General features: G+C 68.3%; 110 protein-coding genes, 4 tRNA genes and 2 pseudogenes (2 of these 116 running past the window's edge). 39 read left to right on the top strand and 77 right to left on the bottom strand.

Annotation, left to right across the window (positions count from 1 at the left end):
• From AA983_RS10060 to AA983_RS10040, 5 genes are all read left to right on the top strand, one after another.
• Positions 1–458: the 3' end of an acyltransferase domain-containing protein gene (locus AA983_RS10060; RefSeq protein ID WP_047312088.1), read on the top strand. It extends 718 nt beyond the left edge of the window; the window shows 458 of its 1,176 coding nt (coding positions 719–1,176); its start codon lies beyond the left edge, outside the window; it ends in the stop codon at positions 456–458.
• Positions 458–1,438, top strand: coding sequence for a beta-ketoacyl-ACP synthase III (locus AA983_RS10055; RefSeq protein WP_047312087.1), 981 nt, complete (start codon positions 458–460; stop codon positions 1,436–1,438). The genes AA983_RS10060 and AA983_RS10055 overlap by 1 nt, the downstream gene beginning before the upstream one ends.
• A gap of 93 nt (positions 1,439–1,531) precedes the next feature.
• Positions 1,532–1,780, top strand: a complete 249-nt coding sequence (locus tag AA983_RS10050) for an acyl carrier protein (protein WP_047312086.1) — start codon at positions 1,532–1,534, stop codon at positions 1,778–1,780.
• A gap of 94 nt (positions 1,781–1,874) precedes the next feature.
• The gene (gene fabF / locus AA983_RS10045; protein ID WP_047312085.1) at positions 1,875–3,125 is read left to right on the top strand and encodes a beta-ketoacyl-ACP synthase II; all 1,251 of its coding nucleotides are present in this window, start codon (positions 1,875–1,877) and stop codon (positions 3,123–3,125) included.
• The gene (locus AA983_RS10040; RefSeq protein WP_047312084.1) at positions 3,122–4,537 is read left to right on the top strand and encodes an acyl-CoA carboxylase subunit beta; all 1,416 of its coding nucleotides are present in this window, start codon (positions 3,122–3,124) and stop codon (positions 4,535–4,537) included. The genes fabF and AA983_RS10040 overlap by 4 nt, the downstream gene beginning before the upstream one ends.
• An 80-nt stretch (positions 4,538–4,617) precedes the next feature.
• On the opposite strand, the gene AA983_RS10035 is transcribed toward AA983_RS10040, so the two are convergent.
• On the bottom strand, positions 4,618–5,133 hold the full coding sequence (locus tag AA983_RS10035; RefSeq protein WP_047312083.1) for a DUF3145 domain-containing protein: 516 nt from the start codon (positions 5,131–5,133) through the stop codon (positions 4,618–4,620).
• A 156-nt stretch (positions 5,134–5,289) separates the two neighbouring features.
• Positions 5,290–5,363 (bottom strand) — tRNA-Ile (locus AA983_RS10030).
• A 206-nt stretch (positions 5,364–5,569) separates the two neighbouring features.
• Here AA983_RS10030 and AA983_RS10025 point away from each other — a divergent pair.
• The 4 genes from AA983_RS10025 (at position 5,570) to AA983_RS10010 (ending at position 8,890) form a co-directional block, all read left to right on the top strand.
• Positions 5,570–6,358 (top strand): amino acid ABC transporter ATP-binding protein, encoded by a 789-nt coding sequence (locus AA983_RS10025; protein WP_197078999.1) that lies wholly within the window; start codon positions 5,570–5,572, stop codon positions 6,356–6,358.
• 37 nt (positions 6,359–6,395) lie between these two features.
• Complete coding sequence (locus AA983_RS10020; protein WP_082128850.1) at positions 6,396–7,220, top strand: glutamate ABC transporter substrate-binding protein; 825 nt, start codon at positions 6,396–6,398, stop codon at positions 7,218–7,220.
• A 75-nt stretch (positions 7,221–7,295) separates the two neighbouring features.
• Positions 7,296–7,976 carry an amino acid ABC transporter permease gene (locus AA983_RS10015; RefSeq protein ID WP_047312081.1) on the top strand — a complete coding sequence of 227 codons (681 nt, stop codon included), beginning with the start codon at positions 7,296–7,298 and terminating at the stop codon, positions 7,974–7,976.
• Positions 7,973–8,890: an amino acid ABC transporter permease gene (locus tag AA983_RS10010; protein WP_047312080.1), complete on the top strand. Its 918-nt coding sequence runs from the start codon at positions 7,973–7,975 to the stop codon at positions 8,888–8,890. Before AA983_RS10015 ends, AA983_RS10010 begins: the two co-directional genes overlap by 4 nt.
• Before the next feature lie 114 nt (positions 8,891–9,004).
• On the opposite strand, the gene AA983_RS10005 is transcribed toward AA983_RS10010, so the two are convergent.
• From AA983_RS10005 to AA983_RS09985, 5 genes are all read right to left on the bottom strand, one after another.
• Positions 9,005–9,077, bottom strand: a tRNA-Asn gene (locus AA983_RS10005).
• 97 nt (positions 9,078–9,174) lie between these two features.
• Entirely contained in the window at positions 9,175–11,145 is a 1,971-nt protein-coding gene (dnaG, locus tag AA983_RS10000) for a DNA primase (protein WP_047312079.1), read from the bottom strand.
• 62 nt (positions 11,146–11,207) lie between these two features.
• A complete protein-coding gene (locus tag AA983_RS09995; protein WP_052947060.1) occupies positions 11,208–12,431 on the bottom strand; it encodes a deoxyguanosinetriphosphate triphosphohydrolase in 1,224 nt (407 codons plus the stop codon).
• Entirely contained in the window at positions 12,428–12,841 is a 414-nt protein-coding gene (locus AA983_RS09990) for a DUF3806 domain-containing protein (protein ID WP_047312078.1), read from the bottom strand. Before AA983_RS09990 ends, AA983_RS09995 begins: the two co-directional genes overlap by 4 nt.
• On the bottom strand, positions 12,841–13,116 hold the full coding sequence (locus AA983_RS09985; protein WP_047312224.1) for a DUF2277 domain-containing protein: 276 nt from the start codon (positions 13,114–13,116) through the stop codon (positions 12,841–12,843). The genes AA983_RS09990 and AA983_RS09985 overlap by 1 nt, the downstream gene beginning before the upstream one ends.
• 68 nt (positions 13,117–13,184) lie before the next feature.
• Between AA983_RS09985 and AA983_RS09980 the strand changes: the two genes are divergently transcribed.
• Positions 13,185–14,048 carry a sulfurtransferase gene (locus AA983_RS09980; protein ID WP_047312077.1) on the top strand — a complete coding sequence of 288 codons (864 nt, stop codon included), beginning with the start codon at positions 13,185–13,187 and terminating at the stop codon, positions 14,046–14,048.
• 82 nt (positions 14,049–14,130) lie between these two features.
• On the opposite strand, the gene mqo is transcribed toward AA983_RS09980, so the two are convergent.
• A complete protein-coding gene (gene mqo / locus AA983_RS09975; RefSeq protein ID WP_231579582.1) occupies positions 14,131–15,633 on the bottom strand; it encodes a malate dehydrogenase (quinone) in 1,503 nt (500 codons plus the stop codon).
• A 98-nt stretch (positions 15,634–15,731) separates the two neighbouring features.
• Positions 15,732–16,940: a tRNA dihydrouridine synthase DusB gene (gene dusB / locus AA983_RS09970; protein WP_047312075.1), complete on the bottom strand. Its 1,209-nt coding sequence runs from the start codon at positions 16,938–16,940 to the stop codon at positions 15,732–15,734.
• Positions 16,941–17,011: 71 nt separating this feature from the next.
• Between dusB and AA983_RS09965 the strand changes: the two genes are divergently transcribed.
• From AA983_RS09965 to AA983_RS09945, 5 genes are read left to right on the top strand one after another with little or no spacing between them, the layout of a single operon-like run.
• Positions 17,012–17,341 (top strand): DUF6703 family protein, encoded by a 330-nt coding sequence (locus AA983_RS09965; RefSeq protein WP_047312074.1) that lies wholly within the window; start codon positions 17,012–17,014, stop codon positions 17,339–17,341.
• Between the two features lie 43 nt (positions 17,342–17,384).
• A complete protein-coding gene (locus AA983_RS09960; RefSeq protein ID WP_231579581.1) occupies positions 17,385–18,347 on the top strand; it encodes a metal ABC transporter substrate-binding protein in 963 nt (320 codons plus the stop codon).
• Complete coding sequence (locus AA983_RS09955; RefSeq protein WP_047312072.1) at positions 18,344–19,189, top strand: metal ABC transporter ATP-binding protein; 846 nt, start codon at positions 18,344–18,346, stop codon at positions 19,187–19,189. Before AA983_RS09960 ends, AA983_RS09955 begins: the two co-directional genes overlap by 4 nt.
• On the top strand, positions 19,182–20,189 hold the full coding sequence (locus AA983_RS09950) for a metal ABC transporter permease (protein WP_047312071.1): 1,008 nt from the start codon (positions 19,182–19,184) through the stop codon (positions 20,187–20,189). The genes AA983_RS09955 and AA983_RS09950 overlap by 8 nt, the downstream gene beginning before the upstream one ends.
• The gene (locus AA983_RS09945; protein WP_047312070.1) at positions 20,176–20,586 is read left to right on the top strand and encodes a Fur family transcriptional regulator; all 411 of its coding nucleotides are present in this window, start codon (positions 20,176–20,178) and stop codon (positions 20,584–20,586) included. The genes AA983_RS09950 and AA983_RS09945 overlap by 14 nt, the downstream gene beginning before the upstream one ends.
• A gap of 35 nt (positions 20,587–20,621) precedes the next feature.
• Here AA983_RS09945 and AA983_RS09940 read toward each other — a convergent pair whose 3' ends face one another.
• The 3 genes and pseudogenes from AA983_RS09940 to AA983_RS16015 form a co-directional block, all read right to left on the bottom strand.
• Positions 20,622–21,518 (bottom strand): isoprenyl transferase, encoded by an 897-nt coding sequence (locus AA983_RS09940; RefSeq protein ID WP_047312069.1) that lies wholly within the window; start codon positions 21,516–21,518, stop codon positions 20,622–20,624.
• Entirely contained in the window at positions 21,515–22,312 is a 798-nt protein-coding gene (gene recO / locus AA983_RS09935) for a DNA repair protein RecO (protein ID WP_047312068.1), read from the bottom strand. Before recO ends, AA983_RS09940 begins: the two co-directional genes overlap by 4 nt.
• 153 nt (positions 22,313–22,465) lie before the next feature.
• A pseudogene (locus AA983_RS16015) lies at positions 22,466–22,585 on the bottom strand ((4Fe-4S)-binding protein); the annotation flags it as partial.
• 129 nt (positions 22,586–22,714) lie between these two features.
• Between AA983_RS16015 and AA983_RS09930 the strand changes: the two are divergent.
• The 3 genes from AA983_RS09930 to AA983_RS09920 are packed head-to-tail and all read left to right on the top strand — an operon-like array spanning position 22,715 to position 24,016.
• Positions 22,715–23,356, top strand: a complete 642-nt coding sequence (locus tag AA983_RS09930; RefSeq protein ID WP_047312067.1) for an alpha-ketoglutarate-dependent dioxygenase AlkB — start codon at positions 22,715–22,717, stop codon at positions 23,354–23,356.
• A 49-nt stretch (positions 23,357–23,405) separates the two neighbouring features.
• Entirely contained in the window at positions 23,406–23,699 is a 294-nt protein-coding gene (locus AA983_RS09925) for a hypothetical protein (RefSeq protein ID WP_156170331.1), read from the top strand.
• Positions 23,696–24,016: a hypothetical protein gene (locus AA983_RS09920; RefSeq protein ID WP_047312065.1), complete on the top strand. Its 321-nt coding sequence runs from the start codon at positions 23,696–23,698 to the stop codon at positions 24,014–24,016. The genes AA983_RS09925 and AA983_RS09920 overlap by 4 nt, the downstream gene beginning before the upstream one ends.
• Positions 24,017–24,209: 193 nt before the next feature.
• Here AA983_RS09920 and leuA read toward each other — a convergent pair whose 3' ends face one another.
• The 9 genes from leuA to hrcA all read right to left on the bottom strand — a co-directional run bounded on the left by leuA (position 24,210) and on the right by hrcA (position 33,753).
• Entirely contained in the window at positions 24,210–25,958 is a 1,749-nt protein-coding gene (leuA, locus tag AA983_RS09915) for a 2-isopropylmalate synthase (protein ID WP_047312064.1), read from the bottom strand.
• 231 nt (positions 25,959–26,189) lie between these two features.
• Entirely contained in the window at positions 26,190–26,936 is a 747-nt protein-coding gene (locus AA983_RS09910; protein WP_227484466.1) for a class I SAM-dependent methyltransferase, read from the bottom strand.
• 16 nt (positions 26,937–26,952) lie between these two features.
• Entirely contained in the window at positions 26,953–27,882 is a 930-nt protein-coding gene (gene era / locus AA983_RS09905; RefSeq protein ID WP_047312063.1) for a GTPase Era, read from the bottom strand.
• Positions 27,882–29,192, bottom strand: a complete 1,311-nt coding sequence (locus AA983_RS09900) for a hemolysin family protein (RefSeq protein ID WP_047312062.1) — start codon at positions 29,190–29,192, stop codon at positions 27,882–27,884. Before AA983_RS09900 ends, era begins: the two co-directional genes overlap by 1 nt.
• 18 nt (positions 29,193–29,210) lie before the next feature.
• Positions 29,211–29,717 (bottom strand): rRNA maturation RNase YbeY, encoded by a 507-nt coding sequence (gene ybeY / locus AA983_RS09895; RefSeq protein WP_047312061.1) that lies wholly within the window; start codon positions 29,715–29,717, stop codon positions 29,211–29,213.
• Positions 29,714–30,778 (bottom strand): PhoH family protein, encoded by a 1,065-nt coding sequence (locus AA983_RS09890; RefSeq protein WP_052947054.1) that lies wholly within the window; start codon positions 30,776–30,778, stop codon positions 29,714–29,716. The genes ybeY and AA983_RS09890 overlap by 4 nt, the downstream gene beginning before the upstream one ends.
• Positions 30,779–30,800: 22 nt before the next feature.
• Positions 30,801–31,547 carry a 16S rRNA (uracil(1498)-N(3))-methyltransferase gene (locus tag AA983_RS09885; RefSeq protein WP_047312060.1) on the bottom strand — a complete coding sequence of 249 codons (747 nt, stop codon included), beginning with the start codon at positions 31,545–31,547 and terminating at the stop codon, positions 30,801–30,803.
• A gap of 1 nt (position 31,548) precedes the next feature.
• Complete coding sequence (gene dnaJ / locus AA983_RS09880; RefSeq protein WP_047312059.1) at positions 31,549–32,682, bottom strand: molecular chaperone DnaJ; 1,134 nt, start codon at positions 32,680–32,682, stop codon at positions 31,549–31,551.
• 45 nt (positions 32,683–32,727) lie between these two features.
• A complete protein-coding gene (hrcA, locus tag AA983_RS09875) occupies positions 32,728–33,753 on the bottom strand; it encodes a heat-inducible transcriptional repressor HrcA (protein ID WP_047312058.1) in 1,026 nt (341 codons plus the stop codon).
• Positions 33,754–33,938: 185 nt separating this feature from the next.
• Here hrcA and AA983_RS09870 point away from each other — a divergent pair, with 185 nt between their 5' ends.
• From AA983_RS09870 to AA983_RS09860, 3 genes are all read left to right on the top strand, one after another.
• Entirely contained in the window at positions 33,939–34,241 is a 303-nt protein-coding gene (locus AA983_RS09870; RefSeq protein ID WP_047312057.1) for a response regulator transcription factor, read from the top strand.
• A 77-nt stretch (positions 34,242–34,318) separates the two neighbouring features.
• A complete protein-coding gene (locus AA983_RS09865) occupies positions 34,319–35,200 on the top strand; it encodes a DUF3097 domain-containing protein (protein WP_047312056.1) in 882 nt (293 codons plus the stop codon).
• A 121-nt stretch (positions 35,201–35,321) separates the two neighbouring features.
• Positions 35,322–35,780: a DUF4870 domain-containing protein gene (locus tag AA983_RS09860; protein WP_082128836.1), complete on the top strand. Its 459-nt coding sequence runs from the start codon at positions 35,322–35,324 to the stop codon at positions 35,778–35,780.
• 73 nt (positions 35,781–35,853) lie between these two features.
• Here AA983_RS09860 and hemW read toward each other — a convergent pair whose 3' ends face one another.
• Together hemW and AA983_RS09850 are read right to left on the bottom strand one after the other, a co-directional pair.
• Positions 35,854–37,086 carry a radical SAM family heme chaperone HemW gene (gene hemW / locus AA983_RS09855; protein WP_047312055.1) on the bottom strand — a complete coding sequence of 411 codons (1,233 nt, stop codon included), beginning with the start codon at positions 37,084–37,086 and terminating at the stop codon, positions 35,854–35,856.
• A 33-nt stretch (positions 37,087–37,119) separates the two neighbouring features.
• Entirely contained in the window at positions 37,120–38,151 is a 1,032-nt protein-coding gene (locus AA983_RS09850; RefSeq protein WP_047312054.1) for a YeiH family protein, read from the bottom strand.
• A gap of 86 nt (positions 38,152–38,237) precedes the next feature.
• Between AA983_RS09850 and AA983_RS09845 the strand changes: the two genes are divergently transcribed.
• Positions 38,238–39,137: a LysR family transcriptional regulator gene (locus AA983_RS09845; protein ID WP_047312220.1), complete on the top strand. Its 900-nt coding sequence runs from the start codon at positions 38,238–38,240 to the stop codon at positions 39,135–39,137.
• 12 nt (positions 39,138–39,149) lie between these two features.
• On the opposite strand, the gene AA983_RS09840 is transcribed toward AA983_RS09845, so the two are convergent.
• The 4 genes from AA983_RS09840 to lepA are packed head-to-tail and all read right to left on the bottom strand — an operon-like array spanning position 39,150 to position 43,071.
• Positions 39,150–39,623 carry a hotdog fold domain-containing protein gene (locus tag AA983_RS09840; protein ID WP_047312053.1) on the bottom strand — a complete coding sequence of 158 codons (474 nt, stop codon included), beginning with the start codon at positions 39,621–39,623 and terminating at the stop codon, positions 39,150–39,152.
• 34 nt (positions 39,624–39,657) lie between these two features.
• Positions 39,658–40,407 (bottom strand): SDR family NAD(P)-dependent oxidoreductase, encoded by a 750-nt coding sequence (locus AA983_RS09835; RefSeq protein WP_047312052.1) that lies wholly within the window; start codon positions 40,405–40,407, stop codon positions 39,658–39,660.
• 1 nt (position 40,408) lies between these two features.
• Complete coding sequence (trmB, locus tag AA983_RS09830; RefSeq protein ID WP_047312051.1) at positions 40,409–41,230, bottom strand: tRNA (guanosine(46)-N7)-methyltransferase TrmB; 822 nt, start codon at positions 41,228–41,230, stop codon at positions 40,409–40,411.
• Entirely contained in the window at positions 41,227–43,071 is a 1,845-nt protein-coding gene (gene lepA, locus AA983_RS09825) for a translation elongation factor 4 (protein ID WP_047312050.1), read from the bottom strand. The genes trmB and lepA overlap by 4 nt, the downstream gene beginning before the upstream one ends.
• A gap of 153 nt (positions 43,072–43,224) precedes the next feature.
• On the opposite strand from lepA, the gene AA983_RS09820 reads away from it, so the two are divergent.
• Entirely contained in the window at positions 43,225–43,821 is a 597-nt protein-coding gene (locus AA983_RS09820) for a rhomboid family intramembrane serine protease (protein WP_052947052.1), read from the top strand.
• Between the two features lie 19 nt (positions 43,822–43,840).
• Here AA983_RS09820 and AA983_RS09815 read toward each other — a convergent pair whose 3' ends face one another.
• Positions 43,841–45,088, bottom strand: coding sequence for an MFS transporter (locus AA983_RS09815; RefSeq protein WP_082128835.1), 1,248 nt, complete (start codon positions 45,086–45,088; stop codon positions 43,841–43,843).
• A 102-nt stretch (positions 45,089–45,190) separates the two neighbouring features.
• Here AA983_RS09815 and AA983_RS09810 point away from each other — a divergent pair, with 102 nt between their 5' ends.
• Positions 45,191–45,811: a type II toxin-antitoxin system PemK/MazF family toxin gene (locus tag AA983_RS09810; protein ID WP_052947051.1), complete on the top strand. Its 621-nt coding sequence runs from the start codon at positions 45,191–45,193 to the stop codon at positions 45,809–45,811.
• A 67-nt stretch (positions 45,812–45,878) separates the two neighbouring features.
• Here the strand turns inward: AA983_RS09810 and AA983_RS09805 are convergent, their stop codons facing one another.
• On the bottom strand, positions 45,879–46,361 hold the full coding sequence (locus AA983_RS09805) for a GNAT family N-acetyltransferase (protein WP_047312049.1): 483 nt from the start codon (positions 46,359–46,361) through the stop codon (positions 45,879–45,881).
• A gap of 185 nt (positions 46,362–46,546) precedes the next feature.
• Here AA983_RS09805 and AA983_RS09800 point away from each other — a divergent pair, with 185 nt between their 5' ends.
• On the top strand, positions 46,547–47,887 hold the full coding sequence (locus AA983_RS09800; protein ID WP_047312048.1) for an acyl-CoA dehydrogenase family protein: 1,341 nt from the start codon (positions 46,547–46,549) through the stop codon (positions 47,885–47,887).
• A 46-nt stretch (positions 47,888–47,933) separates the two neighbouring features.
• Entirely contained in the window at positions 47,934–49,169 is a 1,236-nt protein-coding gene (locus AA983_RS09795) for an acyl-CoA dehydrogenase family protein (protein ID WP_047312047.1), read from the top strand.
• Positions 49,170–49,422: 253 nt separating this feature from the next.
• On the opposite strand, the gene AA983_RS09790 is transcribed toward AA983_RS09795, so the two are convergent.
• The 3 genes from AA983_RS09790 to AA983_RS09780 all read right to left on the bottom strand — a co-directional run bounded on the left by AA983_RS09790 (position 49,423) and on the right by AA983_RS09780 (position 50,550).
• A tRNA-Ala gene (locus AA983_RS09790) sits at positions 49,423–49,498 on the bottom strand.
• A gap of 357 nt (positions 49,499–49,855) precedes the next feature.
• Positions 49,856–49,931, bottom strand: a tRNA-Ala gene (locus tag AA983_RS09785).
• Positions 49,932–50,004: 73 nt separating this feature from the next.
• The gene (locus AA983_RS09780; RefSeq protein ID WP_052947059.1) at positions 50,005–50,550 is read right to left on the bottom strand and encodes a DUF4442 domain-containing protein; all 546 of its coding nucleotides are present in this window, start codon (positions 50,548–50,550) and stop codon (positions 50,005–50,007) included.
• Between the two features lie 199 nt (positions 50,551–50,749).
• On the opposite strand from AA983_RS09780, the gene AA983_RS09775 reads away from it, so the two are divergent.
• Positions 50,750–52,192, top strand: coding sequence for an MFS transporter (locus AA983_RS09775; RefSeq protein WP_047312046.1), 1,443 nt, complete (start codon positions 50,750–50,752; stop codon positions 52,190–52,192).
• Here AA983_RS09775 and AA983_RS09770 read toward each other — a convergent pair.
• Genes AA983_RS09770 through AA983_RS09755 form a run of 4 tightly spaced genes read right to left on the bottom strand, consistent with a single transcriptional unit; the run spans position 52,173 to position 54,045 of the window.
• A complete protein-coding gene (locus AA983_RS09770; RefSeq protein WP_047312045.1) occupies positions 52,173–52,835 on the bottom strand; it encodes a histidine phosphatase family protein in 663 nt (220 codons plus the stop codon). The genes AA983_RS09775 and AA983_RS09770 overlap by 20 nt on opposite strands.
• The gene (rsfS, locus tag AA983_RS09765) at positions 52,835–53,206 is read right to left on the bottom strand and encodes a ribosome silencing factor (RefSeq protein ID WP_047312044.1); all 372 of its coding nucleotides are present in this window, start codon (positions 53,204–53,206) and stop codon (positions 52,835–52,837) included. Before rsfS ends, AA983_RS09770 begins: the two co-directional genes overlap by 1 nt.
• Positions 53,207–53,815 (bottom strand): nicotinate-nucleotide adenylyltransferase, encoded by a 609-nt coding sequence (nadD, locus tag AA983_RS09760; RefSeq protein WP_255352627.1) that lies wholly within the window; start codon positions 53,813–53,815, stop codon positions 53,207–53,209.
• Positions 53,812–54,045 (bottom strand): hypothetical protein, encoded by a 234-nt coding sequence (locus tag AA983_RS09755; RefSeq protein WP_047312042.1) that lies wholly within the window; start codon positions 54,043–54,045, stop codon positions 53,812–53,814. Before AA983_RS09755 ends, nadD begins: the two co-directional genes overlap by 4 nt.
• 101 nt (positions 54,046–54,146) lie before the next feature.
• Between AA983_RS09755 and AA983_RS09750 the strand changes: the two genes are divergently transcribed.
• Positions 54,147–55,145: a glycosyltransferase family 2 protein gene (locus AA983_RS09750; RefSeq protein ID WP_047312041.1), complete on the top strand. Its 999-nt coding sequence runs from the start codon at positions 54,147–54,149 to the stop codon at positions 55,143–55,145.
• 44 nt (positions 55,146–55,189) lie between these two features.
• Here the strand turns inward: AA983_RS09750 and AA983_RS09745 are convergent, their stop codons facing one another.
• From AA983_RS09745 to rplU, 5 genes are all read right to left on the bottom strand, one after another.
• Positions 55,190–56,461, bottom strand: coding sequence for a glutamate-5-semialdehyde dehydrogenase (locus AA983_RS09745; RefSeq protein ID WP_047312040.1), 1,272 nt, complete (start codon positions 56,459–56,461; stop codon positions 55,190–55,192).
• Positions 56,462–56,857: 396 nt separating this feature from the next.
• Complete coding sequence (gene proB / locus AA983_RS09740) at positions 56,858–57,994, bottom strand: glutamate 5-kinase (RefSeq protein WP_047312039.1); 1,137 nt, start codon at positions 57,992–57,994, stop codon at positions 56,858–56,860.
• Positions 57,995–58,035: 41 nt separating this feature from the next.
• Positions 58,036–59,556, bottom strand: a complete 1,521-nt coding sequence (obgE, locus tag AA983_RS09735; RefSeq protein ID WP_047312038.1) for a GTPase ObgE — start codon at positions 59,554–59,556, stop codon at positions 58,036–58,038.
• A gap of 148 nt (positions 59,557–59,704) precedes the next feature.
• On the bottom strand, positions 59,705–59,971 hold the full coding sequence (gene rpmA / locus AA983_RS09730) for a 50S ribosomal protein L27 (RefSeq protein WP_047312037.1): 267 nt from the start codon (positions 59,969–59,971) through the stop codon (positions 59,705–59,707).
• Positions 59,972–60,020: 49 nt separating this feature from the next.
• Positions 60,021–60,326 (bottom strand): 50S ribosomal protein L21, encoded by a 306-nt coding sequence (gene rplU / locus AA983_RS09725; RefSeq protein ID WP_047312036.1) that lies wholly within the window; start codon positions 60,324–60,326, stop codon positions 60,021–60,023.
• 187 nt (positions 60,327–60,513) lie between these two features.
• Here rplU and AA983_RS09720 point away from each other — a divergent pair, with 187 nt between their 5' ends.
• The gene (locus tag AA983_RS09720; RefSeq protein ID WP_047312035.1) at positions 60,514–61,050 is read left to right on the top strand and encodes a DinB family protein; all 537 of its coding nucleotides are present in this window, start codon (positions 60,514–60,516) and stop codon (positions 61,048–61,050) included.
• Positions 61,051–61,120: 70 nt separating this feature from the next.
• Here the strand turns inward: AA983_RS09720 and AA983_RS09715 are convergent, their stop codons facing one another.
• Positions 61,121–64,162 carry an Rne/Rng family ribonuclease gene (locus AA983_RS09715; RefSeq protein WP_082128833.1) on the bottom strand — a complete coding sequence of 1,014 codons (3,042 nt, stop codon included), beginning with the start codon at positions 64,160–64,162 and terminating at the stop codon, positions 61,121–61,123.
• Between the two features lie 388 nt (positions 64,163–64,550).
• A complete protein-coding gene (locus tag AA983_RS09710) occupies positions 64,551–65,228 on the bottom strand; it encodes a TIGR03936 family radical SAM-associated protein (protein ID WP_322613749.1) in 678 nt (225 codons plus the stop codon).
• Between the two features lie 109 nt (positions 65,229–65,337).
• Here AA983_RS09710 and AA983_RS09705 point away from each other — a divergent pair, with 109 nt between their 5' ends.
• Positions 65,338–66,633 (top strand): MFS transporter, encoded by a 1,296-nt coding sequence (locus AA983_RS09705; RefSeq protein ID WP_047312033.1) that lies wholly within the window; start codon positions 65,338–65,340, stop codon positions 66,631–66,633.
• Between the two features lie 22 nt (positions 66,634–66,655).
• Here the strand turns inward: AA983_RS09705 and AA983_RS09700 are convergent, their stop codons facing one another.
• From AA983_RS09700 to AA983_RS09585, 24 genes are all read right to left on the bottom strand, one after another.
• A complete protein-coding gene (locus AA983_RS09700) occupies positions 66,656–67,711 on the bottom strand; it encodes a hypothetical protein (protein WP_156170329.1) in 1,056 nt (351 codons plus the stop codon).
• Positions 67,711–69,714, bottom strand: coding sequence for a TIGR03960 family B12-binding radical SAM protein (locus tag AA983_RS09695; RefSeq protein ID WP_047312031.1), 2,004 nt, complete (start codon positions 69,712–69,714; stop codon positions 67,711–67,713). The genes AA983_RS09700 and AA983_RS09695 overlap by 1 nt, the downstream gene beginning before the upstream one ends.
• Positions 69,715–69,800: 86 nt before the next feature.
• Complete coding sequence (locus tag AA983_RS09690; protein WP_047312030.1) at positions 69,801–70,868, bottom strand: low specificity L-threonine aldolase; 1,068 nt, start codon at positions 70,866–70,868, stop codon at positions 69,801–69,803.
• Positions 70,865–71,545: an SDR family NAD(P)-dependent oxidoreductase gene (locus tag AA983_RS09685; RefSeq protein WP_047312029.1), complete on the bottom strand. Its 681-nt coding sequence runs from the start codon at positions 71,543–71,545 to the stop codon at positions 70,865–70,867. The genes AA983_RS09690 and AA983_RS09685 overlap by 4 nt, the downstream gene beginning before the upstream one ends.
• Positions 71,538–72,974: a DUF6421 family protein gene (locus AA983_RS09680; RefSeq protein ID WP_047312028.1), complete on the bottom strand. Its 1,437-nt coding sequence runs from the start codon at positions 72,972–72,974 to the stop codon at positions 71,538–71,540. Before AA983_RS09680 ends, AA983_RS09685 begins: the two co-directional genes overlap by 8 nt.
• 162 nt (positions 72,975–73,136) lie before the next feature.
• Positions 73,137–74,972: a long-chain fatty acid--CoA ligase gene (locus AA983_RS09675; RefSeq protein ID WP_369798788.1), complete on the bottom strand. Its 1,836-nt coding sequence runs from the start codon at positions 74,970–74,972 to the stop codon at positions 73,137–73,139.
• A 65-nt stretch (positions 74,973–75,037) separates the two neighbouring features.
• Positions 75,038–76,138: a rod shape-determining protein RodA gene (gene rodA, locus AA983_RS09670; RefSeq protein ID WP_225911000.1), complete on the bottom strand. Its 1,101-nt coding sequence runs from the start codon at positions 76,136–76,138 to the stop codon at positions 75,038–75,040.
• A gap of 16 nt (positions 76,139–76,154) precedes the next feature.
• The gene (locus AA983_RS09665) at positions 76,155–77,105 is read right to left on the bottom strand and encodes a bifunctional riboflavin kinase/FAD synthetase (RefSeq protein WP_047312025.1); all 951 of its coding nucleotides are present in this window, start codon (positions 77,103–77,105) and stop codon (positions 76,155–76,157) included.
• A gap of 9 nt (positions 77,106–77,114) precedes the next feature.
• Positions 77,115–78,152: a HoxN/HupN/NixA family nickel/cobalt transporter gene (locus AA983_RS09660; RefSeq protein ID WP_227484535.1), complete on the bottom strand. Its 1,038-nt coding sequence runs from the start codon at positions 78,150–78,152 to the stop codon at positions 77,115–77,117.
• Positions 78,153–78,309: 157 nt separating this feature from the next.
• A complete protein-coding gene (truB, locus tag AA983_RS09655; RefSeq protein ID WP_047312023.1) occupies positions 78,310–79,239 on the bottom strand; it encodes a tRNA pseudouridine(55) synthase TruB in 930 nt (309 codons plus the stop codon).
• On the bottom strand, positions 79,236–79,670 hold the full coding sequence (rbfA, locus tag AA983_RS09650) for a 30S ribosome-binding factor RbfA (RefSeq protein WP_047312022.1): 435 nt from the start codon (positions 79,668–79,670) through the stop codon (positions 79,236–79,238). Before rbfA ends, truB begins: the two co-directional genes overlap by 4 nt.
• 164 nt (positions 79,671–79,834) lie before the next feature.
• Positions 79,835–80,935 (bottom strand): TRM11 family methyltransferase, encoded by a 1,101-nt coding sequence (locus AA983_RS09645; protein ID WP_052947050.1) that lies wholly within the window; start codon positions 80,933–80,935, stop codon positions 79,835–79,837.
• Positions 80,936–81,315: 380 nt separating this feature from the next.
• Positions 81,316–84,204 carry a translation initiation factor IF-2 gene (gene infB / locus AA983_RS09640; RefSeq protein WP_047312021.1) on the bottom strand — a complete coding sequence of 963 codons (2,889 nt, stop codon included), beginning with the start codon at positions 84,202–84,204 and terminating at the stop codon, positions 81,316–81,318.
• A gap of 81 nt (positions 84,205–84,285) precedes the next feature.
• Positions 84,286–84,678 (bottom strand): YlxR family protein, encoded by a 393-nt coding sequence (locus tag AA983_RS09635; protein WP_052947049.1) that lies wholly within the window; start codon positions 84,676–84,678, stop codon positions 84,286–84,288.
• A gap of 114 nt (positions 84,679–84,792) precedes the next feature.
• Positions 84,793–85,806: a transcription termination factor NusA gene (gene nusA / locus AA983_RS09630; protein ID WP_047312020.1), complete on the bottom strand. Its 1,014-nt coding sequence runs from the start codon at positions 85,804–85,806 to the stop codon at positions 84,793–84,795.
• Entirely contained in the window at positions 85,806–86,357 is a 552-nt protein-coding gene (rimP, locus tag AA983_RS09625; RefSeq protein ID WP_047312019.1) for a ribosome maturation factor RimP, read from the bottom strand. The genes nusA and rimP overlap by 1 nt, the downstream gene beginning before the upstream one ends.
• Positions 86,358–86,493: 136 nt before the next feature.
• Entirely contained in the window at positions 86,494–87,438 is a 945-nt protein-coding gene (locus tag AA983_RS09620; RefSeq protein WP_156170327.1) for an ABC transporter permease, read from the bottom strand.
• On the bottom strand, positions 87,425–88,234 hold the full coding sequence (locus tag AA983_RS09615) for an ABC transporter ATP-binding protein (protein ID WP_082128831.1): 810 nt from the start codon (positions 88,232–88,234) through the stop codon (positions 87,425–87,427). Before AA983_RS09615 ends, AA983_RS09620 begins: the two co-directional genes overlap by 14 nt.
• Before the next feature lies 1 nt (position 88,235).
• Positions 88,236–89,306 (bottom strand): ABC transporter substrate-binding protein, encoded by a 1,071-nt coding sequence (locus AA983_RS09610; protein ID WP_047312018.1) that lies wholly within the window; start codon positions 89,304–89,306, stop codon positions 88,236–88,238.
• A 1-nt stretch (position 89,307) separates the two neighbouring features.
• The gene (locus tag AA983_RS09605) at positions 89,308–90,732 is read right to left on the bottom strand and encodes a sulfate adenylyltransferase subunit 1 (protein ID WP_082128830.1); all 1,425 of its coding nucleotides are present in this window, start codon (positions 90,730–90,732) and stop codon (positions 89,308–89,310) included.
• Positions 90,732–91,658, bottom strand: coding sequence for a sulfate adenylyltransferase subunit CysD (gene cysD, locus AA983_RS09600; RefSeq protein WP_047312017.1), 927 nt, complete (start codon positions 91,656–91,658; stop codon positions 90,732–90,734). Before cysD ends, AA983_RS09605 begins: the two co-directional genes overlap by 1 nt.
• Positions 91,655–92,200 (bottom strand): adenylyl-sulfate kinase, encoded by a 546-nt coding sequence (gene cysC / locus AA983_RS09595; RefSeq protein ID WP_231579579.1) that lies wholly within the window; start codon positions 92,198–92,200, stop codon positions 91,655–91,657. Before cysC ends, cysD begins: the two co-directional genes overlap by 4 nt.
• A complete protein-coding gene (locus tag AA983_RS09590) occupies positions 92,197–92,898 on the bottom strand; it encodes a phosphoadenylyl-sulfate reductase (RefSeq protein WP_047312015.1) in 702 nt (233 codons plus the stop codon). Before AA983_RS09590 ends, cysC begins: the two co-directional genes overlap by 4 nt.
• Positions 92,895–94,577 carry a nitrite/sulfite reductase gene (locus tag AA983_RS09585; protein WP_047312014.1) on the bottom strand — a complete coding sequence of 561 codons (1,683 nt, stop codon included), beginning with the start codon at positions 94,575–94,577 and terminating at the stop codon, positions 92,895–92,897. The genes AA983_RS09590 and AA983_RS09585 overlap by 4 nt, the downstream gene beginning before the upstream one ends.
• Before the next feature lie 117 nt (positions 94,578–94,694).
• On the opposite strand from AA983_RS09585, the gene AA983_RS09580 reads away from it, so the two are divergent.
• Entirely contained in the window at positions 94,695–95,690 is a 996-nt protein-coding gene (locus AA983_RS09580; protein ID WP_047312013.1) for a hypothetical protein, read from the top strand.
• A 139-nt stretch (positions 95,691–95,829) separates the two neighbouring features.
• Here AA983_RS09580 and AA983_RS15920 read toward each other — a convergent pair whose 3' ends face one another.
• Entirely contained in the window at positions 95,830–95,964 is a 135-nt protein-coding gene (locus AA983_RS15920; RefSeq protein ID WP_255352623.1) for a hypothetical protein, read from the bottom strand.
• 60 nt (positions 95,965–96,024) lie between these two features.
• On the opposite strand from AA983_RS15920, the pseudogene AA983_RS09575 reads away from it, so the two are divergent.
• A pseudogene (locus AA983_RS09575) lies at positions 96,025–96,924 on the top strand (CapA family protein); the annotation flags it as partial.
• Positions 96,925–96,928: 4 nt separating this feature from the next.
• On the opposite strand, the gene AA983_RS09570 reads toward AA983_RS09575, so the two are convergent.
• Entirely contained in the window at positions 96,929–97,720 is a 792-nt protein-coding gene (locus AA983_RS09570) for a TSUP family transporter (protein WP_047312209.1), read from the bottom strand.
• A gap of 128 nt (positions 97,721–97,848) precedes the next feature.
• Positions 97,849–99,609, bottom strand: a complete 1,761-nt coding sequence (locus AA983_RS09565; protein ID WP_129665254.1) for a proline--tRNA ligase — start codon at positions 99,607–99,609, stop codon at positions 97,849–97,851.
• A gap of 115 nt (positions 99,610–99,724) precedes the next feature.
• Here AA983_RS09565 and AA983_RS09560 point away from each other — a divergent pair, with 115 nt between their 5' ends.
• On the top strand, positions 99,725–100,447 hold the full coding sequence (locus AA983_RS09560) for a TIGR00266 family protein (protein ID WP_047312010.1): 723 nt from the start codon (positions 99,725–99,727) through the stop codon (positions 100,445–100,447).
• Between the two features lie 100 nt (positions 100,448–100,547).
• Complete coding sequence (gene folP / locus AA983_RS09555; RefSeq protein ID WP_047312009.1) at positions 100,548–101,504, top strand: dihydropteroate synthase; 957 nt, start codon at positions 100,548–100,550, stop codon at positions 101,502–101,504.
• Positions 101,505–101,531: 27 nt separating this feature from the next.
• Here the strand turns inward: folP and AA983_RS09550 are convergent, their stop codons facing one another.
• The 3 genes from AA983_RS09550 to ispG are packed head-to-tail and all read right to left on the bottom strand — an operon-like array spanning position 101,532 to position 103,957.
• Positions 101,532–101,948 (bottom strand): hypothetical protein, encoded by a 417-nt coding sequence (locus AA983_RS09550; protein WP_047312008.1) that lies wholly within the window; start codon positions 101,946–101,948, stop codon positions 101,532–101,534.
• A 9-nt stretch (positions 101,949–101,957) separates the two neighbouring features.
• Positions 101,958–102,797 carry a GNAT family N-acetyltransferase gene (locus AA983_RS09545; protein WP_047312007.1) on the bottom strand — a complete coding sequence of 280 codons (840 nt, stop codon included), beginning with the start codon at positions 102,795–102,797 and terminating at the stop codon, positions 101,958–101,960.
• Between the two features lie 8 nt (positions 102,798–102,805).
• Entirely contained in the window at positions 102,806–103,957 is a 1,152-nt protein-coding gene (ispG, locus tag AA983_RS09540) for a flavodoxin-dependent (E)-4-hydroxy-3-methylbut-2-enyl-diphosphate synthase (protein WP_047312006.1), read from the bottom strand.
• Between the two features lie 103 nt (positions 103,958–104,060).
• Between ispG and AA983_RS09535 the strand changes: the two genes are divergently transcribed.
• A complete protein-coding gene (locus AA983_RS09535; RefSeq protein ID WP_047312005.1) occupies positions 104,061–104,801 on the top strand; it encodes a pirin family protein in 741 nt (246 codons plus the stop codon).
• 14 nt (positions 104,802–104,815) lie between these two features.
• On the opposite strand, the gene AA983_RS09530 is transcribed toward AA983_RS09535, so the two are convergent.
• Positions 104,816–106,138, bottom strand: a complete 1,323-nt coding sequence (locus AA983_RS09530) for an RIP metalloprotease (protein WP_047312004.1) — start codon at positions 106,136–106,138, stop codon at positions 104,816–104,818.
• Positions 106,138–107,334, bottom strand: coding sequence for a 1-deoxy-D-xylulose-5-phosphate reductoisomerase (gene dxr / locus AA983_RS09525; protein ID WP_047312208.1), 1,197 nt, complete (start codon positions 107,332–107,334; stop codon positions 106,138–106,140). The genes AA983_RS09530 and dxr overlap by 1 nt, the downstream gene beginning before the upstream one ends.
• A gap of 116 nt (positions 107,335–107,450) precedes the next feature.
• On the opposite strand from dxr, the gene AA983_RS09520 reads away from it, so the two are divergent.
• Positions 107,451–107,933 carry a hypothetical protein gene (locus AA983_RS09520; protein WP_156170325.1) on the top strand — a complete coding sequence of 161 codons (483 nt, stop codon included), beginning with the start codon at positions 107,451–107,453 and terminating at the stop codon, positions 107,931–107,933.
• A gap of 5 nt (positions 107,934–107,938) precedes the next feature.
• The gene (locus tag AA983_RS09515) at positions 107,939–108,262 is read left to right on the top strand and encodes a transcriptional regulator (protein WP_047312002.1); all 324 of its coding nucleotides are present in this window, start codon (positions 107,939–107,941) and stop codon (positions 108,260–108,262) included.
• Between the two features lie 229 nt (positions 108,263–108,491).
• Here the strand turns inward: AA983_RS09515 and AA983_RS09510 are convergent, their stop codons facing one another.
• A complete protein-coding gene (locus AA983_RS09510) occupies positions 108,492–109,871 on the bottom strand; it encodes an L-serine ammonia-lyase (protein WP_047312001.1) in 1,380 nt (459 codons plus the stop codon).
• 112 nt (positions 109,872–109,983) lie between these two features.
• Between AA983_RS09510 and AA983_RS09505 the strand changes: the two genes are divergently transcribed.
• Complete coding sequence (locus AA983_RS09505; protein ID WP_047312000.1) at positions 109,984–111,225, top strand: trans-acting enoyl reductase family protein; 1,242 nt, start codon at positions 109,984–109,986, stop codon at positions 111,223–111,225.
• Between the two features lie 5 nt (positions 111,226–111,230).
• On the opposite strand, the gene AA983_RS09500 is transcribed toward AA983_RS09505, so the two are convergent.
• Positions 111,231–113,141: a propionyl-CoA synthetase gene (locus tag AA983_RS09500; protein WP_047312207.1), complete on the bottom strand. Its 1,911-nt coding sequence runs from the start codon at positions 113,139–113,141 to the stop codon at positions 111,231–111,233.
• A 69-nt stretch (positions 113,142–113,210) separates the two neighbouring features.
• Here AA983_RS09500 and AA983_RS09495 point away from each other — a divergent pair, with 69 nt between their 5' ends.
• On the top strand, positions 113,211–113,825 hold the 5' portion of the coding sequence (locus AA983_RS09495; RefSeq protein WP_047311999.1) for an LOG family protein. The gene runs 483 nt beyond the window's last position; 615 of the gene's 1,098 nt are visible here — the first part of the coding sequence; it begins with the start codon at positions 113,211–113,213; the stop codon falls past the right edge of the window.

Raw genomic sequence — 113,825 nt, 5'->3', positions numbered from 1 at the left:
GTCTCGTCACCCAGGTGAGCAACCCGGTTCGCTGGGATCTCACGATGGAGACGTTCAAGGCCATGGGCGTCACGGGTCTCATCGAGATTCCCCCGGCGGGCACGCTCGTCGGCCTGGCCAAGCGGGCGATGCCCGGCGTCGAGACGCTCGCCGTCAAGACCCCGGACGACCTCGACGATGCGCACCGCATGGTGCGGGAGCACGGCGTGCTCGAGGACGACATCGAACCGGCTTGGCGTCTCGTCATCGCGCCGGCCAAGGGCACGATCACCCGCGCGCCGCTGGCCGAGGGCGACACGATCCGCCCCGGCGAGACGATCGGCCAGGTCGTCACCGCACGTGACGCCTACAACGCCGTGGCGCCGCACGGCGGGCGCATCATCGAGTGGCTCGTCGAGGACGAGGACCCGGTGTCGCCCGGCCAGCCGCTCGTCCGCCTGCACCCGGCAGGTGCGTGATGGCGACGATCACCCAGCGCACCGGAGCCGAGTTCACCCGCGTGCTCGGCGTGGGCGCCTACCGCCCGGAACGCCTCGTGACGAACGACGAGATCGTCGGTCCGATCGATTCCTCCGACGAGTGGATCCAGGAGCGATCGGGCATCAAGACCCGCCGTTTTGCGCGTCCCGACGAGACGATGCTCGACATGGCCGAGGCCGCCGCCCGTGAGGCGATCGCGAACTCCGGCATCGACCCGTCACTCATCGACGGTGTCCTCGTCGGTTCGGTCACCCACCACCTGTTCACCCCCGCAGCTGCACCGATGCTCGCCGACCGCCTCGGGCTCGACAAGCCGGCAGCCATCGACATCGCCGCGGCGTGCGCCGGCTACTGCTTCGGCATCGGCCTGGCCTCGGACATGATCCGCTCCGGCGATGCGAGCCACGTGCTCGTCATCGGCGCGGAGAAACTGACGGACGTTCTCGACCTCACCGATCGCGGTTCGGCTTTCATCTTCGGTGACGGCGCCGGAGCGGCCGTCGTCGGCCCGAGCGACCACGTCGGCATCGGCCCGACGATCTGGGGCAGCGACGGCTCCGGCTGGGAGTCGATTCGTCAGGTAGGCGAAGGCCACCAGGCCGACCCCAGGATCACGATGGCCGGCCAGTCCGTCTTCCGCTGGGCCGTGTGGAGCATGGCTCCGGTTGCACTGCAGGCCGTGGAGGCCGCAGGGCTGACACCGGACGACATCGACGTGTTCATCCCCCACCAGGCCAACACGCGCATCATCGACGCGATGGTCAAGCAGATGAAGCTGCCCGAGCACGTCAAGGTCGCCCGCGACATCGTCGACATGGCCAACACCTCCGCGGCGTCGGTGCCGCTGGCCGCCGAGCGGATGATCCGTGAGGGCCAGGCCAAGAGCGGCGACATCGCGCTGCAGATCGGCTTCGGTGCCGGCCTCGCGTACGCCGCGCAGGTCATCGAGATTCCGTAACCCACCAGTTCCCGCGCCTCGGCGGGTAACCCGAGGTGAGTCAGATACCGACCTCGATCGAATGCCGATCGAGCAACCACAAGGAGAGACACCATGGCTGCTTCCGAGCAGGAGATCCTCGCCGGCCTCGCCGAGATCGTCAACGAGGAGACGGGCATCGACGCCTCGTCGGTCCAGTCGGACAAGTCCTTCACCGACGACCTCGACATCGACTCGCTGTCGATGATGACGATCGTCGTCAACGCCGAGGAGAAGTTCGGCGTGCGCATCCCGGACGAAGAGGTCAAGAACCTCGTCACCGTCGGCGACGCCGTCAACTACATCAAGAATGCCCAGGCCTGAACCTTCACCAGGCCGGACGACGGTGGCTCACCCGCTCGGTGAGCCACCGCGTCCCACCCGCTTCCGTCACACCCCGCACCGAGGAGTTCGCCTCATGAGCGAGAACCGCCGAGTCGTCATCACCGGCCTTGGAGCCACCACTCCGCTGGGCGCCACCGCGCCCGCCACCTGGGAAGCTCTGCTGGCCGGCAAGAGCGGCGCCCGCACCCTTGAGGAGAGCTGGGTCAGCGAGTACGAGCTGCCCGTCACCTTCGCCGCCACGCTCGCCGAGAGCCCTGCCTCGACGCTGGCGAAGGTCGAGCTCAAGCGCATGGACCCGTTCACGCAGTACGCCATGGTGGCGGCTCGCGAGGCGTGGGCCGACGCCGGCTCCCCCGAGGTCGAACCGGCGCGCCTCGCCTCCGCCATCGGTACGGGTATCGGCGGCGTGCAGTCGCTGCTCGACCAGTACGACGTGCTCAAGGAGAAGGGCGCGCGTCGCATCTACCCCCTCACTGTGCCGATGCTCATGCCGAACGCTGCCTCCGGCAACGTGTCGATGGAGTTCGGCGCCAAGGCGGGCGCTCACACGTCGGTTTCCGCGTGTTCCTCGGGTGCGGAGTCGATGGGCTTCGCGGCCCAGATGATCGCCTCCGGTCGAGCCGACATGGCCATCGCCGGCGGTAGCGAAGCACCGATGCACCCGCTGCCGATCGCCGGTTTCGCTGCTGCGCGCGCCATGTCGACGCGCAACGACTCCCCCGAGACTGCTTCGCGTCCGTGGGCTCCCGACCGTGACGGCTTCGTGCTCGGCGAGGGCGCGGCTGTCGTCGTGCTCGAGGAGTACGATCACGCCAAGGCCCGTGGCGCCACGATCTACGCCGAGCTCGCGGGGCTGGGAATGTCCGCTGACTCCTACCACATCACCGCCGGCGACCCGGAGGGTGCAGGTGCCGCTCGCGCCATGACCGAGGCCATCACGAGCGCCGGGTTGACGCCCGCCGACATCGTGCACATCAACGCCCACGCCACCTCGACGCCGGTCGGTGACGTCGCGGAAGCCACCGCGATCCGCCGTGCGTTCGGTGACGCTGCCGGTGGCATCGCGGTCACCGGCACGAAGTCGATGACGGGCCACCTCCTCGGTGCCGCAGGTGCACTCGAGACGCTCATCGCGGCTCTCACCGTCCATCACCGCCTCGTGCCGGCCACGATCAACGTCGACGAGGTGGACGAGCCGTTCGCCGACCTCGACCTCGTGCGCGGCGAGGCGCGCAAGCTGCCCGACGGCGACGTCGCCGTTCTCAACAACTCGTTCGGCTTCGGCGGCCACAACGTCGCCGTAACCCTCAGGAGTGCTTCATGAACGCCCTCACCGCTGCGCCGGAGGCGCCTGCCGCCGACCCGCGCGACCCGAACCTGCGTCTGGAGAACTTCCTCGACGACGGCACGGTGGAGATCATCAACGAGGTCGAGAAGTCGGGCTTCGTCTCGGCGCGTGGCCGCGCGAACGGCGCACCCGTCGTCGTGTTCTGCTCCGACGCTCGCGTCCAGGGCGGTGCCATGGGCGTCGAGGGCTGCAAGGCCATCGTCGAGGCGTACGACATCGCTCTCGCCGAAGGCACGCCGATCATCGGCCTGTGGCACTCGGGTGGTGCCCGCCTCGCGGAGGGCGTGGTCAGCCTCCACGCCGTGGGTGAGGTGTTCGCCATCATGACGCGCGCCTCGGGCAAGATCCCGCAGATCTCCGTCGTCATCGGCGCGGCCGCGGGCGGCGCGGCGTACGGCCCGGCCCTCACGGACGTCGTCATCATGGCCGAGAAGGGCCGCATCTTCGTCACCGGTCCTGACGTCGTGCGCAGCGTCACCGGAGAGAACGTCGACGCCGCGCGCCTGGGTGGCCCGGAGCCACACGGGCGTCGTTCGGGTGTGGTCCACGTCGTGACGGAGACCGAGGACGAGGCGTTCGAGCGCGGACGCCTGCTCGCCTCGCTCATGGCCGATCAGCGTGAGTTCGATGTCGCGGGCACCGAGGAACGCGACCTGGGCGAAACGTTCCCCGAGAACGCGAAGCGTGCCTACGACGTGCACCCGCTCGTCGACAACCTCTTCGACGACGCGGCCGAGATCATCGAGCTCCACGCGAAGTGGGCGCCGAACATCGTCACGGCCCTGGGGCGTTTCGGTGGACGCACGGTCGGCGTCATCGCGAACAACCCGATGCGCCTCGGTGGCTGCCTCGACTCCCCCGCCGCCGAGAAGACGGCCCGCTTCGTGCGTATGTGTGACGCGTTCGGCATCCCGCTCGTCGTCCTCGTCGACGTTCCGGGTTACCTGCCGGGTGTCGGCCAGGAGTGGGACGGTGTCGTGCGTCGCGGCGCGAAGCTGCTGCACGCGTTCGGCGAGTCGGTGGTCCCGCGCGTGACGCTCGTGACGCGCAAGACGTACGGCGGCGCATACATCGCGATGAACAGCCGTTCGCTCGGCGCGACGAAGGTGTTCGCGTGGCCGAGCGCGGAGGTGGCCGTCATGGGTCACGTCGCGGCCGTGCGCATCCTGCACCGCCGTCGTCTGGCCGAGGTCGAGATCGACGACCGTGCGCGCGTCGAGGAGGAACTGGCAGCGGAGCACGCAGTGCTCGCCGGCGGCTTGGAGCGCGCGCAGGAGATCGGTGTCGTCGACGAGGTCGTCGAGCCGACGAAGACGCGCGGAGCACTCGTGGCTGCGCTCGCCGAGGCTCCGGCTCGCCGAGGCGAGCACGGCAACATTCCGCTGTGACGTTCGCTCACTGACTGCACGCGAAAGGGCGGTGCCTCCCCCAGAGGAAGGCACCGCCCTTTGGTGTGTGGGCGTCGGGGTCAGCCGACGCGGTGGAGCCAGCGCACGGGCGCACCGTCACCGGCGTACCGGAAGGGCTCCAGTTCCTGGTCCCAGGCCGTGCCGAGCAGTTCGGCCATCTCGGCGCGGAACTCCTGCGGGTCGCCGCCGCTCGCCATGAGGGCGCTGCGCAGTCGGTCCTCGCTGACGACGGCGTCGCCGCTGGCGGAGGTCCAGGTGTGATGGATGCCCAGGCTGGGCGTGTGCGACCAACGCGAGCCGTCCGTGCCGGCCGAGGGCTCTTCGGTGACCTCGTAGCGCACGTGATCCCAGCCGCGCAGGGCGCTGGCGAGCCGCGCGCCGGTACCGGCGTCACCGGCCCAGCTGAACTCGGTGCGCACGAGGCCGGGCGCGACGGGCTGATCGGTCCACTCGAGGGACACGTCGAGGCCCAAGATGCTCTCCAGGGCCCATTCGATGTGCGGGCACAGCGCCGCTGGGGTGGAGTGAACGAACACCACCCCGCGGGTCATGACGCGTGAGGACGTCATCGACATCCGAACCTCCTGTGTGCGCGAGGGACGTCTTCCCCAACGACCTCATGCGATTTCAGGTGTTCGAACTGTGCGGTTGTGGCCCCATCATGCCTCACGGGGCACGGCGAAGGCGAGAACGCCGCGCGGGCGGGCGCGGTCGAAAACTGGACTTCGGAGTAGGGCGGGTGGGGCTTGAACCCACGACCCAAGGATTATGAGTCCTCTGCTCTGACCGGCTGAGCTACCGCCCCGAGCCCGGCGCTCAGGCGCCCGGCACTCGCGGAAGTGTAGCCGCTCGCTCCCAAGGACGAGTCCGCAGCCAACACCGGGTGCAGCGCCCACGTGGCCGCGAACCCCCAAAACCCTGTCATACCTATGCTTGTGTGTTTGTACCGATTAGGTCACAGGTGAGCATCCGATAGCGCTCATCCGTGCAGGCGTTACTACGCTCACATCCATGACTGGAGCCACCACTGCCACCGAGCAGTCCGACATCCGGGCGAAGCGCGGCGAGCCGCTCGTCGTTCTCGAGGGTGTCAACAAGCACTACGGTGACCTGCATGTCCTGACGGACATCAACCTCACGATCAACCGCGGCGAGGTCGTCGTCATCCTCGGCCCGTCGGGTTCGGGTAAGTCGACGCTGTGCCGCACGATCAACCGCCTCGAGACGATCGAGAACGGCACGATCCAGATCGACGGCAAGGAGCTTCCCGCCGAGGGAGCGGGCCTCGCGAAGCTGCGCGCCGACGTCGGGATGGTCTTCCAGTCGTTCAACCTCTTCGCCCACAAGACGATTCTCGACAACGTGACCCTCGGCCCGATCAAGGTGCGCAAGAAGTCCAAGGGCGACGCCGAGTCGCGCGCCATGGAACTGCTCAAGCGCGTGGGCGTCGACCACCAGGCCAAGAAGTTCCCGGCCCAGCTCTCCGGCGGTCAGCAGCAGCGTGTGGCCATCGCGCGCTCTCTCGCCATGGAGCCGAAGGTCATGCTCTTCGACGAGCCCACCTCCGCCCTCGACCCCGAGATGATCAACGAGGTCCTCGACGTCATGGCGCAGCTGGCCAAGGAAGGCATGACGATGATCGTCGTCACGCACGAGATGGGCTTCGCCCGTCGCGCTGCCGATCGCGTCATCTTCATGGCCGACGGCGAGATCCTCGAGCAGGCTGAGCCCGAAGAGTTCTTCACCAACCCCAAGTCCGATCGCGCCAAGGATTTCCTCGGCAAGATCCTCACCCACTGACCCTCGGGTCAGGTCTTTTACCAGGAGGAAATCCATGATGAAGCGCGCAATCGCCACGGTCGGCGTCGCGTCCCTCGCCCTCGGCCTCAGCGCCTGTGGCGGCAGTGACGACGAGTCGAGCTCCGGCTCGGGCGACAAGGTCAAGATCGGCATCAAGTTCGACCAGCCGGGTCTCGGCCTCAAGGCCGGTTCCGACTACAAGGGTCTCGACGTCGACGTCGCCAAGTACGTCGCCAAGGAAATGGGCTACGAGGCGGACAAGATCGAGTTCGTCGAAACGCCGTCCAAGCAGCGCGAGAAGATGCTCGAGAACGGCTCCGTGAAGATGATCTTCGCGACCTACTCGATCACCGACAAGCGCAAGAAGGTCGTCTCCTTCGGTGGTCCCTACTTCATCGCCGGCCAGTCGGTCCTCGTGAAGTCGGACAGCTCGATCAAGAGCGTCTCCGACCTGTCGGGCAAGAAGGTCTGCTCCGTCACCGGTTCGACGTCGGTCGACAACCTCAAGGAGAAGCAGCCGAACCTCGTGCCCCAGAAGTACGACAAGTACTCCGAGTGCGCGGACGCTCTCGCCTCGGGCGCCATCGAGGCCATGACGACGGACAACACGATCCTCGCCGGCTACGCCAACCAGGACGCCTACAAGGGCAAGTTCAAGCTCGTCGGTGACCCGTTCACCGAGGAGAAGTACGGCGTCGGCCTGAAGAAGGGCGACAAGGCCACCTGCGAGAAGGTCAACGCCGCGATCAAGAAGATGGTCGACTCCGGCGAGTGGAAGAAGGCCGTCGAGGCCAACCTCGGCGCCGACTTCAAGTACGACACCAAGGTGAACCCGCCGAAGTCGTTCGAAGCCTGCTCCTGATCTATCTGACGCGGCGGGTGGGGCCGGTGAACTTTCACCAGCCCCACCCGCCTCGCACGTTCCGAAAGGCATTGCATGTCAACGCTTTTCAGCGATTATGATCTGCTGTCCGCGCTGTGGATGACGATCAAGCTGACGATTGCTGCGGCTATCGGTTCCCTCGTCGTGGGCACCCTGGTCGCCGTTCTGCGCATGTCGCCGGTGCCGATGCTGCGTTTCCTGGGCACCTCGTACGTCAACATCTTCCGCAACACGCCGCTGACGCTCATCATCCTGTCGTGCAACCTCGTGCTGTGGGCAAAGCTGGGTATCAACCTGGCTGACAGCAAGAGCCCCGACTTCTTCGACACGAACAACTTTCGCCTGGCGGTCGTCGGTCTCGTGCTCTACCACGCGTCGTACGTCTGTGAGTCGCTGCGTTCCGGTGTGAACACCATTCCGCTCGGGCAGGCCGAGGCCGCTCGCTCGATCGGTCTGACGTTCGGGCAGTCGCTGCGCGAGGTCATCCTCCCCCAGGCCTTCCGCGGCTCGATTGTTCCGTTGGGCAACGCCCTGATCGCCCTCACGAAGAACACGACGGTCGCCGTCGTCATCGGCGTGGCTGAAATGGCTGCGATGCTCGCGAAGGTCACCGAGGACGACCCGGGTCTGCTCAACCAGGCCTTCGTGGCCTCGGCGATCGCCTTCGTCCTCCTGACCCTGCCGACCGGACTTCTCGTCGGCCACCTCGGCAAGAAGTTGGCGGTGAAGCGATGAGCGCCGGAGTTCTCTTCGACGCGCCGGGCCCCAAGGCCCGCCGTCGTCACATGATCCTGACCGGGGTCGGCGTCCTGCTGTTGGCAGCCGTCCTCTGGGTCGTCTACAAGCGACTTGACGACAAGGGACAGTTCACGGCCGCCATGTGGAAGCCGTTCACGGACCCTGAGCTGTGGAAGGAGTACATCCTCCCCGGCCTCGTGGGCACGCTGAAGGCGGCCTTCGCCGGCATGATCGGCGCGACGATCTTCGGTGTCATCTTCGCGATGGCTCGCATGTCGCAGATCAAGCCCCTGAGCTGGGCCGCGGGTGTCATCGTCGAGTTCGGGCGCGCCGTCCCCGTCCTGCTCATGATGCTGTTCCTCTACGGCGCACTCACCCGCGGCGGCGCCGAGGACATCCACGCCTTCATCGCGACCGTCACGGCCCTCGTCATCTACAACGGTTCCGTGGTCGCCGAGGTCATCCGCTCCGGCGTCGACCAGCTGCCCAAGGGCCAGCGCGAGGCGGGTGTCGCGATCGGTCTGACCGACTCGCAGACGCTGCGTTCGATCCTGCTCCCCCAGGCTGTCACCGCCATGCTGCCGACCCTGATCAGCCAGCTCGTCGTCATCCTCAAGGACACGGCGCTGGGTTACCAGGTTCAGTACGGCGAGATGCTCTACAAGGGCAAGAACGCCTCGACGATCTTCGCCAACATCGTGCCGACGCTCATCGTCATCGGCACGATCTACATCCTGCTCAACTACGCGATCTCCAAGGTCGCCGTGCTCGCTGAGAAGTGGCTGCAGAACCGCGGCCGCGCAGCCGAGGACAGCGCTCAGGGCGGCGGCCCGGCGGGCGGCGTCACAGCCGGTGTCGCAGCGGTCGGTGCCCCCGGCGTCGACCTCGCAGCACACAACAAACAGGTGTAGGTCGATCCCTCGGCGAGGCCCCCACGATCTGATCGTGGGGGCCTCGTTCGTACCTGTTCACCGACCCGGAGACGGGCAACGAGAAGGGCCGCTTTCGCGGCCCTTCTCGTTGTGCTCCCCCACTTGGACTCGAACCAAGAACCCTCCGATTAACAGTCGAATGCTCTGCCAATTGAGCTATAGGGGAATGCTTGACCCAGCGGCCCGGGCTCTCACCCGAACGTTTGGCGCGCCGTAACTGTAGCAAAGGTTTCTCAGCCGTTCATAATCGCCTTGCCACCGGTTCAGCGCATGCCGGCCTCACGCAGTCGGTTGAGCTGAGTCTGCAGTTCGAACAGCCTCGCGCTGGCCGCGCGGGAGTCGTCGGCGTAACCGCTCGCGCCCGGGTCCAGACGGCGCAGGCGGCCCAGAGCGTCGGCGATCGCCGCGTTGAGCGCGCCCTCCTGCACGTTCTGGATGAGCGCCCCGACGTAGCGCTCGTCGGGGCGCCCCGTCGTCGGGTCGAGCTTCGTCGGCAGGTCGCGCACGACGAGTTCGGTGAGCACGTCGTGCAACTGCGGGTCGGTGCTCGAGCGGATGGCCTCGTTCCACGCCCCGATGGACGTCACACGTGACGGCCCGCCCGCCTTGATCGCAGCATCCAGGATGAACCGGTGCGCCGGCGCGCGAAGGTCGCCGGGGCGCAGTTGCTCGAAGACGGTGCCCTTCAACGACTCGGGGTACTGGAGCATCACCTGGAGCAACTGCCGCTCCCCCGCGATCGTCGGATCACGAGGATCCGGCTTGGGGATACGCGGACGCTCCGGCGCGACCGGGATGCCCGCGTCGGGGCGACTGGCTGTCTCGTTCTGCTGCTGCCCCTCAGGTGGACGCTGGGCCGTGGCACGCCGGTTCTCGTAGCGTCGAGCCGTACCGCCCTTGGGCGCGGTACGAACGGCGGCGTTGAGCTGTTCGATCTCGACACCGATCCAGCCCGCCACCGTGCGCACGTACTCCGGACGCAAGGTCGTGTCGCGGATGCCCGCAATGATCGGCGCAACAGCCTTCATCGCCGATACACGACCCTCGGCGTGGTCGAGATCGAACCCGGAGATCGTCGTACGCACCGCGAACTCGAACATGGGCACCGCGTCGTCGATGAGGGCCTTGACCGCCTCGTCGCCGTGGCGCAGCCGCAGGTCGCACGGGTCCATACCGTCCTTCGCGACGGCCACGAACGACTGGGAGGCCCAGCGCTGATCCTCCTCGAACGCCTTCATCGCTGCCTTCTGGCCGGCTGCGTCGCCGTCGAAGGTGAAGATGACACGGGCCGGCGTACCACCGGCCTCGTCCCGCATGATGCGGCGCAACGACTTGATGTGGTCGACGCCGAAGGCCGTGCCACAGGTCGCGACGGCGTTGTCGACGCCGGCCAGGTGCGCGGCCATGACGTCGGTGTACCCCTCGACGACGACAGCGCGGCGCTCACGCGAGATCGTCTTCTTCGCGAGGTCAAGGCCGTAGAGCATGTGGGCCTTCTTGTAGATCGGCGTCTCGCTCGTGTTGAGGTACTTCGCCTCGATGCGGTCGTCGTCGAAGATCCGGCGCGCGCCGAAGCCGACGGTGTCGCCCGTGATGTCACGGATCGGCCATACCACTCGCCCGCGGAAGCGGTCGTAGAGCCCGCGCGAGGACTGCCCCGCCAGACCAGAGGCCGTCATCTCGTCGGGGTTGAAGCCCTTGGCCTGGAGGTGCGCGACAAGAGCGTCACCGGAACGCGGCGCAAAGCCGACGCCGAAGTGCTTGGCGTGGGTGCCGTTGAAGCCCTTGGCCCGCAGGAAGTCACGCCCGGCGCGGGCATGCTCGCCCTTGTCGCCGATGAGCCGCTCGAGGTAGAACTCCTCGGCCACCCGGTGGGCCTCGACGAGACGCATGCGGCGCCCGGCCGGCTCGCGGTCGGGGCGCTCGCCCTCCTCGTAGCGCAGCTCCAAGCCGACCTTCGCGGCCAGACGCTCGACGGCGTCCGTGAACGTGAGGTGCTCGAGCTCCATGACGAAGGAGATGACGTCGCCCGACTGGCCACACCCGAAGCAGTGGTAAACGCCGACAGCGGGGCGCACGGTGAAACTCGGCGTCTTCTCATCGTGGAACGGGCACAGGCCCTTGAGCGAACCGGCACCGGCCCGACGCAGCGTGACGTGCTCGGAGACGACGTCCTCGATGTCCACGCGGTCCTTGACGGCAGCGATGTCCTCCGCCTTGATGAGACCGGCCACGTCGCTCCTTCCGGGATCTTCACGCGTCCCCTTAGTCTAGGCGCGCGGGGTGTTCGCCTGGCTCAGTGACTGTGGACGCCGAGGCGCACGGCCCGGGCGTCCGTCAGGCTCGCCACTTGGTCCACGACGACGCGTAGCGCCTCCGCGTCCGACGTGGCGTGTTCGATGTCGTCGAGGAACATGGGGTCCATGTCGTCCGGATGCTCGGCGAAGTGCGCCACGAGCGCCTCCACGACCTCACGCTGCCGTGTGTGCTGTTCGTCGCGCATCGGAGTGAACATGACGAAGTGCGCCGAGATTCCCTTGAGCACGGCCACCTGAGCGCGCACGTCGTCCGGGATGACGAGGCGTGCCTCGTAGCGCACGAGCGGGGCACTGCCGTAGCGCTCCCGCGTGGCGTCCTCGGGCGCTGCCGCGAAGCGTCCGACGAGGGTGCTCGTCATGTCCTTGAGAGCCGCGAGATCGCGGCGGGTGCCGTCGTACGTCGCTGGAAGGTCGTCACGCAGAACCCGTTCCAGCGCTTCGTCGAGGACTGCCGCCGGCAGGTCGGGCGCATACATCCGTGCGGCCACCTCGACGACAGCCGCCCGCTCCGCCGTGCCGCCGAGCGCCTTCAGGTCCAGGGCCTCGGCCGCGATGGCGTCCTCGACGTCGTGCACGCTGTAGGCCACGTCGTCGGCCCAGTCCATGATCTGCGCCTCGAGACACGTGCCGCCTTCCACACCGTCACGCACGAAGTCGAAGACGTCGCGATCGTCCTCGTACACCCCGAACTTGCGGGAGCCCTCGGGGCCGTGGCCGCGCCGCCAGGGGTACTTCGTCGACGCGTCGAGCGTCGCCCGCGTGAGGTTGAGCCCGGCAGGGCGCCCCTTCGGGGTCTGACGCTTCGCCTCGAGGCGTGTGAGGAGTCGGAACGTCTGGGCGTTGCCCTCGAAACCACCGATGTCGTCGCACAGAGCGTCGAGGACCTGCTCACCGAAGTGCCCGAACGGTGGGTGCCCCAGATCGTGGGCCAAACATGCGGCGTCGACGACGTCGCTGTTGCACCCGAGAGCGTCTGCCAGTTCGCGCCCGATCTGCGCCACCTCGAGTGAATGTGTCAACCGGTTGCGAACGAAATCGTCCGTACCTGCCTGCCACACCTGCGTTTTCGTCGACAACCGGCGCAAGGCCGCCGAGTGGACGATGCGCGCCCTATCGCGCGCGAAGTCATCACGATCGGAGCGCTTACGTGTCAGATCCTCGACGACGTAACGCTCGCGGTCGGCGGCGGTGTAGGCGTTCAGCGAAGGGCCTCGAGCTGCTTGCGAAGGTCGGTGGCCCAGCCGTTGAGCCAGTCGCGGCGCATCTCGTTCCAGGCGTCTGCGATGAAGTCGCTGGGGAACATGATGCTCGACTCGTCCGGCAGGGAAAGACCCAGGTCGCGGCCGTCCGCATCGGTGATGACGCGCCACTCGAGGACGGACTCCAGCGTCAGCCACTGGCCGAGCGCGAAGCCGAGCATGGCGACGAACGGCGTCGGATCCTCACGCTCGTCCTCGTCCTGGTCAAGGACGTCGTCGACGTAGCTCTCGTACGCGCGATCGATGGAGCGGACATCCGTGACGTCGATGTTCCAGCGCGCAGCATCGTCGAGCCACTTGTCGAGCACCTCCTGCTCGGCCGGCCCCACGGGTTCGATGGTGATCTCGCTCATCAGCTGGCCCTCCCGTAGCGCACGCGAGCGCGCTCGCGCGCCTTGATCGCCTCGACCTCTCGGTCCTTCGGCGGAGCGTTGGTGACCAGGGAGTCGATGAGTTCGCGCGACGCCGCGGTGATCGCCTCGACGGCCGCCTCGTACGCGGCCTCGTTGGCGGCGGAGGGCTTGGTGGATCCACCGATCTTGCGCACGTACTGCAACGCTGCGGCGCGCACCTCGTCGTCGGTGGCCGGAGGCTCGAAGTTGTTCAACGGACGGATGTTGCGGCACATGCGCATAGCGTTGCACATTCCGCCCACTACGACGGCAGTCGAGCGGCCCCGCCCACTACGCTGAGAGCATGACTCGCCTCCCGCACCCCCTGGTCTCGGCCACGCGCCTGAAGCAGCGCCTCGACGCCGGTGAACCCATCACGCTGCTCGACGCGCGGTGGGTGCTCGGTGGCGAATCGCAGCGTCCTGCCTACGCAGAAGCTCACCTTCCCGGCGCACGCTGGGTGGAGTTCGAGGACGCCCTCACCGGAACGCCGGGCGACGGCGGAGAAGGTGGCCGTCACCCCATGCCGAACCGGAAGAGCTTTCAGTCGGCCATGCGCGCCGCCGGCGTGATGAACGACGTTCCGGTCGTCGTCTACGACGCCTCCAACTCCCTGGCGGCCGCCCGTGCGTGGTGGCTTCTGCGCTACTTCGGCAAGCTCGACGTCCAGGTCCTCGACGGAGGGTTCGACGCCTGGGTCGCCGCGGGTGGCGACGTCGTGCCCGGCGAGGACTCCGCCGCCGAGGAAGGCGACTTCGTCGCCACACCGCGCCATCTCACCGCCGTCGACGCCGAAGGTGCAGCCGACCTCGCAGACCGCCACCTGCTCATCGACGCCCGATCCCCCGAACGTTTTGCCGGCCAGAACGAACCCGTCGACGCCGTCGCCGGACGCATCCCCGGCGCCGTCAACATCCCCGCGCTATCGAACGTCGGCCCAGACGGGCGCTTCCTGTCGACCGACGACCTCGCCATGCGGTTCACCGCCAAGGGCCTGCCCACGCACCAGCGCGTCGGCGTGTACTGCGGCTCCGGTGTGCAGGCCATGCACCTGGCTCTCGCCCTCGAAGTGAGCGGCGTGTTCCCGGACCCGGCCGTCTACGTCGGATCGTGGTCGGACTGGATCACCGATCCCGATCGTCCGGTCGAGAGCGACGCCTGGACCTGAGCCCCCGTTCCATCGACGAAACGGCCGTGGCCGCTCCCCGACTGATCGGGAGCGGCCACGGCCGTTCGGCGTGCGGTGTGGCTCAGACGCGCTTGGGCAGGCCCAGGGTGACGTCGGCCTCGGCCTCGAGCTCGAGCGCCTTCTCCGGCTCGGCCTTCATGTCGGTGCCGAGCGTCGGCATGACCGAGCGCAGCTCGTCTTCCCACGTGCTCCACTCGTCCTTGAACGACGTGCGCAGGATGTCGAGCGCGATCGGCACTGCGGTGGACGCACCCGGCGAGGCGCCGAGCACGCCGGCGATCGAGCCGTTCGCCGAGCTGATGACCTCGGTACCGAACTGGAGCGTGCCCTTCGTGCCCGAAGCGGGCTTGATGATCTGCGCGCGCTGACCGGCGACGAAGAGCTTCCAGTCCTCGCTCTTGGCCGTCGGGGCGAAGTCACGCAGCGCCTCGATGCGCTTGGCCTGGTTGGCGATGAGGTCCTGCGCCAGCACCTTCGTCAGGCCGAGGTTGTCGAGACCGGCCGTCGCGATCGGCAGGAGGTTGTCACCGCGCAGCGACGCGAAGAGGTCGAGAACCGAGCCTTCCTTGAGGAACTTCGGCACGAGGCCTGCGAAAGGGCCGAACAGCGCGGTGCGCTGGCCGTCGATGATGCGGGCGTCGAGGTGCGGCATCGACATGGGCGGAGCACCCTCGGCGGCCTTGCCGTACACCTTGGTGTTGTGCTTCGAGGTGAGCGCCGTGTTCTCCGTCGACAGGAACGTGCCGGAGACCGGGAACAGGCCGTAACCCTTGACCTCGGGAACGCCCGCCTTGCGCAGCAGCTTCAGCGTGTAGCCGCCGGCGCCGATGAGCACGAGCTTCGTGCGCACCGTCTTGGCGGCACCGTCACGCAGGTTCTTGACCGCGACGTTCCACATCCCGTCGGAGTTGCGCGAGATGTCGGTGACGTCGTGCTCGAGCTCCAGCGAACCACCGCGGGCCGTGAAGTCGGTGAAGAGCTGTCGCGTCACGGCACCGAAGTCGACGTCGGTACCGCTCGGGGCATAGGTGGCGGCGATCTTCTCACCAGCAGGGCGGCCCGCGATGAGCAGCGGCGACCACTGCTCGATCTGGCCGTAGTCCTCCGAGTGCTCCATGTCGTGGAAGAACGGGTGCGCCGAGAGAAGACGGTGACGCTCACGCAGGAACTTCTGGTTCGCGTCGCCCTTGACGAACGACATGTGCGGCGTGTTGTTGATGAACGTCGACGGCTCACGCAGAGCGCCCTCGCGCACGAGCGAACCCCAGAAGGTCTTCGTCGTCATGAACTGCGAGTGGATGCCGATGGCCTTCGTGATGTCGACGCTGCCGTCGGGCATCTCAGGCGTGTAGTTGAGCTCGCACAGCGCCGCGTGGCCGGTGCCCGCGTTGTTCCAGCCGTTCGACGACTCCTTCGCCACGGCGTCCAGACGCTCGTAGACGCTCAGTTTCCACTCGGGGTGGACTCGCTGGATCATGGCCGCCAGCGTCGCGCTGACGATGCCGCCTCCGACGAGAACGACGTCCACGGACTCGGATGCGCTCTTCGCGCCCTCGTTGTTCACCCACATACCCCTTCACATCGCGTATTCAGGCTCTCCCGACGACGATACTCGGCGGTCACGACCCGCGGCCACTCGGTGTGCACGCTGTGACGCGTTGCTCAGCCGCCGGAGTTCTCCGCCTCGGCCTCGGCGACCCACGCCGCCTGCTGCGCGGTGAGGTCCTGCGTGTCCAGCCACCCCTCGGGTAGGACGACGCGTCGCTCGCTTCCGGCGCGACCGCGCGGCCCCTCCGCAGGGGCGCCGGGCCACGGCTGGTCGAGGTCGAGGCTCGCGATGAGGTCGTCGAGCGAGGCGAGCGAATCGACGAGCGCCAACTGGTGGCGAAGCTGCGAGCCGACGGGGAAGCCCTTGAAGTACCAGGCGATGTGCTTGCGAATGTCGCGGCAGCCCTTCACCTCGTCGTCGTAGAACTCGATGAGGTACTCGGCGTGACGACGCAGCGTGGCGCACACCTCCCCGAGGCCGGGGTCGACGCGGGCGTCGGAGCCGGCGAAGGCAGCAGCGAGTTCGGTGAAGAGCCACGGACGACCGAGGCAGCCGCGTCCGACGACGACGCCGTCGCACCCGGTCTCGGTGACCATGCGCAGCGCGTCGTCCGCGGACCAGATGTCGCCGTTGCCGAGCACGGGGATGCTCGTCACCGTCTGCTTGAGGTCGCGGATGGCGCTCCAGTCGGCGTGACCCGAATAGGCCTGCGACGCGGTGCGCGCGTGCAGCGCGACGGCGGCCGCGCCCTCGCCCTCGGCGATGCGGCCGGCCTCGAGGAAGGTCAGGTGGTCGGCGTCGATGCCCTTGCGCATCTTGACGGTGACGGGAATGTCGTACGGCGCCGCTTCACGGATGACCGAGCTGACGATGCCGCGGAACAGCTCCGTCTTCCACGGCAGGGCCGAGCCGCCGCCCTTGCGCGTCACCTTGGGTACCGGGCAGCCGAAGTTGAGGTCGATGTGGTCGGCGCGTCCCTCGCTCGCGAGGATGCGGGCCGCGCGTCCGGCGTTGACCGGATCGGTGCAGTACAGCTGGATCGAGCGAGGGTTCTCGTCCGGGTCGGTTTCGATGAGCTTCATCGTGATGGGGGTGCGCTCGACGAGGGCGCGCGAGGTGATCATCTCGCTGACGTAGAGCGACGTCGCACCGCTCGCCCCACCGGCCACGGCGCCCTCGGTGCCGTACTGACGACACAGGCGTCGGAAGGCCCGGTTCGTGATGCCCGCCATCGGCGCGAGCACAACCGGGGAGTCGATCGTGTGGCGCCCGATCTGCAGGGGCGCGAGAACGGGCGTGGCGGGGCGGTCGAGAACAGTCATCGCGTCCCATTCTCCCACCTCGCAGCGAGTGCCCCGAAAGCGCGAGCGCGGGCGTCCACTACGCTTGTTCGGTGCCCGAGAACGAGTCCACGAACGACCAGCGCCCCGAAGTCTCCGTCAGCACGACGCGCGCGAAGGTGATGCACGCGTCCGACCCCGCCGTCGGCGCGATGGCCCGCCTCCCCCAGGGCGCCGTCGTCACGGCGTTCGTCGTCGTCATGGTGATCGGCATCGTCTTCCGGGGCGTCATCGGCGCGATCTGCTTCGGCCTCGTCTCGCTCGTGCTGGGCTGGCTGCTCTACCTGTCGTGGAACCAACTGCGCCCCGTCGACCGACTGGCGCGCGCCGCCGTCCTGTGTCTGACGGTGGCCGTCACCGTCGTCCTCGCCGTTCCCAAGTGAGCGATTTTGACAATGATTCTCACTTGAGGTGAGAATGGTTGTCATGCTTCGCACCTCACGCCTCAGCCTCGCCGCATCCGCCCTCGTCGCCACCACGGCCCTCACGGCCTGTGGTTCGGGATCGTCGAATTCGGGTTCGGGCGACAAGGTCGAGACGGTCGCGAGCTTCTACACCCTGCAGTACGCGCTCGAGCGCATCGGCGGCGACCGTGTGGAGGTCTCCTCGCTGACGAAGCCCGGGCAAGAACCGCACGACATCGACCCCTCGCCCAAACAGATCGCCTCGCTGGCCGACGCCGACCTCGCGGTCTACCTCAAGGGGTTCCAGCCGAGCGTCGACGCGGCCGTCTCCTCGAACGCGAAGAAGGACAAGACGCTCGACGTCGCACCCGATGCGGACATGACGCTCAAGCTGTCGTCGACCGAGAGTGTCGGCGGCGAGGCCCACGAGCACAGCGAGGGCGACGGGCACGACCACAGCGGGGACACGGACCCGCACTTCTGGCTCGACCCGGTGCGCTACAAGGCCGTCGTTCAGGCCGTCGGTGCGCGCCTGGCCAAGGCCGATCCGGAGGGCAAGGCCACGTACGAGGCGAACACGAAGAAGATGGTGGCCGACCTCGACGCGCTGAACACCGAGTTCAAGAGCGGCTTGGCGAACTGCACGAACAAGACCCTCGTCACGGGCCACGCGGCGTTCGGCTACCTCGCGAGCCGGTACGGTTTCACGCAGGTCGGCGTCAGCGGCGTCTCCCCCGAGGCCGAGCCCACGCCGCAGCGCCTCAAGGCCGTGGCCGCGTTCGCGAAGAAGCACGACACGACGACGATCTACTCGGAGACCCTCGTCTCACCGAAGACCGCCGAAACGGTGGCCAAGCAGACCGGCGCGAAGGTCGCCGTGCTCGACCCGCTCGAAGGCCTGACCGACGCGAGCAAGGGCAAGAACTACTTCGAGGTCATGAAGTCCAACCTCACAACGCTGAAGCAGGGGCAAGGGTGCAAGTGAAGGACGACAGTGAGCCGGTGATCCGGCTGCGCTCGGCCGCGTTCGGCTACGAAGGGCGGGCCGTCGTCAGTGACGTCGACCTCGACATCAATCACGGCGAGATCATCGCGGTGCTCGGGCCGAACGGTTCCGGTAAGTCGACGCTGATGCGCGGTGTGCTCGGCCTCAACGACCACGTGAGCGGCGAGGTGGAGCTCTTCGGCACGCCCGCGGCCGAGTTCAAGGAGCGCACGCGCATCGGCTACGTGCCGCAGCGCCACACGCTCTCGGGGTCCGTTCGGGCGACGGTCGAGGAGATCGTCGAAGTCGGCCGGCTGCCGCACCGACGCTGGTACAAGCGCGCGAGCGCCGAGGATCGTCGTCTCGTCGCTGAGGCCCTTTCCGAAGTAGGCCTCGCCGACCGTGCGCTCGCCGACGTCTCCACGCTCTCGGGCGGTCAGCACCGTCGCGTCCTCATCGCTCGAGCGCTCGCCGCACAGCCGGACGTCCTCGTCATGGACGAACCGACGGCGGGCGTCGACACGGCCAGCCAGGAAGTGCTCGCCGAGGTGCTCCAGAGCCTCGCCGCGACCGGTGTCACCATGGTGATCGTCACCCACGAGATCGAAGCGCTGCGCGGCGTCATCACCCGCGTGGTCGAGGTGACCCACGGGCGCATCTCCTTCGACGGCACGCCCGGCGAGTACGGGCAGCGGTTCGCCCGCACCATCTCCGACGACCACCTGCACGTTCCCGGCGCTCACGACGCACACCACGACGCCGAGCACCACGTGCCCGGCCCGAGTTACGCCGTCGGACCGCTCGATCCGTCCCCACGCCACGAAGGAGGCCGACGTGGCTGAACTGTTCGCCCTCGACGCGATGCGTCACGCGCTCGTCGCGGCGCTGCTCGTCGGCGCTGCGGCGCCGGCGGTCGGCGTCTTCCTCGTCCAGCGCCGCCTGTCGCTCATCGGTGACGGCATCGGCCACGTCGCCCTGGCGGGCGTGGCCGTCGGTGTGCTCTTCTCGACGTCACCCATCCTGACGGCCCTCATCGCCGCCGTCCTGGCGGCGTGCGCCATCGAGTTCATTCGCCTGCGCGGCACGACGAACGCCGACGTGGCGCTGGCCGTCATGTTCTACGGCGGCATCGCGGCCGGCGTCGTGCTGCTGGCGCGCGCGGACAACGCGGGTCAGACGTCGATCAACCAGTACCTCTTCGGTTCGATCCTCACGACGGCCAGCGACCAGCTGTGGCAGTTCGGTGCCCTGGCGCTCGTCGCCGTCGGCGCCACGACGGTGCTGCGCAAGCGACTCTTCGCCGTCGCCAACGACGAGGAGTACGCGCGTGCGGTCGGCCTCCCCGTCGTGCCGCTCAACCTCCTGCTGTCGATCCTCACGTCGGTGACGGTGGTGCTCTCGATGCGCGTCATCGGCCTGCTGCTCATCTCGGCGCTGATGATCCTGCCGAACGCGACCGGCCAGATCCTCGCCCGCAGCTTCCGCCTGACGACGGCGATCGCCGTGATCATCGGATGCCTCAGCGGCCTCAGCGGCGTCGTGTCGGCCTACTACCTCGACACCCCGCCCGGCGGAACGGTTGTGCTCGTGGCCGTCGGCATCTTCCTGGCCGCGTCCTTCGCGAGCGCCGTCGTGCGTTCCACTCGGGCGCGGCATGCGCGTCGGGTCACGCATCACGCGCACGAGCACCGAGAGGGTTGCGGTCACCCGACGGTGCGCCACGGCGACCACGTCGACTACCTTCACGACGGCGAGTACCACGCACCGCACAAGGACCACTGGGACGCTCACGCGCCCGCCGATGCTGCGCCGAGCCCGAGGAGGCACGATGTCGACGCGTAAGCCCACCCGCCAGCAGGCCGCCGTCAGCGCCAAGCTCGACGAACTTGACGACTTCACCTCAGCGCAGGAGTTGCACGCACAGCTGCGTGCCTCCGGCGAGACGGTCGGCCTCGCCACCGTGTACCGGACACTGCAGAACCTCGCCGGCGACGGCACCGTTGACGTGCTGCGTACCGATGACGGCGAGGCGATCTACCGCAGCTGCGCGACGTCGAAGCATCACCACCACCTCGTGTGCCGTAACTGCGGACACACGGTCGAGGTGGAGGGCCCGACGGTCGAGCAGTGGGCCGATTCGGTGGCCGCGCACCACGGCTTCACCGAGGCGACACACCAGATCGAGATCTTCGGATTGTGCGCGCAGTGCTCGACGAGGAAGACGCACGTCTCGCGCTGACATCGCACAGCCTGCGCCTCGTCGGCGCGCGCTCGTCAGTCGATGAGGCCGTCGTCGTCGTAGATGCCACCGTCAGGGGCGTCGGGGTCGGCCATGAGCTGCGGGTCGTAGCCGGCCTTCGGCTTGGCGGCCTGCGCCTCGGTATTTTCGCTCTCAGCGGCGCTCACCGCGTCGACGGCGCCACCGTAGCGACGGTCGCGGCGGGCGTAGGTGTCGACGGCTTCCCAGAGCATTCGGCGGTCGAAGTCGGGCCACAGGGTGTCGAGGAATACCATCTCGGCGTAGGCACTCTGCCAGAGCTGGAAGTTGCTCGTGCGCTGCTCGCCGGAGCTGCGGACGAACAGATCGACGTCCGGCAGCTCCGGCGCGTAGAGGTAGCTCTGGATCGTCTTCTCGGTGATCTTCTTCGGCGACAGACGACCCGCGGCGACGTCCTCGGCCATGGCGCGCGTGGCGTCGACGAGTTCGGCGCGTCCGCCGTAGTTGACGCACATCTGCAGGGTGCAGACGGTGTTGTTCTTCGTGCGCTCCTCGGCGCGCTCGAGTTCGCGCACGACCGAGCGCCACAGGCGAGGCTTGCGGCCGCTCCAGATGACGCGCACGCCCCACGAGTCGAGCAGGTCGACGCGGCGACGGATGGTGTCGCGGTTGAAGCCCATGAGGAAGCGCACTTCTTCGGGCGAACGGCGCCAGTTCTCCGTCGAGAAGGCGTAGGCGGAGATGTTCTTGACGCCGATGTCGATGCAGCCGGCGACGACGTCGATGAGCATCGCCTCGCCCGCCTCGTGGCCCTTGGTGCGCGGCAGGCCTCGCTCGTTCGCCCAGCGGCCGTTGCCGTCCATCACCATGGCGATGTGCTGAGGAATCAACTCGGCCGGGATCGCCGGGGGCGTGGCCCCACTCGGGTGCGGTTCGGGCTTGATCGGCGTCACGAATGGTGTCCTTCCGAGGCGGTCGCGGGAGCGGCCGGACGAGCGGGGGCCGCGGCGATCTCGTGGTCTCCGCGGTCGACGTGGCGCAGCGAGCGTACGCCGTGTTCAAGGTGCCACTGTACGTACGAGGCGATGAGGGCACTCGACTGGCGGCGCACGCGATCATCGGTGGCGGCGACGCCGATCCAGTCGCCTCGCATGAGGGCGTCCATGAGGACGAAGGTCTCCGACGCGGGCGCGCTTGAACCCGGTGGCCGGCACTGCGGACACACCGCTCCCCCGGACGCGACGTTGAACGAGCGGTGCGGACCCGGGTCGCCGCAGCCGGCGCAGTCGCGGAAGCTCGGCGTCCAGCCGGCCGTGGCGACGGCGCGCACGAGGTAGGCGTCGAGCACGAGGTAGGCCGGAATCTTGTTCTGCGCAAGGGCCGCCAGGGCTCCGGCGAGGAGGTTGAAGTGGGCGAGGACGCGGTCGGAATCCTCACAGAGCCGATCGGCCGTCTCGAGCATGGCGGCGCACGCGGTGTAGGCCGAGTAGTCCTTGGAGATGGCGTCGCCGTACGGCGCGAGGATGTCGACCTGGGTCACGGTGTCGAGGTTGCGCCCCTCGTACATCTGCACGTCGATGACCATGCCCGGTTCGAGGCGCGCCCCGAACTTCGACTTCGTCTTACGCACGCCCTTCGCGACGGCACGCTTCTTGCCGTGGTTGCGGGTGAGCATCGTGATGATGCGGTCGGCCTCCCCCAGCTTGTGGGTACGTAGCACGATCGCTGCGTCGCGGTAGAGGGCCATGACTCCATTGTCTCGCGGGCGTCAACACGGGGCGGGGGGGCGCGCCGTTGCCGAGTTCGGTTCCGCTTCTTGGTGACGGTTGGGGCAGGTGGTGACGTTTGTCCGTCACCACCTGCCCCAACCGTCACCACCTAGCGGCCACCAGGTGCGCGCTCAGTGCTCCTCGATGTGCAGGGCCCCGGACGGGCAGCGCCCCACAACCTCGCGCAGGTGATCGGCCGAGGCTTCGTCGGGAGCTTGCTCGGGATTGATCCAGGGACGCTCGGACGTGTTGAAGACGCTCGGCGTTCAGTGCTCCAGCTGGTGAGGTTTGCTGCGGTTGGTGACGTTGCAACGTCACCAACCGCAGCAAACCTCACCAGCTGACCTCCGTCGCAGCTCTCCCATGCCATAATCGAACGCATGTTCGGAGGTTTACAGGGTTCACTGCTCGACCAGGTCGACGAGGTCGGCGTCCGCCCGCTCGCCGGCGCCGTACGTCGCACCGAGTTGTCGCGTGGTGCGTGGGTCGATCTGCGCCCGGGCTTCATCACCGGCGCTGACGAACTGTTCACGCGCCTCAATCTCGGCGGTAGCGCCGGAGTCGACTGGCAGGGTGAACGTCGCGTCATGTGGGAGAAGGAAGTGGACACGCCACGCCTCCTGCGCTTCTATCGCGGCGACGAGACGTGGCCCGATCCGGTGATGCGTGAAGCACAGGATGCTCTGAGCCGTCACTACTTCCCGGAACTCGGTGAGCCCTTCACCACGGCGGGAATGTGCCTGTACCGCGACGGCCGAGACTCTGTCGCCTGGCACGGTGACAAGGAGGGCCGCTCGAGCACGCAGGACACGATGATCGCCATCGTCTCGATCGGCTCACCGCGCACGCTCGCGCTGCGTCCGGTCGGAGGCGGCAACAGCCTGCGTTTCCAGATCGGGCACGGCGACCTGCTCGTCATGGGTGGGAGTTGCCAACGGACCTGGGAACACGCGGTGCCCAAGACGACCAAGCCCGTCGGCCCGCGCATCAGCATCCAGTTCCGGCCGTACAACGTCCGCTGAAGGCACTCGTGCTGGGCGAACGTCCAGCGTCGCCGCATAGAGTCCACGCATGGACGCTGCACAGAGACTGATCCGGGTCCAGGAGCTCATGGACGCCGTCATCGCCGACACCGAGGCAATCCGAGCGCTCACGCGCGACCTGCCCGCCATGGGTGAGCGCTTCGACGCCGTCGACGCCGCCCACCACGAGACGTGGAGCGAGAACCCGGACGACCCGGGCGCGGTCTCGATGCCCGTCATCAGCGACGACTACCCGTGGGACATCGCGACGGCCCGCAGCAACGCGCTGCGTCACCTCGTGCGCACCACCGCCGACCTGCACACCCAGGAGCGTGACGCGTGAGCACCGACGCAACGAACAGTTCAGCGAGTGAGCCTCTGAAGACTGGTCGCGATCAGAGCACCCTCGACGCCGTCGAGCACGACACCGCGCGCATCGCCCGGTTCACGAGCGAGCTGCGCACGATGGACGCCCGCTTCAGCGAGTTCGACGCGTACTACCGCGGCGCCTGGAGCACCGATCGTGACGACGAGGACGCCCCCAACCTGGCCGTCACCGGCGAGGACTACCCCTGGGACGCCCTCAACGACTACCTCGACGCCCTGCGCGAACTCCTGCGTGTTGCCACCGAACTGCAGACGCGCGAACGTCGTCCCTGATCTCGAACTGGCCCCCGGCCTCACGGCAGGCTCCCCCGCCCAGCGCCGGTCTCCTGCGACACACGACCGGCCGCCGACAGACATGACGAAGCGGGTGGAGCCCAGTACCTTCCCCGGTTACTGGGTTCCACCCGCCCACATGATTATGCCGTCAATCGTGCGCTGATGCCCACGCGAGCGATCACACGACCGCTCAGGCGTTCACCTTCGCAGCGTCACGCTCCGCGCGGTTGACCGCCGACAGGATCGCCATGAGCGAGGCCTTGACCGTCGACTCGTGGATGCCGACGCCCCACAGCACGCGGTCGCCGATGGCCACCTCGACGTACGCCGCAGCGCGCGACGCCTCGCCCGAGCTCAACGTGTGCTCCGAGTAGTCGAGCAGGCGCACGTCGACGTCGATGCTGCTCAGCGCGTCGAAGAACGCGTCGATCGGGCCGTTACCGGTGCCCGTGATCGTGAGCGGCTCCCCCGCGTCCGTGAGGCGCGCGACGATGTGGTCACGCCCGTCGTCCGTCGACTCGAGCGAGTGACCGACCGGCGAGAAGCGGCCCCACGCGGAGTCACCCGTGCCCGTACCCGGCAGGTACTCGTCGGAGAACGTCTCCCACAGCCACTGCGGCGTCACCTCGCCGCCCGCAGAGTCCGTCCACTTCTGGACGACGCCCGCGAACTCGATCTGCAGACGACGCGGCAGGTCGAGGTTGTGCTCGCTCTTGAGCAGGTACGCGACGCCGCCCTTGCCCGACTGGCTGTTGACGCGCACGACCGCCTCGTACGAGCGGCCCACGTCGTGCGGGTCGACCGGCAGGTACGGCACGCCCCAGACGAGCTCGTTGATCGGCTTGCCCGTCTCCTTGGACTGACGATCCATGTCGTCGAAGCCCTTCTTGATGGCGTCCTGGTGCGAGCCGGAGAAGGCCGTGAAGACGAGGTCGCCGCCGTAGGGGTGGCGCTCGGGCACCGGCATCTGGTTGCAGTACTCGACCGTCGACCGGATCGTCTGGATGTCGGAGAAGTCGATCTGGGGATCGACGCCCTGGCCGAACAGGTTGAGGCCCAGCGTCACGAGGCACACGTTGCCGGTGCGCTCACCGTTGCCGAACAGGCAGCCCTCGATGCGGTCGGCGCCGGCCATGTAACCCAGCTCGGCCGCCGCGACGCCCTCACCCCGGTCGTTGTGCGGGTGCAGCGACAGGATGACCGATTCGCGGCGGTTGAGGTTGCGCGACATCCACTCGATCGAGTCGGCGTAGACGTTCGGCGTCGCCATCTCCACCGTCGCCGGCAGGTTGATGATCATCTTGTGGTCCGGCGTCGGGTCGATGACGTCGATGACCTCGTTGCAGATGCGTGCCGCGAACTCCAGCTCGGTGCCCGTGTAGGACTCCGGCGAGTACTCGTAGTACACCTTCGTCTCGGGGATCGTCTCCTCGAGCTTCTTGCACAGGCGCGCGCCCTGCAGCGCGATGTCGACGATGCCGTCCTGGTCGAGGTTGAACACGACGCGGCGCTGCAGCACCGACGTCGAGTTGTAGAAGTGAACGATCGCCTGCGGAGCACCCTTGATTGCGTCGAACGTCTTCTCGATGAGGTGGTCGCGGCACTGCGTCAGCACCTGGATCGTCACGTCGTCCGGGATGTGCCCGCCGTCGATCAGGTCACGCACGAAGTTGAAGTCGGTGTCGGACGCCGAGGGGAAACCGACCTCGATGTCCTTGTAGCCCATGTCGACGAGCAGCTTGAACATGCGCATCTTGCGCTCGGAGTTCATCGGGTCGATGAGCGCCTGGTTGCCGTCACGCAGGTCGACCGCGCACCAGCGCGGGGCCTTGTCGATGACCTTGTCGGGCCACGTGCGATCGGGCAGGTCGACCTTGATCTGCTCGTGGAAGGGGACGTACTTGCCGATCGGCATCGTCGTCGGCTGCTGTGCGTGCATTTGGGTTTTCGCCTCACTGCGTTTCGTTGCGGGTGCCGGCCGAGCACCATTCAACTCCGCGGTGAGGATGGCCGACTATCTGGCCCCACCGCGGCATCGAAGAAGGAGGCTCACTCCCTGCGAAAAGCGCACGTCACCAACCTAGGCGTGACGGGGCGCACAGCGCCACCCCTCGAGACGACCGTTTCAGAAAACGGACAGCGTTGCGGCGGGCAAAGAGTGGGCGTCCCGTCAGCGGCGGATGTCGCTCGCGCGGCGGATGACGAGATACTTCTCGTCGAGTTCCTCGATGGAGTACTTGCCGATCGGCACCTCGGAGACGACGAGTTCCTCGTCGAGCGAGAACGGCGCGATGCGCGTCGTCACCTCGCGCACGATCTCGCCGTCACGCACGGTGCGGTAGGTGTTCGTGATCTCGACGCGCCCGTCCTTGACCGGCACCGTCTGACGCCAGCGCTCGTAGGTGTTGCGGCCCATTGTGGCGCTGGCCGACTTCACCATCTCCTCACCGGTCTCGACGACGCCGTACGCGCGGCTCATGAGGATCGGGGCGCCCTCCGGCAGCACCTGGGCCATGCGGTCCCAGAACGCCTGACGGGCCCGTCCGCCGAGGAAGTAGATGACGTTGAACAGCAGCGCGCCGCCGATCTGCTCGGGCATCCACGCGTCGAGGATGGAGTTCGGCACGACGGTCGTGCGCTCACGCAGTTCGGGGCGTTCGGCCACGCGCATCATGAGCATCGAGCGCATCCAGGCGTCGGGCTCGACAGCGATGAGCTCGGAGTCGGGGAACTGCTCGGCGAGGGCCAGCGTCGTCAGGCCCGAACCCGGGCCGATGTCGACGAGCGGTAGGTCCGGCTTGAAGCCTGCTGCCTCCCACGGGATTCCGCCGACGTAGTCCGTCGCTGGATCGATCGGCAGACGCAGCGTGTCACCGAATTCGGCCCACGCCTCGTGATCCTTCATGTTGTCAGCCATCGTGTCGTTCACACCCTCAGAAATTGAATCCCAGCTTGCCCAGCTGCTTGGGGTCGCGCTGCCAGTCCTTCGCGACCTTGACGTGCAGATCGAGGTAGACCTTCTGGCCGAGGAGCTTCTCGATGCCCTCACGCGCCGTCGTGCCCACCTCGCGCAGACGCGAACCACCGCGCCCGATGATGATCGCCTTCTGGCTCGAGCGCTCGACGAACACGTTGACGCGCACGTCCATGAGCGGCTTGTCCTCGGGGCGCCCCTCGCGCGGCACCATCTCCTCGACGACGACGGCGAGCGAGTGCGGCAGTTCGTCGCGCACACCCTCGAGCGCGGCCTCGCGGATGAGTTCGGCGATCATGACGATCTGCGGCTCGTCGGTGAGCACGTCCTCCGGATACAGCTTCGGCGACGGCGGCAGGTAGCTCGTGAGCACCTTCGCGACGTCCTCGACCTGACGCCCGGAGACGGCGGAGCACGGCACGATCTCCGCCCACTCCCCCAGTCGGTCGACCTCGATGAGGTGCTCGGCGAGGCGTTCACGATCGACCTTGTCGGTCTTCGTCACGATGGCGACGACCGGCTTGCGGCGCACGCGCTGCAGCTCGGCGAGGTCCTTCGCGATGTACTGGTCGCCCGGGCCGACCTTCTGATCGGCGGGCAGGCAGAAACCGATGACGTCGACGTCCAGCAGCGTCTCGCGCACGACGTCGTTGAGTCGCTCCCCGAGGAGCGTGCGGGGCTTGTGCAGCCCGGGGGTGTCGACGAGGACGATCTGCCCGTCGTCCTGCGTGAGAATGCCGCGGATCGTGTGACGCGTCGTCTGCGGCTTGCTCGACGTGATGGCGACCTTCTCGCCCACGAGGGCGTTCGTCAGCGTCGACTTGCCGGCGTTGGGCCGGCCCACGAGGCAGGCGAACCCTGCCCGGTACGTGCTCTCGTCAGTGTTCATCACACCATCTCCTCCGCGCCGCTGTTGGCGGCGTGTTCATCCCCGCGCTCGGCGGGATCTTCGTCTCCGACGCGCTCGACCACGAGGGTGGCCAGCTGGTGGCGTCGTCCGGCCATCTTCTCAGCCGTGAGGCGCAGACCCGCAATCTCACCGGTGGCGCCGGGCAGCGGCATCCGTCCGTCGATCTTCGCGAGCAGACCGCCCACGGTGTCGATGTCGTCCTCTTCGATCGTGACGCCGAACAGCTCGCCCAGGTCGTCGATCGACATGCGCGCGGGCACGCGGGTGTGGCCGTCCCCGAGATCTTCGACGCCCGGCGTGACGCGGTCGTACTCGTCATCGATCTCACCGACGATCTCCTCGACGATGTCCTCCATCGTCACGAGGCCCGCGGTGCCGCCGTACTCGTCGACGACGATGGCGAAGTGGACGCGGTCGCGCTGCATCTCCTTGAGCAGGGCGTCGACCGGCTTCGACTCGGGCACGAACGCCATGTCGCGCATGACCTCGCTGATGCGGATCTCCTCGGCCTCACCCGTGAGGTGACGACGCACGACGTCCTTGAAGTAGAGCAGGCCGACGATGTCGTCGGTGTTCTCGCCGACGACGGGCACGCGGGAGAAGCCGGAACGCACGAAGAGGTTCATCGCCTGGCGCAGGCTCTTGTGGCCGTCGATGACGATCATGTCGGTGCGCGGCACCATGACCTCGCGCACGATGGTGTCGCCGAGTTCGAAGACCGAGTGGATCATGCGCCGTTCGTCGGCCTCGATGAGGTCGGAATCCTCGGCCAGGTCGACGAACTCGCGCAATTCGGCCTCGGAGTCGAACGGGCCTTCGCGGTAGCCCTCGCCCGGGGTGACGGCGTTGCCGAGGGCCACGAGCATCCGTGCCAACGGCGAGAGGACCTTGAGCGCAACGAGCAGCGGACGCGACGCGGCGAGCGCCACGGCGTCGGCGTGCTGGTGGCCGAGCGTGCGCGGCGAGACGCCGACGAGCACGAACGAGACGACCGCCATGACGGCCACCGCCGTGATGAGCGCGGGCCAGAAGTCGTCGAAGATGCGGGTGGCCGCGACGGTAACGAGCACGGCCGCCGTCATCTCGGCACCGACGCGCATGAAGGTGAGCACCATAAGCGCGGTGCTGTGTCGTTCGACGACGGCTCCGAGCGCCGGCGCGGCGGCGTGGCCGTCCTCGGCGAGCGACGCGACGCGCAGGCGCGTCATGCGGCTGACGGCGGATTCCACGAGGGCGAACCCGAAGCCCAGCACCACGCTGACGAGCGCGGCGATCAGCACGATCGTCACGTGCGTTTCACTCCCCGACTACTCGCGACCGCTCGGCGGCGCGATGCGGATCGTGCCCGCCTCGACGCTGCGGCCACGGCTCGCGAGGTAGGTGAGCAGGATCGTGCGCTGCAGCTCGAACATCTCGAGGCGCTCCTCGGCCTCGGCGTGGTCGTAGCCAAGCAGGTGCAGCACGCCGTGAACGGTGAGAAGGAGCAACTCCTCCATCGTGTCGTGCCCTGCCGCGGACGCCTGGGCGGCGGCCACCGTCGGGCACAGAACGATGTCGCCGAGCATGCCCTCGTCACTCAGCGCGCCATCACGACCGGGTGTCAGCTCGTCCATGGGGAAGCTCATGACGTCGGTGGGGCCCTCGAGATCCATCCACTGCACGTGGAGGGTCTCCATGGCCGCCTCGTCGATGATGCGGATCGACAGCTCCACGTTGGGGTGGACGAACATCGCGTCCATCGCGTAGCGGGCGCAGTCGTGAATCTCGTCGAGATCGACGGCGACGTCGGTCTCGTTGGCGAGGTCGATCGTCACTCGCGTTCTCCCTGCTCGTCGTTCGCACGTGCCTCGCGGCGCTTCTTGGCCTGCGCCTTACGACGCTCGGCAGCGGCGTCGTAGCGACCGTAGGCGTCGACGATGTCGGACACGAGGCGGTGACGCACGACGTCGCCGCTGCTCAGGTGCGCGAAGTGCACGTCGCCCACACCCGTGAGCACGTCCTCGATGACGCGCAGGCCGGACGTCGTGCCACCCGGAAGGTCGACCTGCGTGACGTCACCGGTGACGACGATCTTCGAACCGAAGCCGAGTCGCGTGAGGAACATGCGCATCTGCTCGCTGCTCGTGTTCTGGGCCTCGTCGAGAATGATGAACGAGTCGTTGAGCGTGCGTCCACGCATGTACGCGAGCGGCGCCACCTCGATGGTGCCGGCGGCCATGAGCTTGGGGATCGAGTCGGGATCGATCATGTCGTGCAGCGCGTCGTAGAGCGGGCGCAGGTACGGGTCGATCTTGTCGTTGAGTGTGCCCGGCAGGAAACCGAGTCGCTCGCCCGCCTCGACGGCGGGGCGCGTCAGGATGATGCGGTTGACCTGCTTGCTCTGCAGCGCCGCCACGGCCTTTGCCATGGCGAGGTACGTCTTGCCCGTACCGGCGGGGCCGATGCCGAAGACGATCGTGTTCTTGTCGATCGCGTCGACGTACTCCTTCTGGCCCAGCGTCTTGGGACGAATCGTCCGGCCACGGCTGGAGATGATGTTCGTCGTGAGCACGTCGGCGGGGCGCTGCGCGTTCTTGCTGCGCAGCATGGCGATGGAACGCTCGACGTTGTCGCGGTTCACCGCGTGCCCCGCGTCGATCATCGTGAGCAACTCACCGACGAGGGTCTCGACGATGGCCGCGTCCTCGGCCGGGCCGTCGATCGTCAGCTCGTTGCCCCGCGCGAAGACGAAGAGGCGCGGGAAGGCGCGCTCGATCGTGCGAAGGAGCTGGTCGGTGGGCCCGAGCAGCTGAACCATCGACACGTCCGGCGGGACGACGATACGGGTCTGGCTGGACGTCTCGGGGGTGGCCTGGGTGGCGGGAACGTCTGTCATCGTGCCTCCAGTCTAGGGCGCGTCAGCTCCAGCGCGAGCGCGCGAAGAGCGCGGCCAGTGCCGCGGGGCCGGCCGACGACGAGCGCAGCACCGTGCGTCCCATCCGGACGCTCGTGGCGCCCGCAGCGGCGAACGCGTCGAGTTCGCCGGGCGTGATGCCGCCCTCGGGGCCGACGACGAGCACGACATCGCCCGCGTCGGGCAACGTCACGTCGCTCAGTCCGACCTCGGCGTCCTCGTGAAGGACGAGTGTGAGGGCCGATTCCTCGACGAGGCGGACAACGGTCTGCTTCGCCGCGAGCTCGTCAACGACGGGCGGCGTGGCCTGACGCGATTGTTTCGTGGCGGCCTCGGCCTGCGCCACCCATTTACGGTGCGCCTTGGCGGCCCGCTCGCCCTTCCACTGCACGATCGAGCGCTCAGCCTGCCAGGGCACGACGCGGTCGACACCGAGCTCGGTGGCGGCTTCGAGCGCCTGGAGATCGCGGTCGCCCTTGGCGAGTGCCTGGACGAGGGTGAACGTGACGGCCGGGCGCTCCTCGCGCTCCACCGTCTGCACGAGCGCCGTCAGTTCCGACTTGGCTGTGGACGCGACGACGCAGTGGGCCAGGAGCCCTTCGCCGTCGGCGAGGAGGATCTCCTCCCCCACGGCCATGCGCTTCACGGTGACCGCGTGGCGTCCCTCGTCACCGCCGAGCACGACCGGCTCCTCGGGCCGCATTTGCTCGCGCAGCGTGCCCGGCGCGACGAAGTACAGATGTGCGGTCACGTCAGCCCTTCCAGGCCTGACGCAGCTTGCCGAGCAGGCCCTGGTTGACGGGCTGGAACTTGGGAGCAGGCGTTTCCTCGCCGCGCGACGCCGCGAACTGACGCAGCAGGTCGGCCTGCTCGCTCGTCAGCTTGCTCGGCGTGCGCACGTTGGCGTGCACGAGCAGGTCGCCGCGGCTCTCGGTACGCAGGCGCGTGACGCCGAGGCCCTTGAGCGTGACGACGTCGCCCGGCTGGGTGCCGGCCTGGATGTCGATGTCGCGCGGGCCGTCGAGCGTCTCGAGCGGGAGGGACGCGCCGAGTGCCGCGGCCGACATCGGCAGTTCGAGCGAGCAGTGCAGGTCGTCACCCTGACGCTGGAACATGGGGTGCTTCGCGACGCGCACCTCGACGTAGAGGTCGCCGGCGGGGCCGCCGCCGTGGCCGACCTCGCCCTCGCCGCGCAGCTGGATGCGCGTGCCGGTGTCGACGCCCGCGGGCACCTTGATGCTGATGGTGCGGGTGTCGCGCTTGCGGCCGTTGCCGTCACACTCGAAGCAGGGGCTGTCAATGATGTCGCCGTAGCCGTCACACGCCGTGCACGGACGCGAGGTGAGCACCTGGCCGAGGAAGCTGCGCTGCACCTGCTGGGTCTGACCGGCACCACCACACACGTCACACGTGTGCTTGCCGGTGCCGGGGCGCGAGCCATCGCCGTGGCACGTCGTGCAGACGACGGCCGTGTCGAACGTCAGGTCGACCTCGCCGCCGAAGACGGCGTCGGACAGCTCAATGTCGAGCGGCAGTAGCGCGTCCTGGCCGTGTTGCACGCGGCTGCGCGGGCCACCGGAGGCGCCCGCCGCGCCGCCGGTGAAGAACGCGTCCATGATGTCGCTGAAGCTGAAACCGGCGCCGCCGAAGCCGGCACCCGCACCGCCGCCGGGCGCGTACGGGTCGACGCCCTGGTCGTAGGAGGCCTTCTTCTCGGGGTCGCCGAGCACCGCGTAGGCCTGACCGACGCGCTTGAACTGATCCGCCGCCTCGTCGGACGGGTTGACGTCCGGGTGGAGCTTGCGCGCCATCTTGCGGTAGGCGCGCTTGATCTCCTCGCTTGAGGCATCGCGGGAGAGGCCGAGTTCGGCGTAGTAGTCGTTCACGAACGTCCTTGTCGTCAGCGGGTGGAAAGGGATGTGTGCGGGGCGTCAGCTCTCGATGAGCTGTGAGACGTAGCGGGCCACGGCCCGCACGTTCGCCATCGTCTGGGGGTAGTCCATGCGGGTGGGGCCGAGCACGCCGAGGGCCGCCACGGCATCGGGGCCGTAGGAGGTGGTGACGAGCGACGTCGAGTGCAGGCCCTCGTGGGGATTCTCCGCGCCGATGCGGACCGTCACCTGGTCGTGGGCTTCGGCATCCTCGGCGAGGTTGCTCATGAGGCGCAGGATGACGATGTGCTCCTCGAGTGCGTCGAGCACCGGCTGCACGTGCAGCCCGTCTGTTCCGGCGCGCGCGAGGTTGGCCGTACCGGCGAGCACGACACGCTCCTCACGTTCCTCGCCGAACACGGCGGTGATCGTCTCGACGACGGCGTCGACGTCAGCGCGCCGCTCGGGCTCGAACGCTTCGCGCAGCAACGACAGGCCGCGGGCCGCCTCCGCGAGAAGAAGGCCGTCGGTCTCGGCGTTGAGTCGCCCGCGCAGCCGTGCGACGAAGTCGTCACTCTCGGCCACGGGGTGGGCGAACTCGACGGTGCGCTGTTCAATGCGGCCCGAGTCGAGGATGACGACGAGCATGGCGCGGGTCGGCGTCATCGCGAGGCACTCGATGTGACGCACCCGCGAGCGCCGCAGCGACGGGTACTGCATGACGGCGGCCTGCTGGGTGAGCGAAGCGAGCAGACGCGCGGTGCGCTCGACGATGTCGTCGAGGTCGATGCTCTCCGCGAGGAAGGCCTGGATGGCGCGGCGCTGGCTCGGCGTGAGCGGACGCACCTGAGAGAGGCGGTCGACGAAGACGCGGTAGCCGGCATCGGTCGGAACACGCCCGGCGGAGGTGTGCGGCGCGGCGATGAGGCCCTCGTCCTCGAGAGCCGCCATGTCGTTGCGGATCGTGGCCGCCGAGACACCGAGCTGGTGACGTTCGAGGAGGGCCTTGGAGCCGACCGGCTCGGACGTGGAGACATAGTCCTGCACGATCGCGCGCAACACTTCGAGACGGCGCTCGTTGCTCATGCCTTCACACCTCCTTTGACCTCCTCCAAGGTTGGCACTCACGGGTATCGAGTGCCAAATCTTTCCGGGCGTGTTCGCTCAGGGCGTGGCGGCCGCGGCCGGCCGGAATGTCGGGTTTTCCCCACCGTCAGGAGACCTGCAGGCAGGATGGTTGTGCCCCCGTGCCTCTCCATAGCGTCGAAGAGATGAGCACTCCAGACGTCACAGCCCCTGTCCCCACGAACGCCGCCGGCTCGGCGACGGACCGCGAGTTCCGCTGGTCCCCACGCCGTGCACTGCGCGACAGCGTCTACCTGTTCGCAGGCTGGTGGATCCACCTGCTCATCGCCGAGGGTCTGACGAACCGAGGCATCGCGAAGCGCCTCGTCGTCACGGAGGGCGCCGTGGAGAAGCACGTGCAACGCATCTTCACCAAGCTCGATCTGCACACCGACGGCGACGAGCACCGTCGAGTGGCGGCGGTGCTCACCTTCCTCCGCTCGTCCTGACCGTGGGCGGCGCCGCTTCTGCGCCCGCCCAGCGCGCCTCCGCCCGTGCCGCGTCGGGCTTGCCTACCCTGACTGCCATGAACGACCGCTACGGCTCCGACGTCCTCTCCGGTGACTGGCGCGCGCCCAAGCGCGGCCGCTCGCGTGAGGTGCCGGCCGAGCGCGACGTTGTTGTCGAGGACGCCCAGAGCGGTTACGTGGGTGCCGTCGTTCGCGTCGAGAAGTCGGGTGGAACCCACGTCGTCTTCCTCGAGGATCGCTTCGGCAAGACCCGCGGCTTCGCCCTCGGGGGTGGCTTCCTCGTTGACGGTGAACCCGTCATCCTCACTCCCCCGCGTCCCGCAGACGCTGCCGCACTCGCCGAGCGCAAGGTGCAGGCCGGACGCACGGCGTCGGGTTCGGTCGCCGTCCCGAACGCCAAGGCGCGCGTGGCCCTCGGTTCGCGCATCTTCGTCGAGGGCCGTCACGACGCCGAACTCGTCGAGAAGGTCTGGGGTGACGACCTGCGCATCGAGGGCGTCGTCGTCGAGTACCTCGAGGGCGTCGACGACCTCGCCGCCGTCATCCGCGACTTCCGCCCCGAGAAGGGGCGCCGTCTCGGCATCCTCGTCGACCACCTCGTGCCCGGCACGAAGGAGGCCCGCATCGTCGCCGAGGCCCAGGCACTTCCGCAGGCCCGCGATCACGTGCTCATCGTCGGTCACCCCTACGTCGACGTGTGGCAGTCGGTGCGCCCCGAGCGCCTCGGGTGGTCCAAGTGGCCGACGATCCCCAAGGGTCAGTCGTGGAAGCACGGCATCCTCGCCGAGCTCGGGTGGCCGCACCAGAGTCAGGCCGACGTCGCGCGGGGCTGGAAGCAGATCCTTGGCACAGTGCGCACCTACGCCGACCTGCAACCGGAACTGCTCGGACGAGTCGAGGAACTCATCGACTTCGTCACCGACCCCGAGCAGCAGTGACGCCCTGAGCCCCAGCCTCAGGGACGAGCCAGGGTCACCCAGGATGGCGCCGACGGAATGAGGAGGGCATCGTTGAGGTTGGAACGATGTTCACCAAAGCATCCAAGGTCGTGAGGACACCATGAGCCAGCAGCCCTACCCCACCCCCGACCCCCAGTGGAGCCACAACGGCGACGCCTACCCCAACGGTCGGCCCACCGAGGCGGGCGTCACGCCCCGCCAGTTGAGCTCCGACGAGACGGGCGCCGCTGTGGTCGCCCACCTTTCTGCACTCGTCGCGGCCGTCGTGTCGGCCGGTTCGCTCAGCCTGCTCGGCCCGCTCATCGTGTGGTTCATCTACAAGGACAAGTCACCCGCCGTGCGTGAAGCCGCCGCCGGGGCGTTCAACTTCAACCTCTCCTGGTGGTTGCTCTACTGGGTCGGCTGGCTGTTCGCCATCACGTTCATCGGCATCGTCGTCGCGATCCCGCTGTGGCTCGTCATCACGGTGGTTGCCCTGTGGTGCCACATCCGTGGCGCGCTCAACGCGAGCAGCGGCCGCCCCTACCGCTACCCGTTCCAGCTGCGCGTGCTCAGCTGACTCGGGGCCGACAACGCGAAGGGCCGAAACGTCACATCTCTGGGGTGACGTTCCGGCCCTTCACGTTCGGCGGTCAGTAGTCGAGCAGCCGACGGACGACGGTGTCTGTGAGCAGCCGCCCGCGCAGTGTGAGCACGGCCCGACGGTCACGGACCGCAGGCGTTCCCTCGAGCAGACCGTCCGCGACGAGTCCCGCCACCGCGTGACGACCCGCGTCGTCGAGCAGGTCGAGCGGCAACCCCTCAGCGAGACGCACGCGCAGGAGCACCTTCTCCTCGTAGCGCTGACGCTCGTCGAGGATCTCGCGCGCGAGCGCAGGTGAGGTTCCTTCACCGACCCGCTGTGCGTAGGCGCGCGGGTGTTTGACGTTCCACCAGCGCACCCCGCCGACGTGGCTGTGGGCTCCGGGACCCGCGCCCCACCACGGTTCGTCACGCCAGTAGGCCAGGTTGTGACGGCACTGGAAGCGCGGTTCCTTCGCCCAGTTCGACACCTCGTACCAGCGGTACCCCGCGGCCTCGAGGAGTTCGTCGGCCAGTTCGTACTTGTCTGCTTCGTCGTCGTCATCGGGAAGCGGCAGTTCGCCGCGGCGCACCTGGGCGCCCATCTTCGTGCCCTCCTCGACGACGAGCGCGTAGGCGCTGATGTGGTCGGGATGGAGCGCGATCGCCGCCTCCAACGAGGCCCGCCAGTCGTCGAGCGACTCCCCCGGCGCGCCGTAGATGAGGTCGAGACTCACCTGCAGGCCGGCAGCCTTGGCGGCGCGGACGGCGCGCTCGACGTTGGCCGGATCATGGGTGCGCTCCAGCGTCGCGAGAACGTGCGGCACCGACGACTGCATCCCGACGGAGATGCGCGTGAAGCCGCCCTCGGCGAGCACGCGCAGGTACGTTTCGTCGACCGAGTCGGGGTTGGCCTCGGTCGTCACCTCGGCGTCGTCGGCGAGGCCGAACCGCTCGCGCGCCGCGTCGAGCATCCGCACGAGGTCGGTCGCTGCGAGCATCGTCGGCGTTCCTCCACCGACGAAGATGGTCTGCACTGTCGGCACGCCGCCGGGCGCCTTTCCCATTTCGCGCGCTGCGAGGTCGAGTTCACGTTCGACAGCGCCCGCGTACGTGTCGAGGCTCGCGCCGGGGACGCCGAGTTCGGTGAGCGTGTAGGTGTTGAAGTCGCAGTACCCACAGCGCGTCACGCAGAACGGCACGTGCAGGTACATCGCGAAGGCGCTGCCCGGCACGCTCGCGAGGGCGTCGGCTGGCAGCGCTCCGTCGTTCGGTGCGGGCTCTCCGTCGGGCATCTGCGGCATGGGTGGCATTCTCCCACCGCCTGCGGAGCGTCTCTAACCGACGAGCAACGCCCCGCCCAGGCCGAGGGCGGCGACGAAGACGGTGCAGAGCGCTGCCTGCGCGAAGGGTGCCGCGCCGGCAGCACGCATGGCCTTGGCCGTCACTCCCGTGCCGAGAGCGAACATCGCGGCGGCGAGCAGCAGCGTCTGGAGCACCTTCGCCCCGTCCAACACGGAACTCGGGATCGGCACCACGCTCCGCACGACGACCGCTGCGACGAAGCCGACGACGAACAGCGGCACGGGGGGTGGGAGGGTTGCCGACCCGGACTCTGCCCCGCCCATGGTCCGACGTCGATGCACGGCGATGACGGTGATCAACGGCGCCAGCATGAGCACGCGGGCGAGCTTCACGACGACGGCCACCGCGAGCGCCCCCTGCCCGACGAGGCCCCCGGCAGCGACGACCTGGGCCACCTCGTGCACGCTCGCACCCGCGAAAACGCCCCCGGTGTGATCGTCGAGCCCCAAGGCGGCGGACAGCGCGACGAGCGGGATCATGAGCGTGCCGAAGACGACGACGAGCGCGACCGACGTTGCGACCTCCTCGTCGCGGGCGTCGCTCACCCCTGCTGCTGCGGCGACGGCTGCGGCGCCGCAGATCGAGAACCCGCACGCCGTGAGCAGACTCTGCGTGGGCTCAATACCGAGCCGCTTGCCGCACCACAGCCCGAAGGGCACTCCGAGCGCCACCACAGCAACGGCCAGGACGATGACACCGAAGCCGAGCGAGGCGATGGCGCCGAGCGAGAGCTGGAGGCCGAGCAGCACGATGCCGATGCGCAGAACGCGCTTCCCGGCCAGGTCGAGGCCAGGGCGCCACGCGTCGAGCCGCACGGCGTTGGCGGCGACGACGCCGAGCAGAATCGCCACGAGCACCGGGCTGAGCAGCGGGCTGATGCGTGACACGACGAACCCGACGAGCGCCGCTGCGAACGCCAGGGCCAGACCGCCGGCCACTGGGTGGGATGCAGTTCGGGCCGCTGTTTCTGCGCGGCGTTGCTCGGGTCGGGTCACGCTCCCCATCCTCGAACGCCTACGACCTGGCCGGTAGTGCCATGTTCAGCATGCTGGTATATGCGGCGGATATGGACGCCGGTTACGCTGGCCCGATGAAGAGCTGGCCGGATCTCGCAGCCCTGGAGCTGCTCGTGGCCGTGGCCGACCACGGCTCCCTCAGCGCCGGCGCACGTGCCTGTGGCTCGGCGCAGCCCAACGCCAGCCGCAGCATGGCGCGGCTCGAGCGCTCGGTCGGCGTGCCCCTTCTCCACCGCGCCACAACCGGCGCCACCCTGACGACGCAGGGCCTCATGGTCGTCGAGTGGGCTCGCGGCGTGCTGGAGGCCGCGCGCGATCTCGACGCCGGCGTCACCGCCCTGGTGAGCGGCGTGGATGCACCGCTCACCGTGATGGCCAGCCAGACCGTGGCCGAGCACCTCCTGCCGGGCTGGATCGCGCGCTGGCACGAAGCCCATTCCGGTGAGGCCACGCCGGGCCTCTCCGTCGCCGTCGGCAACACGACCGACGTGCTCAGCGCCGCTCGCTCCGGTGAGATCGATCTCGGGTTCATCGAGGGCCCGGGTGCCCCTCGCGGCCTCAACTCGACGGTCGTCGCCACGGACGACCTCGTCCTTGCCGTCGCCGCACACCACCCCTGGGCCCGAACTCGCAGTATTGACGCGGACGAACTCGCCGCGACGGCCCTCGTCACCCGCGAGCCGGGATCCGGAACCCGCGTGGCGCTCGACCGCGCGATGCGCCCGCGCACCTGCGCTCCGCCACTGCTGGAGCTGTCGAGCAACGCCGCGGTCAAGGTCTCCGTGTCGGCCGGCACCGGGCCGGCCGTCCTCAGCCGACTCGCGATCAGTGATGCCCTGGCCGCGGGCACCCTCGTCGAGATCACCATCCGCGACGTCGACCTGCGCCGGAAGCTGCGCGCCGTGTGGGCAGGTCCGCGCCGGATGACGAACGAGGCCGCCACGTCGCTTCTTGCGATCGCGGCGGCCTCGTAGCGGCGTCAGGCGTTACTTCTTGGCGGAGACGTAGATCGGGATGATGCCCTGGACGGCGACCGTGCCGTCCTTGACCAGGCGTCCCGTCATGCGCACGTCCACCGTGAAGGGAGGCTCCTTGGCCCAGTCCTCGGGGCTCGTCTCGGCGACGCACTCGACATCGCCGGGGGTCTTGGCGACGTAGTCGAGCTGGATGCCCTTGGGGATCCAGCGCATGCCCTTGGGCACCGTGGCCTCGGCGAGCAGACCCATGGCCATCTCCATGCCGTTGGCAATCGCGATGGCGTGGACGGTGCCGATGTGGTTCTGCACACCCCACCACTTCTTGATGGCCACGACGCCGCGGTGCGGCTCCATGGTCTTCACAACGGGCGCAATCGTGCGGAAGTAAGGCGCCTTGAGCGCGAAGGCGGCCGAGAAGGCTGCGCGACCGAGCTTCTCGTTCTTCTTCGTGAGCTTCGTGTAGAGCGCGACAGTCTGGTTCATACCCACCAGATTACCCGCGAGTAACAGCGAGCGCTCAGTGGACGCTGAAGCCGCCGTCGGCCGCGATCGTCTGGCCGGTCACGAAACCACTCGCCCGCGACGCGAGGAACACCGCGAGGCCCGCGAAGTCCTCGGGCACGCCGTTGCGTCCTACGAGGGTGCAGGCCGCGAGCGCCTCTTCGCGCCCCGGTTCGGCGACGGTGGGCAACGTCATCGGGGTGACGACGAATCCGGGAACGATCGTGTTCGCCGTGACACCAGAGCGTGACCAGGCCTCCGCTTGCGAGCGTGACAGCCCGGTGACGGCGGCCTTCGTCACGCCGTAAACGCCGGAGTTGCCGAAGGCCCTCCAGCTCTGCTGCGAGCCGATGTTGAGGATGCGTCCGTACCCGCGCTCGGCCATGCGTGGCCCTGCGGCCTGGCCGAGCCGGTAGGGCGCTTCGAGGTTGACGGCCATCGTCTCGGCGTACTGCTCTTCGCTCGTGTCCGCCAGTGGCGGTCGGTGGTTGACGCCGGCACACGTGACGAGGATGTCCGCGTGCTGCACCGCGGCACCGACAGCCAGGTTCGCCAGCGCGTTCGCATCACCGACGTCGCAGACTTCCCACGTCGCGCCGATCTCGGCGGCCGCTGTGGCGAGCTTGTCGGCGTCCCGGGCCACGAGGTGAACGCTCGCACCGGCACCCGCAAGGGCCGTGGCGATACCTCGCCCGATGCCCGACGACCCACCCGTGACGACGGCATTCAGCCCCTCAAGGGAGAACAGGTCGTCGAGGTAGCTCACGTCAGTTCGCCCGAGTCACCGCGAGATCACGCACGACGCGCTCAACCTTGAGGCCCTTGTTCTCGAAGCGCGTGGTCGTGCGTCCCTCGAAGCGCGGGGCGAACCCGCCACGCGCACCCTCGGGGTCGACGTCCGGGTCACCGGGGTCGGCGAGGCGTCCCACGTGCGGGTTGTCGAAACGCGGTGAGCCCTCGACGACGTCGCGCATGTGCCACGCGTAGTCGGCCCAGTCGGTGGCGAGGCGCCACGTGCCACCGGGCACGAGAACGTCGGCGACGACCTCGGCGAAGCCGGGCTGCACGAGGCGACGCTTGTGGTGCTTGCTCTTGGGCCACGGGTCCGGGAAGAACGTCCACACCTCGGCAACGGAGCCCGGCGCGAAGAGACGGTCGAGCGCCTCGGACGCGTCGATCTCGATGAGCCGGACGTTGGTCACGCCGGCGTGGACGGCCTTGGAGATCGTCTGCGCGATGCCCGGGCGCCACACCTCGAGCGCGATGAAGTCCGTCCCCGGGTTCTCGGCAGCCGCGTGGACGACCTGATCGCCCGCGCCGGAACCGATCTCGACGACGAGCGGCGCGGTGCGTCCGAACACCTGCTCCATGTCGACGTGGTAGCCGTCGATCGGTTCGGTCGAGGCCTCCTTGCGCGGCACGTCGATGACGTACTGCCCGGAGTGGTCGGCGAGCGCACGGTGGTGACGTTCGGGCATGCGGCCGCCGCGGCGGGTGAACGAACGGGTCCGCGCGAGCGGGCGTTCGGCCGCCTGACCCTCTTCACCGGGCGGCGTCACCGAACCCGGGACGAAGCCGGGCTTGCTCACTTCTTGTCCTTCGGCTTCTCGTCGCCCTGGCTCAGCGCTGCGATGAAGGCTTCCTGCGGCACCTCGACCGAGCCGACCATCTTCATGCGCTTCTTGCCTTCCTTCTGCTTCTCGAGCAGCTTGCGCTTACGCGAGATGTCACCGCCGTAGCACTTGGCGAGCACGTCCTTGCGGATGGCGCGGATGTTCTCACGAGCGATGACGCGCGTGCCGATGGCGGCCTGGATCGGCACCTCGAACTGCTGGCGCGGAATGAGGTCCTTGAGCTTCGTCGCCATCATCGTGCCGTAGCCGTAGGCCTTGTCACGGTGGACGATCGAGCTGAACGCGTCGACCTTGTCGCCCTGGAGCAGGATGTCGACCTTGACGAGGTTGGCACTCTGCTCGCCGGCGGGTTCGTAGTCGAGCGAGGCGTACCCGCGCGTCTTCGACTTCAGCTGGTCGAAGAAGTCGAACACGATCTCCGCGAGGGGCAGCGTGTAACGCATCTCGACGCGCTCCTCGGAGAGGTAGTCCATGCCGAGCAGGTTGCCGCGCTTGTTCTGGCACAGCTCCATGACGGCACCGATGAACTCGCTCGGGATGAGGATGGTCGACTTCACGACCGGCTCGGTGATGTCGGCGATCTTGCCGTCGGGGAACTCGCTCGGGTTGGTCACCTCGGTGACACGGCCGTCGTCTGTCGTCACCTGGTAGACGACGTTCGGCAGCGTGGAGATGAGGTCGAGGTCGAATTCGCTCTCGAGGCGCTCACGCGTGATCTCGAGGTGCAGCATGCCGAGGAAGCCGACGCGGAAACCAAAGCCGAGCGCGGCCGACGTCTCGGGCTCGTAGACGAGCGCAGCGTCGTTGAGCTTGAGCTTGTCGAGGGCGTCACGCAGCAGCGGGTAGTCCGAACCGTCGATCGGGTACAGCCCCGAGAACACCATGGGCTTCGGGTCCGAGTACCCGCCGATGGCCTTGTCGGCCGGCTTGGCCGCGTTCGTCACGGTGTCACCGACCTTGGACTGACGCACGTCCTTCACACCGGTGATGAGGTAACCCACCTCGCCGACGCCGAGGCCCTTCGTCGCGGTCGGCTCGGGCGAGCTGACGCCGATTTCGAGGAGTTCGTGCGTGGCACCCGTGGACATCATGGCGATCTTCTCGCGCGGGTTGAGCTTGCCGTCGACGACACGGACGTAGGTGACGACGCCGCGGTAGGTGTCGTAGACCGAGTCGAAGATCATGGCGCGCGCCGGGGCGTCTGCGTCACCGACGGGCGGGGGCAGCGTGCCGACGATCTTGTCGAGGAGCGCCTCGACGCCCTCGCCGGTCTTGCCGGAAACCTTGAGAACGTCGTCGGGGTCGGCGCCGATGAGGCCCGCAATCTCGGCGGCGTACTTCTCCGGCTGCGCTGCCGGCAGGTCGATCTTGTTGAGCACAGGGATGATCTCGAGGTCGTTCTCCATCGCGAGATAGAGGTTCGCGAGAGTCTGAGCCTCGATGCCCTGAGCGGCGTCGACGAGGAGGATCGCGCCCTCACACGCAGCGAGCGAACGCGAGACCTCGTATGTGAAGTCGACGTGACCGGGGGTGTCGATCATGTTGAGCGCGTACGTCTGACCATCGAGCTCCCACGGCATGCGCACGGCCTGGCTCTTGATCGTGATACCGCGCTCACGCTCGATGTCCATGCGGTCGAGGTACTGCGCGCGCATGGCCCGCTGCTCGACGACACCCGTCAGCTGGAGCATGCGGTCGGCCAGCGTCGACTTGCCGTGGTCGATGTGGGCGATGATGCAGAAGTTGCGGATCATCTCCGGCGGGGTCGCGGCCGGCTCGAGTGCCTTGCGGGCCATGGGTGACAACTGAATACCTCGTCGATTTCGTCTGGAGCGCTACGTCGGGGACGGCACAGTACGTGACCATTCATTCTTCCATGCCTGCGCGAACCGGATCACCGCCGTCGCTCCAGTGCCCGACTCGCTCCCCAGCGTTGGCAGAATCGGTCCATGGACCTTCGTGAGCGAACGCGCCAGGCCGGTGGACGGGCAGGGTCCTCCGCCGTCGACACCGCCTTCTTCGTGGCCCTGCTGTGGGTCGTCGAGATCATCGACGTGATCACGCGTCACGCCGTCGACCGCTTCGCGTCGTTGCGCGCCTGGGAGTTCACCGACCTCCCGTCGATCTTCACGTTCTCCTTCGCGCACTACGGGTGGGCGCACCTCATCGGCAACACGGCGCTGCTGCTGCCCTTCGGCTTCCTCCTCGGCCTCAGCGGACGACGGGTGGCCGTGCAGGTGACGCTCGTCGTCATGGTCTGCTCGGGTCTCGCGGCGTGGGCCCTCACTCCCCCGCACTCTGCGACGGCCGGAGCGTCCGGCATCGTCTTCGGCTGGCTGACCTACCTCATCGTGCGCGGCGCGTGGAGCAAGCGCTGGACCGAGGTTGCACTCGGCCTCGCGCTCCTCGCCGTGTTCGGTGACGTCCTGTGGGGCGTTCTCCCCGGGGCACAGGGCGTGTCGTGGCAGGGGCACCTCGGCGGCGCGGCCGGCGGACTGCTGTCTGCCTGGCTCATCAACGACAAGCGCTCGCGTCGTCGATTCTGAGCAAACGCCGAAGGGTAGGTCAGGCAGCTGCCGCGTGCTGCGAGGCCGCCTCACGGCGTGAGGTGAACGCTGACGCCGCAGCCACGACGGCGCCGAACACGGCGAGAATCGCACCGACACGCGAGCACCACTCGTAGCCGAGCCCCGCGTCGAGGACGACGCCGCCGAGCCACGCCCCGAGGGCGTTGGCGAAGTTGAGCGTCGCGTGGTTGAGCGCGGCGGCGAGCGACTGACCCTCGTGGGCAACGTCCATGAGGCGGATCTGGATCATCGGCACCATGACCGTCGGCAGGAAGCCGAGGAGCCAGACGAACAGCACGGCCGTCGGCTTGTAGTGCGCGGCGTACCCGAACAGGGCGAGCATGACGGCGATCGCGATGAGGCAACCGAAGATGCCGCGCATGAGCCCGTGCATCGCGACGCGTCCGGAGACGAGCGCGCCACACGTCATGCCGACGCCGTACACGACGAGGATGAGCGGCACGGTGGCCTCGGAGAAGCCGGTCAACTCGGTCATCGTCGGGGCGATGTAGCTGAACGTCGAGAACATGCCGCCGAACCCGACGATGCCGATGGCGAGCGCGAACCACACCTGCGGCCGGGTGAGCGCCTTGAGTTCCTTCTTCGCCGTGACGAGTCCCGTCGTCCCCTGGTGAGGCACCCACGCCAACACGGCGAGCGCCGAGAGCAGACCGATGACGGCCACGAGCGCGTAGGGCCACTGCCATCCCATGCGCTGCCCCATCCACGTCGCGATCGGCACGCCGATGACGTTGGCGACGTTGAGGCCGCCGAGCGTCATCGAGACGGCCCAGGTGCGCCGGTGTTGGGCAACGAGCGACGCAGCGACAACCGCACCAAGGCCGAAGAAGGCACCGTGCGGCATGCCGGAGACGACACGGGCAGCGAGGAGCACGTGGTAGTTCGGAGCCAAAGCAGCCCCGACGTTGCCGACGAAGAACGCGAGCATGAGGCCGATGAGCACCGTCTTGCGCGGCACCTTGGCGAACACCATCGTGACGAGCGGCGCGCCGATGACGACACCGAGCGCGTACGCGGAGACGGCGTTGCCCGCCTGCGGGATCGAGATGCCGAGACCGCGGGAGATGTCGGGCAGCAGCCCCATCGTGACGAACTCCGTCGTGCCGATGGCGAAGCCGCCGAGCGCGAGCGCCGCGATCGCGAGACCGGCCCGCGGATGTGCGCCGTTGCCCTCGTCGACGACGGAGGGGTCGGCGATGTCGCGGAGCGCGGTCGGTTCGGTCACCTATCGATTGTTCCAGCCGCCGAAGAGTGCCTCGTACCGTCCGCGGGGCTGCCGACGCGTGTGTTTCGTCACGAGGGCGGGCCCGCTCGTTAGGCTCGTGGCGTGAACCTCAAGCAGATGGCCGGTCGTGTCGCTACCTCCCTCGCGCGCGAGGGCATGAGGGCTCTTCTCGACGGAAGATCGCGCTCGGATCGCTCCGGTGCTGCGAAGCGATCGCAGGCGCCGAAGACCCCGGGCACCGTCGCGACGCCACAGCACTCACGGGGCGGCGGGCGGCGCTCGCCTGCATCGAACGCCCCCGCCGACACGGGCTATCGAGGCGACTGGCATGGCGCCCTGCCCGCCACGAGCTGGCAGGCGAAGGACGACGGCCGTCCCGACCCCGGCGAGATCGTCTGGGCGTGGGTGCCGTACGAGGAGGACCACACCCAGGGCAAGGACAGGCCGGTGCTCGTCGTCGCCCGTCACCCGCAGGAGGACAGCGTGACGCTCGCGCTCCCCCTGACGAGCAAGGACCACGACCGCGACGCCGCGCAGGAAGCACGAGCCGGTCGGCACTGGATGGACATCGGATCGGGCGCGTGGGATCGCGCCGGGCGTCCGAGCGAGGTTCGCCTCGACCGCATCCTCCAGCTCGACGAGGCCTCGGTGCGCCGCGAGGGCACGGCACTGGATCGCGGGATCTTCGAGTCGGTCATCGCCGCCGTTCCAGGACGGCGCTGACCGAGAACGACGACAGGTCTGACCGACGCCGCTGACGCTGTCATGCCGCGCCGGGTCGCGAGACGAGTCAGTCCAGGCCCATCGACATGTGTTGGAACGGCCCGACCGGGCTGAACCCGGCCTTGCGGTAGAGCGAGTGGCCACTCTCGGTGGAGAACAGGCTCACCCACCCGGCGTCCTGTTCGCGACACCAGGCGAGCGCGGCGTCGAGCAAGGTCTTGCCGTAGCCGCGACCGCGGAAGACCAGATCGGTGCTCATGTCACCGAGGTACGCCGAACGCCCCGATCCGTCCGGTCCGGGAAGGTGCTGCTCCACGGACGTCGAGACGATCGATGCGAGCGGTGTGCCGGGGCCCGCACCCTCCTCGGCGTCGATGACGAAGCACGCGTAGTTCGGCGAGTCGAGCAAGGTCGCCGCGGCTGCCGCGCATCGCTCGCGCCACGCGTCGTCGAGCTCGATGTGCCATGGCCAACCGTCCTCCATGAGCAGGCCCTTGAGTCGGACGATCTCGGGGATGTCGGAGTGTTCGGCGCGACGGACGGTGACCATGCGCCCAGGGTACGACCCGGCCCCCCCAGCGTCGTGGCGCCCCGTCCCCAACGCACAGAGCCACGCGCCGAAGAGGTTGTTACCGATACTCACAGTTTCCGATACCGCGCGTACCTACGATCAGGTAACCTCAGGGAAAGTTGGCCCGCCGGGGGGCCGCTCAACGATCCAGAGGAAAGGCCGAGATGACTTCCACGAACTCGAAGGCGTCGATCGCCGACAAGGGCCAGGCGGTCGCTCTTCGACTGTTGGCCAAGGCGGGCGGGCACGACCTGCTCAAGAACCCCGCCGTGCGCTCCAAGGTCGAGCGCGCGCTCTACAACGGCAGCAAGCAGGGCTTCAAGGTTCAGACTGCCGCGGGCCGTGCGTTCGCGAAGAAGAGCGGTTCGGGTGAGCCGGCACGTCCGGCCCCGACGAAGCCGCGTCGGGAGTTCGACCTCACGCCGACCGAGGACCAGGCGATGATCGCCGGAGTCGCTGCCGAACTGGCCGACGAGGTTCTGCGTCCCGCAGCCGCCGACGCCGACGGTGCCCGCGCCGTGCCCGACGAGATCCGCGCCCAGGCGGCCGAGATGGGCCTGACGCTCCTGTCCGTTCCCGCCGAGCTCGGCGGTGTCGCCGAGGAGCGCTCCGCCGTCATGAACGTGCTCGTGCTCGAGCACCTCGCCCGCGGCGACATGGGTCTCGCGGTCGGCATCATGGCGCCCGCCGCCGTTGCCGGAGCGATTGCCTCCTACGGTTCGTCGGCGCAGCAGGAGACGTACCTTCCCGCGTTCACCGACGAGAAGAAGCCTGCCGTCGCCTCGCTCGCGATTGCCGAGGCCGGCCCGCTGGCCGACCCGCGCAAGCCCGCTACCAAGGGCGAGCTCCGCGGCGACAAGCTCGTTCTCACCGGCGAGAAGGCCCTCGTGCCGTGCGCCGACTCGGCCGAGCTGTTCGTCGTCACGGCCGAGGTCGACGGCGACCTGCGCCTCGTCATCGTCGAGGCCGGCACCGAGGGCCTCAAGGTGAGCGACGACCCGGCCATGGGTGTTCGCGCGTCGCACACCGGCCGCCTGCACCTAGAGAACGTCGAGGTCTCCGCGGACCACCTGCTCGGCACGAGCGAGGACGCGCTCGACGCGATCCGCCGTTCCCGCCTCGCCTGGGCCGCTCTCGCGTGTGGCACCGGCCGCGCCGTGCTCGACCAGGTCTCGCAGTACGTGACGGAGCGCAAGGCGTTCGGTGAGCCGATCGGTCACCGTCAGGCTGTCGCGTTCACCGTGGCGAACATCGCGATCGAGCTCGACGGCATGCGCCTGGCAACGCTGCGTGCGGCGGCTCGTCTCGACTCCGGCCGCAAGCCCGAAGCAGCCGCCGAGGCCATCGCGCACGCCCGCGCGCTCGTCACGAAGTACGGCGCGCAGATCGGTAGCGACGCGGTTCAGCTGCTCGGCGGCCACGGCTTCGTCAAGGAGTTCGACAACGAGCGGTGGTACCGCGACCTGCGCGGCGCAGGCGTCCTCGAGGGCGGCGTGGGCGTCTGACGCCTCACTCCCCCACTCCCCGAAGATTTCGCGCAAAGGAAACGTCATGATCGATCTCGAAATCCCGAAGAAGTTCGTTCCCCTCGTCAAGCAGGCCGGTTCGATGGCCGACGAGGTCTTCCGCCCCGTCAGCCGCAAGTACGACCTCGCCGAGCACGAGTACCCGCGTGAGCTCGACCTCGTGTCGGCCCTCATCGACGGCATGTCCGACTCGGGCGCCGGAAACGGCGCCGGTGCCTCCGGCTCGACGCGCGCCGCCGAGGACGAGGAGAAGCCGAGCAAGTCCGCCAAGAAGGGCGGCAACAAGAACGGCGCCAACATGAGCTCGGCGCTGTCCATCATGGAGACGTGCCGCGGCGACGTGGGCCTGACGCTGTCGATCCCCCGCCAGGGCCTCGGTAACGCCGCCATCGCCGCCGTCGCGAACGACGAGCAGAAGGAGCGCTACGGCAACCGTTGGGCCGCCATGGCGATCACCGAGCCGGACACCGGCTCGGACTCCGGCAACATCCGCACGACGGCCACGAAGGACGGCGACGAGTACGTCCTCAACGGCGAGAAGATCTTCGTCACCTCCGGTGAGCGCGCCGAGCTCGTCGTCGTGTGGGCGACGCTTGACAAGTCGCTCGGCAAGAAGGCCATCAAGTCGTTCGTCGTGGAGCGCTCGAACCCGGGCCTCAAGCTCGTGCGTCTCGAGCACAAGCTCGGCATCCGCGCCTCCGACACCGCCGCGTTCGTGCTCGACGACTGCCGCGTGCCGGCCTCCGACCTGCTCGGTGACCCGGAGATCCGCACCGAGGGCGGCTTCGGTGGTGCGATGCAGACGTTCGACAACACGCGTCCGCTCGTCGCGTCGATGGCCGTCGGCCTGACGCGCGCCTGCCTCGACTTTACGCGCGCCGCGCTCGAGAAGACCGGCCACGGTCAGGACTGGGACGCCCCGATCGCCGCGCAGTCGTACGCGAGCGCCCGACTCGTGCAGATGGAGGCCGACTACGAGGCCGCGCTCCTGCTCACGCTGCGCGCCGCGTGGATGGCCGACAACGGCAAGCCCAACTCGATGGAAGCGTCGATGGCGAAGGCCAAGGCCGGCCGCACCTGCGTCGACGTCGCACTGTCGTGCATCGAGCTCGTCGGTGTCGACGGCTACGCCGAAACCGAGCTGCTCGAGAAGTGGGCGCGCGACTCGAAGATCCTCGACATCTTCGAAGGCACGCAGCAGATCCAGCTGCTCGTCGTCGCCCGGCGCCTACTCGGCCTGACGAGCGGCCAGCTCAAGTGACGCACTGACGAGTGCCAGAAGGGGCGGGTGTCTTCGGACGCCCGCCCCTTCTGCGTGTGCACCGCCAACCGGGTTCGATCCTTAGGGCAAAGCAGAAGGGCCAGGACGAAAAGCGTGTCCTGGCCGTTCTGCCATTGGTGGAGCTATGGGGACTCCGTCGGACTCGCTAGCGCTCGCCCTCCTCCTCGAATCACAAAGTTCAATAAATGGCAGAACGACCAGGACGAAAAGCGTGTCCTGGCCGTTCTGCCACTGGTGGAGCTATGGGGATTCGAACCCCAGACCTCTTCCATGCCATGGAAGCGCGCTACCAACTGCGCCATAGCCCCGCGCTCACCGGGGTGAGCAACACGGTTACTTTACCCTCCGGTCGCCTCCGCGCCAACTTGGGCCGGGCCCGGCTCCGTCCTACGGAGCAGCGCCACGCCTGCACCTCCGGCGGCCGGCTCCGGGCGGGATGACGCAACGAGGTGCGGATTCTTCCCCTCTTGTGTCCAAGGGCGCATCTTGCGCGCAAGAAGGGAAGATCTCGTCCCTTGTTGCCTTGTGGTTCGGTGGCTGGGGTCGATGACGCGAGCTATGGGGACCCCGTCGGGCTCGCTACGCTGCGGCGGCTCCTCGAATCGCCATGTTCGATAAATGGCAGAACGGCCAGGACGAAAAGCGTGTCCTGGCCGTTCTGCTATTGGTGGAGCTATGGGGATTCGAACCCCAGACCTCTTCCATGCCATGGAAGCGCGCTACCAACTGCGCCATAGCCCCGCGCGAATAACTCAGCAACGCTGAGCGACTCGCACACTTTAGCGAGCCTTCACGGCCACCCGCAAATCGGGGGTCAGCCGACGTTCGACGCCTCTGAAACCGGCGCGCCGGTCGACTGCGCCTGCCTCTGGCCCGCGGCTCGATCCGAGCGCTTACGGATGTAGACCACGCGCTTCGCGTGAGCCACCACGGTGCCGTCCGCCATGTGAAGATCGCATTCGAACGTGTGCAGCACCTTGCCCTCGGCGTCAGCCTTCGCCTTCAACTCGGCGACGAGTTCCTTGGGCGCTTCGAACTCCGCATAGACGGTGCCCGTGCCCGGCTTCTTGAACTCGATCTCGCACGCCTTGTCCCACACGAGATAGTCCGTGCCGAGCTGGTGCATGAGCAGGAGCGGGAAGAACGCGTCCGTCATCGCGTTGATCGACCCACCGAACGCCGTGCCGTTCTGGTTGCGATTGAGGCGGTTGAGCCGCAGCTCGACGCGCGCCCGCGTCCAGTCGTCGGAGAACTCCCGCACGCGGATTCCCGCGCCCAGCAGGGGCGGATAGAAGTTCATCAGCCGCGCCAGGCGACGTGCGGACATCCGCTTGCGTTCACGACCCGCGTGCTTGCTCATCCTCAGCCTCTCTCGGTGACACTCGGCGACGTCGTAGTCGCCCAACTCGTCGGTAACCTCGCGCACCAACCTACTCGAACCCCGCACCCCACCCCGGGGTGCGGCACTTCGACTGGGGCGCAACAGAACCGGTGCAACATCGCATTTCGGCCCGCGTACGCTGACGGGGAGACAACCGCTCGAAACCTGGGGGCGCGGCATGCCGCAGAACGCACTGAGAACGATCACGACGAACATCCCGGCACGGCTCGACCGGCTGCCGTGGTCGGCCTGGCACTGGCGCATCCTCGTCGGCCTCGGCACCGTCTGGATTCTCGATGGCCTCGAGGTGACGATCGTCGGATCCCTGTCGCAGGCCCTGCAGGATCCGAAGAACGGCCTGGCCCTCTCGAGCGGTGACATCGGCATGGCGGGCGCCGTCTACGTCGCGGGGGCGTGTCTCGGGGCCCTGTTCTTCGGACATCTCACAGACCGCATCGGACGCAAGAAACTCTTCATGGGCACTCTTGTGCTCTACACCGCAGCAACCGTGCTGACCGCCTTCTCGATGAACCCGGTCTGGTACTTCGCGTGCCGCTTCTTCACCGGTGCCGGCATCGGTGGCGAGTACGCCGCCATCAACTCCGCCATCGACGAGCTCATCCCCGCGAAGTACCGGGGCAACGTCGACATCGTCGTCAACGGCACCTACTGGCTCGGAGCGATGTTCGGCGCCCTGCTCACCGTCTTTCTGCTGGACCCGACGAAGGTCGACCAGTCCTGGGGCTGGCGCGCGGCGTTCGGACTCGGCGCGCTTCTCGCCCTCGTCATCCTCGTCGTGCGCCGTCACGTACCCGAGAGCCCGCGCTGGCTGTTCATCCACGGTCGCGACGACGAGGCCGAGGACGTCGTCACCGACATCGAGCACCACGTCGAGACGCAGAGACATGAACGCCTCGAGAACGTGGGCGACGACGAGACGATCACCATCAAGCAGCGTCACTCCATCACGTTCGCCGAGATCGCCCACACGGCCTTCACGCGCTACCCCAAGCGGACGGTGCTGTGCCTCGCGCTCTTCGTCGGCCAGGCCTTCCTGTACAACGCGTTCTTCTTCACCTATGGCGACGCTCTCGGCACGCTCCTGCACGTCGAGCAGGCCGGCTGGTACATCGCCGCGTTCGCCCTGTCGAACTTCGCCGGCGCGTTGTTGCTCGGCCGTCTGTTCGACACCATCGGCCGCCGCATCATGATCACCGCCACCTACGTCATCTCCGGGGTGCTCCTCGTCGTGGTCGCGTTCTTCCTCGGCTCGTTCAGCGCCGTGACGCTCACGGCGGCCGGTTGCGTGACGTTCTTCTTCGCCTCCGCAGGCACGTCGTCCGCCTACCTCACAGCCTCGGAGATCTTTCCGATGGAGACGCGCGCCATGGCGATCGCGTTCTTCTACGCCGTCGGTACCGCGGTCGGAGGCATCGCCGGCCCGCTCTACTTCGGCAAGCTCATCGAAGGGGCCGACTCGATCTCGGCCATGGCACCCGGGTACTGGCTCGGTGGTGCGCTCATGATCGGCGCCGGCATCCTGGAAATCTTCCTCGGCGTCGATTCCGAGCAGCAGTCGCTCGAAGACATCGCCGCGCCGCTCAGCGCGCAGGAGTCGTGACGCCCACGTTCCACTGCTCGATCGCCCAGCGCGCACCGTCGCCCACGAGCGTCACCCAGTGACAGTTGCCCACGGACGCGAACGTGGCGGCGAGCGTGGCGTGGGGAAGCTCCACGGCGTCGGCCACGAGGGCTCGCATCGCGGCGCCGTGCATGACGAGCAGGGCGCTCTCCCCCGGCCCCAGCACCTCGACGGCCTCGTCGAATCCCTGACGGGCCCGGGCCGCGACGTCCGCCATCGTCTCGCCGTGGATTCCGCGCGGGATGTCCTCACCGCGTGCGATGGCGGCGCTCTCGTCCGGGTAGGCCTCGAGCACCTCGCTCTGCAGCATGGTCGACCACACACCGGCGTCGATCTCGACGAGCCGCTCGTCGCGACGTCGCCGCAGCGGCCGGCCCCGCAGGTCGAACGCGCCCTTCAAGACGGCGGCCGTCTGCGCCGCCCGCCGCAACGGCGAGTAGGTCAGCGAGACGATCGACGCGTCCCGCACGAGCACCTCGGCCGCCCGCTCCGCCTGGGCGAGTCCCGTGGCATCGAGGGCGATGTCCGTTCGTCCCTGCCAGCGCTTCTCCAGATTCCACGCCGTTTGACCGTGGCGCAGCAAAATGGCCCGCCGAAGCGGGCCATCGAGCGGTGCGACCATCAGGTAGCGGCTTCGTCGAGATCCAACTCGATGACGGGGCAGTCCTGCCAGAGGCGCTCGAGGTCGTAGAACTCCCGGTCCTCCTCGTGGAAGGCCTGCAGCACGATGTCACCGAAGTCGATGAGCACCCAACGGCCCGACGCGCGGCCCTCGCGGCGCACCGGCTTGGAGCCGAGCGGCAACAAGGCCTCCTCGACGGCGTCGACGATGGCGTTGACCTGACGCTCGCTCTCCGCCGAGGCGATGACGAACGTGTCGGTGATCGCGAGCTGGTCGCTCACGTCGAGGGCGACGATGGACGTCGCAAGCTTGTCCGCAGCGGCCTGGGCGGCCGCCTGCGTCAGTTCGATGGAACGGTCTGTAGCCGTCACCTAGTCCTCCTGGAGGTGGCCCGCTTCGGGGCCGTAAAGCTGATACTTGTGGATGTACTGCACGACGCCGTCCGGCACGAGATACCAGACCGGCTTTTCGCCGCGAACGCGGTCACGGCAGTCGGTGGAACTGATCGCCATGGCCGGAATCTCCTGCAGGGTGACGCGATCACGCGGGAGCCCGTGGTCACTCAACTCGTGCCCGGGCCGGGTGACGCCGATGAAGTGGGCGAGATCCCACAGCTCCTCGACCCCCTTCCACGACAGGATCTGTGCCAGGGCGTCGGCGCCCGTGATGAAGAACAGTTCCGCGTCGGGACGCTGCGCGTGCAGATCCTTCAACGTGTCGCGCGTGTACGTCGGGCCGGCACGATCGATGTCGACACGGCTGACGCTGAAGCGCGGGTTCGAGGCTGTCGCGATGACCGTCATGAGGTAGCGGTGCTCCGCAGCCGCGACGTCACGACCGGCCTTCTGCCACGGCTGCCCCGTGGGCACGAAAATGACCTCGTCGAGGTCGAGGAGGCTTTGAACCTCACTCGCCGCGACGAGGTGACCGTGGTGAATGGGGTCGAACGTACCGCCCATGACCCCGATTCGTGGTGTCAGTGCGAAGCCCCGTGCTTCTTGTGGTTGTCGGGAGCCGGGCCACCATGGTGAGCCTGACCGCGCGGCGCACCGAAGCGGGCAGCCGTGTTACGGAAGGCCCACAGCAGCGCGAACAGCAGCAAGAAGATGGTGAACGCCATGAGACCGAAGCCCCACGGCGGCATGAAGATGTGGTTCTCCTCGAGCTCCGGAACCTCAACGGCTGCGGCGAGCGAAACAAGCGACGTCATGAAAGCAAGGATACTGCCTCGACACAGCATCGGCACAGCAGGCCCTCCTAACGTCGCTGACGCCAGGCCGTTGCGCACCGCACGTCACGAGAGCTGCCGTCATGAATCCCCACCTTTCCGTCGTCGTCCCCATGTTCGACGAGGAGTCCGTCCTCCCCCTCTTCGTCGAGCGACTCCGCCCCGTGCTTGACGATCTGCGCGCGTCCTACGAGGTCGTGTGCGTGGATGACGGCTCCCGTGACGCGACGCCCGCTCTGCTCGAGCGCTACCGCCGCGCGTGGCCGCAGCTACGCGTCGTCCGGTTGCGCGCCAACTCGGGTCACCAGGCCGCGATCAGCGCCGGCCTCGCCCGCGCACGTGGCGACTGGGCGGTGACGATCGACGCCGACCTGCAGGATCCGCCCGAGGTGATCAGCGAGATGCTGCGCGTCGGCACGGAGCGCGGCGTCGACGTCGTCTACGGCGTGCGCACGGATCGCTCGAGCGACACGTTCTTCAAGCGGGTCACCGCCGAGGGGTTCTACGCCGTCATGGCCCGGCTCGGCGCACGCGGCGCGATGAACGCCGGCGACTTCCGGATGATGTCGCGCGCGACCGTCGACGCCGTTCTGGCCCTGCCGGAGACGAACCGCGTGCTGCGCCTCGCCGTGCCGACGCTCGGTTTCCCCTCCGCCGAGGTCGGCTACCGCCGCGAGGAACGCGCCGCCGGCCGCTCCAAGTATCCGCTGAGCAAGATGTTGCGGCTGTCGCTCGACGCCGTCACCGGCGCATCGAGCGCACCGCTTCGCCTCGCGACGTGGTGCGGGCTGCTCGGATTGCTCGTCGCCTTCGGCGTCGGCGCGTTCGCGTTGTGGGCCAAGGTCATGGGCCACTCCGTGACGGGCTGGGCCTCCACGATCGTCGTCATCAGCGGCTTCGGGGCCGCGCAGTTGCTCGGCCTCGGGCTCCTGGGCGAGTACGTGGGCCGTATGTTCACCGCGGTGCAGGCACGCCCGACGCACTACGTCGCCTACGACTCGCTCGAGGAGTCCGCGCTCGGCCGCCAGCCGTCGATCGAGCACCTCGCCTCGGAACCCGCCGTAATCGCGCACGCGTCGTGAAGGAGGGCGGGTCGGGCAGTCCGTCACGGCATCGGCGAGGCCGCTCAGCGGATCTGACCGTCTCCGTCGACGACCCACTTGGTCGTCGTGAGCTCGGCGAGCGCCATCGGTCCGCGGGCGTGCAGCTTCTGCGTCGAGATGCCGATCTCGGCGCCGAAGCCGAACTCGCCGCCGTCGGTGAAGCGCGTCGAGGCGTTGACCATGACGACGGCCGAGTCGACCTGGGCGATGAACGTGCGTGCGGCGGCACGGTTCTCGGTGACGATGCAGTCGGTGTGGTGCGTCGAGTAGCCGTCGATGTGCTCGATGGCCTCGTCGAGTGAGTCGACGACGCCGACGGACATTTCGAGGTCGTGGAACTCGGTGTTCCAGGCTTCGTCCGTGACGGGCTTCGTCTCGACGTCGCCGGCGAGGTCCGTGGCGCGCTCGTCGGCGTGAAGGGTCACGTCCTTGTCGGCGAGCGTGCGCAGCACGCGCGGGAGGAACTCGTCAGCGACGTCGCGGTGCACGAGCAACGATTCGGCGGCGTTGCAGACGCTCGGACGGTGCGTCTTGGAGTTCACGGCAATCTCGAGCGCCATGTCGAGGTCGGCGTCGGCGTCCACGTAGACGTGGACGTTGCCGGTGCCGGTCTCGATGACGGGCACGGTGGAGCCGGTGACGACGGTCTCGATGAGCTTCGCTCCCCCGCGCGGAATGACGAGGTCGACGAGGCCGCGCGCGGTGATGAGTGCCTGGACGTCCTCGTGGCCGCCGTCGAGCAGCTGCACGGCGTCGGCGGGCAGGCCTTGGCGTTCGAGGCTCTCGCGGAGCGCGGCGACAATGGCGGCGTTGGTGTCTGCGGCTGCGGAGCCACCGCGCAGGATCATGGCGTTGCCGCTCTTGAGGCCGAGGCCGGCCGCGTCCACCGTGACGTTGGGGCGGGCTTCGTAGACCATGCCGACGACACCCATGGGTACGCGAACCTGCTTTATCTGCAGGCCGTTGGCAAGGGTGTTGCCGCGCACGACCTCACCCACGGGGTCGGGCAGTGCGGCGAGATCGCGGAGGGCCTGCGCGACGGCGCTGACGCGTTCGGGCGTCATGCGGAGGCGGTCGGCGAGGCTGTCGGAGATGCCGGCGTCGCGGCCGCGTTCGAGGTCGCGTTCGTTTCCGGCGACGATGCTCGCCTCGGCGGCTTCGATGGCGTCGGCGAGGACGCCGAGGGCGGCGTCCTTCTCGGCGCGTGACAGCAGGGCGAGTCGCTTCGAGGCGACGCGCGCGGCCTTTCCGGCTGCGGCGACCCGTGCGGTGGACTGCTCAAGGTTGCTGTTCATGTTTTTCATCCTATGGAGGGGCCAACAGCGACCCAAACGCGAATGCGGCCCGGGTCACATACCAAGCCCACAGAGCAGGCCAGGGCCACCCACCTGGTCCCTCAGCTCAAAGGGGCGACGGACCCAAGCCGAGTAGGCGCACTGCAGCCCACGGCCGACTGAAGCCCAGCACCGGCAAAGCCCAACACTCTTCGAAGAGCCAACCACGCTGGAGGCGGACTCCACGAGGAGATCAGGGCGCGCGAGAACCCCGAGCTTGCGAGGGGTTCTCACGCGCCCTGATCGACGAGTGGCCCGAAGCCGTGTCGCACCGAGCGATTCCAGGCGCGGCGCGAGCTTGCGAGCGCCGCGCCTGGAATCGCCGGAAGACGCGGCGAGGGAGCAAAATCGCCGTGGCTAGGGAAGAACCACGAGGTGGTCGCGGTGCACAAGGCTCCGCTCGAAGGCGGGGCCGATGTTGTCGGAGAGTTCGCGGGTGGAGCGGCCTTTGGCGCGTTCGACGTCGGCGACGTCGTAGTTGACGAGGCCGCGGGCGAAGACGGTGCCGTTCTCGTCGGCGAGGTCGACGGCGTCGCCTGCGAGGAAGCGGCCTTCGGTGGCGACGACTCCGGCGTGCAGGAGGGAGCGTCCTCGGTCGCGCACAGCCTTGACGGCGCCTTCATCGAGGACGAGGCGGCCGGCGGGCGTGGTGGCGTGAGCGAGCCAGAGGCGGCGGGCTCCGCGGCGGCGTCCGGTGGGCGCGAAGGCGGTGCCGATGTCGTCGCCGGCGAAGGCTTCGCGGGCCTGCGGCATGGAGGTGAGCATCGTGGGCACACCTGCGGCGGTGGCGATGCGGGCTGCGTCGATCTTGGTGCGCATGCCGCCGGTGCCGACGCCGGATCCGGTGCCGCCGATCTCGACGTCCTTCATCTCTTCGACGTTGGGGACGAACGGGATGCGCTTGGTGCCTTCGCGGCTGGGCGGGCCGTCGTAGAGGGAGTCGACGTCGGAGAGCAGGATGAGCGCGTCGGCATCGATGAGGTGGCTGACGAGCGCGGCGAGGCGGTCGTTGTCGCCGAAGCGGATCTCCTGGGTGGCGACGGTGTCGTTCTCGTTGATGATCGGCACGGCGCCGTGGTCGAGGAGCGTCTCGAGGGTGGATCGGCCATTGAGGTAGGTGGTGCGGCGGGTGACGTCGTCACTCGTGAGGAGTACCTGCCCGGCGGTGAGGCCGAGGCCCTGGAACAGCAGCGAGTAGGCCGACATGATCTGGCCCTGGCCGACTGCGGCGGCGGCCTGCGCCTCGGGAAGCGCGGTGGGCCGCATCTGCATCCCGAGCGGCGCCATGCCTGCGGAGATGGCGCCGGAGGAGACGAGGAGCACTTCCTTGCCCGCGTGGCGACGTTCGGCGAGGATGCCGACGAGCTCGGTGAGCGCGGAGTGGTTGATGCCCCCACTCGTGTATGTGATGGACGACGAACCGACCTTGACGACGACGCGTTTGGCATCGCGAATCTGCTCGCGAAGGCTCTCGCTCGTGTGGGCTGCAGACAACGGGGGTATTCCCTTCTCCGACTCGTCGAACGGCGAGGTGACTACTGGCGGTAGCCGTCGTGCTCGGTCCAGATACCGGCTTCCCGTTCCGCGGCGATCTCTTCGCGAGCCACACGCTGGCCGTCCTTGCGGCCGTGGAACTCGTCGCGCTTCTCGGCGCGAGTGGGGCGAGCGTTCTCCTCGAGGCGCAGGTCGGTGCCGCGTGCACCGAGCAGTTCCGCGCCCGCCTGCAGCGTGGGCTCCCAATCGAAGACGACGGCGTTGTCGCCGGGGCCGATGAGAACCGTCGAGCCGGGCACTGCGCCGGCCTTGAACAGTTCTTCTTCCACTCCGAGGCGGTTCAACCTGTCCGCAAGGTAGCCAACTGCTTCGTCGTTCGCAAAGTCGGTCTGGCGAACCCAGCGGGTGGGTCGCTCGCCGACAATGCGGAACATCGTGCCGTCCGTGCCACCCTCCTTGACGATCTTGAACCCGGCGTCGTCCATGGCCTTGGGCCGGACGATGACGCGCGCGGGCACGGCGGATTCGACTTCCTTGCGGGCTTCGGCGACGTGACGCGCAAGCGCGAACGTGAGCTCCTTGAGTCCGAGGTGGGCGACGGCGGAGACGATGAAGACTTCGAGGCCGCGGGCCTCGAGGTCCGGCTTGACCATCTCGGCGAGTTCGAGTGCGTCGGGAACGTCGGCCTTGTTGAGCACGACGATGCGGGTGCGCTCGGACAGCGGCTTACCGCCCAGCGAGTCGTCGGCGACGTACTCCGACAGCTCGTGCTCGATCTGGTCGAGGTCGCTCATGGGGTCGCGGCCCGGCTCGAGCGTGGCGCAGTCGATGACGTGCACGAGCACCGAGCAGCGCTCGACGTGTCGCAGGAACTCGAGGCCGAGGCCCCTGCCCTGGCTGGCGCCGGGGATGAGGCCGGGCACGTCGGCGATGGTGAAGCGCTCACTGCCCGCGTTGACGACGCCCAGGTTCGGCACGAGCGTCGTGAACGGGTAGTCGGCGATCTTCGGCTTGGCCGCGCTCACGACGGAGACGAGCGAGCTCTTGCCTGCGCTGGGGAAGCCGATGAGGGCCACGTCGGCGAGCGTCTTGAGCTCGAGCACGACGTCAGCCGTCTCCCCCGGTTCGCCGAGGAGGGCGAAGCCGGGAGCCTTGCGGCGGCGGCTCGCGAGGGCCTTGTTGCCGAGTCCACCGCGACCGCCGGCGGCAGCGATGAACCGGCTGCCGAAGCCGACGAGGTCGGCGAGGATGTTGCCCTCACGGTCCTTGACGACCGTGCCTTCGGGCACCGGAAGGACGAGCTCGTCGCCGTCGGCGCCGTTGCGCTCGTCGCCCGCGCCGGGCTTGCCGTTCGTGGCGCTGCGGTGCGGGTTGCGGTGGTACTCGAGCAGCGTCGTCACCTGGGGGTCGACCTCGAACACGACGTCGCCGCCGTGGCCGCCGTTGCCGCCGTCAGGGCCACCGAGCGGCTTGAACTTCTCACGCTTGACGGAGGCCACGCCGTGGCCGCCGTTGCCCGCCGTCACATTGAGGACGACGCGGTCGACGAAGTTCGTTGCCATGGTGGTTCCTTTCGGTGCGGCCTCGAGCGGACGCAGCCAGTGGACGAACGGCGAAGAGCCCTCGTCCTCGATTCTAGGGACGTGCAGACATGCGTGAAGGGGTGAGCCCGATTGCTGGGCTCACCCCTTCAACAAGCGATCGCGAGGATCAGGCCGTGATCTCCGGCTCGACGACGATGTCGACGACCTTGCGGCCCTTGCGCTGGCCGAACTTGACCGCGCCGGGGGCGAGAGCGAACAGCGTGTCGTCGCCGCCACGGCCGACGTTCTCACCGGGGTGGAAGTGCGTGCCGCGCTGGCGGACGATGATCTCGCCGGTGCCGACGATCTGACCGCCGAAGCGCTTCACGCCGAGTCGCTGTGCGTTGGAGTCACGACCGTTTCGGGTCGAGGATGCACCCTTCTTGTGTGCCATGTCGAAGCCTCTTTCGAAAATCTGTGGAAGATCAGTTCTGAGCCGTGGCTCAGCCGATCTTGGTGACCTTGATCTGCGTCAGCGGCTGACGGTGGCCCTGGCGCTTACGGTAACCCGTCTTGTTCTTGTACTTCATGATCGTGATCTTCGGGCCCTTGGCGGCCTTGATGACCTCGGCCGTGACGGTGACCTTGGCCAGCGCGTCGGCGTCGACCGTGATGTCGGAACCGTCGACGAGCATGAGCGGCTTGAGCTCGAACGACTCGCCCGGCTTCGTCGTCACCTTGTCGATCAGAAGGGTGTCGCCGACGGAGACCTTCTCCTGGCGGCCACCTGCGCGAACAATCGCGTACACGTGGGACTCTCTTTCGTCATGGCGCACTCGCTCTGTCTGACCGGCCGGTAGCTACCCTGCGAGCAGGACACCGGGCGCGGTGGGCGCACCAAAGATCAAGAGTACCGTGCGCGGTGGCTCGCCCCAAATCCGCGAAGGCCCCGAAATTCGCTTGCCCCCGCCGGCGCGCAGCCACCAAGCTGCACGCATGACGACACCCATCGTGCCCGAGCGCGACGACGAACGAGGCGATCCGCCGAAGGTGAGCGGCGAACGCGCCGTGCTCGACGGCTGGCTCGATCTCTACCGCGACACCGTTCTGCTCAAGATCGCCGGCCTCGACGCGGAGCAGCTCGCTCGCCGCAGCGTTCCGCCGTCCACCCTCAGCCTCATCGGTGTCGTGCGCCATCTCACGGAGGTCGAGGCGTACTGGCTGCGCGTCGTGCTCGACGACGAACAGGATGTGCCCGACTACTACTCCACCGCGGACGAGCCCGACGGCGACTTCGACCTCGCGAACGCCGCCGACGCGGCCGAGAACGTCGCCGCCTACGAGCACGAACTCGACGTGACGCGAGCGCGGGCCGCCGCGTGGAGCGACCTCGACTCCCCCGTGCGCGGCCTGCGTAGGGGCGAACCGGTCAACCTGCGCTGGATCTTCGTCCACCTCGTCGAGGAGTACGCCCGCCACCTCGGGCACATGGATCTTCTGCGCGAAGCCGTGGACGGCCGCACCGGCTACTGACGCATTCGTCGAAAGCGCCCCGCCACCTGCGATACGGCAGGAGGCGGGGCGCTCTCGTGGTGTTCGGCGATCAGGACTCGTCGGCCTTCGTGCCCGGCGCACCGGCCGGGGCGACGACGCGCGTGCGCTTCTTGCGGGCCGGGGCCTTCGCCTCGGAGGTGACCGCAGCCTGCGTCGGAGCGCTCTGCGCGGAACCGGCGGCGTCGCTCGCCTCACCGGCGACCTTCGTCAGCGGCGCGCTCGACATCGGCGCGGCAGCCAGGTCGACGGCCTGCAGGCTCACGGGCGCACCCGAGCTCGACGCCGCACGACGACGCGGACGCTTCGCGGCGGCCGTCGCCTCCTGCGTGACGACGGGCGCCTCCGCCTGAGTCGGGGCCGAGTCAGCGGCGACCTTCGGAGCATCAGCGGGCGTCTCGGGCGACGCAGCGGCAGCTGCCGGAGCGTCACTCGTGGTCGTGGAGGCCTGAACCGTCATGACGGTCGCCTCTCCGGCTGCCGTGGGCGCACCCGTCGATGTGGCGACACGACGCGAGCCTCGACGGCGAGCCGGGGCCTTGCCCTGCTCCTGCGGCGCGCTCTTCGTCGAGGTGCTCGACGACTCGACGTGCCCGACGTTCTCACGCACCGTGGTGCGCTCGGGTGCGGCCGCCTTCGTCGCGGCGTCCTTCTCGCTCACGACTGCGTCCTCGGACGAGGCCGTGGAGACCGGTTCGGACGTGGCCGACTTGTCGCCCGCGGAGATGGCAGCAGCGTGCGCCGCAGCCGCGATCTGGGCGAACCCCTTGTCGCGCTCGTCGCCCTTCTTGTCGTGGGACGAGTCGTTGGAGTTGGAGTTCGAGCCGCCGGAGGTGTTGCCGTTGCCGCCTCCGTTGTTGGAGCCACCATTGCCGTTGCCACCGCGACGCGAGCCACGACCCTTGCGGTTCGTGTCGTTGCCGTTGATGTCACGGTTCTCGACCGGGTGGTCGTGCACGATGATGCCGCGCCCATGGCACGACTCGCACTGCTCGGAGAACACCTCGACGAGGCCCGAACCGACACGCTTACGCGTCATCTGCACGAGGCCGAGCGACGTCACCTCGGCGACCTGGTGCTTCGTCCGGTCACGTCCAAGGCACTCGAGGAGACGGCGCACGACGAGCTCGCGGTTGCTCTCGAGCACCATGTCGATGAAGTCGACGACGATGATGCCGCCGATGTCGCGCAGTCGCAGCTGACGCACGATCTCCTCGGCAGCTTCGATGTTGTTCTTCGTCACCGTCTCTTCGAGGTTGCCACCGGAGCCGACGAACTTGCCCGTGTTGACGTCGACCACCGTCATGGCCTCGGTGCGGTCGATGACGAGCGAACCACCGCTCGGCAGCCAGACCTTGCGGTCCATGGCTTTGGCGAGCTGCTCGTCGATGCGGTGCTTGGCGAAGACGTCCTTCTCGCCGGTCCACTTCTCGAGGCGCTCGGTGAGGTCCGGAGCCACCTCGGAGATGTAGGAGTGCACCTCGTTCCAGGCGCGGTCGCCGGAGACGACCATCTTGGCGAAGTCCTCGTTGAAGACGTCACGGATGACGCGGACCGTGAGGTCCGGCTCGCCGTGCACGAGCACCGGGGCGTTGCCGCTCTCGGCCTTCTTCTGGATCTTCTCCCACATCTTCGTGAGGCGCTCGACGTCGGCGCGCAGCTCCTCCTCGGAGGCACCCTCGGCAGCCGTGCGCACGATGACGCCGGCGTCGGCGGGCACGACCTCCTTGAGGATCTTCTTCAGGCGCGCGCGCTCCACGTCGGGCAGTTTGCGGCTGATGCCCGTCATCGAGTTGCCCGGCACGTAGACGAGGAAGCGCCCCGGAAGGGAGATCTGCGAGGTCAGGCGGGCGCCCTTGTGGCCGATCGGGTCCTTCGTCACCTGGACGAGGACGCTCTCGCCCGCCTTGAGGGCGTGCTCGATGCGCTTGGGCTGGTTGTCGAGGCCGGCGGCGTCCCAGTTGACCTCACCGGCGTACAGCACGGCGTTGCGGCCGCGGCCGATGTCGATGAACGCGGCCTCCATGGAGGGCAGGACGTTCTGGACGCGACCGAGGTAGACGTTGCCGGCCATCGACGAGGCCTGCTCCTGGCGCGAGACGTAGTGCTCGGCGAGCACGCCGTCCTCGAGGACACCAATCTGCGTGCGGCCCTCGCGCTCACGCACGACCATGACGCGCTCGACGCTCTCGCGGCGAGCGAGGAACTCGGCCTCGGTGATGACGGTGCGGCGACGACCGGCCTCGCGGCCCTCGCGGCGGCGCTGCTTCTTCGCCTCGAGACGCGTCGACCCCTTGATCGAGGTGACCTCGTCCTTGGCCTTGCGGGGCTCGCGGACGCGGGTGACGGTGTTCGGGTCGTCGGAGTCCGAGCCGCCCGAACCGCTGCGGCGACGACGGCGGGTGCGCTTGCGCGAACCCGAGTCGTTGGAGTCGTCGCCGCCGTTGTCGGAGTCGTTCGAGGCGTTGTCCGAGGTGTCGTCCTCGTTCGCGTCGCCGTCGCGCTCGGCATTCTTGCCGTTGTCCGAGCCGTTCGACTCGTTCGAGTTCTTGTCGCCCGAGTTGTTCGAATCGCCGGAATCGCCCGAGTTCTTGGAGGAGTTCGAGCGGCGACCGCGGCCACCGCGCCGGCGGCGACGCGGGGTCTGGTCGTCGTCGTTGTCATCGGTGTCGTCGTCGCCGGAGGCGTTCACGTCGTCGGCGTCGCCGGAGTTGGCCGAACTGTCGCTGCGCTCACTGTTCCCGTCGCGCGAACCGCGACGACCGCCTCGCCCGCGGCTGCCACGCGAGGTGTCGTCCCCGTCGTCGCCGTCCTCCGAGCGGGACTCGGCGTCGTCGTCCGAACCGGAGACCTCATCACGCTCGTCCTCGCGGGGCACGCGCTCACGCTTGGGAGCGCGCTTCTGCGGGTCCGGAGCCTGGAAGAGCAGACCGAAGGCGGCGCCGGGCGCGGGAGCCGCAGCTGCCTCGTCGGTGGTGTCGGCTTCCTCGGTCTCGTCGACCTCCGGCGTTTCGGGAGCCTGCTGTGAGGCGAAAGGACTACCTGCGAAGAAGGGGCTCGCGAAGGTGGTCTCGTCGTTGTTCTCGGGGGCCATGGGCCCTCCTTCTCGTCGGCACGGCGTGTGCCACAGAAAGGCCCGTTTGGCCTTGCACGCGCCGCGGCGCGGATGAAGCAAATCGCCGTCTCGGGTCGTGACCCGCAACGACGGAAGTCGTCTTCTACGTGGATCGTCGGCTCGCGCATCGCGCGGCACCGAACGTCACGCCGCAGCCCCTCGCGGTCGGCAGCTTCGCAGTGTGTGCGTCGGCCACCCTCGCTCCGGACGGCTTCGGGTGAGGTGCGGCTCGCGCCGTGGTCCCCCACGTCCCGTCGGCGCGGTCGGAAGGTTCTGCGGGTTCGCCGCGAATTCTGTGAGACTCACGCGAACCACAGGCATTATCGCACAGGTCGTCACCGTGCGGCCCACTCGCCACGCGAGGACATCATTGCTCGAACGGGTCTCCGACCGTGTTGCCGGGCTCCAGAGTGCCCTGCGCGAGGCGGGTCATGAGCGGCGGGCGCGGAACGACGAGTTCCGTGAGTTCACCGATGCCCTTGAGCACGTCGTTGGGTCGCACGGCGGGCGTGGTGTGCTGGATCGTCATCGTCCACCGGGCGATCTCGGCACCGGCGTCGGAACGAACCCCGACGACATCGGAGGTGAGGACGGCCTGGCGGACGTCGAACTCGCGCACGCCCGACTTCGTCATGCGCGTGACGAGCAGCTCGGTGCGCGTCATGAACGCGTCGACGGCTTCGGTGAGGGTCTCGAGCGGGATGCCCTCGAAGTCGAGTTGCCAGACGCTGGCCTGGAGCAGATCCGCGAGCGCACCCGGTGCGGCTTCCACGACACGCAGGACCGCGAGATCCGTCGGCAGTGACTCGTCGAGTGCCTCACGAAGCTTCTCGACGTCACACACCTGCGTCAGTTGGAGCTGGAAGTACTCCGACTCGGACGCCGTTCCCGTCGGGGCAGCGTTGGCATAGGAAATACGCGGATGAGGGTGGAAGCCGGCGGAGAAGGCCATCGGCACGCCCGCGCGACGGACCGCTCGCTCGAGCGCGCGCTGAAAGTCGCGTGTCGAGGAGAAGCGCAGGCGCCCGCGCTTGGCGTAGCGCACGGACACCTTCTGCACTGCCGGTGCGGGAGGTGGGCCTTCGGGAACTCGCTGACGTGCCACGAGTGAGAAGCCTACCCGTGCTCGCGTCGAGCGCCTCTACCATGCGTTCATGACGCAGCCGATGCGCCCGCGCGCACCGCGGCTCCACCCCGCTTGGATCGTCGCGGGCATCACTTTCATCACAGCGATCTCCGCCGCCGGTTTCCGTTCGGCACCGAGCGTCATGATGCATCCGCTCCACGAGGAGTTCGGGTTGTCGATGGGCCTCATCGGCTCCGCCGTGTCGGTCAATCTCCTCTTCTACGGCCTCACTGCTCCGTTCTCCGCCGCGGCCATGGAGCGTTTCGGCGTCCGCGCGGTCGTGGTTGCCGCGCTCGCCCTCATCGCCGCAGGCGCCGTGCTGCCGGTGTGGATGACGCAGCCGTGGCAGCTCATCGCATGCTGGGGCGTGCTCATCGGCCTCGGTGCCGGCGTCATGTCGATGTCGCTCGTCGCGACGGTGAGCAACCGGTGGTTCGAGAAGCGCCGCGCCACCGTCTCGGGTGTTCTGGCCGCCGGGGCGGCGACGGGCCAGCTCATCTTCCTGCCGATCCTGGCCCAGCTCACCGATGCGTCGGGCTGGCGCTCGGCCACCGTCGCCATCGGTGCACTGGCGCTCGTCGCGATCCCGCTTGTGCTCTGGCGCATGCGCAATCACCCCGCCGACCTCGGCGTCAACGCCTACGGCGTACCGGCCGACGAGCCCGTGCGCACTCCCCCACCGGTTTCCACGGGCGCGGCCCGACTCGCGCTCTTCTCGCTCAAGGACGCGGCCGCCCGTCCGGCGTTCTGGATCCTGGCCTTCACGTTCGCCGTGTGCGGCGCGACGACGAACGGCCTTGTCGGCACCCACTTCATTCCGGCAGCCATGGATCACGGCATGGCCGGCACAGCCGCCGCGAGCCTTCTCGCGCTCGTCGGGGTGTTCGACATCATCGGCACGGTCTTCTCGGGATGGCTCACCGACCGCGTCGACCCAGCGCTGCTGCTCACGATCTACTACGCGGGCCGGGGACTGAGCCTCATCGTGCTGCCCATGCTCTTCACCGACGACGTGAAGCCGAGCATGTTCGTCTTCATCCTCTTCTACGGCCTCGACTGGGTGGCAACCGTGCCGCCCACCATTGCCCTGTGCCGCGCGTACTTCGGCCCGGAGCGAGGCGCCATCGTCTTCGGCTGGGTCTTCGCGAGCCACCAGATCGGGGCGGCGATCGCCGCGACGGCCGCGGGCATGGTGCGCGACGAACTCGGCACCTACACGTGGGCCTGGATGGTCGGGGCCGTGCTGTGCGGACTCGCGGCCGTGGCATGCCTGGGCATGGTGCGTCGGGGTCGCGTGCCGAGCGACGTCACCGTCCCGGCCTGATCCGGGTGGGCCGCCTCGGCCATCAGCGGAAGATGCGGGTGAGCACCGCCGTCGGACCTTCGATCGGGCCCTTCGTGAGCGGTTCGCGCGGAACGGCCGAGCGCCACAGGAGAGGAAGGACAAGTCCGAGAGCCGTGAGGATCGCGACGTTCGCCCAGCTGTCGTCGGGCTGCCCCAGCGCGTACGAGCGCACGTACCAGGCGAGGTAGCCGATCTGTACAACGTAGACGCTGAGCGTCATGGCCCCTGCGACGGAGAGCAGCGGGATGTCCACATGGTCGGGAGCGAACCCGAGCCAGACGCCCGAGATACCGACGACGAGCAGCGCGCAGAAGGCGACCTCGAGGTGCGTGCCGCTGTAGGGCTCGAAGTCGATGCGGCCGGCCTCCTTGGCGAGCATCAGCCCTGCAGCCAGGAGGAGCGAGAAGGCGCCTGCTGCCGCGATGTGCCAATTGAGGCGAACCGACGACATCGCTCGCCAGAGGATGATGCCGATGCACGTGAAGACGAGGAGCGTCGTCAGGCGATAGTGGGTGCCGGTGAAGACCACATTCCACAAACGCGCACCGACCTGGTCGCCCCGGACGGCAGCCTCGGCCGCCTTCGAGCCGAACGACTCCATGAAGTACGGGGCCGAAGCCCACAGCGCCGTCGCGACACCGGCAAGCGCCGTCACGGGAAGCCGAGCGAGCAACGGAGCCAGAAGGGTCGGCAACGCGAGGTAGAGCAGGACGATGTCGACCTGGGCTCCCCACGTCTCGAGCCACAAACCGAGAGCGACCAGCACGGCGGCGCGAATGCCGGCGCGCACGAACGCGGCCGGGAGCCCGCGGCTTCCTCGGTCACCCAGTTCGGCGCCGATGCCGATGAGAAGAGCGAACAGCGGCGCCGTGGCGAACTCCGTCAGGTTGAACAGGCGCAGCGGCCCGGGGCTCGGAGCGCAGTGCGCCACGAACATCGCGATGAGGACGAGTCCGCGCAGACTGTCGACGCGGGTGTCACGGCCCCTGACGCTCGCCGGAGCTCGACGTGCGCGTCCAGAGCGTCCTCGCCGGGACGCCCTGGAGCGTGTGGCCATCAGTGCGAGTGCTCGGCTGACGCCAGCTTCTTGGCTCCCGAGCCGAGAACGGTGAGTGGCAGCAACGTCTTGCCCGTGGGGCCGATCTGGATGTCGGTGTCCATCTGCGGGCACACGCCACAGTCGAAGCACGGCGTCCAGCGGCAGTCGTCGACCTCTTCCTCGTCGAGGGCGTCCTGCCAGTCCTGCCAGAGCCATTCCTTGTCGAGGCCGGAGTCGAGGTGATCCCACGGGAGCACCTCGAGTTCGCCGCGCTCGCGCGTGGTGTACCAGTCGACGTCGATGGGGTCGTCCATCTCCGCGAAGACGCGGGCGGCCTGTTCCATCCACCGCTCGTAACTGAAGTGTTCGCTCCAGCCGTCGAACCGGCCGCCGTCACGCCAGACCGCCTCGATGACCGACCCGATGCGTCGGTCACCGCGGCTGAGCAGCCCCTCGACGATGCCGGGCTTGCCGTCGTGGTAGCGCATGCCGATGCTCGAACCGAACTTCTTGTCGGAGCGGATGGCGTCCTTGAGCTTCTTGAGGCGCTCGTCGGTCTCCTCCGCGGAGAGCTGACCGCACCACTGGAACGGCGTGTGCGGCTTCGGGACGAAGCCACCGATGGAGACGGTGCAGCGGATGTCCTTGCGACCCGAGACCTGGCGGCCCGTCTCGATGACGCGCTTGGCCATGTCGGCGATCTGCAGGACGTCCTCGTCCGTCTCGGTGGGAAGCCCGCACATGAAGTACAGCTTCACCTGACGCCAGCCGGCGCCGTAGGCCGCTGCAACCGTGTTGATGAGGTCGTCCTCGGAGACCATCTTGTTGATGACCTTGCGGATGCGCTCGCTGCCGCCCTCGGGCGCGAACGTCAGGCCGGAGCGTCGACCGTTGCGGGTGAGCTCATTGGCGAGGTCGATGTTGAACGCGTCGACGCGGGTCGAGGGAAGGGACAGACCCGTCTGGGTGCCCTCGTAGCGGTCGGCCAGGCCCTTGGCGAGATCACCGATTTCGGTGTGGTCGGCGGAGCTGAGGGACAGCAGGCCGACCTCCTCGAAACCGGTTGCGGCCAGGCCGTTCTCGACCATCTCGCCGATACCGGTGATGGAGCGCTCGCGCACCGGGCGGGTGATCATGCCTGCCTGGCAGAAGCGACAGCCGCGGGTGCAGCCGCGGAAGATCTCGACGCTCATGCGCTCGTGCACCGACTCGGCCATCGGTACGAGCGGCTGCTTCGGGTACGGCCACTCGTCGAGGTCCATCACCGTGTGCTTCGAGACGCGCCACGGCACGCCCTGCGCCTCCTCGGTGAGGACGACGCGCTGGATGCGCCCGTCGGGCAGGTAGTCGACCTGGTACATCGACGGCACGTAGACACTGCCGGTACGCGCGAGCTCGAGCAGGAGGCCACGGCGTCCGCCGGGCTTACCGCTGCTCTTCCACTCCTTGATGATGTCGGTGATGAGGAGGACGGCCTCCTCGCCGTCACCGACGACGGCGGCATCGATGAAGTCTGCGATGGGCTCGGGGTTGAAGGCCGAGTGCCCGCCCGCGAGGACGATGGGGTCGTCGAGACCCCGCTCGTTCGCGTGCATCGGGATACCCGCGAGATCGAGCGCCGTCAGCAGGTTCGTGTAGCCGAGCTCGGTGGAGAACGAGACACCCAGCACGTCGAAGTCGCGCACGCTGCGGTGACCGTCGACGGTGAACTGCGGAACGCCGGATTCGCGCATGAGCGTTTCCATGTCCGGCCACATCGAGTACGTGCGCTCGGCGAGAGCGTCGTCGCGTTCGTTGAGCACTTCGTAGAGGATCATGACGCCCTGGTTGGGCACGCCCACCTCGTACGCGTCGGGGTACATGAGCGCCCAGCGGGTGGTCAGCTCCTCACCGTCGGGGCCGTAGCCGCCGCAATTCCAGTCCTTGAGTTGGGCGTTGAGCTCGCCGCCGACGTACTGGATCGGCTTGTTCACCTGCTCCAGCAGGGGCTCAAGGTCGTGGAAGAGGGACTCACCAGGCATGTTTCAAGAATAGGTGCGCCCACGGACAACCCCAAAAGGTTGCCGTGGGCGCGCCTGCCGCGTGAGTGTGACGGCCTGCCGGACGGTCAGCCGGTGGTTGCCTCAGCGATGGCTGCGACGAACGCGTCCACGTCGGTCTCGCTCGTGTCGAACGAGCACATCCAGCGCACCTCGCGGCGCGCCGCGTCCCAGTCGTAGAACCGGAACTTCTCGCGCAGGACGTCGGCCACACCTTCGGGCAGCACCGCGAAGTTGCCGTTGACGTACGTGTCCTGGGTGAACTCCACACCCTTGATGGAACCGTCCGCGAGACCGGCCTCCACGCCGTCGCGCAGACGACGCGCCATCGCGTTGGCGTGACGGGCGTTCTCGAGCCACAGCTCGCCCTCGTACAGGGCGATGAGCTGCGCCGCGACGAACCGCATCTTCGACGACAGCTGCATCGTGTACTTGCGCACGTACGGCAGGCCTTCGGCTGCCTCCGGGTTGATGACGACGACCGCCTCGGCGAGCATCGCACCGTTCTTGGTGCCACCGAGGCTGAGGACGTCGACGCCGGCGTCCGTCGTCATCTCGCGCAGACTGACGCCGAGGGCCGCCGCTGCGTTCGACAGCCGCGAGCCGTCGAGGTGCAGCTTGAGGCCGAGCGAGTGGGCGTGGTCGGCGAGCGCCTTGATCTCCTTGACCGTGTAGAGCGTGCCCAGCTCGGTCGACTGCGTGATCGAGACGACGCCGGGCTGCGCGCGGTGCTCGTCACCGAAGCCCCAGGCCTCGGTGTCGACGAGTTCCGGCGTCAGCTTTCCGTCGGGCGTGACGACGTTGAGGATCTTGAACCCGCCCACGCGCTCCGGGGCACCGCCCTCGTCGACGTTGATGTGCGCCGTCGTCGCAGCGATGACCGCGCCCCAGCGCGGCAACATGGCCTGCAACCCGACGACGTTCGCGCCGGTGCCGTTGAAGACGGGGAACGCCTCGACGTCGTCACCGAAGTGACGGGCCATGACCTCCTGCAGCCGCGCCGTGTACACGTCGGCGCCGTAGGCCACCTGGTGTCCGCCGTTCGCCGCCACGAGGGCTGCCATGACGTCCGGGTGCACCCCGGCATAGTTGTCCGAGGCGAAACCGCGCTCGTTGAGGTCGTGCTCCGTCTTCACGCCTGACTCCCGGTGAGGTCGATGATCTGGTCGTTCACGTCGGCCGCGTCGCCCGCGAAGGCGGTGACCACGGCGTCGGCGAGCGATTCTTCCAGACCGTCCAACCCCTTGACGCGGTAGATCACCGCGGCACCGGAGAGGTCACGTCCCTCGTCACGCGCGGCCTTGGTGAAGCCGTGTGCGAGGGCCCGCGTCCAGGCCTCCGTCGCGGCCTTGACCGCGGCGTAGTTGGCGCCACCTGCGAGAGGTCGCTTGAGCGCCGTGCTGGACACGACGGCAACCCGACCACGACTCGAGGCCTGAAGGTCGGCGTCGAACGCCCGGGAGACGAAACGCAACGCGGTGAACGAGTTCTCGAGGAACCGGTAGTCGGCCTCACTCTGACCGGCGAGGCCTCCCCCGCCGCGCCACCCACCGACGAGGTGGACGAGTCCGTCGATCGGCCCGACCTCGTGGTGCACGCGCTCGGTGAGGCTCGCGACGTCGTCCTCGCTCGCGAGGTCCGCGGTGAACGTCACGGTGCCCGGCACGGCTTCGCGCAGCGCAGCGAGCTTGTCATCACTGCGACCGACGGCGACAACGCGCGCCCCGGCACCGGCCAGGGCGCGCGCCATCACCTCGCCGCTGATGCTCGTGGCACCCGCGACGAGCACCGTCAGGGAATTCAGATCAGACATCCTTGCCCGTCATCCCGCTCGTGGAGAGGATCACCGGCTGCATCTTGCGGTTGAAGGCCTCGTAGAACATCGACAGCGGGAACTCGTCGTCGAGCACCGCGTCGGTGTAACCCTTCGGCGGACCGGCGAGCACCTCGTCCGGCAGACCCTTGGCCCATGCGGACGCCGGGTGCGGCGTGAGCACGCCGCGAATGAGGTCGTACGCGGCGAGCCAGTGCGTCACCTTGGGGCGGTCGATCGAACGCCAGTAGAGGTCGTCGATCGCGTCACCGAGTTCGACGACGGCGGCCGGCACGGCATCCCAGTCGAACGCGAGCGACGTGTCGGTCCAGTGAAGGACGCCCTTCTGGTGCAGCCACGCGAAGATCAGCTGCCCGCCGAGGCCGTCGTAGTTGCGCGTGCGGTCGCCCGTGATGGCGAAGCGGAAGATGCGGTCGAAGAGCACGGCGTACTGCACGAGGCCGGCGTGGTCGAGCATCTCCAGCTCGTCTTCGGACAGGCCGAAGCCCTCGTCACGGCGAGCGGCGAGCTTCTTCTCCAGCGCGACGCACTCACGGTAGGTCGTGAGGTCGCAGCGCAGTTCCTCGAGGGAGTACAGGAAGTACGGCATGCGCTGCTTGATCATGAACGGGTCGAACGGAAGGTCACCGCGCAAGTGGGTGCGGTCGTGGATGAGATCCCACATGACGAAGGTCTTCTCCGTGAGCTCCTGGTCCTGCGCCAGGCGCTCGGCGCCCTCCGGCAGTTCGAGGCGCGTCACGTCCGCGGCAGCCTTGAGCACCGTGCGGAAGCGCGCTGCCTCGCGGTCCTGGAAGATCGCCCCCCAGGTGAACGTGGGCACCTCGCGCATGGCCACCGTCTCCGGGAAGAGCACGGCCGAGTTGGTGTCGTAGCCGTCGGTGAAGTCGAGGAAGCGCAGCGAGACGAAGAGTCGGTTCGTGTACGCGCGCTCGAGGTCCTCGATGAAGCCGGGCCAGATGACCTCGGTCAGGACGGCCTCCATGTGACGGTTCGGCGAGCCGTTCTGGGTGTACATCGGGAAGACGACGAGGTGCTGCAGCCCGTCGACGCGGTTTTGCTGCGGCTGGAACTCGACGAGCGAGTCGAGGAAGTCCGGCACCCCGAAGCCGCCGTCACGCCAGCGCTCGAAGTCGACGACGAGCGCACGCAGGTACGCGTCGTCGTGAGCGAAACGCGGGCGCAGCGTCTCGACGGCATCGACGAGGACGGTGACGTCCTGGCGAGCCTGCTCGTGGTGGGCCGCATCCGGAATCGAACCGTCCTTGACCTGCACGCTCGCGATGCTGCGCGCGGCCTCCTTGAGGCGCTTCCAGGCCGCACTGTTCTCCACAGCGCCGTCTTCGACGACCTCGGGCTCCCCAACGATCTCCTTGTGCTCACGGTTTCGGAAGGTCGTGTCGACGGACATGGAAAACCTCCAATCGAGGAGTTGCGGCCGTTGGACCCACCCCGGGTCGATGTAAGCGGCGAACGTAGCTGACGGCTCTAACATTACCCGAAGGTGTGCCGCCTCACACAGACGAACGACCCGGTCCGATGCGGACCGGGTCGTTCGTCTTGAGGGTGCTGATCAGTCGGTGTAGAGGCCGTCCAGATCGCTCTTGAACTTCTCGACGACGACGCGACGCTTGAGCTTGAGGCTCGGCGTGATCTCGCCCTCCTCGATGGAAAGGTCGCGCGGCAGGATGATGAAGCGCTTGATCTGCTCCCAGCGGTTGAGCTGCAGGTTCATCTCGTCGACGTAGCCCTGCACCATCTCGCGGCAGGCGTCGCTCGTGACGATGTCGCGGTAGCTCTTGCCGGCCATGCCGTTCTTCTCGGCCCAGCCCGCGATGGCCTCCTCGTCGAGCGTGATGAGGGCGGAGACGAACTTGCGACCGTCACCCTCGACCACGAGGTTGGAGGCGTAGGGGCACACGCCCTTGAACATTGCCTCGATAGCACCCGGCGAGACGTACTTACCGTTCGAGGTCTTGAACAGGTCCTTCTTGCGGTCGGTGATGCGGATGTGGCCGCTCTCGTCGATCGCACCGATGTCACCGGTGTGGAACCAGCCGTCGACGAGCACGCGACTCGTCTCCTCCTCGAGGTTCCAGTACCCCTGCATGACGCCCGGGCCCTTGACGAGAAGCTCGTCGTCCTCGCCCAGCTTGAACTCGGTGCCCGGCAGCGGCCATCCGACGGTGCCGGCCTGGTTGGCGCCGAGGTAGGGGCGGTTGACCGAGGCCGCAGCAGACGACTCCGACAGGCCGTAACCCTCGAGCACCGGCATGCCGACGGCGGAGAACCACAGCGCGACGTCCTTGTTGAGGGCCGCCGAACCGGAGATGAAGTAGCGGATCTGCCCACCGAAGCGGTCGCGGATCTTCGCGAGGACGAGCTTGTCCGCGAGCTTGTACTTCGCCGCAAGGGCGCCGCTCGGCTCGTGTCCCTGGGCGCGGGCCTCGGCCACCTGCATGCCGACACCGACCGACCACTTGTAAAGCTTGAGCTTGACGCCGCCGTCGGCCTCCATCATGCCGTTGATGCGGGCGTAGACCTTCTCGAAGATGCGCGGCGCAGCGCCCATCCACGTCGGCTTCGTCTCGGGCAGGTTCTCGACGATCTTGTCGACGCGACCGTCGACGACCGTCGGGAAGCCGACCTGCATCGGCAGGCACAGAAGCATCTTGCCGAACACGTGGGCCAGCGGCAGCCACAGGTACTGCACGTCGTCGGAGTTGAGCAGCCCGGTCGAGTCGACGGCGGCCGCCTCGTACGCCCATGCGGAGTGCGGCAGACGCACGCCCTTGGCCGGGCCGGTCGTTCCCGACGTGTAGATGAGGGTGGCGAGGTGCTCGGGCTGGATGCCCTCCATGCGCTCCTCGACGACGTTGGGCTCCTTGGCGAGCAGTTCCTCACCGAGCTTCTGCAGGTCGTCGAGGGTGATGACCCAGTCGCCGTCACCCTCGCCGTCGAACGTGACGACCTTGACGATCTCACCGATCTGGTCACGACCCTGGCGCAGCTTGTCGACCTGCTCGGCGTCCTCGGCGAAGACGATGCGCGAGCCGGAGTCGGTGAGGATGTGGACGACGTCCTTGAGCTGCGACGTCGGGTAGACGGTGGTGGTGGCGGCACCGGCCAGCATGGTGCCGAGGTCGGCGAGCACCCACTCGAGGCGCGTCGACGAGGCAATGGCGACACGCTCCTGGCCTTCGATGCCCAGGGAGATGAGACCGGCGGCGATCGCGCGCACGTCCTTGTCGGTCTGCGCCCACGTCATCGACTTCCAGGCGCCGTCCTTGGCGAAGCGGAAGCCCTCCTCGTGCGGCGTCATCGCGACACGCTGCGTGAACAGGTGAGCGACGGAGCGTGCCTGGTTGTCGAGGATGCTCCGATCGAAGGTCTCGTCAGCTTTGTTCATGACCATGGTGTGCCCTCCAGAGGTGCGGCGCCGGCAGTTACCCGCGGGTTCACATCGTGTTTCCCTCACGATATGCGACGGCGCGATGCCGCATGGACGTTTCCGACGAGCCCGACCGCGATCCAACAGGAGAACATGCTCGAACCGCCGTAGGACACGAACGGCAACGGCACACCGGTGACGGGCATGAGCCCCAGGTTCATCCCGATGTTCTCGACGCTCTGGAAGAGGAACCAGCCCGCGATCGCTCCGCACAGGATGCGGCCGAAGGCGTCCCGCGAGCGGATGCCGATGACGAGCGTCCGCACGACGACGAACATCTCGAGGGCGACGATGCCGAGCGCACCGACGAAGCCGAGTTCCTCCCCTGCGACGGAGAAGACGAAGTCGGTGTACTGGAAGGGGATGAATCCACCCTGGGTTGAGCGGCCCTCGAACAGCCCCTGACCGAACCAACCGCCCGAACCGATGGCGAGCTTGACCTGCGCGACCTGATAACCGATGCCCGACGGGTCGGCCTCGGGCCGCCAGAACGCGAGGAGCCGGTCGCGTTGGTACTGAGCGAGCAACGGCGTCGTGAAGGCGAGGACCGCCACGGCCACGGCGGCGGCGAACAGCCAGGCGAAGACCCGCGCACGAAGCCCCGCGACTGCGAACGCGGAAACCGCCATCGCGGTGACGACGAGCGCCGAGCCGAGGTCCGGCTGCGCCATGATGAGCGCGAGCGGAACGGCCGCGAGACCGAGGCCGACACGGACGTCACGCCGGGCGAGCGCGCCCCTCACCTGATCGGTGTCGGCGAGCGCTGACGCGAGGGCAAGGCCGAGAGCCACCTTGGCAATCTCGGCGGGTTGGACGGAGAAACCCGGCAGCTCGATCCACGACCGCGAGCCGTTGATCGTGCTGCCCAGTGGACTGAGGACGGCGAGGAGTCCGAGAACCCCGGCGAGGTAGGCCAGCGGAACGGCAGCCCGCAGCGTGCGAGCGTCGAGGCGCAACACGGCAAACGCCAAAGCCATACCGACGGCGACGTTGAGTGCTCCGCGGACGGCAAAAGAGCTTCCGCTCGTCGTGGCCGTTGCCGACCATGTGAGCAGGATGCCGACGAGGCTAAGGCCCGCCGCGGCAACGAGCAGGCCGAGGTCGAGGTGCGCGAGGTCGCGCAAGCCCCGACCGCGTCGTTCACGAGCAGCCAAGGACAGGGCGTGAGGCGGCGACGTCGGCGTGCATCTGCTCGATGAGTTCGTCGATGGAGTCGAACTTCACGTTGCCACGCAGGCGGTCGACGAACTCGATGGCCACGCGCTCGCCGTACAGCTCGAGGTCGTCACGGTCCAGAACGTAGGCCTCCACCGTGCGCTCCGGAATGTCGAAGGTCGGGTTGGTGCCCACGGAGATCGCGGCCGGCAGCCGATACTCGGGGTGGTCCTGCGGCAGTTCACGACGCACGAGCCACCCGGCGTACACGCCGTCGGCAGGTACGACGCCGTCGGCGTCACGGGCGAGATTGGCGGTCGGGAAACCGAGCTCGCGGCCCCGTTGGAACCCCTTGACGACCTCGCCGACGACGCAGTGGTGACGCCCGAGCACGTCGGCGGCCTCGTCGACCTTGCCCGCTGCGAGCAACTCACGCACCTGCGTCGACGACCAGCGGACGCCCGGGCCGACGTCGTCGAGCGCGACGACGTCGAAGCCGAACTCCTGGCCGAGTTCGCGCAGGGTGTCGATGTCACCGGAGTTCTTGATGCCGAAGCGGGTATCCTTCCCGACGACGACGGCGCGGGCGCCGAGCGCGTCGACGAAGGTGCCCTCGACGAACTCACGGGGCGTCTCGGCGGCCAGTTCGCGGGTGAACGGCATGACGACGACGGCGTCGAGGCCGCGCTGTTCGAGCAGGTAGAGACGGTCCTCGAGCCCGGTGAGCAACTCAGGTGCGCGATCCGGGTGAAGGACGGCGAGGGGGTGCGGGTCGAAGGTCACCGCAACCGTCTTGGCGTCATGCTTGGCTGCCTGCTCGTGGAGCTCGGCGATCACCGCAGCGTGCCCTCGGTGGACGCCGTCGAAGTTTCCCAGGGTGACGACGGTGGGACCGAAATCGGTCGGCAGGTCGGAAGGATCACTCAGGCGCAGCACTCGCCCACCTTAGCCGTTGACGCCGAGCTCGCGCTCATCGATACGTGCCAGGCGCCACACCGCCACGGCGAGCAGCCACGTCACGACGAAGAGCCCGACGATGACGTATCCGACCTCGTCGAGCGGGATCGCGCCGAGCCACGCCACCGGCCCGCTCGTGATGCCCCACTTGTCGCTGACGACAGAGGCGAGTTCGATCGTGCCGATGACGAGGGCGACGACGACCGAGAGGCCGGTGACGGTGACGTTGTAGTACAGGCGCCGCAACGGCTTGGCGAAGGCCCAGTCGTAAGCACGCGTCATGAAGACGCCGTCCGCGGCGTCGAGCAGGCTCATGCCCGCGGCGAAGATGACGGGCAGGGTGAGGATGGCGTACCAGGGCAGGGCGAAGGCCGCCGCTCCGCCGGCGAGGACGAGCAGCGAGACCTCGGTCGCCGTGTCGAACCCGAGGCCGAAGAGGAAGCCGAGCGGGTACATCTGGGCCGGCTTGGTGATCGACTTCGTCGCACCGCGGAAGAAGCGCGCGAAGAAGCCACGGCCGTTGAGGTGTTCCTCGAGGGCGACCTCGTCGAGGTGACCACGACGGGCCCGACGCCAGACGCGCACGATGCCGATGAGGCTCACGAGGTTGAGGATGCCGATGAGCCACAGGAAGCTGCCGGAGACGGTGGGCCCGAAGATGCCGAGCCACCGGTGCAGGCTCGAATCGTCGTCGGCCACCGGTCCGGCGATGGCCTTGACGCCGAGGGCGAGCAGGAGGCACATCGTGAAGACGACGCTCGAGTGGCCGAGCGAGAACCAGAAGCCGACGCTCACCGGTTTGCGATCGCGCCCGTCGTTGAGGAGCTTGCGTGTCGTGTTGTCGATGGCCGCGATGTGGTCGGCGTCGAAGGCGTGGCGCATCCCGAGCGTGTAGGCCGTGATTCCCAGCCCGATGCCGAAGACCTGGCCCCGTCCGTCGGTGCCGAGATGGAGGTTCTGGGGCGCCACGATGAGCGCGAGCACACCCCAGCCGAGCACGTGCAGGAGGGCGACGAAAGCCGTCATCCCCAGGATCGAACGCCGCTCGGCTGCATTGAAGCCTTTCCACCAGGTGGGGAGCTTGGACACGGTGGCCTCTCGGGTGACGGTGCGAAACCTGAGCATCGTACGCCCGGAGCACCGACTGTTGCGACGGCGTCGCAGAAACCGGCTGGCCGGTGGATTACTTCGGGAAGGTGACTCGCGACTTCGCCTTCGGGGTGCTCTCGTCGAGGATCGCCGCGAGGCGCCCGTCGGGGGCGATGGCGGCCACGGTCTCGGCGCGCTCCGGTGCCGAGGCGATGCGCTGGCCGAAGGTCAGCGCCCGCTCCTCGTCTTCGGTGACGTGATGAACGGCGAAGGCGTCTGCGGCGGCATCCGCCATCGGGATGACGCTCGGGGCGCGGCCGGCGTCGACCTCGGTCGAGATGTCGTCGAGGGTGCGGGCAGCGTCGAGCGTGAAGGTGCCGACGCGGGTACGGCGCAGGGCCGTGAGGTGGCCGCCCACGCCGAGGGCGGCTCCGAGGTCACGTGCCAGGGCACGCACATACGTGCCCGAGGAGACCTCGACGACGACATCGACGTCCACGACGCGCGTGGCACCATCGGCACTCGTTTCGCGCACCTCGAGAACATCGAAGCGGCCGACCGTGACGGGGCGGGCGGCGAGTTCGACGTCCTCTCCCCCACGCACCCGGGCGTAGGAGCGCTTGCCGTCGACCTTGATGGCGCTCACGCTGCTCGGCACCTGGTCGATGTCGCCGGTGAGTTCGGCGACAGCAGCGCTGAGGGCCTGCTCGGTCACGACCTCGCGCGTGGCACCGGGCGCATCGACGACATCACCTTCGGCGTCGTCGGTGACGGTGGACTGCCCGAGCCGGATCGTGGCCGTGTACTCCTTGTCGCAGCCGACGAGGAAGGTGAGCAGCTTCGTCGCGCGATTGACGCCCACGACGAGTACGCCGGTCGCCATCGGGTCGAGGGTGCCGGCGTGCCCGACCCGGCGCGTGTTCGCGAGGCGTCGCATCCGGCCGACGACGTCGTGCGACGTCCATCCGGCCGGTTTGTCGACGACGAGGATGCCGTCGGGTGTCTGCGGTCGCGCGTCGTTCACTGCTCGTCCGCGGCCTCGGGCTTCTTGTACGGGTCGGCCTCGCCGGCGAACGCAGCCCCCTGCGAGGACCGCGCGAGTTCCTCGTCGCGGGCGCGCGCCTTGGCGAGCGCGTCCTCGAGGTGAGCGGCGCCCTCGGGCAGGGCGTCGGGGAAGAACTCGATAGTCGGCGTGAGGCGGATGCCGAGACCCTTGCCGACGTGGCTGCGGATGCGACCGCGGTTGTCGGCGAGCGCCTCGGCGGTGGCGGCGCGCTCGGCGTCCGAGCCGAAGACGGTGTAGAACACCGAGGCGTTCTGCAGGTCGCCCGTGACACGCACGTCGGTGATCGTGAGGAAGCCCACCCGCTCGTCCTTGAGACGGAACTCGACGAACTCGGCGACGAGCGACTTTATGCGGTCAGCGACCTTGCGGGCGCGAGCCTGGTCGGCCATGGGATCCTCCTTGAGCCGGGCGACGTTTTCGCCCCAACCCTATGTGATGTGTCGGGGCGTGAGCACCGTGGTTTTTGCGTGTGTGGCAGCTGTCGGCTCCGGCGTTTCGCCGAGCAGTTGCCGTGAGACGACGGGGTGCTGAGCCCGCCGTGGTCCGGGTGGGTTCAGCCCTTGCGGGCGACGACGATGTCGCGGTCGATCGAGGCGTCGACGCGGTGACGGAACGCGCCCTCGTCAAGGCCGGCGGCAGGCGCGCCGTGGCCGTGGACGACCGAGAAACCATGCGCGTCGAGCACGTCGGCGAGTTCGCCGGGCTTCACGACGTGGCGGTTGTAGGCGAGGCCGACCGTGCCGCCCGTGCGCAGGGTGTCGTGCCAGGACGGCAGCGCTCGCTCGAGGAGCTGCACCGGGGAACGGTCCAGCTTGTCGCCGTGGGAGCCGTGCTGGACGCCGTAGGGCGTGTCGGCGACGACGACGTCGACGCTCGTCCTGCGCATGACACGCCCGAGCCTGGTGGTGTCGACGTTGAGGTAGGTGACCTGTTGGGTGCGTCCGGCCTTCCAGTCTTCCTTCGTCGGTGCGGTCTCGAGTTCGAGCGCACGCCCGAGCGTCCGGCCTTCGCGACGCACCTGGCTGGCATCGATCTCGTGCTTGAGGCGGTGGGAGCGAAGCCACGTCGTGATGAACGCCTGGTAGGCCTCGAAGTCCTTCTTGTCGAGGTCGACGCCGGTGACGTCGATACCGCGCAGGAGGCAGGTGTTGAGGGTGGTGCCGCGACCGCACATGGGGTCGAGCACGTGGAGGGAGCCGTCGAGCAGCGCCTGCGGGCGCTTTGCGAGCGCAGCGGTGACGTTGAGCAGCAGGTGGGTGAACTGCTCGTTCGTCTTGCCCTGGTACTTCTGGATCGTGACGAGGTCGTCGCTGTAGGGGCGACGACGTTCGAGGGCCGTCGGACGCAGCAGCCCGTCGGCCGAACCGAAGAGGGCGAAGGCGCCGCTGGCCTCGCTCACGACGCGGGTGAGCAGGTCGTCGTCGCCTTCGATGTTGAGGTAATCGACTCCGGCGACGGTGACGGGGCGTACGCGGGCGTCCAGGCCCAGAGCGTCGGCCATGACCGTGATCTCCGCGGCGTTGAGGCGCGCGGCGTCTCCGGCGTAAACGCGGTTCGACGAGGGTGCGAGGAGCAGGAGGCGCCCGTCGGGCGCGGTGTCGAGTGATGCGCGAAGCTCGGGCTGGGTCTCGTCGGCGGCGTTCTCGGAATTCACGGGCTCCAGTGTGCCGCAGTGACAACCCGACCCCGAATCCGCGGCGTTCCAGCCAGGCGACGAAGGTCCAGGCTGCGGGAGCTCAGATCTCCAAGTCGAGAGTGCGGAACGCGGCCACCATCGAACGGAGATGCGACTTTAGAAGCCCACATGCGGAAAGCCCAACACTCCCCATGACCGAACCACGCTGGAAGCGGACTCCGCAGAGCAAGCGAAAGCCCCCACGAACCCCGAGCTTGCGAGGGGTGGTGAGGGCTTTCGCTTGTGATGCGGCCCGAAGGGCTGTCGCACCGAGGCTGAATCCCGAGCTTGCGAGGGATTCAGACCGGAAGACGGCCCAAGGGAACGCACTCAGACCGGAAGACGGCCCAAGGGAAGGACTAGTCCCTCGGCTTCTCCCGCATTTCGTACGTCGTGATGAGGTCACCGACCTGGACGTCGTTGTGCGAGCCCAGGTTGATACCGCACTCGAAGCCTTCGCGGACCTCGGTGACGTCGTCCTTGAAGCGACGCAGACCGGCGATCTCGAGGCTTTCGGTGATGACGACGCCGTCACGCGTGATGCGTGCCTTGGAGCCGCGCTTGATCTCACCGCTGCGCACCATGGATCCGGCGATGTTGCCGAACTTGGACGAGCGGAAGATCTCGCGGATCTCGGCGGAACCGAGCTCGTGCTCCTCGTACTCCGGCTTGAGCATGCCCTTGAGGGCCTGCTCGATCTCGTCGATCGCCTGGTAGATGACCGAGTAGTAGCGGATCTCGACGCCTTCCTTCTCGGCGTATTCGGCGTTCTGGCCTTCGGCGCGAACGTTGAATCCGACGATGATGGCGTTGGAGGCGACTGCGAGGTTGATGTTGTTCATCGTGATCGCGCCGACACCACGGTCGATGATCCGCAGGTCCACGTCGTCGCCGACGTCGATCTGCAGGAGCGCGTCCTCGAGGGCTTCGACCGAACCCGACACGTCACCCTTGAGGATGAGGTTGAGGGTTTCGACCTTGCCTGCAGCGAGCTGCTCGTTGAGGTCCTCGAGGCTGATGCGCTTGCGAGCCTTGGCGAGCGAGGCCTGACGGTCTGCCGCTTCACGCTTCTCGGCGATCTGACGGGCCGTGCGGTCGTCCGGGGCCACGATGAACGTGTCACCGGCGCGCGGCACGGAGGCCAGACCCGTGACGAGCACGGGACGGCTCGGGCCGGCTTCCTGAACGTTCTCGCCGTGCTCGTCGAGCATGGCGCGAACGCGTCCGTAGGCCTGGCCGGTGACGATGGCGTCACCGACGCGCAACGTACCGGACTGCACGAGAACCGTTGCGACGGCACCGCGACCACGGTCGAGGTTGGCCTCGATCGCGACACCGCGGGCGTCCTTGTCCGGGTTGGCGCGCAGGTCGAGCGCGGCGTCGGCGGTGAGCAGGACGGCCTCGAGGAGGCTGTCGATGTTCTGCCCCTGCTTGGCCGACACGTCGACGAACATCGTCTCACCGCCGTACTCCTCGGCGATGAGGTTGTACTCGGTCAGCTGCTGACGCACCTTGGCCGGGTTCGCGCCGTCGGCGTCGATCTTGTTGACCGCCACGACGATCGGCACGTCGGCCGCCTGGGCGTGGTTGAGCGCCTCGATCGTCTGCGGCATGACGCCGTCGTCGGCCGCGACCACGAGGATGGCGATGTCCGTGACCTTCGCACCACGGGCACGCATGGCGGTGAACGCCTCGTGACCGGGGGTGTCGATGAACGTGATGGGACGGTCGACGCCCTCGTGCTCCTTGTGGACCTGGTAGGCACCGATGTGCTGCGTGATGCCACCGGCCTCGCCCTTGCCGACGTCCGCGTTGCGGATGGCGTCGAGCAGGCGCGTCTTACCGTGGTCGACGTGACCCATGACGGTGACGACCGGGGGACGCTGCTCGAGCATCTCGTCGTCCTCGCCCTCGGCCTCGGCCTCGAGGTCGATGTTGAACTGGGAGAAGAGTTCCTTCTCCTCGTCCTCCGGCGAGACGACACGGATGTCGTAGCCGAGCTCGGCACCGAGCAGCTGGAACGTGTCCTCGTCGAGCGACTGCGTCGCCGTGGCCATCTCACCGAGGTGGAACAGCACGGTGACGAGGCTCGCCGGGTTCGCGTCGATCTTGTCGGCGAAGTCCGTCAGGGACGCACCGCGGCGCACCTGGATGACGGTCGAACCGTTGCCGCGCGGGACGCTGACACCGCCGATCGACGGAGCCTGCATCTGCTCGAACTCTTGACGCTTCGCGCGCTTCGACTTACGACCGCGGACCTTGCTGCCGCCGCGACCGAAGGCGCCCTGGGTGCCGCCGCGACCACCGGGGCCACGACCGCCACCGCCGGGACGACCGGCGAAGCCGCCGGGACGACCGCCGCCACCGGGGCGACCTGCGCCACCACCGCGGGCCGGGCGCTCGCCCGGACGCGGAACGGCAGCCTGCGACGGCATCATGCCCGGGTTCGGGCGCGGTGCGCCGGAGCCACCCGCGGGACGGGGGCCACCTGCACCGGCCGGACGCGGACCGCCCGCACCAGCGGGACGGGGACCGCCCGCACCGGCCGGACGCGGACCGCCCTGACCCTGACCACGGTTGCCGGGACGCGGCATGCCCTGGCTGGGCGCGAACGGGTTGTTGCCCGGACGCGGGGAGCCGCCTTCACGGCCGCCGCCACGACGATCGCCCTGCGGACGCTCGCTGCGGCCCATGCCCTGGCTCGAGCTGAACGGGTTGTTACCCGGACGCGGAGCGCCGGGGCGCGGTCCGGGACGTCCGGCACCGGGACGCTCGTTGCGAGCGGGCGCGGCCGGAGCCGGCTTCGGCGCTGCAGGGCCGGGCTTCGCAGCGGGAGCCTTGGGTGCCGGCGCCGGCGTTGCAGCCTCCGACTTCGGCGTCGCGGGCTTCGCCTCGGCGGGCTTGGGAGCCTGGGCCTCGCGCTTGGGCTCCGGCGACGGCGCGGGAGCCGGGGTCTCGGCCTTCGGCGCAGGCTTGGATGCCGGTGCCTTCGGGCCCGGCTTGGGGGCGCCCGGCTTCGCCGCGGAAGGCGTTGCCTTCTTCGCGGGCGCGCTGGACTTGTCGTCCGCGGACTCGCCGCCTGCCTTCGTCGGCTTCGGCGGGTTCTCCTTGATCTTGCGCACCACGGGCGCCTCGATCGTGGAACTTGCGGACTTCACGAACTCGCCTTGCGCCTTGAGATGCGCAAGGAGTTCCTTGCTTTCGACTCCGAGCTCTTTGGCGAGCTCGTGGACTCGAACCTTGGCCACGTTTCTCCTGTCGGTTTTCGACGGACCGCCAAGGCTTCGAGCCCGGCAGACCGTCAGTTGAGGGTGCTCATCGCTGAGAACTCATCGGGTGCTCATAGCGTCAAACCCGCTTTCGGTCACTGTCGTGGAAGTCCCCCTGCGGGTCCTTCCGGTGTTTTCGTCGTCGTACGACGTGGAACGGATCTCCCGTTCCACCTGTTCCGCCAGCGCGTCGGTGGAAACCGCCGATCGCAGGCGAAGTGCCCGTCCCCAAGCGCGGCGGGTCGTGGCCTGGGAAAGGCACGTCTCGTCGGCGTGGAGCCACGCTCCCCTGCCCGGCATCGCCTTGCGCGAGTCGAGTACCAGGACGGCATTCTCATCGCACACGATGCGCAGCAAAACGGAACGGCCGCCCTTTCCCCGGCATCCGATGCAGGTGCGCTGCGGTTCGGACTTTCGGGAGAGCTCGACATCCGTGTCGGTCACGTTGATCACGTCACCAACCTTCTGTCTGTCACCGTTCGCCCCCTAGCCTACCTGTTCGCCCCCGGGGCAGGAAAACGCGAAATCCCCCGGGTGCACTCGCACCCGGGGGATTTCCGGCCCGGATCAGCGCTCGTCGGCAGCCGCCGGAGCGCCCACGGCAGTGTCCGGACGGATGTCGATGCGCCAGCCGGTCAGCTTGGCCGCGAGGCGGGCGTTCTGGCCCTCCTTGCCGATCGCGAGGCTGAGCTGGAAGTCGGGCACGATGACGCGCGCAGCGCGCGCCTTCGGGTCCGTCACCTCCACGGACTCCACGCGCGACGGCGAGAGTGCAGCCGCGATGAACTCCTCGGGCTGGCGGGAGAAGTCGACGATGTCGATCTTCTCGCCCTGCAGCTCCGACATGACGGCGCGCACACGCTGACCCATGGGCCCGATGCAGGAGCCCTTGGCGTTGACGCCGGGCTGCGTCGCGTGCACGGCGATCTTCGTGCGGTGTCCCGCCTCGCGGGCGAGGGCCGCGATCTCGACGGTGCCGTCGGCGATCTCGGGCACCTCCATCGCGAAGAGCTTGCGCACGAGGTTCGGGTGGGTACGCGAGAGGGAGATCTGCGGGCCCTTCGGACCGCGTCGCACGGAGACGACATAGCAGCGAATGCGCTCGCCGTGGCGGTAGACCTCACCCGGCACCTGCTCGGCGGCCGGGAGGATGCCTTCGATCGTGCCGAAGTCGACCTTGACGAACCGCGAGTCGTTGCTCTGCTGGATCGTGCCGGCGACGATGTCGCCTTCCTTGCCGACGAAGTCACCGAGGATGGCCTCGTCCTCGACGTCGCGCATGCGCTGCACGATGACCTGGCGCGCCGTGCTCGCGGCGACGCGGCCGAAGTTCTTCGGGGTGTCGTCGAACTCGGGGCCCGGCTCGCTCCAGGTGCCGTCCTCCTGCTTCTGCCCGTCCTCGCGCGCCCAGACGACGACGTGTCCGCTCTTGCGGTCGAGCTCGACGCGGGAGCGGCGGTAGGCGCCCTCCTCCTTCTGGTACGCGAGCAGGAGGGCCTGCTCGATCGCCGGGACGATGACGTCCATGGGGATCTCGCGCTCCCGCTCCAGGGCGCGCAGTGCTGCCATGTCGATGTCCATCAGACGTCCTCTCCCACGCCGTCGGTGTCGCCACCGTGCGTGAATTCCACCTGCACCTTGGCGCTGGTGATCGTTGGGTACTCGAGTCGGGTCGGCTCGGCCGAGGCGTGGCCGCCGGCCTTCTTGCCGCCCTGCTCGGGGGTGACGACGATCTCGGTGGCATCGGCGGACGTGAGGCGTCCGGCGATCTTCGAGCCGTCGTCGAGGGTGATCGCCACGAGTCGCCCGACGTTGCGGGCGAAGTGACGGGGTTCGGTGAGCGGGCGGTCGGTTCCCGGGGAGCTGACCTCCAGAACGTAGGGCTGCTCGCCCATGACGTTCGTGGCGTCGAGCTCGTCGCTGACGACGCGGGTGGCTTCGGCGACCTCGTCGAGCGTGACGGGAGCAACCGGCTCCGTCGTGGCCGTGTCCATCGTCACGATGCGGTCGAGGAGGATGCGCACGAGGCGACGCTTGCCCGCGGGCACGACGGTGACGTCCTCGACGAGTATTCCCAGGGGTTCGAGCTTGGGTGCGAGGGTTTCGATGATCGTTCGTTCCGCGCCTGCCACCGGACCTCCTGGAGTTGTCGTCACGCACCCGAGCGAGGGTGCGAAATGCGCGAGCACTCGGCCCGCGCGCGTCCACCTTACCGAACCTGACCCCCACGGGACACGCGCCTTTGGGGTGGGTCGGCTCTGCCTGAGGTCACAGCCCGCCCGCGGTGAGGCCGCGGCGACGCAGCAAGCTGCGCTCGATCGGGCTGAAGAGCAGCAGTTCCACGGCCAGACCGACAACAAGGACGAGAGCGATCGCGGCGACGACCGTCGGCATGTCGGAGTTCGCCTGTCCCTGGCTGAGCATCGAGCCGAGACCGAAGCCCAGTTCGGGCGAAGAGACGATGAGTTCGGCGGCCATGAGGGAACGCCACGCGAAGGCCCATCCCTGCTTGATACCGGCGAGGTAGGTCGGCATCGCGGCGGGAAGCAGGACGTGACGTACCAGCTGCGTGCGCGACGCACCGAGCGTCCGGCCGGCCCGTTCGAGCAGCGGTGGCACTTGGTCGAGGCCGCCGATGAGGCCCATCGCGATCGACGGCACCGCGGACAGCAGAATGACGGCGTAGATCGTCGTGTCCGTGAGGTAGAACATCATGACCGCGAACGGCACCCACGCCACCGACGGCAGGGACTGGATGGCGGCCAGCAGGGGCCGGAAGGCCTTGCGCGCCAACCGGTGACGCCCCACGAGCAGGCCGAGCGCGCTGCCCAACACGACGGCGACGAGGAACCCGATCACCCCGCGGCGAAGGCTCACCCAGATCGCCGAGAGCGCGTCGCCCGAGGTGAGCGAGCGCCACAGCGCGGCAGCAATGTCGCCCAGCGGCGGCAGGGCCCACGTCGGCTTCACCTGCAACCAGACGAGGCACTGCCACCCGAGGGCGACGAGGGCCAGCGCGCCGAGCGGCGCGAGGACGGACGTGAGGTCGACGCGGCGACGCTTGGGTCGCGCCTGGACCTCGAGACGGTCGAGGCCCGAGGTCACGTCGGCGTCGCTGATCGCCGGCGTGGCGCGCACGACGGAACGGTGTCGGTGCGCATCGACCTCGAACGGGTCCTCCGCGTAGCTACGGCTCGAATCAGGCGTGGGCATGGCGGCTGATCTCCTCTCGCAGGCGGGCGGTGATCTCCCGGGAGAGGTCACCCACGCCCGAGTCCTCGATGATGCGCGGGTGCGGCAGGTCGACGTCCCACGTCCGCGCCACGCGGCCGGGGCGCGAGGAGAGCAGGACGACACGCTGGCCGAGGCGCACGGCCTCACGCACGTTGTGAGTGACGAAGACGACAGCCATCCGCTCGCGCTGCCACACCTCGGTGAGCTCGCCGTGCAGGAGGTCACGGGTCATGGCGTCGAGCGCCGCGAACGGTTCGTCCATGAGCAGCACCCGCGCGTTCTGGGCCAGAGCCCTCGCCATCGCGACGCGCTGGCGCTGACCACCGGACAGCTCGTGCACGCGACGGCCGCCGGCACCGGCGAGGCGTACCGTCTCGAGCAGTTCTTCGGCTCGTGCGCGGCGCTCTGGAGCCGCCACTCCCCCGAAGCGCATCGGGGCCTCGACGTTCTCGCGTGCCGTGAGCCACGGGAACAGTGCGCTCTCCTGGAACATGAGCGCGGGCTGCGGTCCGTCGACCTCCACGACTCCGGATGTGGCGGGTTCAAGTCCCGCAACGATCGACAGGAGTGTCGACTTGCCACAGCCGGAGGCTCCGAGGACGGAGACGAACTCACCCGGCGCGACGTCGAGGTCGATGCCACCGATGGCTTCGACGGCGTCCTCGCCGTGGCCGAAGACCTTGCGCAGCGCGCGCAGTGAGACGGCCGGGCGCACGTCGTGCTCCCCCGGGCTCGTCGGCTCGGGTCGGCGCAGCTGTGGTCGGGTGTCGGTCATGTCAGGCCTTTCCTCGTGCGCCGTAACCGCCGTCGTCGGCGCGCTCGAGACTGCGTGCGGCGAGCGCTCGGTTGAGCGGCGCGAGATCCGCGATGCCGTGCAGATTCGGTTTCACCTCGATACCGCCCGTGGCCCAGGTGTGCTCGGCCACCTCGGCGACGTTGGTGAGCATCGGATCCCAGCCGAACTCGACGCTCCTCATGGCGCGTTCGATCACGGTGGGCTTGAGCTTCTTCCCGGCGATTCGCTCGATCTCGGAGTTGAGCAGGGTCGATGCCTCGTCGCGGTGCGCCCGGATCCATCGCACCGTGTCGACATGCGCGCCGAGCAGCGCCTCCACCTGCTCGGGGCAGCGGCGGCGGTAGTCCTCGGACACGACGACGCAGGTCGTGGCGAAGCGCCCGCCCGGCCACCGGGTGCGCTCGTCCACGAGAACGTGCGCCCCCGCTTCCTCGACGAGCCGCGACACCCACGGTTCGGCCTGGTACGACGCATCGAGGCGGTTCTGCTTGAACTGGTCGAGAGTCTGGCTGTTGGCCATCCACAGCACCTCGACCGCGTCCTTGCCGGAACCGGTGGAGATGCCCTTCTCCCGCAACAGCGTCTTGAGCGCAACGTCCTGAGTGCCGCCGAGCTGCGGCGTCGAGACCCGACGACCGCGCAGGCCTTCGACGCTCTCGATGCCCTTGCGTGCCACGAGCGCGGCGCCTCCTGAGGCACCACCGGCCACGAGCCGCACGCCCTGACCCTTCGTCCGCACCCACGCGGTGATCGCCGGGTTGGGTCCGAGGTAGGCGACGTCCAGCGCGCCGGCGAGCATCGCCTGAACGGCCGAGGGTCCGCTCGGAAAGATCTGTGGCTCAAGACGCACACCGGGCAGACGCTCAGCGAACGTGCCCCGAGCCATGCCGGCCACGGCCACACCGTGCGTCACGTTGGCGAAGTAGCCGAGGCGAAGCCTGTGCGGGGACGCCTCAGCGGCGCCGCACGCGGTGAGGGCGGGCAAGACGAAGGGTGCCCCCACAGCGGCCGCGAGAACGGCGCGTCGCGAGGGACGATCGAGGGTGTTCATGTCAGCCGGCCAGCCAATCCTCTTCGGACTCTTCCTCCGGCTCCTCGCCGGCCGCCTGCGCCCCGAGGCCGAGGTCGGCCCCGACCATGCCACCCCCGATCGTGGCCCCGCTCGCAGGATCGATGACGAGGAAGGCGCCCGTGCCCCGGTGACGGGAGTAGGCGTCGACGGCCACCGGCTCCGCGAGGTGGAGCACGACCTGCCCGATGTCGTTGAGGCCAAGGGAATGCGCTCCGTCGGCCGGGTGCCACGTGCTCTCCTCGACGTCCCAGTGATGGGTGACGTCGGTGAGGACCGCTCGCACGACCTTCGTACCCGCCTTGACGAGAACACGCTGGCGCGGCGTGGTCGAACCTTCGGCGAGCCACGCCACGACACCCTTGAGCTCGCTCGTCACGTCGGGTGCGTCCGCCTCGGACTCGACGACGAGGACGTCACCGCGGGCGACGTCGAGTTCGTCGGCCAGGCGGATCGTCACGGATTCACCGGCGCCCGCTTCCTGCGCCGAGCCCGTGGGTGTGTCGATGCCGATCACCCGTGATCCCAGCCCGAGGGTGGAGGCACGCACGACGTCTCCGACGTGCACGACGCCGGACGTGATGCGTCCGGCCATTCCCCGGTAGTCGGGGTGGTCGCTCGTGCGCGGGCGGATGACGAGTTGCACCGGCATCCGGAAGTTCTCGACCCGCAGGTCGCGAGCCACCGGAAGGTTCTCCAGCAGCGTGAGCAGAGGCTCGCCCTCGTACCAGGAAGGGGCCGACGCGACAACACCCTCTCCGGTGAGGGCCGACAGGGGGACGACGGCGACGTCGCCCGCCAAGCCCACCTTCTCGACGAGGTCACGGGTGTCGCGGGCAACCTCGTCGAAGCGCTCCTCGGACCAGTCCACAGCATCCATCTTGTTGAGCGCGAACACGACGTGCGGCACGCGCAGCAACGCCATGAGAGCCGCGTGCCGCCGGGTCTGCGCCGAGACGCCGTGCCGCACGTCGACGAGAATCACCGCCGCATCCGCCGTCGACGCGCCCGTCACCATGTTGCGGGTGTACTGGACGTGGCCCGGGGTGTCGGCCAGGACGAAGGTGCGCTGCGGCGTGGAGAAGTAGCGGTACGCCACGTCGATCGTGATGCCTTGCTCCCGCTCCGCACGCAGACCGTCGGTCAGCAGCGCGAGGTCGACGGTGTCGGCTCCGCGCGACGTGCTCGCCGCGACCATGGAGTCGAACGTGTCGGCCAGGATGTTCTTCGTGTCGTGCAGCAGACGCCCGACGAGGGTGGACTTGCCGTCGTCGACGCTGCCCGCGACGACGAGGCGCAATTGTTCCGGAGCCGCCGTGGCACCGCTCGCGTCAGCCGGCTGTGATGGCACCGCGACCTCGCGTCCCGTCTCCGGTCGGCTCGTGGGTGTCACGTGGGTCGTTGTCATCAGAAGTACCCCTCTCGCTTGCGGTCTTCCATCGCGGCCTCGGAGAGGCGGTCGTCGGCGCGTGTGGCGCCCCGTTCGGTGAGGTGGCTGGCGGCCACTTCGGCGATGATCTCGGCGGTGGTTCGGGCACTGGATTCGACTGCGCCGGTGCACGATCCGTCACCCACAGTCCGGTAGCGGACGCTCTTGGTCACGACCTTCTCGTCGGGGCGCGGACCGAACCACGGGCCCGACGTGAGCCACATTCCGTCACGTTCGAACACCTCGCGATCGTGGGCGAAGTAGATCGGCGGGAGCGCGACGTTCTCGGCCTCGATGTAGCGCCAGATGTCGAGCTCGGTCCAGTTGCTCAGCGGGAAGACGCGCGTGTTCTCCCCCGGCGCGTGCCGCCCGTTGTAGACGTTCCACAGTTCGGGTCGCTGGTTGCGCGGATCCCATCCGCCGAGCGCGTTGCGCACGGAGAAGATGCGTTCCTTGGCGCGTGCCCGATCCTCGTCACGACGTGCGCCACCGAGGAGCGCGTCGAACTTCTGCTCGGCGATCGTGTCGACGAGCGGCACCGTCTGCAGCGGGTTGCGCGTGCCGTCCGGACGCTCGGTGAGGCGTCCGTCGGCGATCCAGTCCTCCACGGCCGCGACGTGCAGCCGCAGGCCGTGGCGAGCGACGATCTCGTCACGGAAGGCGATCACCTCGGGCAGGTTGTGTCCCGTGTCGACGTGGAGCAGCGTGATGGGCAGCGGCGCCGGCGCGAGCGCCTTGAGCGCCACGTGGAGCAACACGGCCGAGTCCTTGCCACCGCTGAACAGCAGTGCAGGACGGTCGAACTCGGCGACGACTTCACGGATGATCTCGATGGCCTCCGCTTCGAGAGCGCGGAGCGTCGAGACTTCGGCGGGGTTCGTCGGGGTGTGCTCGAGCACGGTCATGGCAGGTTCCTTTCCGACTCGTCGGACAGAAGGAGGGCGAGCACTTCAGCCGCTGAATCACGCACGCTGCGGCCCTCGGTCTCGAGGCGAAGATCAGGGTCCTCGGGAATCTCGTAGGGGTCGTCGACCCCGGTCATCGCAGGGATTTCGCCGGCGCGAGCCTTGGCGTAGAGGCCCTTGACATCGCGTCGTGCGCACTCCTCGAGCGAGGTTGCGACGTGGACTTCGACATAACGGGCACCGCTCGCCTCGTGGCGTGCTCGGTTCTGCTCGCGGGCGTCCGCATACGGGGCGATGACAGGCACGACGGCCCAGACCCCGTTGCGTGCCAGCATGTCGGCGAGGAAGCCGACCCGCGTGACGTGCGTGGTGCGGTCCTCGCGCGAGAAGCCGAGTCCCTTGCTCAGGGATTCGCGCAGTTCGTCGCCGTCGAGAAGTTCGACCCGCTCGCCCCGGGCGCGCAGGGCCTCCACGAGCTCGTGGGCGATCGTCGACTTGCCGGCACCGGAGAGCCCGGTCAGCCACACCGTTGCGCCGCTCACAGGTTGATCCCGCATTCGGTCTTGTCCTGGCCCGCCCAGCGGCCGGCGCGAGCATCCTCTCCGGGTGCGACCCGGCGGGTACAAGTGGCACACCCGATCGAGGGGTAGCCCTGGGTGAGCAGGGGGTTACTGATGACGCCGTACGCCTCGATGTACTCCTCGACGTCGGTGTCGCTCCACGCGACGATCGGCGCCACCTTGATCCGTTCGCGGCGCTCGTCGAAGCTGACCACCGGGGTGTCCCGGCGTGTCACGGCCTCGCTGCGCCGCACCCCCGTCGCCCACGCCTCGTACCCGTCGAGTGCATCGTCGAGCGGGTGCGTCTTGCGCAGAGTGCAGCACAGGTCCGGGTCACGGGAGAACAGGTCCTTGCCGTGGCTCGCGTCCTGTTCGGCCACGCTCTGGGTCGGCGTGAGGTTGCGCAGGGTGATGTCGTACTCCTGCGCGACCCGGTCACGCGTCGCGATGGTCTCGGCGAAGTGGTAGCCCGTGTCGAGGAAGAGCACGTCCACACCCGGCATGACACGTGACGCCAGGTGCGGCAGAACGGCGTCCTGCATCGAACTCGCGACGGCGAACTTGTCACCGAACTCCTCGCGCGCCCAGTCGAGCACGCGGATCGCCGGAGCTCCGTCGAGATCGCGGCGAGCAGCCTCCGCCACGGATCGCAGGGTCTCGGCGTCACGGACGGCGCTCATCGCAAAGCCTCCTCGTCCGCGCGACGAGCCCAGTCGCCGAAGGTCTCGCTCACCTCACGCTGTTCGACGAACCGGGTGACGACGCGTTCGACGTAGTCGCCCAGCTCGGTGGCGACCACCTTGTGCGCGCGCAGCTTGCGCCCGACGACGAGGTCCTCCCCGAGACCGCCTCCGAGGTGCACCTGGTAGCCGGGCACCTGTTCGCCGTTCTCGTCCGTGACGATCTGTCCCTTGAGGCCGATGTCGGCCACCTGGATGCGGGCGCACGAGTTGGGGCAACCGTTGAGGTGGATCGCGATGGGGTGTTCCAAGACCTCGTTGAGGTGTGCCAGGCGCGTCTCCAGTTCCTCGACGAGGTCGGCCGCGCGCTTCTTCGTCTCGACGATGGCGAGCTTGCAGAACTCGATGCCGGTGCACGCCATCGTGGCGCGACGCCAGTGCGACGGGCGGGCCTCGAAGCCCAGCGGTCGCATCGTGTCGACGAGTGCCTCGACGTTCTCGTCGGCCACGTCGAGCACGACGAGCTTCTGATAGGGCGTGAGTCGCACCCTGGCCGACCCCGCAGCTTCCACGGCGTCCGCGACCGCCGCGAGCGCCGTACCGCTCGTGCGACCGGCGACGGAGGCGAAGCCGACGAAGTTGTCGCCGTCCTTCTGGCGGTGCACACCGATGTGATCGATCGTGTGCTTCGGCGTGGGCGCTGGCGGCCCGTCGACGAGCTTTCGACCGAGGAACTCCTCCTCGAGCACCTGCCGGGTGCGCTCGGCGCCCCATTCCTCGACGAGGTACTTGAGGCGCGCGCGGTTGCGCAGGCGTCGGAAGCCGTAGTCACGGAAGAGCTTGACGACGGCGAGCCACACCTCGGGCACCTCCTCGAGGGGCACCCAGGCACCGAGGCGCAGGGCGAAGAACGGCTTGGTCGAGAGGCCCCCGCCGATCTGCAGGTCGAAGCCCGGTCCGTGCTCAGGATGGATCGAGCCGACGAAGCTGATGTCGTTGATCTCGGGCGCCATGTCGGGCAGCCACGCGATCGCCGTCTTGAACTTGCGCGGAAGGTTGGCCAGCTCGGGGTCGCCGACGTAGTGCTTCTTGATGTATTCGAGCGCCGGGGTGGCGTCGAGTACCTCATCGGGGTGCACGCCGGCCACGGGCGAACCGAGGGCCGTGCGGGTGCAGTCTCCGCACGCTTCCATCGTGTCGAGACCGACGGCTTCGAGGCGCTCCCAGATCTCCGGCACGTCCTTGACGTCGATCCAGTGGTACTGGATGTTGTGCCGGTCCGTGATGTCGGCGCTGTCGCGGGCGAAGTCGGTCGAGATGCCGGCGAGGACTCGCAACTGCTCGGTGGTGAGCTGGCCGCCGTCGATGCGCACGCGCATCATGAAGAACTCGTCGTCGAGTTCTTCGGGCGGCAGCGTTGCCGTCTTGCCACCGTCGACACCCGGGCGACGCTGCGTGTACAGACCCATCCAGCGGAAGCGGCCACGCAGGTCGGTGCCCTCGATCGTGTCGAATCCACCGGCCGCGTACTCCTCGAGGATACGGCGGCGAACGTTCAGCGGAGCGTCGGCCTGCTTGAAGACCTCGTTCGGATTGAGGGGGTCACGTTCCCCGAGGGCCCACTGGCCTTCGGGCTTGCGTGCACGGCCCTTCGGGCGGGCCTGGGTCGTCGCCGTCATCACTACTCCTCGCATCGGCCCCATAACCCTTACTTTTGCATCACCCAACTGCAACTAATGACTACCGAGCGGTCCACACTGTGAACGCTCCCCCGTCGTCCGTGGGACGATGAGCGCATGCCGTCTGCTCGTCCCCCTCACGCGCTCGCCCGTCGCACCTTCGTCGCAGCCGCGCTCGTCGCACCGCTCGCCGGGTGCGGGCTCCGGCTCGAGAGTGACGCCCCCGTTCCCGGCCCCAAGGCGGAGCCCGCGCCTGACACGAAACCGCTCGAGCAGGTTCGCGCCTGGCTCGTCGAAGCGATGACGGCCGCGGAGCGCGAGACCATCCACCATGCCCAGGCCGGAACTGCGCAGAAGTTGCACAACGCCCAACTCGACCGTCTCGACGCGACGCTGAAGGGCCTGGGTGCCACGACGCTTCCGTCGGTGACGGCAACCGGCACACCGAGTGCTCCGCCGACGAGCTCGAGTTCGTCGACCCCCGCGAGCACGCCGAGTTCGTCGCCCGAGCAGGTCCCGCCGTCGGCATCCCCCTCGGCCTCGCCCACCGGCGAATCGACGTCGTGGACGAGGGCCGAGAGCGTCTGGGCCGGAGCACAGGCAGCAGTCGTCCTGCAGCGCCTCAGCAGGAACTCACGGCCGGTCGCCCTGGCGATCGCTGCCGCGAGTCTCGCGTCGTTACGACCCGCCGACATCACCGTCCGGTGGCCCTCGACCATCGCCATGCCCCGAACCGACGGCACTCTCCTCGCGTCCGTCGAAGCAGTCATCGACGCCCTCGAGTGGTCGGCGGCTCGCACCAAGCTCTCCGCGCGCGAGGAGATCACCGCGCAGCTCGAGTGGGCCTATGCTGCGCGCTCACTCACCCAAGCCGGCATGCCCGCGCAGGCCGCCGGCAAACGCGCGCCCTGGCGCACGTACTCCACCCACGCGCAGGCTCACGACGTGGCCCGCAAGGCCGCGTTGGGAGTCGTGTCGGGCGCTGCCAAGGTCTCGTCCTCCACGAAGAGCGCACACGAAGCTGCGGGGTTGCTCTCGGTCTGGTCCGGGGCGGCTGCGGTGGCCGAGCAGCTCGGCGAACCGCTGCGTCCGCTTCCCGGACTCTCCGCCTGATGGGTCGTTCACCACGACCTACGATGCGTCCCATGCGGACCCGCGCCCACGCCACCGTCCTCGCGGCCGCGCTCGTTCTCCCCGCGGGATGCTCCTCGGGCTCGTCGACATCGTCGCCGTCGGCCACCTCGGCGAGCAGTCACTCCTCCTCCGAGTCGAGCACCACACCGAACTCGCAGGCTCCCTCCGGTTCGGGCACTTCCTCGATCCCCGCGCCGAAACCGGTCACCGGCAGGCCCGCCACGATCACCATCGGTGCCTCCGGTGACCTCATCGCCCACGCGAGCACCGTCGCGCAGGCGCGAGCGGCCGCGGGAGGGCGGGGCTACGCCTTCGCCCCTTCTTCGCAGCCCTCAAGCCGACGGTCGGGGCCCCGACGATCTCCATCTGTCAGATGGAGAATCCGCTGTCGCGCACGAACACGGATCTTTCGGTCGAGTACAGCTTCAACGCGCCACGCGAGTTCGCTACAGCGACGCGATCAATGGGCTTCGACGGGTGCAGCACGGCCAACAACCACACGTGGGACCGGGGCCAGAAGGGCATGGAGGAGACGCGCGAAGTCCTCGCGGCCAACCATCTCAAAGCCTCCGGCCCCGGGACGAAGGCGGGCGAGAAGGGCCAGCCCGTGTTCTACGAGGCCAACGGTCTGAAGGTCGCGCAGCTGTCGTACAGCTACAGCCTCATCAACGCTGTCGGCGACCAGTCGAGCGTGCCGAAGGAAGCGCCTTGGTTGAAGGACGCCATGTGGTTCACACGCACGTCCAAGGGCGTCGTCAAGGATGCCGCCGCAGCGCGCGCCCAGGGCGCGGACCTCGTGCTCGTCTCCATGCACTGGGGTTATGAGTACGAAGGGGTCAACGCTCAGCAGAAGCAGGTGACGGCGGAGCTGATGCGCTCCGGCCAGGTCGACTGGATCATCGGCAACCACCCGCACGTCGTACAACCCTGCGACAAGGTGAACGGTCGCTATGTGACCTACTCGCTCGGCAACTTCTTCAGCGGGCAGATCGCGGCGATCAAGCCAGGAACCGCCGAGCGAGCGTTCGCCGCCGTGACCTTCGAGCGGGACGCAGCCGGCAAGTGGAAACAGTCGATGACGTTCCAGCCGACCTACCAGAACCAGACGACGCGACACGTGGAACTGGCGAGCCCGACCTCGAACGCCGACTCCTACCGCAAGACAGTCAGGACGATGGGTCTCATGGGCTGCGACGCAAAACCGGCGAGCTGAGCCGTCAGACGAGCCCGAACTGGTGCGCTGTGTCGTAGCCGATCTTGACCACGAACGCGCCCACGACGAGCACGAAAACGACGCGGACGAACCCGGCACCCTTCGACACGGCCGTGCGCGCGCCGACGTAGCCGCCGGCGAGGTTGGCCAGCCCGAGCACGAGCCCGACCTTCCACATCACCGCTCCGGCGGGGATGAAGACGAAGAGGGATGCCAGGTTGGTGGCGAAGTTCGCGAGCTTCGCCTTGGCCGACGCCTCGAGGAAGCGGTATCCGAGCAGGCTCACGAGGGCGAAGACGAAGAAGCTGCCCGTGCCGGGGCCGAGAGCGCCGTCGTAGAAACCGACGCCGAGCCCGATGGCCGCAGCCGTGCCGTAGTGACGGCGCGTTCCGGCGTGACGCAGGTTCTCGAGCTGACCCATGGACGGCTTGAGGAGGGTGTAGGCACCCACGCAGACGAGCACGACGAGGATGATCGGGTTGAAGGCCGAGCGCGGGATGTGGCTCGCGACGGCGGCGCCTGCCACCGAACCGGCAAACGAGAAGCCCGCCAGCGGTAGGGCTGTGCGCAGGTCAGGTTTGACTCGGCGCAGATACGTCGCGGAACTCACCGACGTGCCGCAGATCGAGCCCAGCTTGTTCGTCGCGAGCAACTGTGCCGGGGCAGCGTGCGGAAACGCGACCATGAGAGCGGGCAACTGCACGAGCCCGCCACCGCCGACGACGGCGTCGATCCAGCCGGCGCAGGCAGCAGCCAGGCCGAGCAGGACGAGGGTCATCAGCTCCGGGTCGTTCACCACGACATCGTCGTGCAGCCACTCGGCTGCGGCAACTCGGTCTCACGTGCGACGCGGCCGGGTCTCCACACGCACGAGGGCCCCGACATCGGCGCCGGGGCCCTCGTGGGCGAGAAGGAGGGCGCGGATCAGCCGCGGACGTCCGTGACGACGGCCTGCGTCAGCTCTGCAAGGGGGACGTCACGCTTGTCGCCGCTGCGGCGGTCCTTCACCTCGACGACGCCGTCGGCCAGGCCGCGGCCGAGCACGACGATCGTCGGCACGCCGATGAGCTCGGCGTCCTTGAACTTCACGCCGGGGCTCACCTTCGGGCGGTCGTCGTACAGCACGTCGAGACCCTGTGCCTCGAGGTCGGCGACGACCTTCTCGGCCTGCTCGTAGACGGAGGCGTCCTTGCCCGTGGCGACGACGTGCACGTCGAACGGCGCGATGTGGCGCGGCCAGATGAGGCCGAGCTCGTCGAGGTTGCTCTCGGCGATGGCGGCCACCGCGCGCGAGACGCCGATGCCGTAGGAGCCCATTGTCACCGTGACGAGCTTGCCGTTCTCGTCGAGCACCTTGAGACCGAGGGCCTCGGCGTACTTCGTGCCGAGCTGGAAGATGTGCCCCATCTCGATACCGCGTGCGAGCGTGAGCGGCCCGGAACCGTCGGGCGCCGGGTCGCCTTCCTTGATCTGCGCGGCCTGGATCGTGCCGTCAGCGGTGAAGTCACGGCCGTGCACGAGGTCGATGACGTGCTTGCCGGCTTCGTCCGCGCCGGTCACCCACGCCGAACCCTCGGCGATGCTCGGGTCGAGCAGGTAGCGGATGCCGCTGCTGTTCGACTCCCCCAGGACGCCCGGGCCGATGTAGCCCTTGGCCAGCATCGGGAAGGTGGCGAAGTCCTTCTCCTCGAAGGCCTCGACGTCGGCCGGCGACACCTGCGCCTCGAGACGCTTGGCGTCGACCTCGCGGTCACCGGGCACACCGATGGCCAGGGGTTCACGCGTGCCGTCGGGGTGGACGAGCATGACGAGGACGTTCTTGAGCGTGTCGGCGGCGGCCCACTCACGGCCGTCCGTGCGCGGATGGTTCGCGTTGAGGGCCGCGACGAGCGTGTCGATCGTCGGGGTGTCAGGTGTGTCCTCGACATGCGCGGCGCCGGCGGTCACCTCGATGGGCTCGGCCTGCGGCACGACGACGGCCTCGACGTTGGCGGCGAATCCCCCGGGGCTGCGCACGAAGGTGTCCTCACCGTGCGGGCTGACGGCGAGGAACTCCTCCGAGGCGCTGCCACCCATGGCGCCGGAGTCGGCGTGGACGGCGACGTACTCGAAGCCGAGGCGGTCGAAGATCTTGACGTACGCACCGCGGTGCTTGAGGTAGTTCTCCTCGAGGCCCTCGGGCGTGTGGTCGAACGAGTAGGAGTCCTTCATGATGAACTCGCGTCCGCGCAGCAGACCGGCGCGGGGACGCGCCTCGTCGCGGTACTTCGTCTGGATCTGGAACAGGATCGTGGGCAGTTCCTTGTAGCTCGAGAACATGTCCTTCACAGTGACCGTGAACATCTCCTCGTGCGTGGGGCCGAGCAGCATGTCGACGCCCTTGCGATCGGCGAGGCGGAACAGGTTCGGGCCGTACTCCTCCCAACGACCCGTGGCCTCGTAGGGCTCACGCGGCAGGAGGGCGGGGAAGCTCAGTTCCTGACCACCGATGGCCTCCATCTCCTCGCGGACGATGGCCTCCACCTTGCGCAGCACCTTGAGGCCCAGCGGCAGCCAGGTGTAGATGCCGGGGGCGGCGCGACGCACATAGCCCGCGCGCACGAGCAACTGGTGACCCGGCAGCTCGGCGTCCGAAGGGTTCTCGCGAAGCGTTCGCAGGAACAGGTTGGACATGCGCTGTGCCACGTTGGCTCTCCTCGATCTCGGGTGACGAGCCCACCTACGGGGCAATCGTCATACCGGCCAATGATAGTCGGCCAGAACCCCCGAAACTCACCGCCTCCGCTGCCATGATGGCGGTATGCAGATCAACCTCCGCCACAACCCTTCGTTCGCCGTGGCCCGCATGTTCCTCGCGCCCGGAGAGCCCGTCCAGGTCGAGTCCGGCGCGATGATGGCGCACTCCCCCGGCGTGCAGATCTCAAGCAAGGCAGCGGGCGGCGTCATGCAGGGCCTGAAGCGCTCCGTGCTCGCCGGTGAGTCATTCTTCACCACCACCTACACGGCGCCCCAGAACGGGGGTTGGGTCGACGTTGCCGGCGTCTTGCCCGGCGACATCCTGCCGATCGAGATGCGCCCCGACCGCCCGTTCTTCGTGGCTCGCGGTAACTGGATGGCGAACAGCTACGGCACGGAGATCTCCTCGAAGTTCGGCGGCATGGGCAACCTCTTCGGTGGTGAGGGCGGCTTCGGTCTGCAGGCCAGCGGCGAGGGTCTCGTCCTCCTGTCCGTCTACGGTGCCATCGACATCGTTGACCTGCAGCCCGGCGAGCAGGTCGTCATCGACACGGGCCACGTCGTCGCGTACGACCTCAACATGCAGTTCCGCACCCGCCGCGCCGTCGAGGGCAAGTCGATCCAGTCGATGAAGTCCGGCGAGGGTCTGGTGTTCGACTTCGTCGGCCCCGGCCGCGTCTACCTGCAGTCACGTAACCCGTCGGCGTTCGCCGCGTGGGCGTCCAGCATCGCCCCGAGCGGCAACCAGTCCGGCGGCCTCGGGGGCGTCTTCAACGCCTTCAACTGAAGGCGCACTCGACGCACGACGAGGGCGCGCACCCTTCTAGGGGTGCGCGCCCTCCGTGCGAACAGCACGCTCGCCCGCGTCGCCCCAGTAGAGTCGCCGCGTGCCCAACAATCCGCACGACCGACTCGCGTCCCCGGCTCCCCTCGTCTTGCGGGGTCGACGCTTCGACGCGCGACAGCCGGCCGTCATGGCGATCGTCAACCGCACCCCCGACTCCTTCTACGCGGGCAACCGACACTCCGATCTCGACGACGCCCTGACCGCGCTCGACACGGCGGTCTCCGAGGGCGCGGACATCATCGACGTCGGCGGAGTACGGGCAGGCGGCAAGGGTGCGTGGGTGAGTGCGGAGGAGGAAACGGACCGGGTACTGCCCTTCCTCCTCGAGGCCCGGCGGCGTCATCCCGACGTGGTGCTGTCGCTCGACACGTGGCGCTCCGAGGTCGTCCTCGCCTGCGCCGACGCGGAGATCGACCTCGTCAACGACACCTGGGCCGGGCACGACGGTGAGCTCGCCACCGTCGCGGCCCGAATCGGGGCAGGCATCGTGTGCAGTCACACGGGCGGGCTGCCCCCGCGCACCGACCCCGTCGCCATCACCTACGGCGACGACGAGCTCGACGTTGTGGACGACGTCGTGCGAGCCCTCGCCGTGGAGGCGGACCGAGTGCGAGCTGCGGGTGTGCCGGACGAACGCATCCTGCTCGACCCGACGCTCGACTTCGGCAAGACGACCCGCCACTCCCTCACGGTGCTACGCCACAGCGCCGACGTCGTCGCGCTCGGCCTGCCGGTCATGCAGGCCATCTCACGCAAGGACTTCGTCGGGGAGAGCCTCGACCTCCCGGCCGACGAGCGGCTCGAGGGGTCGCTCGGGGCCACCGCCGTCGCGGCGTGGCTCGGTGTGACTGTCTTTCGTGCTCACGACGTGCGTGCGACGCGAAGGGTGCTGGACATGGTGGCCTCGATCCGCGGCGATCGACCGCCTGCCCGCGCCGTCCGTGGTGAAGCGCCCGACGGCGTGGAGGCAACGCTGCTGCGTCACCCGCGGGGCTGAACGACGCAGCCCTAGGAGCGGCTCTCTCTAGCCGCGGCCGCCCCGAGCAATCGCGACGCTCGAGCGGATGAGCGGCCACTGCAGCGGAAGACGTGCCACGCTCAGGGCGCGCTGCACCTCACGCTGCGGCGTGCTGCCACGGCGCGTGATGCGCGAGTGCGCCTGACGCGCCATCTCGACGTTGGCGGGGAACACCGCCACGAGCAGAGCAGCCGACGCGGCGCCTGCAACCTCACGGGTGCGCGGCGTGAGCATCCCTGCTGCACAGGTCAGTTCGGCGACACCACTCACATAGACGAGCTCACGACGTCGCGGCAGTTGCTTCGGCACTATGCCCTCGAACACCTGAGGCTTGACGAGGTGGATGACGCCGGAGACGACGTACGCGCCGACAAGGCCCCGCGCCACCGGCGTGAGGTGAGTGATGTTCGCTCGCAAGTCCATGACGATCTCCTAGAGGATGACGGTGGCGAAAGTGCCCACGCGCTCGAAGCCCGCCGTGAGGTAGGCACGCAGCGCCGGGAGGTTGTAGTCGTTGACGTAGAGACTCACGGTATCCGCATGAGCCTGCTCGACGAGGTCGGCGACGGCGGCCATGCACGGTGCGGCGAGACCGCGCCCTCGATGGCTCGGCTCCACCCAGACGCCCTGGATCTGCGCCACGCCCGACGCGAGCGAGCCTACGTCCGCCTTGAACACGATCTCGTCACCTTCGGTGACGACGTAGGTGCGCCCCTGCTCGACGAGACGTGCGATGCCGGCGCGGTACACCGCGTCGCTGCCGACGTACGGGCGGTACCCGATCTCCTCGGTGAACATCGCAGCGGCAGCGGGAACGAGAGCGTCGAGGTCGTCACGCCGTGCCGGGCGGACGCGCCGGTCGGGAGTGACCCCGGTCTTCTCTCGCGCCGAGCGCGACGCCAACATGAGAGGTTGCTCGGGTCGGTAGGACATGGGCTCACCGAAGGAGCCACGCAGGTGGTTCCACAGGGCAAGCGTCTGGTCGGCCGGACCGAAGAGCGAGGCAAAGCGCCGCTTGCCGCGCCGAAGGCGACTCGCGTACCGGGCGACGTCCTCGGACGCGAGGTTCACCGGCACGACGTTGGCCGAAGCCCACACCATCGAGCGCAACGGCGAGCCGCCGAGACCGAAGGCCACTCCCCCGGCGCCGAGCAGGCCCTCGTCGAGACGTGCGGCGACGAAGACGTTGTGGACGCGGTCGAGGTCGCACAGCGCACGGGCGTCGTCGACGTCGGCCGCACTGAGCGTCCGAACGCCGGAGGTGCGCAGCATGCGGGGCGTCAGCTGACGGAGACCGAGGGCGCGCCGCCCTCGGCGTCCTCGCCCATCTCCTCGGCGATGCGCATGGCCTCTTCGATGAGGGTTTCGACGATCTGCGACTCGGGCACCGTCTTGATGACCTCACCCTTGACGAAGATCTGGCCCTTGCCGTTACCGGAGGCGACGCCGAGGTCGGCCTCACGGGCCTCGCCCGGACCGTTGACGACGCAGCCCATGACGGCGACGCGCAACGGCACCTCCATGCCTTCGAGGCCCTTCGTCACCTGCTCGGCGAGCGTGTAGACGTCGACCTGCGCACGGCCACAGCTGGGGCAGCTCACGATCTCGAGCTTGCGTGGCTTGAGGTTGAGCGACTGCAGGATCTGGTTGCCGACCTTGACCTCTTCGACCGGCGGGGCCGACAGGCTGACGCGGATCGTGTCGCCGATGCCGCGCGAGAGCAGGGCGCCGAACGCCGTGGCGGACTTGATCGTGCCCTGGAAGGCGGGGCCGGCCTCCGTGACGCCGAGGTGGAGCGGCCAGTCGCCGCGCTCGGCGAGCATCTCGTAGGCGCGCACCATGACGACCGGGTCGTTGTGCTTGACCGAGATCTTGAAGTCGTGGAAGTCGTGCTCCTCGAAGAGGCTCGCCTCCCAGACGGCCGACTCGACGAGCGCCTCAGCGGTCGGCTTGCCGTACTTCTCGAGCAGACGCTTGTCGAGCGAACCGGCGTTGACGCCGATGCGGATGGAGACACCCGCGTCCTTCGCCTCCTTGGCGATCTGCTTGACCTGGTCGTCGAACTTGCGGATGTTGCCCGGGTTGACGCGCACACCTGCACAGCCCGCCTCGATGGCGGCGTAGACGTACTTGGGCTGGAAGTGAATGTCGGCGATGACGGGGATCTGCGCCTTGCGAGCGATGGCGGGCAGCGCCTCCGCGTCGTCCTGGCTCGGGCAGGCCACGCGCACGATGTCGCAACCAGACGCCGTGAGCTCGGCGATCTGCTGGAGCGTGGCGTTGATGTCCGTCGTCGGCGTCGTCGTCATCGACTGCACGGAGATGGGTGCGTCACCACCGACGTCGACCTTGCCGACCTTGATCTTGCGGGTCTTGCGGCGGGGCGCGAGGACAGGTGCGGGGGCCGAGGGCATCCCAAGAGAAACCGGCATGCGCCAATCCTAAGCCTGCCGATAGGATGCCCGCTCCCCGCCGGCTGGGAATCGCCTCTGCCCGGCGGACGTTGGCCCGAACGTGACGACCCCTCAGCCTCTGATGCGTCTGTACCCGGCGAGTGAGCGCTCGGAGCAGCGCGTCGACGGGATGCTCGGGCGCTTCTCCTTCCCGTTCGCGGGCAACTTCGACCTCGCCAGGTACGCGCACGGCGCACTCCTCGTGCACAACGACGACATCATTGATCCGGGCGGTGGCGTCGACCCGCACCGCCACAGCGAGATGGAGATCGTCACGTGGGTCGTCGAGGGCGAGGTACGCCACACCGACACCGCCGGGCACACCGCGCACCTCACCGCAGGCACGATGCAGCGCATGAGCGCGGGCACCGGCATCCTGCACTCCGAACTCAACCCGAGTGACTCAGACCCCGCGCGCGTCGTTCAGATGTGGGTGCCGCCGGACACCCCGCGCCTTCGCCCTGCCTACGCGCAGCGCCACCTGAGTGACGCGCTCGACGAGGCCGCGCAGGAGGGCCGTGCCGTGACCGCGCTGTCCGGGCGTGAGGGCGAGGAGCCGGGACTCGGCATCGCCAACCACTGGGTGGCCCTCGACATCGCCAGAGTTCTACCGGGTCGCGAGGTCTCGTTTGCTGCCGCGCCGCACACGCACCTCTACGTCACGCGAGGCGCACTCGAGGTGAGGGCCGACGACGTCGACACCTCGATCGAGGCGGGCGAGGGTGATGCCGTGCGCGGCTCGTGGACCGGCGCCCTCACGGCGCGTTCGGCGAGCGACGACGTCACCGAGGTGCTCGTCTGGCGGATGCACGCCAACTTCTGAGCGGTACGTCCCGATCAGTTGAACGTGATCGGCTTGACGACGTCGGCGTAGATGAGCAGCACCGACATGCCGATGAGCAGGATCGAGACGGCGTACGCGATGGGCAGAGCCTTCGTCACGTCGGCGTAGACCGGCCCGGTGATCCCACGAGCACGGGCGATGGGGCGCTTGATCGCCTCCCACAGGGCACCCGCGATGTGGCCACCGTCGAGGGGCATGAGCGGGATGAGGTTGAAGACGAAGAGCGCCAGGTTGAGCGAGGCCAGGAGATTGAGCAGCAAGAGCACCTTTTGCCCGAGCTCCACCTGCTTCGACTCCGCCACATCACCGGCGATGCGCGTGACACCGACGACGGAAATCGGCCCGTTCGGGTCGCGCGCCTCGTCACCGAACGCCGCCTTGGCAACGCCCTGCATCTTGGAGGGAATGTTGAGCACGACGCCGGCGGTCTGCTTGAGGCTCTCGCCGAGCATCGGCACGGCGGCCGCCGGGTTGTCGCGCTGAAGGGTGACCTGCCCGATCGACAGCCCGACGAATCCGGCGTCGACCATGACGTCCTTGCCGGTGGCGTCGGTGACGGGGTCGCCCTTTCCGTCGAGCTTGACGACCTTCGTCTTCTTCGGGGTGACGGTGAGCGTGACGTTCTTGCCGTCACGCTCCACGACGAACGGAATGGGCTTGTCGCCATTTTCCCGAATGACGCGCGTGGCGTCGCGATTGCTCGAGACCTTCTGACCGGCGACGGAGACGATCTCGTCACCGAGCTTGATGCCGCTCGAGGCGGCCGGTGCTTCCTGACCGGCGGGGCACTCCGCGCCGTCGGCGACCTTCGTCAGACACGTGGTGAGCGAGGTCACCTTGGTTCCGGCGAGCTTGGGCATGCCGACGCCGGAGACCATGACGACGAGCACGACGGCGGCGATGACGAGGTTCATGAACGGCCCGCCGAACATGACCGTGACCTTCTGCCATGTCTTGAGCTTGTAGAACACCCGGTTCTCGTCGCCGGGGCGCATCTCCTCGTACGACTGCTCACGCACCTCGTCGGCGAGTTGGGTGAAGCGGCCGGTCGACGAAGCCCGCACGGTGCCTTCGGGATCGCCCGCCTTCGGTGGATACATACCGATCATGCGCACGTAGCCACCGAGCGGAATGCCCTTGATGCCGTACTCGGTCTCCTTTCCGTGGCGCGACCAGATGGTCGGGCCGAAGCCGATCATGTACTGCGGCACGCGCACGCCGAACTTCTTCGCGGGCAGCATGTGCCCGCATTCGTGCAGGGCGATCGAGAGCGCGACGCCCGCAACCATGAAGAGCACACCGGCGAGGAACAACATCAGCGGGCCACCTTGTCGATTGCATCGTGGGCTGCGGCTCGTGCCCACGTCTCGGCGGCGAGGACGCCGTCGACGTCGAGTTCACCACTCGTTGCTGTGTGTTGCCCGACGACCTTCTCCACGGTGTCGACGATGTCGAGGAACCCGATGCGCCGATCGTGGAAGGCCTCGACGCACTCCTCGTTCGCGGCGTTGTAGACCGCCGGATAGGTAGCCCCGGCGGCGCCGACCTCACGAGCGAGGCGCACGGCGGGGAACGCCTCGTCGTCGAGGGGTTCGAAGGTCCAGTTCATGGCCTTGGTCCAGTCGATCGGCGTTTCGACGTCAGGGATGCGGTGCGGCCAGTCGAGCCCCATGGCGATGGGCACGAGCATCGTCGGCAGACCGAGTTGAGCGACAACCGCGCCGTCGTGGAACTCGACCATCGAGTGGATGTACTGCTGGGCGTGCACGACCGTCTCGACCCGCTCGATGGGGATGTCGAAGAGCAGGTGCGCCTCGATGACCTCGAGGCCCTTGTTGACGAGGGTGGCCGAGTTGGTCGTGATGACCCTGCCCATGGCGAAGTTGGGGTGTTTGAGCGCCTGCTCGGGCGTGACGTCGCCGAGTTGCTCGCGCGTCATGCCGCGGAAGGGGCCGCCGCTGGCGGTGACGACGAGCTTGCGCACCTCGTGCGCGGCGCCGGAGGTGAGCGACTGTGCGATGGCCGAGTGCTCGGAGTCGACCGGAACGATCTGTCCGGGCTTCTCGAGCTTCTTGACGATCGGGCCGCCAACGATGAGCGACTCCTTGTTCGCGAGCGCCAACGTGCTGCCCGCTTCGAGGGCGGCGACGGTGGGGCGCAGGCCGATGGAACCGGTGATGCCGTTGAGGACGACGTCGGTTCCGACACCGGCCGTGCGGACGGAGGCGTCGTCGCCTACGACGACACGGCTGACCGCGCGCTTGCCCGTCGCCTGGGCGGCATCGGCGATGAGGCTCTCGAGCTTCGCCCGGTCACCCGCTGCGATGCCGACGAGCTCGACGTCGAACTCGACGGCCTGCTGTGCGACGAGCTCGAGGTCACGTCCGCCCGCGCTGAGCGCGACGATGCGGAAGCGCTCGGGGTTGGCCCGGACGATCTGGCACGCCTGAGTGCCGATCGAGCCGGTGGAACCGAGGAGGGAGACGGTGCGCTGCGTTGTCACGTCGTCCATTGTGACGGACGGCTCCGACAATCCCCCACCGACGATGCTGACGCCTGCCGTCCGCGCACCACCGATTTCGAGGCTCACACTTTCCATATCGGAAAGTCAGGGGTAAACTTTCCACCATGGAAAATCACATGGAAGCTCAGGAAGCCCTTCGGGACGTGCAGCTGACGCGTGAGCGCACGGCCGATCGTCTCGTCACGCCGCGCTGGTACCACCCCACGCTGGGCCTTGCCGTTGCCGCCGTGTGCCTCGCCGTGGGTCTCGGCACGTCGCCCACCGGCGTGGCGGTCATGCTCGTGGTGTGCCTTCTCGCCGCAGCGACCATGGGCGCTCTGGTGCGGACCTACCGCGATCGAACGAACGTGTGGGTCGGTCCCGCCCAGGCACGCGGCTCGGCGCGACACTGGTGGATCGGCTACGTCGTCGTCCTCGTCGAGTGCATGGCTGTAGCCGTTTTGCGCGGCGCGTTCGACTGGAGTTACGGCGTGAACGTCGTCGCAGCGGCGCTCGCGTTCGTTGCCACGGTCGTCATGGGACGACGAGTCGACGAGGCTCTGCGTGACGGGATCCGTTCGGGCGGCGTGCAGGCGGCGTCGCGTTGAGCGCTGTGACGCCGGCGTTCGACGAGGTGGTTCACGCGCCGATCCGGTTGCGCATCTGCGTCATGTTGGCGCCGGTCGCCAGCGCGGGGTTCCAGGGTCTGCGCGAGGATCTGGACGTGGCGGACAGCGTGTTGAGCAAGCACCTGAAGACGCTCTCGGAGGCGGGCTACGTTTCGCTGCGCCGCGAGGGTGCGAAGGGCAAGCGGCCGACGACGTGGGTGACGCTCACGAAGGCGGGTCGCATGGCCCTGAACGGCCACCTCGCGGCCTTGGAGCAGCTGGCAGCCCAAGCCTCGACAAGCACATCCGCGACATCGTCAACGCCCTGACCGCGAACAAGATGACCACGGCAAAATAGCCAGCCGAAGAACGGAAGCCGCAACACTCTTCGGAAACAGCACCACGCTGGAAGCGGACCCGTCGAGCGACTGAGTGAGCGAACCGACCGCCGAGCTTGCGAGGCGGAAGGTCGCTCACTCAGTCGCGAAGACGCCCGAAGCGCCGTCGCACCGAGACAGGCCCCCTAGGGCCTGGCCGCAAGACGGCGCAAGGGAGGACTCAGCACTCGATGACGTTCACCGCGAGCCCGCCGCGGGCCGTCTCCTTGTACTTGATGCTCATGTCGCGGCCGGTTTCGCGCATCGTCTTCATGGCCTGGTCGAGGCTGACGGTGTGTTTGCCGTCGCCGCGCTTGGACAGGCGCGCGGCGTTGATGGCTTTGACCGCTGCGATGGCGTTGCGCTCGATGCAGGGGATCTGCACGAGGCCGCCGACGGGGTCGCACGTGAGGCCGAGGTTGTGTTCGATGCCGATTTCGGCGGCGTTCTCGACCTGTTCCGGGTTTCCGCCGAGAACTTCGCAGAGCGCTCCGGAGGCCATGGCGCAGGCGGAGCCGACCTCGCCCTGGCAGCCGACCTCGGCGCCGGAGATGGAGGCGTTCTCCTTGAAGAGGATGCCGATGGCGGCGGCGGTGAGCATGAAGCGCACGATGCCGTCGTCGTCAGCGCCACGCACGAAGGTCGTGTAGTACTTCAGCACCGCGGGGATGACGCCCGCGGCGCCGTTCGTCGGCGCGGTGACGACGCGGCCGCCGGCGGCGTTCTCCTCGTTGACGGCCATGGCGAACAGGTTGACCCAGTCCATGATGTCGAGCGGGTCGACGTGGTCGCCGGGGCCGACCTGGGCGTTGAGGGCGCGACGGATCGCGGGGGCGCGGCGCGGGACCTTGAGGCCGCCGGGCAGCGTGCCCTCGGTGGAGAAGCCGTTCTCGATGCACTGGTCCATGACGGACCACAGGTGCAGCATGCCGGCGCGCACCTCGTCGGCGGAGCGCCACGCGAGTTCGTTGCGCAGCATGACGTCGCTGATCGACAGACCCGTGCGCTCACACACGGCGAGCAGTTCCTTGCCGGTGGAGAAGGGGAACTCGACCTGCGTCGTGTCCTGGACGACGCGGTCGGCGCCGAGGGCGTCCTCGTCGACGACGAAGCCGCCACCGACGGAGTAGTAGACGCGCTCGACGAGGGTGTTGCCGGCGTCGTCGAGGGCGCGGGCGATCATGCCGTTGGGGTGGCCGGGCAACGTCTTGCGACGGTGCAGCACGAGGTCTTCGTCGTCGAGCGGAAGCTCGCGCGTGCCGCCCAACATGATGCGGTGCGACTCCTTGACCTCACGGAAGCGGTCGTCCGCAGTGTCGGTGTCGACCGTCTCCGGGTCCTCCCCCATGAGTCCGAGGACGACGGCCTTGTCGGAACCGTGGCCGTGGCCCGTCTGCCCGAGCGAGCCGCAGAGTTCGACCTGCACTCGGGCCGCGTCGTCGAAGTGGCCTTCGCTTCGCAGGACGTCGAGGAAGCGTGCGGCTGCCCTCATCGGGCCGACGGTGTGTGAGGAGGAGGGCCCGATTCCGATCGAATAGAGCTCGAATGCGCTCAGTGCCATGCGTCACCATCCATCATGCGGACAGATTGGCACACATCTCGGGCGGATTCCCAGTTGAGACGAATCACGAGGCAATCGGCCTCGCCGCAGGCGAGCCGGTAGGCTCGACGACATGACCTCAACAGATCGTGAATTCGACGTAATTCTCTTCGGCGCAACAGGATTCGTCGGGGAGCTCGTAGCCGCAGACCTGGCCGCCCACGCACCCGCCGGCACCCGAATCGCCCTCGCCGGGCGCACCCGCTCCAAAGTTGAGACGGTTCGTCAGAATCTTGGCGCGAACGCCGCGGGATGGGGCATCGTCGAGGCCGATTCGAACGACGAGGCGTCGCTGCGAGCTCTCGCCGAGAGCACCCGTGTCGTCATCTCCACCGTCGGCCCGTACGCGCGTTACGGCTTGCCCCTCGTCGGCGCCTGCGCCACCGCGGGCACGCACTACGTCGACCTCACCGGTGAGGTGCTCTTCGCCCGCGACTGCATCGACCACTACGACGAGGCGGCCCGGGCTTCGGGCGCCCGCATCGTTAATTCGTGTGGTTACGACTCGGTGCCGTCCGACCTGGCGGCCTTCCTCACCGCACAGACCGTTCGTGACGCCGACGACGGCGACCTCGGGGACACCACGGTCTACGCCTCGATGAAGGGCGGGATGAGCGGCGGCACCGTCGCCTCGGCCATTCAGCAGGCCGACGACATGGCCTCGCAGCCCGAACGCCGCAAGATCGCGGGCGACAAGTTCTCCCTCTCCCCCGATCGCGCCGCCGAGCCCGAGGGCGAGTACAAGGACTCGCTCAAGGTCGGTTACTCGGAGGACCTCGAGGCCTGGACTGCGCCGTTCGTCATGGCCTCGTACAACACGCGCATCGTGCGCCGCAGCAACGCCCTGTTCGGCCACGGATACGGCAAGACGTTCCACTACCGCGAGGTGATGAAGGCCGGAGCCGGCCTCAAGGGACGCCTGCGCGCCTACGCCATCGCGGGTGCCCTGGCGGGCGGTTTCGCGGCGCTGGGCAGCCAGAAGGCTCGCCCGATCGTGGAACGCCTCGTGCCCAAGCCGGGCAGTGGGCCGGACGAGAAGTCTCGCGTCAACGGCTTCTTCCGCATGGACCTGCGCACCACCACGACGACGGGCGCACGCTACCGCGGCGTCGTGGCGGCCCAGGGCGACCCGGGGTACAACGCCACCGTCGTCATGCTCGCCGAGGCCGCGCTCACGCTGGCCGAAGGCGACCTGCCGCAGCTGCCGACCGGCGCCGACGGCGGCGTGTTGACTCCTGCGGTCGCACTCGGCATGCCGTACGTCGAGCGCCTGCGCGCGCGTGACTTCACGCTCGAGGCGACGAAGCTTTCCTGACGCCCTCAGTCACCGCGGGTGCCGAGCACTCCGGACAGGGCGTCCAGCACGCCCGCGTCCTCGATCGTGCGCGGCACCTGCGGCGTCTCGCCGTCGGCCATCTGACGCATCGTCTTGCGCAGGATCTTGCCCGAGCGAGTCTTGGGCAGCGCCTGGACGACATCGACCGCACTCAGCGAAGCGAGCGCGCCCACCTCGTCACGCACCCGTGTGCGCAGTTCGTCCGCGAGGGCATCGATCTCGGCGTCACTGAACTCCCGTCCCGACTTCAACACGACGAGAGCGCGCGGCACCTGCCCCTTGAGCGGATCGGCCACACCGATGACGGCGCACTCGGCCACCGCGGGGTGGCCTGCAAGCGCCGCCTCCAGTGAGCCTGTCGAGAGCCGGTGGCCCGCGACGTTGAGCACGTCGTCGGTGCGGCCCATGATCCACACGTACCCGTCCTCGTCGATGTACCCGCCGTCACCGGTGAGGTAGTAGCCGTCGAAGGCGGCGAGGTAGGAGCTGACGTAGCGCTCGTCGTCCTGCCACAGCGTGGGCAGGGTGCCGGGCGGCAGCGGCAGCTTGATGCAGACGGCGCCCTCGGTGTTCGGTTCGAGCACCGTACCGTCGGGGGCGAGTACCTGGACGTCGTAGCCGGGGATCGGCTTGGTCGCCGAGCCCGGCTTGGCCTCGAAGGTCTCGATGCCCGTGGGGTTCGCCACGATCGGCCAGCCGGTCTCGGTCTGCCACCAGTTGTCGACGACGGGAACGCCGAGCTTCTCGTGCGCCCACGTGTAGGTGTCGGGGTCGAGGCGTTCGCCCGCGAGGAACAGCGTCCGAAGCGTCGAGATGTCTCGTTCGGCAAGGAGCTCCGCGTTCGGGTCTTCCTTCTTGATGGCCCGAATGGCGGTGGGGGCGGTGAACAGGCCCGCCACCTTGTGTTGCTCGATGACGCGCCAGAAAGCTCCGGCGTCGGGCGTGCCCACCGGCTTGCCCTCGTAGAGCACTGTGGCGAGGCCCGCGAAGAGCGGCGCGTAGACGATGTAGGAGTGCCCCACGACCCAGCCGACGTCGCTTGCCGTGAACCAGACGTCGCCGGTGCGCATGCCGTAGATGTTCGCCATCGACCACGTGAGCGCCACGGCGTGACCGCCGTTGTCGCGCACGATGCCCTTGGGGCGACCGGTGGTTCCGGAGGTGTAGAGCACGTAGAGCGGATCGGTGGCCTCGACGGCGACGCACCCGGCGGGCTGCACCGCGCCCGGCGCCATGACCTTCTCCCAGTCGAAGTCGCGCTCGCCCATCTCGGCCTCGTACTGCGGGCGCTGGACGATGACGCAATGGGACACCTCGTGCGTCGCCTTCTCGAGGGCGGCGTCCAGCATCGGCTTGTACTCGACGATGCGTGTGCGCTCGACGCCGCAGCTGGCCGACAGGACGACCTTCGGCTGCGCGTCGTCGATGCGGGCAGCGAGCTCGGATGCCGCGAAGCCACCGAACACCACGGAGTGCACGGCGCCGACGCGGGCGCACGCGAGCATCGAGATGACCGCCTCGGGGATCATCGGCATGTAGATGACGACGCGGTCGCCCTTCTCCACGCCGAGGGCCTGGAGCACACCGGCCGCACGGGCCACCTCATCGAGGAGCTGCGCGTACGTGAAGGTGCGCACCTCGCCGGTGACGGCGCTGTCGTGGATGAGCGCGAGCTCGTCGGCATTGCCTGCGATGACGTGACGGTCGAGCGCGTTGTAACAGGTGTTGAGCCGGGCCCCGGGAAACCAGCGGTAGAGCGGGGCGCTGCTCGAATCGAGCGCCTGCTTCGGCGGCGAGATCCAGTCGACGCCCCGGGCAGCCTCGAGCCAGAAACCCTCGGGGTCGTCGATGCTGCGCTGGTACGTCTCGGCGTAGGTCACATCGTTGTCGGCCATGAACACATCCTGCCCGCCGCCAACGGGTTACGCGTGAGTTCATCCCGACGTTTGTGCCAAGGTTGGCGCATGCTTCGCGAAATCCATTCGGCGGCCGAGCTCGACGAGGCCCTCGACGGTTCCGTCAGCCTCGACGGCTTCCGACTGCAGAACGTCGACCTGAGCGGTTCGGCGGGCACCCGCCTGCGCGAGGCGGCGGACCGCTTCGACGGCCTCGTCGTGCTGGGCGGTCAGGTACCGGGCGATCTCGCCATGGATCTCACGCGCCGGGGCGCCATCATCTTTCCGGCGGACCCCGGCGCGCCGGTGGACGCCTATCGTCACGCGCTCTACTCCCCCACCGAGCTGTACGACGGCCTGGAGCCGTCCGGGTACGAGGCGACTCCCGACGCCCGCGCCTACGCGTGGTTCGGTGACTGCGCGGCCCGTCACGACGCCTACGCGACGGCGCTACGAGCGCTCCACGACGACTCGATGCGCGACGCGCTCCAGGAGGCCCTCGACGGTCGGCGCACGGTCGGCATCATGGGTGGGCACGCGATGTCACGTGACGAGGCTGCCTTCCTGGAGATCGCGCACCTTGCGCGGCGTCTCGCGGACGCAGGCCTCGTCGTTCTGACCGGCGGCGGGCCGGGCGCGATGGAGGCGGCCAACCTCGGCGCCGCGGATCGCACGGGGCGACTC

Source organism: Dermacoccus sp. PE3, assembly GCF_001021715.1.
Taxonomy (GTDB): domain Bacteria; phylum Actinomycetota; class Actinomycetes; order Actinomycetales; family Dermatophilaceae; genus Dermacoccus; species Dermacoccus abyssi.
The sequence above is the reverse complement of the archived record's forward strand: the minus strand, read 5'-3'. Positions and strand labels throughout refer to the sequence as shown.

Coding starts and splice junctions, on each gene's coding strand:
- hrcA (WP_047312058.1), bottom strand. CDS start 33,753: ATGAGCAACGAGCGCCGTCTCGAAGTGTTGCGCGCGATCGTGCAGGAC.
- rbfA (WP_047312022.1), bottom strand. CDS start 79,670: ATGGCCGACCAGGCTCGCGCCCGCAAGGTCGCTGACCGCATAAAGTCG.
- AA983_RS09720 (WP_047312035.1), top strand. CDS start 60,514: ATGACGACACCCATCGTGCCCGAGCGCGACGACGAACGAGGCGATCCG.
- AA983_RS09945 (WP_047312070.1), top strand. CDS start 20,176: ATGTCGACGCGTAAGCCCACCCGCCAGCAGGCCGCCGTCAGCGCCAAG.
- dxr (WP_047312208.1), bottom strand. CDS start 107,334: ATGGACGACGTGACAACGCAGCGCACCGTCTCCCTCCTCGGTTCCACC.
- AA983_RS09930 (WP_047312067.1), top strand. CDS start 22,715: ATGTTCGGAGGTTTACAGGGTTCACTGCTCGACCAGGTCGACGAGGTC.
- AA983_RS09755 (WP_047312042.1), bottom strand. CDS start 54,045: ATGACGTCGCTTGTTTCGCTCGCCGCAGCCGTTGAGGTTCCGGAGCTC.
- AA983_RS10040 (WP_047312084.1), top strand. CDS start 3,122: ATGAACGCCCTCACCGCTGCGCCGGAGGCGCCTGCCGCCGACCCGCGC.
- AA983_RS09610 (WP_047312018.1), bottom strand. CDS start 89,306: ATGAACACCCTCGATCGTCCCTCGCGACGCGCCGTTCTCGCGGCCGCT.
- leuA (WP_047312064.1), bottom strand. CDS start 25,958: ATGCACGCACAGCAGCCGACGACGATGCCGATCGGCAAGTACGTCCCC.
- AA983_RS09845 (WP_047312220.1), top strand. CDS start 38,238: ATGAAGAGCTGGCCGGATCTCGCAGCCCTGGAGCTGCTCGTGGCCGTG.
- AA983_RS09660 (WP_227484535.1), bottom strand. CDS start 78,152: ATGACGGCTTTCGTCGCCCTCCTGCACGTGCTCGGCTGGGGTGTGCTC.
- AA983_RS09780 (WP_052947059.1), bottom strand. CDS start 50,550: ATGAGCAAGCACGCGGGTCGTGAACGCAAGCGGATGTCCGCACGTCGC.
- AA983_RS09500 (WP_047312207.1), bottom strand. CDS start 113,141: ATGGCCGACAACGATGTGACCTACGCCGAGACGTACCAGCGCAGCATC.
- AA983_RS09520 (WP_156170325.1), top strand. CDS start 107,451: ATGGAAAATCACATGGAAGCTCAGGAAGCCCTTCGGGACGTGCAGCTG.
- AA983_RS09985 (WP_047312224.1), bottom strand. CDS start 13,116: ATGTGCCGCAACATCCGTCCGTTGAACAACTTCGAGCCTCCGGCCACC.
- nusA (WP_047312020.1), bottom strand. CDS start 85,806: ATGGACATCGACATGGCAGCACTGCGCGCCCTGGAGCGGGAGCGCGAG.
- AA983_RS09860 (WP_082128836.1), top strand. CDS start 35,322: ATGAGCCAGCAGCCCTACCCCACCCCCGACCCCCAGTGGAGCCACAAC.
- AA983_RS10035 (WP_047312083.1), bottom strand. CDS start 5,133: ATGTCGATGACGTCCTCACGCGTCATGACCCGCGGGGTGGTGTTCGTT.
- AA983_RS10010 (WP_047312080.1), top strand. CDS start 7,973: ATGAGCGCCGGAGTTCTCTTCGACGCGCCGGGCCCCAAGGCCCGCCGT.
- AA983_RS09510 (WP_047312001.1), bottom strand. CDS start 109,871: ATGGCACTGAGCGCATTCGAGCTCTATTCGATCGGAATCGGGCCCTCC.
- fabF (WP_047312085.1), top strand. CDS start 1,875: ATGAGCGAGAACCGCCGAGTCGTCATCACCGGCCTTGGAGCCACCACT.
- AA983_RS09910 (WP_227484466.1), bottom strand. CDS start 26,936: ATGGCTGACAACATGAAGGATCACGAGGCGTGGGCCGAATTCGGTGAC.
- AA983_RS09505 (WP_047312000.1), top strand. CDS start 109,984: ATGACCTCAACAGATCGTGAATTCGACGTAATTCTCTTCGGCGCAACA.
- AA983_RS09820 (WP_052947052.1), top strand. CDS start 43,225: ATGGACCTTCGTGAGCGAACGCGCCAGGCCGGTGGACGGGCAGGGTCC.
- AA983_RS09850 (WP_047312054.1), bottom strand. CDS start 38,151: ATGGGGAGCGTGACCCGACCCGAGCAACGCCGCGCAGAAACAGCGGCC.
- AA983_RS09715 (WP_082128833.1), bottom strand. CDS start 64,162: ATGGCCCCCGAGAACAACGACGAGACCACCTTCGCGAGCCCCTTCTTC.
- AA983_RS10015 (WP_047312081.1), top strand. CDS start 7,296: ATGTCAACGCTTTTCAGCGATTATGATCTGCTGTCCGCGCTGTGGATG.
- obgE (WP_047312038.1), bottom strand. CDS start 59,556: ATGGCAACGAACTTCGTCGACCGCGTCGTCCTCAATGTGACGGCGGGC.
- AA983_RS09980 (WP_047312077.1), top strand. CDS start 13,185: ATGACTCGCCTCCCGCACCCCCTGGTCTCGGCCACGCGCCTGAAGCAG.
- AA983_RS09580 (WP_047312013.1), top strand. CDS start 94,695: ATGCCGTCTGCTCGTCCCCCTCACGCGCTCGCCCGTCGCACCTTCGTC.
- era (WP_047312063.1), bottom strand. CDS start 27,882: ATGAACACTGACGAGAGCACGTACCGGGCAGGGTTCGCCTGCCTCGTG.
- AA983_RS09745 (WP_047312040.1), bottom strand. CDS start 56,461: ATGAACAGCAACCTTGAGCAGTCCACCGCACGGGTCGCCGCAGCCGGA.
- AA983_RS09590 (WP_047312015.1), bottom strand. CDS start 92,898: ATGAGCGCCGTCCGTGACGCCGAGACCCTGCGATCCGTGGCGGAGGCT.
- AA983_RS09530 (WP_047312004.1), bottom strand. CDS start 106,138: ATGTTGTTCCTCGCCGGTGTGCTCTTCATGGTTGCGGGCGTCGCGCTC.
- AA983_RS15920 (WP_255352623.1), bottom strand. CDS start 95,964: ATGAGGTCACCGGAGGCACCGATGGTGATCGTGGCGGGCCTGCCGGTG.
- dusB (WP_047312075.1), bottom strand. CDS start 16,940: ATGACTGTTCTCGACCGCCCCGCCACGCCCGTTCTCGCGCCCCTGCAG.
- AA983_RS09550 (WP_047312008.1), bottom strand. CDS start 101,948: ATGGACTTGCGAGCGAACATCACTCACCTCACGCCGGTGGCGCGGGGC.
- AA983_RS09750 (WP_047312041.1), top strand. CDS start 54,147: ATGAATCCCCACCTTTCCGTCGTCGTCCCCATGTTCGACGAGGAGTCC.
- AA983_RS09675 (WP_369798788.1), bottom strand. CDS start 74,972: ATGAACAAAGCTGACGAGACCTTCGATCGGAGCATCCTCGACAACCAG.
- AA983_RS09795 (WP_047312047.1), top strand. CDS start 47,934: ATGATCGATCTCGAAATCCCGAAGAAGTTCGTTCCCCTCGTCAAGCAG.
- ispG (WP_047312006.1), bottom strand. CDS start 103,957: ATGCCGGTTTCTCTTGGGATGCCCTCGGCCCCCGCACCTGTCCTCGCG.
- AA983_RS09805 (WP_047312049.1), bottom strand. CDS start 46,361: ATGGTCACCGTCCGTCGCGCCGAACACTCCGACATCCCCGAGATCGTC.
- lepA (WP_047312050.1), bottom strand. CDS start 43,071: ATGGCCCGCAAGGCACTCGAGCCGGCCGCGACCCCGCCGGAGATGATC.
- cysD (WP_047312017.1), bottom strand. CDS start 91,658: ATGACCGTGCTCGAGCACACCCCGACGAACCCCGCCGAAGTCTCGACG.
- AA983_RS09705 (WP_047312033.1), top strand. CDS start 65,338: ATGACGCAGCCGATGCGCCCGCGCGCACCGCGGCTCCACCCCGCTTGG.
- AA983_RS09925 (WP_156170331.1), top strand. CDS start 23,406: ATGGACGCTGCACAGAGACTGATCCGGGTCCAGGAGCTCATGGACGCC.
- AA983_RS10025 (WP_197078999.1), top strand. CDS start 5,570: ATGACTGGAGCCACCACTGCCACCGAGCAGTCCGACATCCGGGCGAAG.
- AA983_RS09615 (WP_082128831.1), bottom strand. CDS start 88,234: ATGACCGACACCCGACCACAGCTGCGCCGACCCGAGCCGACGAGCCCG.
- AA983_RS09990 (WP_047312078.1), bottom strand. CDS start 12,841: ATGAGCGAGATCACCATCGAACCCGTGGGGCCGGCCGAGCAGGAGGTG.
- AA983_RS09535 (WP_047312005.1), top strand. CDS start 104,061: ATGCGTCTGTACCCGGCGAGTGAGCGCTCGGAGCAGCGCGTCGACGGG.
- AA983_RS09560 (WP_047312010.1), top strand. CDS start 99,725: ATGCAGATCAACCTCCGCCACAACCCTTCGTTCGCCGTGGCCCGCATG.
- AA983_RS09585 (WP_047312014.1), bottom strand. CDS start 94,577: ATGACGGCGACGACCCAGGCCCGCCCGAAGGGCCGTGCACGCAAGCCC.
- AA983_RS09840 (WP_047312053.1), bottom strand. CDS start 39,623: ATGAACCAGACTGTCGCGCTCTACACGAAGCTCACGAAGAAGAACGAG.
- AA983_RS10050 (WP_047312086.1), top strand. CDS start 1,532: ATGGCTGCTTCCGAGCAGGAGATCCTCGCCGGCCTCGCCGAGATCGTC.
- rpmA (WP_047312037.1), bottom strand. CDS start 59,971: ATGGCACACAAGAAGGGTGCATCCTCGACCCGAAACGGTCGTGACTCC.
- AA983_RS10020 (WP_082128850.1), top strand. CDS start 6,396: ATGAAGCGCGCAATCGCCACGGTCGGCGTCGCGTCCCTCGCCCTCGGC.
- AA983_RS09865 (WP_047312056.1), top strand. CDS start 34,319: ATGAACGACCGCTACGGCTCCGACGTCCTCTCCGGTGACTGGCGCGCG.
- AA983_RS09890 (WP_052947054.1), bottom strand. CDS start 30,778: ATGACAGACGTTCCCGCCACCCAGGCCACCCCCGAGACGTCCAGCCAG.
- AA983_RS09695 (WP_047312031.1), bottom strand. CDS start 69,714: ATGCCTGGTGAGTCCCTCTTCCACGACCTTGAGCCCCTGCTGGAGCAG.
- hemW (WP_047312055.1), bottom strand. CDS start 37,086: ATGCCGCAGATGCCCGACGGAGAGCCCGCACCGAACGACGGAGCGCTG.
- AA983_RS09800 (WP_047312048.1), top strand. CDS start 46,547: ATGACTTCCACGAACTCGAAGGCGTCGATCGCCGACAAGGGCCAGGCG.
- AA983_RS09870 (WP_047312057.1), top strand. CDS start 33,939: ATGAGCACTCCAGACGTCACAGCCCCTGTCCCCACGAACGCCGCCGGC.
- AA983_RS09545 (WP_047312007.1), bottom strand. CDS start 102,797: ATGCTGCGCACCTCCGGCGTTCGGACGCTCAGTGCGGCCGACGTCGAC.
- AA983_RS09605 (WP_082128830.1), bottom strand. CDS start 90,732: ATGACAACGACCCACGTGACACCCACGAGCCGACCGGAGACGGGACGC.
- AA983_RS09620 (WP_156170327.1), bottom strand. CDS start 87,438: ATGCCCACGCCTGATTCGAGCCGTAGCTACGCGGAGGACCCGTTCGAG.
- AA983_RS09680 (WP_047312028.1), bottom strand. CDS start 72,974: ATGTCCGTCGACACGACCTTCCGAAACCGTGAGCACAAGGAGATCGTT.
- AA983_RS09775 (WP_047312046.1), top strand. CDS start 50,750: ATGCCGCAGAACGCACTGAGAACGATCACGACGAACATCCCGGCACGG.
- AA983_RS09700 (WP_156170329.1), bottom strand. CDS start 67,711: ATGGCCACACGCTCCAGGGCGTCCCGGCGAGGACGCTCTGGACGCGCA.
- AA983_RS09770 (WP_047312045.1), bottom strand. CDS start 52,835: ATGGTCGCACCGCTCGATGGCCCGCTTCGGCGGGCCATTTTGCTGCGC.
- AA983_RS09685 (WP_047312029.1), bottom strand. CDS start 71,545: ATGTCTGATCTGAATTCCCTGACGGTGCTCGTCGCGGGTGCCACGAGC.
- recO (WP_047312068.1), bottom strand. CDS start 22,312: ATGGCCCTCTACCGCGACGCAGCGATCGTGCTACGTACCCACAAGCTG.
- AA983_RS09960 (WP_231579581.1), top strand. CDS start 17,385: ATGCTTCGCACCTCACGCCTCAGCCTCGCCGCATCCGCCCTCGTCGCC.
- AA983_RS10055 (WP_047312087.1), top strand. CDS start 458: ATGGCGACGATCACCCAGCGCACCGGAGCCGAGTTCACCCGCGTGCTC.